The sequence below is a fragment of the Williamsia sp. Y853 genome, from assembly GCF_056786495.1.
The window spans coordinates 57,672-173,014 of sequence record NZ_JBXCJC010000006.1 but is presented as its reverse complement, the minus strand read 5'-3'; the positions used below and the strand labels follow the sequence as shown (position 1 = coordinate 173,014).

105 protein-coding genes and 1 riboswitch (2 of these 106 cut by a window edge) are annotated in these 115,343 nt (G+C 64.6%); of the genes, 69 read left to right on the top strand and 36 right to left on the bottom strand.

The genetic code is table 11. The features are described 5' to 3' along the window. Together AC1TPF_RS26485 and AC1TPF_RS26480 are read right to left on the bottom strand one after the other, a co-directional pair. Positions 1–1,267, bottom strand: partial view of an acyl-CoA carboxylase subunit beta gene (locus tag AC1TPF_RS26485; protein WP_482145780.1) — the 5' portion only. Its footprint begins 236 nt before the window's first position; only the first 1,267 of its 1,503 coding nucleotides appear in the window; its start codon is at positions 1,265–1,267; its stop codon lies off the left edge, out of view. 51 nt (positions 1,268–1,318) lie between these two features. Continuing rightward, complete coding sequence (locus AC1TPF_RS26480; RefSeq protein WP_482145779.1) at positions 1,319–2,620, bottom strand: amidohydrolase family protein; 1,302 nt, start codon at positions 2,618–2,620, stop codon at positions 1,319–1,321. A gap of 153 nt (positions 2,621–2,773) precedes the next feature. On the opposite strand from AC1TPF_RS26480, the gene AC1TPF_RS26475 reads away from it, so the two are divergent. Together AC1TPF_RS26475 and AC1TPF_RS26470 are read left to right on the top strand one after the other, a co-directional pair. Further along, positions 2,774–3,841 (top strand): NAD(P)H-dependent amine dehydrogenase family protein, encoded by a 1,068-nt coding sequence (locus AC1TPF_RS26475; protein WP_482145778.1) that lies wholly within the window; start codon positions 2,774–2,776, stop codon positions 3,839–3,841. Positions 3,842–3,859: 18 nt separating this feature from the next. Beyond that, complete coding sequence (locus tag AC1TPF_RS26470; protein ID WP_482145777.1) at positions 3,860–5,095, top strand: cytochrome P450; 1,236 nt, start codon at positions 3,860–3,862, stop codon at positions 5,093–5,095. A 67-nt stretch (positions 5,096–5,162) separates the two neighbouring features. Here AC1TPF_RS26470 and AC1TPF_RS26465 read toward each other — a convergent pair whose 3' ends face one another. After that, complete coding sequence (locus tag AC1TPF_RS26465; protein ID WP_482142005.1) at positions 5,163–6,200, bottom strand: zinc-binding dehydrogenase; 1,038 nt, start codon at positions 6,198–6,200, stop codon at positions 5,163–5,165. A 609-nt stretch (positions 6,201–6,809) separates the two neighbouring features. On the opposite strand from AC1TPF_RS26465, the gene AC1TPF_RS26460 reads away from it, so the two are divergent. Next, positions 6,810–8,396 carry a Na+/H+ antiporter gene (locus AC1TPF_RS26460; protein ID WP_482145776.1) on the top strand — a complete coding sequence of 529 codons (1,587 nt, stop codon included), beginning with the start codon at positions 6,810–6,812 and terminating at the stop codon, positions 8,394–8,396. A 98-nt stretch (positions 8,397–8,494) separates the two neighbouring features. Here AC1TPF_RS26460 and glnA read toward each other — a convergent pair whose 3' ends face one another. Further along, positions 8,495–9,928 carry a type I glutamate--ammonia ligase gene (glnA, locus tag AC1TPF_RS26455; RefSeq protein ID WP_482142007.1) on the bottom strand — a complete coding sequence of 478 codons (1,434 nt, stop codon included), beginning with the start codon at positions 9,926–9,928 and terminating at the stop codon, positions 8,495–8,497. 254 nt (positions 9,929–10,182) lie between these two features. On the opposite strand from glnA, the gene AC1TPF_RS26450 reads away from it, so the two are divergent. Then, positions 10,183–10,650, top strand: coding sequence for an RDD family protein (locus tag AC1TPF_RS26450; RefSeq protein ID WP_482142008.1), 468 nt, complete (start codon positions 10,183–10,185; stop codon positions 10,648–10,650). A gap of 69 nt (positions 10,651–10,719) precedes the next feature. Here the strand turns inward: AC1TPF_RS26450 and AC1TPF_RS26445 are convergent, their stop codons facing one another. The 6 genes from AC1TPF_RS26445 to AC1TPF_RS26420 all read right to left on the bottom strand — a co-directional run bounded on the left by AC1TPF_RS26445 (position 10,720) and on the right by AC1TPF_RS26420 (position 17,636). Next, positions 10,720–11,460, bottom strand: coding sequence for a DUF4191 domain-containing protein (locus AC1TPF_RS26445; protein WP_482145775.1), 741 nt, complete (start codon positions 11,458–11,460; stop codon positions 10,720–10,722). Between the two features lie 100 nt (positions 11,461–11,560). Then, positions 11,561–12,613: a lipoyl synthase gene (gene lipA / locus AC1TPF_RS26440; RefSeq protein WP_482142010.1), complete on the bottom strand. Its 1,053-nt coding sequence runs from the start codon at positions 12,611–12,613 to the stop codon at positions 11,561–11,563. Beyond that, the gene (gene lipB, locus AC1TPF_RS26435; RefSeq protein ID WP_482145774.1) at positions 12,610–13,359 is read right to left on the bottom strand and encodes a lipoyl(octanoyl) transferase LipB; all 750 of its coding nucleotides are present in this window, start codon (positions 13,357–13,359) and stop codon (positions 12,610–12,612) included. The genes lipA and lipB overlap by 4 nt, the downstream gene beginning before the upstream one ends. Next, complete coding sequence (locus tag AC1TPF_RS26430; protein WP_482142012.1) at positions 13,359–14,258, bottom strand: TIGR01777 family oxidoreductase; 900 nt, start codon at positions 14,256–14,258, stop codon at positions 13,359–13,361. The genes lipB and AC1TPF_RS26430 overlap by 1 nt, the downstream gene beginning before the upstream one ends. A 7-nt stretch (positions 14,259–14,265) precedes the next feature. Next, complete coding sequence (gene sucB / locus AC1TPF_RS26425; RefSeq protein ID WP_482145828.1) at positions 14,266–15,987, bottom strand: 2-oxoglutarate dehydrogenase, E2 component, dihydrolipoamide succinyltransferase; 1,722 nt, start codon at positions 15,985–15,987, stop codon at positions 14,266–14,268. Positions 15,988–16,121: 134 nt separating this feature from the next. Continuing rightward, positions 16,122–17,636, bottom strand: coding sequence for a leucyl aminopeptidase (locus AC1TPF_RS26420; protein WP_482142013.1), 1,515 nt, complete (start codon positions 17,634–17,636; stop codon positions 16,122–16,124). A 90-nt stretch (positions 17,637–17,726) separates the two neighbouring features. Between AC1TPF_RS26420 and gcvT the strand changes: the two genes are divergently transcribed. Beyond that, entirely contained in the window at positions 17,727–18,845 is a 1,119-nt protein-coding gene (gene gcvT / locus AC1TPF_RS26415) for a glycine cleavage system aminomethyltransferase GcvT (protein ID WP_482145773.1), read from the top strand. Between the two features lie 113 nt (positions 18,846–18,958). Continuing rightward, positions 18,959–20,059: a branched-chain amino acid aminotransferase gene (locus tag AC1TPF_RS26410; RefSeq protein ID WP_482142015.1), complete on the top strand. Its 1,101-nt coding sequence runs from the start codon at positions 18,959–18,961 to the stop codon at positions 20,057–20,059. Positions 20,060–20,095: 36 nt separating this feature from the next. Here the strand turns inward: AC1TPF_RS26410 and AC1TPF_RS26405 are convergent, their stop codons facing one another. From AC1TPF_RS26405 to AC1TPF_RS26395, 3 genes are read right to left on the bottom strand one after another with little or no spacing between them, the layout of a single operon-like run. Continuing rightward, positions 20,096–20,860, bottom strand: coding sequence for an adenosylcobinamide-GDP ribazoletransferase (locus tag AC1TPF_RS26405; RefSeq protein ID WP_482145772.1), 765 nt, complete (start codon positions 20,858–20,860; stop codon positions 20,096–20,098). A 6-nt stretch (positions 20,861–20,866) separates the two neighbouring features. After that, positions 20,867–22,615 carry a nicotinate-nucleotide--dimethylbenzimidazole phosphoribosyltransferase gene (gene cobT / locus AC1TPF_RS26400; protein ID WP_482145771.1) on the bottom strand — a complete coding sequence of 583 codons (1,749 nt, stop codon included), beginning with the start codon at positions 22,613–22,615 and terminating at the stop codon, positions 20,867–20,869. A gap of 5 nt (positions 22,616–22,620) precedes the next feature. Further along, positions 22,621–23,295, bottom strand: a complete 675-nt coding sequence (locus AC1TPF_RS26395; protein ID WP_482142018.1) for a DUF3043 domain-containing protein — start codon at positions 23,293–23,295, stop codon at positions 22,621–22,623. A 133-nt stretch (positions 23,296–23,428) separates the two neighbouring features. Between AC1TPF_RS26395 and AC1TPF_RS26390 the strand changes: the two genes are divergently transcribed. The 3 genes from AC1TPF_RS26390 to AC1TPF_RS26380 all read left to right on the top strand — a co-directional run bounded on the left by AC1TPF_RS26390 (position 23,429) and on the right by AC1TPF_RS26380 (position 26,136). Next, a complete protein-coding gene (locus tag AC1TPF_RS26390) occupies positions 23,429–24,484 on the top strand; it encodes a glycerate kinase family protein (protein ID WP_482142019.1) in 1,056 nt (351 codons plus the stop codon). Positions 24,485–24,621: 137 nt separating this feature from the next. Then, entirely contained in the window at positions 24,622–24,996 is a 375-nt protein-coding gene (locus AC1TPF_RS26385; protein ID WP_482142020.1) for a HesB/IscA family protein, read from the top strand. 162 nt (positions 24,997–25,158) lie between these two features. After that, the gene (locus tag AC1TPF_RS26380) at positions 25,159–26,136 is read left to right on the top strand and encodes a carbohydrate kinase family protein (RefSeq protein WP_482142021.1); all 978 of its coding nucleotides are present in this window, start codon (positions 25,159–25,161) and stop codon (positions 26,134–26,136) included. A gap of 85 nt (positions 26,137–26,221) precedes the next feature. Here AC1TPF_RS26380 and asnB read toward each other — a convergent pair whose 3' ends face one another. Beyond that, positions 26,222–28,147, bottom strand: coding sequence for an asparagine synthase (glutamine-hydrolyzing) (asnB, locus tag AC1TPF_RS26375; RefSeq protein WP_482142022.1), 1,926 nt, complete (start codon positions 28,145–28,147; stop codon positions 26,222–26,224). Between the two features lie 233 nt (positions 28,148–28,380). Between asnB and ctaC the strand changes: the two genes are divergently transcribed. From ctaC to AC1TPF_RS26355, 4 genes are read left to right on the top strand one after another with little or no spacing between them, the layout of a single operon-like run. Next, positions 28,381–29,457, top strand: a complete 1,077-nt coding sequence (ctaC, locus tag AC1TPF_RS26370; protein WP_482145770.1) for an aa3-type cytochrome oxidase subunit II — start codon at positions 28,381–28,383, stop codon at positions 29,455–29,457. Between the two features lie 18 nt (positions 29,458–29,475). Next, complete coding sequence (locus AC1TPF_RS26365) at positions 29,476–29,892, top strand: cytochrome c oxidase subunit 4 (RefSeq protein ID WP_482142024.1); 417 nt, start codon at positions 29,476–29,478, stop codon at positions 29,890–29,892. After that, positions 29,847–30,440 (top strand): GNAT family N-acetyltransferase, encoded by a 594-nt coding sequence (locus AC1TPF_RS26360; RefSeq protein WP_482145769.1) that lies wholly within the window; start codon positions 29,847–29,849, stop codon positions 30,438–30,440. Before AC1TPF_RS26365 ends, AC1TPF_RS26360 begins: the two co-directional genes overlap by 46 nt. Positions 30,441–30,463: 23 nt before the next feature. Next, positions 30,464–30,760 carry an antibiotic biosynthesis monooxygenase family protein gene (locus AC1TPF_RS26355; protein ID WP_482145768.1) on the top strand — a complete coding sequence of 99 codons (297 nt, stop codon included), beginning with the start codon at positions 30,464–30,466 and terminating at the stop codon, positions 30,758–30,760. 204 nt (positions 30,761–30,964) lie between these two features. Here the strand turns inward: AC1TPF_RS26355 and qcrB are convergent, their stop codons facing one another. Genes qcrB through ctaE form a run of 4 tightly spaced genes read right to left on the bottom strand, consistent with a single transcriptional unit; the run spans position 30,965 to position 35,339 of the window. Beyond that, on the bottom strand, positions 30,965–32,581 hold the full coding sequence (gene qcrB, locus AC1TPF_RS26350) for a cytochrome bc1 complex cytochrome b subunit (RefSeq protein ID WP_482142027.1): 1,617 nt from the start codon (positions 32,579–32,581) through the stop codon (positions 30,965–30,967). Further along, positions 32,578–33,750, bottom strand: a complete 1,173-nt coding sequence (qcrA, locus tag AC1TPF_RS26345) for a cytochrome bc1 complex Rieske iron-sulfur subunit (RefSeq protein WP_482142028.1) — start codon at positions 33,748–33,750, stop codon at positions 32,578–32,580. Before qcrA ends, qcrB begins: the two co-directional genes overlap by 4 nt. Then, entirely contained in the window at positions 33,747–34,670 is a 924-nt protein-coding gene (qcrC, locus tag AC1TPF_RS26340; RefSeq protein ID WP_482142029.1) for a cytochrome bc1 complex diheme cytochrome c subunit, read from the bottom strand. Before qcrC ends, qcrA begins: the two co-directional genes overlap by 4 nt. 57 nt (positions 34,671–34,727) lie before the next feature. Further along, the gene (gene ctaE / locus AC1TPF_RS26335) at positions 34,728–35,339 is read right to left on the bottom strand and encodes an aa3-type cytochrome oxidase subunit III (protein ID WP_482142030.1); all 612 of its coding nucleotides are present in this window, start codon (positions 35,337–35,339) and stop codon (positions 34,728–34,730) included. A gap of 148 nt (positions 35,340–35,487) precedes the next feature. Between ctaE and AC1TPF_RS26330 the strand changes: the two genes are divergently transcribed. After that, on the top strand, positions 35,488–35,946 hold the full coding sequence (locus tag AC1TPF_RS26330; RefSeq protein ID WP_482145767.1) for a hypothetical protein: 459 nt from the start codon (positions 35,488–35,490) through the stop codon (positions 35,944–35,946). 107 nt (positions 35,947–36,053) lie between these two features. Then, entirely contained in the window at positions 36,054–37,103 is a 1,050-nt protein-coding gene (trpD, locus tag AC1TPF_RS26325) for an anthranilate phosphoribosyltransferase (protein WP_482145766.1), read from the top strand. A 49-nt stretch (positions 37,104–37,152) separates the two neighbouring features. Here the strand turns inward: trpD and AC1TPF_RS26320 are convergent, their stop codons facing one another. Both AC1TPF_RS26320 and AC1TPF_RS26315 read right to left on the bottom strand, forming a co-directional pair. Next, the gene (locus AC1TPF_RS26320) at positions 37,153–37,428 is read right to left on the bottom strand and encodes an Lrp/AsnC family transcriptional regulator (protein WP_482142033.1); all 276 of its coding nucleotides are present in this window, start codon (positions 37,426–37,428) and stop codon (positions 37,153–37,155) included. A 20-nt stretch (positions 37,429–37,448) separates the two neighbouring features. Further along, positions 37,449–39,200, bottom strand: a complete 1,752-nt coding sequence (locus AC1TPF_RS26315) for a DEDD exonuclease domain-containing protein (RefSeq protein WP_482145827.1) — start codon at positions 39,198–39,200, stop codon at positions 37,449–37,451. Positions 39,201–39,799: 599 nt separating this feature from the next. Then, a riboswitch (cyclic di-AMP (ydaO/yuaA leader) is annotated at positions 39,800–39,983 on the top strand. Positions 39,984–39,998: 15 nt separating this feature from the next. Here AC1TPF_RS26315 and AC1TPF_RS26310 point away from each other — a divergent pair. The 12 genes from AC1TPF_RS26310 (at position 39,999) to AC1TPF_RS26255 (ending at position 50,862) form a co-directional block, all read left to right on the top strand. Then, positions 39,999–40,583: a C40 family peptidase gene (locus tag AC1TPF_RS26310; RefSeq protein WP_482142034.1), complete on the top strand. Its 585-nt coding sequence runs from the start codon at positions 39,999–40,001 to the stop codon at positions 40,581–40,583. A gap of 250 nt (positions 40,584–40,833) precedes the next feature. Further along, positions 40,834–41,850: a C40 family peptidase gene (locus tag AC1TPF_RS26305; RefSeq protein ID WP_482145826.1), complete on the top strand. Its 1,017-nt coding sequence runs from the start codon at positions 40,834–40,836 to the stop codon at positions 41,848–41,850. 8 nt (positions 41,851–41,858) lie between these two features. After that, entirely contained in the window at positions 41,859–43,262 is a 1,404-nt protein-coding gene (locus AC1TPF_RS26300; protein WP_482145765.1) for a hypothetical protein, read from the top strand. 4 nt (positions 43,263–43,266) lie between these two features. Continuing rightward, positions 43,267–44,391 (top strand): glycosyltransferase family 4 protein, encoded by a 1,125-nt coding sequence (locus AC1TPF_RS26295; protein WP_482145764.1) that lies wholly within the window; start codon positions 43,267–43,269, stop codon positions 44,389–44,391. 76 nt (positions 44,392–44,467) lie between these two features. Beyond that, on the top strand, positions 44,468–44,896 hold the full coding sequence (locus AC1TPF_RS26290) for an SRPBCC family protein (RefSeq protein ID WP_482145763.1): 429 nt from the start codon (positions 44,468–44,470) through the stop codon (positions 44,894–44,896). Continuing rightward, positions 44,893–45,330 carry an SRPBCC family protein gene (locus tag AC1TPF_RS26285; protein WP_482142038.1) on the top strand — a complete coding sequence of 146 codons (438 nt, stop codon included), beginning with the start codon at positions 44,893–44,895 and terminating at the stop codon, positions 45,328–45,330. The genes AC1TPF_RS26290 and AC1TPF_RS26285 overlap by 4 nt, the downstream gene beginning before the upstream one ends. Next, positions 45,327–46,577, top strand: coding sequence for an ArsA family ATPase (locus tag AC1TPF_RS26280; RefSeq protein WP_482145825.1), 1,251 nt, complete (start codon positions 45,327–45,329; stop codon positions 46,575–46,577). The genes AC1TPF_RS26285 and AC1TPF_RS26280 overlap by 4 nt, the downstream gene beginning before the upstream one ends. A 70-nt stretch (positions 46,578–46,647) precedes the next feature. Next, complete coding sequence (locus tag AC1TPF_RS26275; RefSeq protein ID WP_482145762.1) at positions 46,648–47,097, top strand: hypothetical protein; 450 nt, start codon at positions 46,648–46,650, stop codon at positions 47,095–47,097. After that, a complete protein-coding gene (locus AC1TPF_RS26270) occupies positions 47,094–48,113 on the top strand; it encodes an ROK family protein (RefSeq protein ID WP_482142040.1) in 1,020 nt (339 codons plus the stop codon). Before AC1TPF_RS26275 ends, AC1TPF_RS26270 begins: the two co-directional genes overlap by 4 nt. Positions 48,114–48,207: 94 nt before the next feature. After that, the gene (locus AC1TPF_RS26265) at positions 48,208–48,915 is read left to right on the top strand and encodes a lysophospholipid acyltransferase family protein (RefSeq protein WP_482142041.1); all 708 of its coding nucleotides are present in this window, start codon (positions 48,208–48,210) and stop codon (positions 48,913–48,915) included. An 8-nt stretch (positions 48,916–48,923) separates the two neighbouring features. After that, positions 48,924–49,418, top strand: a complete 495-nt coding sequence (locus AC1TPF_RS26260) for a polyadenylate-specific 3'-exoribonuclease AS (protein ID WP_482142042.1) — start codon at positions 48,924–48,926, stop codon at positions 49,416–49,418. Positions 49,419–49,461: 43 nt separating this feature from the next. Continuing rightward, complete coding sequence (locus AC1TPF_RS26255; RefSeq protein WP_482142043.1) at positions 49,462–50,862, top strand: class II 3-deoxy-7-phosphoheptulonate synthase; 1,401 nt, start codon at positions 49,462–49,464, stop codon at positions 50,860–50,862. Positions 50,863–50,968: 106 nt separating this feature from the next. Here the strand turns inward: AC1TPF_RS26255 and pknB are convergent, their stop codons facing one another. Next, a complete protein-coding gene (gene pknB, locus AC1TPF_RS26250) occupies positions 50,969–53,197 on the bottom strand; it encodes a Stk1 family PASTA domain-containing Ser/Thr kinase (RefSeq protein ID WP_482145761.1) in 2,229 nt (742 codons plus the stop codon). Between the two features lie 161 nt (positions 53,198–53,358). On the opposite strand from pknB, the gene AC1TPF_RS26245 reads away from it, so the two are divergent. Continuing rightward, a complete protein-coding gene (locus tag AC1TPF_RS26245) occupies positions 53,359–53,724 on the top strand; it encodes an Rv2175c family DNA-binding protein (protein WP_482142045.1) in 366 nt (121 codons plus the stop codon). A 113-nt stretch (positions 53,725–53,837) separates the two neighbouring features. On the opposite strand, the gene AC1TPF_RS26240 is transcribed toward AC1TPF_RS26245, so the two are convergent. The 7 genes from AC1TPF_RS26240 to AC1TPF_RS26210 form a co-directional block, all read right to left on the bottom strand. After that, positions 53,838–54,455 (bottom strand): class I SAM-dependent DNA methyltransferase, encoded by a 618-nt coding sequence (locus AC1TPF_RS26240; protein WP_482145760.1) that lies wholly within the window; start codon positions 54,453–54,455, stop codon positions 53,838–53,840. 148 nt (positions 54,456–54,603) lie between these two features. After that, on the bottom strand, positions 54,604–54,732 hold the full coding sequence (locus AC1TPF_RS26235; RefSeq protein ID WP_482145759.1) for a hypothetical protein: 129 nt from the start codon (positions 54,730–54,732) through the stop codon (positions 54,604–54,606). A gap of 179 nt (positions 54,733–54,911) precedes the next feature. Next, complete coding sequence (locus tag AC1TPF_RS26230; protein ID WP_482145758.1) at positions 54,912–55,388, bottom strand: DinB family protein; 477 nt, start codon at positions 55,386–55,388, stop codon at positions 54,912–54,914. Between the two features lie 268 nt (positions 55,389–55,656). Next, complete coding sequence (locus AC1TPF_RS26225; RefSeq protein WP_482145757.1) at positions 55,657–56,547, bottom strand: phytoene/squalene synthase family protein; 891 nt, start codon at positions 56,545–56,547, stop codon at positions 55,657–55,659. After that, positions 56,544–58,148 carry an alpha-(1->6)-mannopyranosyltransferase A gene (locus AC1TPF_RS26220; RefSeq protein ID WP_482142052.1) on the bottom strand — a complete coding sequence of 535 codons (1,605 nt, stop codon included), beginning with the start codon at positions 58,146–58,148 and terminating at the stop codon, positions 56,544–56,546. Before AC1TPF_RS26220 ends, AC1TPF_RS26225 begins: the two co-directional genes overlap by 4 nt. Before the next feature lie 10 nt (positions 58,149–58,158). Beyond that, a complete protein-coding gene (gene crtI / locus AC1TPF_RS26215) occupies positions 58,159–59,685 on the bottom strand; it encodes a phytoene desaturase family protein (RefSeq protein WP_482142053.1) in 1,527 nt (508 codons plus the stop codon). Beyond that, a complete protein-coding gene (locus AC1TPF_RS26210; RefSeq protein ID WP_482145824.1) occupies positions 59,685–60,770 on the bottom strand; it encodes a polyprenyl synthetase family protein in 1,086 nt (361 codons plus the stop codon). Before AC1TPF_RS26210 ends, crtI begins: the two co-directional genes overlap by 1 nt. A gap of 78 nt (positions 60,771–60,848) precedes the next feature. On the opposite strand from AC1TPF_RS26210, the gene AC1TPF_RS26205 reads away from it, so the two are divergent. Beyond that, positions 60,849–61,772: a methylenetetrahydrofolate reductase gene (locus AC1TPF_RS26205; protein ID WP_482145823.1), complete on the top strand. Its 924-nt coding sequence runs from the start codon at positions 60,849–60,851 to the stop codon at positions 61,770–61,772. A gap of 34 nt (positions 61,773–61,806) precedes the next feature. On the opposite strand, the gene AC1TPF_RS26200 is transcribed toward AC1TPF_RS26205, so the two are convergent. Genes AC1TPF_RS26200 through AC1TPF_RS26185 form a run of 4 tightly spaced genes read right to left on the bottom strand, consistent with a single transcriptional unit; the run spans position 61,807 to position 65,635 of the window. Next, positions 61,807–62,589, bottom strand: coding sequence for an LppM family (lipo)protein (locus AC1TPF_RS26200; RefSeq protein WP_482145756.1), 783 nt, complete (start codon positions 62,587–62,589; stop codon positions 61,807–61,809). Positions 62,590–62,645: 56 nt separating this feature from the next. After that, the gene (locus AC1TPF_RS26195; RefSeq protein ID WP_482145755.1) at positions 62,646–63,464 is read right to left on the bottom strand and encodes a carotenoid biosynthesis protein; all 819 of its coding nucleotides are present in this window, start codon (positions 63,462–63,464) and stop codon (positions 62,646–62,648) included. Beyond that, on the bottom strand, positions 63,455–65,050 hold the full coding sequence (locus AC1TPF_RS26190; protein ID WP_482145754.1) for a phytoene desaturase family protein: 1,596 nt from the start codon (positions 65,048–65,050) through the stop codon (positions 63,455–63,457). The genes AC1TPF_RS26195 and AC1TPF_RS26190 overlap by 10 nt, the downstream gene beginning before the upstream one ends. Before the next feature lie 6 nt (positions 65,051–65,056). Next, positions 65,057–65,635 carry a GNAT family N-acetyltransferase gene (locus tag AC1TPF_RS26185; RefSeq protein ID WP_482142057.1) on the bottom strand — a complete coding sequence of 193 codons (579 nt, stop codon included), beginning with the start codon at positions 65,633–65,635 and terminating at the stop codon, positions 65,057–65,059. 215 nt (positions 65,636–65,850) lie between these two features. Between AC1TPF_RS26185 and AC1TPF_RS26180 the strand changes: the two genes are divergently transcribed. The 22 genes from AC1TPF_RS26180 (at position 65,851) to ileS (ending at position 91,428) form a co-directional block, all read left to right on the top strand. Continuing rightward, entirely contained in the window at positions 65,851–66,351 is a 501-nt protein-coding gene (locus tag AC1TPF_RS26180; protein WP_482142058.1) for an SAV_6107 family HEPN domain-containing protein, read from the top strand. A gap of 174 nt (positions 66,352–66,525) precedes the next feature. Continuing rightward, positions 66,526–66,933 (top strand): DUF3040 domain-containing protein, encoded by a 408-nt coding sequence (locus AC1TPF_RS26175; RefSeq protein WP_482142059.1) that lies wholly within the window; start codon positions 66,526–66,528, stop codon positions 66,931–66,933. A gap of 385 nt (positions 66,934–67,318) precedes the next feature. Then, a complete protein-coding gene (gene mraZ / locus AC1TPF_RS26170) occupies positions 67,319–67,747 on the top strand; it encodes a division/cell wall cluster transcriptional repressor MraZ (RefSeq protein WP_482142150.1) in 429 nt (142 codons plus the stop codon). A 238-nt stretch (positions 67,748–67,985) separates the two neighbouring features. Next, positions 67,986–68,930 carry a 16S rRNA (cytosine(1402)-N(4))-methyltransferase RsmH gene (rsmH, locus tag AC1TPF_RS26165; protein ID WP_482142151.1) on the top strand — a complete coding sequence of 315 codons (945 nt, stop codon included), beginning with the start codon at positions 67,986–67,988 and terminating at the stop codon, positions 68,928–68,930. Further along, a complete protein-coding gene (gene ftsL / locus AC1TPF_RS26160; protein WP_482145753.1) occupies positions 68,927–69,763 on the top strand; it encodes a cell division protein FtsL in 837 nt (278 codons plus the stop codon). Before rsmH ends, ftsL begins: the two co-directional genes overlap by 4 nt. An 83-nt stretch (positions 69,764–69,846) precedes the next feature. After that, positions 69,847–71,862, top strand: a complete 2,016-nt coding sequence (locus AC1TPF_RS26155) for a peptidoglycan D,D-transpeptidase FtsI family protein (protein ID WP_482145752.1) — start codon at positions 69,847–69,849, stop codon at positions 71,860–71,862. A 23-nt stretch (positions 71,863–71,885) separates the two neighbouring features. Next, positions 71,886–73,499: a UDP-N-acetylmuramoyl-L-alanyl-D-glutamate--2,6-diaminopimelate ligase gene (locus AC1TPF_RS26150; RefSeq protein WP_482145751.1), complete on the top strand. Its 1,614-nt coding sequence runs from the start codon at positions 71,886–71,888 to the stop codon at positions 73,497–73,499. Next, the gene (locus AC1TPF_RS26145) at positions 73,496–73,975 is read left to right on the top strand and encodes a UDP-N-acetylmuramoyl-tripeptide--D-alanyl-D-alanine ligase (RefSeq protein WP_482145750.1); all 480 of its coding nucleotides are present in this window, start codon (positions 73,496–73,498) and stop codon (positions 73,973–73,975) included. Before AC1TPF_RS26150 ends, AC1TPF_RS26145 begins: the two co-directional genes overlap by 4 nt. Positions 73,976–74,021: 46 nt before the next feature. Next, positions 74,022–75,110, top strand: coding sequence for a phospho-N-acetylmuramoyl-pentapeptide-transferase (mraY, locus tag AC1TPF_RS26140; RefSeq protein ID WP_482142064.1), 1,089 nt, complete (start codon positions 74,022–74,024; stop codon positions 75,108–75,110). 3 nt (positions 75,111–75,113) lie between these two features. Further along, on the top strand, positions 75,114–76,595 hold the full coding sequence (gene murD, locus AC1TPF_RS26135) for a UDP-N-acetylmuramoyl-L-alanine--D-glutamate ligase (protein WP_482142065.1): 1,482 nt from the start codon (positions 75,114–75,116) through the stop codon (positions 76,593–76,595). Continuing rightward, positions 76,595–78,415 carry a putative lipid II flippase FtsW gene (gene ftsW, locus AC1TPF_RS26130; protein WP_482145749.1) on the top strand — a complete coding sequence of 607 codons (1,821 nt, stop codon included), beginning with the start codon at positions 76,595–76,597 and terminating at the stop codon, positions 78,413–78,415. The genes murD and ftsW overlap by 1 nt, the downstream gene beginning before the upstream one ends. 54 nt (positions 78,416–78,469) lie before the next feature. Continuing rightward, the gene (murG, locus tag AC1TPF_RS26125; protein ID WP_482145748.1) at positions 78,470–79,597 is read left to right on the top strand and encodes an undecaprenyldiphospho-muramoylpentapeptide beta-N-acetylglucosaminyltransferase; all 1,128 of its coding nucleotides are present in this window, start codon (positions 78,470–78,472) and stop codon (positions 79,595–79,597) included. Next, complete coding sequence (murC, locus tag AC1TPF_RS26120) at positions 79,594–81,114, top strand: UDP-N-acetylmuramate--L-alanine ligase (RefSeq protein WP_482145747.1); 1,521 nt, start codon at positions 79,594–79,596, stop codon at positions 81,112–81,114. The genes murG and murC overlap by 4 nt, the downstream gene beginning before the upstream one ends. After that, complete coding sequence (locus AC1TPF_RS26115) at positions 81,111–82,178, top strand: cell division protein FtsQ/DivIB (protein WP_482145746.1); 1,068 nt, start codon at positions 81,111–81,113, stop codon at positions 82,176–82,178. The genes murC and AC1TPF_RS26115 overlap by 4 nt, the downstream gene beginning before the upstream one ends. Positions 82,179–82,380: 202 nt before the next feature. Beyond that, complete coding sequence (ftsZ, locus tag AC1TPF_RS26110; protein WP_482142070.1) at positions 82,381–83,571, top strand: cell division protein FtsZ; 1,191 nt, start codon at positions 82,381–82,383, stop codon at positions 83,569–83,571. A gap of 8 nt (positions 83,572–83,579) precedes the next feature. Then, positions 83,580–84,296 carry a peptidoglycan editing factor PgeF gene (pgeF, locus tag AC1TPF_RS26105; RefSeq protein WP_482142152.1) on the top strand — a complete coding sequence of 239 codons (717 nt, stop codon included), beginning with the start codon at positions 83,580–83,582 and terminating at the stop codon, positions 84,294–84,296. Further along, the gene (locus AC1TPF_RS26100) at positions 84,289–85,044 is read left to right on the top strand and encodes a YggS family pyridoxal phosphate-dependent enzyme (protein ID WP_482145745.1); all 756 of its coding nucleotides are present in this window, start codon (positions 84,289–84,291) and stop codon (positions 85,042–85,044) included. Before pgeF ends, AC1TPF_RS26100 begins: the two co-directional genes overlap by 8 nt. Positions 85,045–85,124: 80 nt before the next feature. Then, positions 85,125–85,871, top strand: a complete 747-nt coding sequence (locus tag AC1TPF_RS26095; RefSeq protein ID WP_482142072.1) for a cell division protein SepF — start codon at positions 85,125–85,127, stop codon at positions 85,869–85,871. Positions 85,872–85,939: 68 nt separating this feature from the next. Continuing rightward, positions 85,940–86,221, top strand: a complete 282-nt coding sequence (locus AC1TPF_RS26090) for a YggT family protein (protein ID WP_482142073.1) — start codon at positions 85,940–85,942, stop codon at positions 86,219–86,221. Positions 86,222–86,629: 408 nt separating this feature from the next. Continuing rightward, positions 86,630–87,454: a DivIVA-like cell division protein Wag31 gene (gene wag31 / locus AC1TPF_RS26085; protein ID WP_482142074.1), complete on the top strand. Its 825-nt coding sequence runs from the start codon at positions 86,630–86,632 to the stop codon at positions 87,452–87,454. 27 nt (positions 87,455–87,481) lie between these two features. Continuing rightward, positions 87,482–87,949, top strand: coding sequence for a hypothetical protein (locus AC1TPF_RS26080; RefSeq protein ID WP_482142075.1), 468 nt, complete (start codon positions 87,482–87,484; stop codon positions 87,947–87,949). A gap of 311 nt (positions 87,950–88,260) precedes the next feature. Beyond that, the gene (ileS, locus tag AC1TPF_RS26075) at positions 88,261–91,428 is read left to right on the top strand and encodes an isoleucine--tRNA ligase (RefSeq protein WP_482145822.1); all 3,168 of its coding nucleotides are present in this window, start codon (positions 88,261–88,263) and stop codon (positions 91,426–91,428) included. Positions 91,429–91,437: 9 nt separating this feature from the next. Here ileS and AC1TPF_RS26070 read toward each other — a convergent pair whose 3' ends face one another. Further along, positions 91,438–92,142 carry a TetR/AcrR family transcriptional regulator gene (locus tag AC1TPF_RS26070; protein WP_482145744.1) on the bottom strand — a complete coding sequence of 235 codons (705 nt, stop codon included), beginning with the start codon at positions 92,140–92,142 and terminating at the stop codon, positions 91,438–91,440. A gap of 111 nt (positions 92,143–92,253) precedes the next feature. Between AC1TPF_RS26070 and AC1TPF_RS26065 the strand changes: the two genes are divergently transcribed. From AC1TPF_RS26065 to AC1TPF_RS26055, 3 genes are all read left to right on the top strand, one after another. Continuing rightward, a complete protein-coding gene (locus AC1TPF_RS26065) occupies positions 92,254–92,709 on the top strand; it encodes a PNPOx family protein (RefSeq protein WP_482145743.1) in 456 nt (151 codons plus the stop codon). An 87-nt stretch (positions 92,710–92,796) separates the two neighbouring features. Beyond that, positions 92,797–94,158, top strand: a complete 1,362-nt coding sequence (locus AC1TPF_RS26060; RefSeq protein ID WP_482145821.1) for a DNA polymerase IV — start codon at positions 92,797–92,799, stop codon at positions 94,156–94,158. A 107-nt stretch (positions 94,159–94,265) separates the two neighbouring features. Then, on the top strand, positions 94,266–94,667 hold the full coding sequence (locus tag AC1TPF_RS26055) for a PaaI family thioesterase (RefSeq protein WP_482142078.1): 402 nt from the start codon (positions 94,266–94,268) through the stop codon (positions 94,665–94,667). Positions 94,668–94,692: 25 nt separating this feature from the next. On the opposite strand, the gene AC1TPF_RS26050 is transcribed toward AC1TPF_RS26055, so the two are convergent. Then, positions 94,693–95,625, bottom strand: a complete 933-nt coding sequence (locus AC1TPF_RS26050; RefSeq protein ID WP_482145742.1) for an asparaginase — start codon at positions 95,623–95,625, stop codon at positions 94,693–94,695. A gap of 143 nt (positions 95,626–95,768) precedes the next feature. On the opposite strand from AC1TPF_RS26050, the gene AC1TPF_RS26045 reads away from it, so the two are divergent. Then, the gene (locus AC1TPF_RS26045) at positions 95,769–96,290 is read left to right on the top strand and encodes a WKL family lipoprotein (protein ID WP_482142080.1); all 522 of its coding nucleotides are present in this window, start codon (positions 95,769–95,771) and stop codon (positions 96,288–96,290) included. Between the two features lie 121 nt (positions 96,291–96,411). Here the strand turns inward: AC1TPF_RS26045 and AC1TPF_RS26040 are convergent, their stop codons facing one another. Continuing rightward, entirely contained in the window at positions 96,412–97,404 is a 993-nt protein-coding gene (locus tag AC1TPF_RS26040; protein ID WP_482145741.1) for a hypothetical protein, read from the bottom strand. A 24-nt stretch (positions 97,405–97,428) separates the two neighbouring features. Here AC1TPF_RS26040 and lspA point away from each other — a divergent pair, with 24 nt between their 5' ends. The 7 genes from lspA to ilvA all read left to right on the top strand — a co-directional run bounded on the left by lspA (position 97,429) and on the right by ilvA (position 106,700). Beyond that, positions 97,429–98,103: a signal peptidase II gene (lspA, locus tag AC1TPF_RS26035; RefSeq protein WP_482145740.1), complete on the top strand. Its 675-nt coding sequence runs from the start codon at positions 97,429–97,431 to the stop codon at positions 98,101–98,103. Further along, entirely contained in the window at positions 98,100–99,029 is a 930-nt protein-coding gene (locus AC1TPF_RS26030) for an RluA family pseudouridine synthase (protein ID WP_482142083.1), read from the top strand. Before lspA ends, AC1TPF_RS26030 begins: the two co-directional genes overlap by 4 nt. Before the next feature lie 2 nt (positions 99,030–99,031). After that, positions 99,032–99,700, top strand: coding sequence for a hypothetical protein (locus tag AC1TPF_RS26025; protein ID WP_482142084.1), 669 nt, complete (start codon positions 99,032–99,034; stop codon positions 99,698–99,700). 51 nt (positions 99,701–99,751) lie between these two features. Next, complete coding sequence (locus AC1TPF_RS26020) at positions 99,752–101,014, top strand: serine/threonine-protein kinase (RefSeq protein ID WP_482142085.1); 1,263 nt, start codon at positions 99,752–99,754, stop codon at positions 101,012–101,014. 194 nt (positions 101,015–101,208) lie between these two features. Then, positions 101,209–104,760, top strand: a complete 3,552-nt coding sequence (gene dnaE / locus AC1TPF_RS26015) for a DNA polymerase III subunit alpha (protein ID WP_482142086.1) — start codon at positions 101,209–101,211, stop codon at positions 104,758–104,760. Positions 104,761–104,851: 91 nt separating this feature from the next. Then, a complete protein-coding gene (locus AC1TPF_RS26010; protein ID WP_482142087.1) occupies positions 104,852–105,289 on the top strand; it encodes a nitroreductase family deazaflavin-dependent oxidoreductase in 438 nt (145 codons plus the stop codon). 55 nt (positions 105,290–105,344) lie between these two features. Continuing rightward, entirely contained in the window at positions 105,345–106,700 is a 1,356-nt protein-coding gene (gene ilvA, locus AC1TPF_RS26005) for a threonine ammonia-lyase IlvA (protein WP_482142088.1), read from the top strand. Positions 106,701–106,800: 100 nt separating this feature from the next. Here ilvA and treZ read toward each other — a convergent pair whose 3' ends face one another. Further along, a complete protein-coding gene (treZ, locus tag AC1TPF_RS26000; protein WP_482145739.1) occupies positions 106,801–108,516 on the bottom strand; it encodes a malto-oligosyltrehalose trehalohydrolase in 1,716 nt (571 codons plus the stop codon). Between the two features lie 433 nt (positions 108,517–108,949). Here treZ and AC1TPF_RS25995 point away from each other — a divergent pair, with 433 nt between their 5' ends. The 7 genes in view from AC1TPF_RS25995 to AC1TPF_RS25965 are tightly spaced (at most 4 nt apart) and all read left to right on the top strand, a layout consistent with a single transcriptional unit that may run on beyond the window. Continuing rightward, entirely contained in the window at positions 108,950–109,690 is a 741-nt protein-coding gene (locus tag AC1TPF_RS25995) for an MlaE family ABC transporter permease (RefSeq protein WP_482142155.1), read from the top strand. 1 nt (position 109,691) lies between these two features. Further along, a complete protein-coding gene (locus AC1TPF_RS25990) occupies positions 109,692–110,558 on the top strand; it encodes an ABC transporter permease (RefSeq protein WP_482142090.1) in 867 nt (288 codons plus the stop codon). Between the two features lie 4 nt (positions 110,559–110,562). Further along, complete coding sequence (locus tag AC1TPF_RS25985) at positions 110,563–111,864, top strand: MlaD family protein (protein WP_482145738.1); 1,302 nt, start codon at positions 110,563–110,565, stop codon at positions 111,862–111,864. Then, positions 111,861–112,880 (top strand): MCE family protein, encoded by a 1,020-nt coding sequence (locus tag AC1TPF_RS25980; protein ID WP_482145737.1) that lies wholly within the window; start codon positions 111,861–111,863, stop codon positions 112,878–112,880. The genes AC1TPF_RS25985 and AC1TPF_RS25980 overlap by 4 nt, the downstream gene beginning before the upstream one ends. Then, a complete protein-coding gene (locus tag AC1TPF_RS25975) occupies positions 112,877–113,881 on the top strand; it encodes an MCE family protein (RefSeq protein ID WP_482145736.1) in 1,005 nt (334 codons plus the stop codon). Before AC1TPF_RS25980 ends, AC1TPF_RS25975 begins: the two co-directional genes overlap by 4 nt. Then, a complete protein-coding gene (locus tag AC1TPF_RS25970; protein ID WP_482145735.1) occupies positions 113,875–114,999 on the top strand; it encodes an MCE family protein in 1,125 nt (374 codons plus the stop codon). The genes AC1TPF_RS25975 and AC1TPF_RS25970 overlap by 7 nt, the downstream gene beginning before the upstream one ends. Next, positions 114,996–115,343, top strand: the start of a protein-coding gene (locus tag AC1TPF_RS25965) for an MlaD family protein (protein WP_482145734.1). It continues 801 nt past the right edge of the window; 348 of the gene's 1,149 nt are visible here — the first part of the coding sequence; it begins with the start codon at positions 114,996–114,998; its stop codon lies off the right edge, out of view. The genes AC1TPF_RS25970 and AC1TPF_RS25965 overlap by 4 nt, the downstream gene beginning before the upstream one ends.

Here is a 115,343-nt window from a genome sequence, read left to right as displayed (position 1 = left end):
TGGTTGCCCCGGGATAGGCGAAAGTGGCTGCCTGGCCGTCGAATCCGATCAGGGACATGACCATCGAGCCGAATCCGTAGGCCTTACGAAGGGTGACATGCAACTTGATGGTGGTGGCACCGGTTTGTGCCGCGAACATCCGCGCACCACTTCGAAGGACACCCCTGCGCTCGGACTCGCTGCCGGGGAGCATCCCGGGGTTGTCGGCAAGGAAGATCAGCGGGAGATGGAACGAATCGGCCACGTTGATGAAATGGGCGGCCTTGTCGGCGGCATCGGAGTTGATGGAACCGGCCATCGTCTGCGGCTGATTGGCCACGACCGCAACCGGATGACCGCCCAGATGCGCGAGCGCACAGATGATCGCCGGACCGAACGTGGGCTGAACCTCGAAGTAGTCGGGACGGTCGAAGACGATATCGAGTACGTCGTGCATGTCGTAAACCCGCCGACTGTCACGCGCGATGACGTCGAGAAGCTCTGCGGTGGCGCGTTGCTCGTTGTCATCGTCGTCGCCTGCGGGCAGTGACGGCGGATATGACCAGGCGCTCGACGGGAAGTAACCCAGATACCGCCGTAGGTCGTCGAGGGCGGCTTCATCGTCGTCGGCCAGGTTGTGGATGACGCCGCTGGCAATCGCGGTGGCCGGTCCGCCGAGATCCTCTTTCGAGATGGTTTCTCCGGTCGATTCTTTGACCACCGGAGGTCCGGCCGTGAAGATCGCGCCCTGCTCGGACATGACGGTGAAATCGGAGATGGGGGCGACCAGGGCGCCGTGCCCGGCCGAGGAACCGAGTACCGCGGTGACCAGCGGGACCTGACCCGAACACTGCGCTTGTGCCAGCAGATCGGTGGGTGTGCGTCCGTATGCGTGGGCGGTGGCGCGGAACCCGGCCCCTTCGAGCATCATGACCAATGGGATCTTGTTGCGCACAGCAAGTTCGGCGATGCGGTAACGCTTGGAGTTGCTGCCCGGCGCGATGGTGCCCGCCATGGTGGTGAAGTCTTCGGCACCGATCATCACCGGGTTTCCGTTGACCAGGCCCGAGCCGACTACGATGCCGTCGGAGGCGATCTCACCGCCGACAAGGGTGCCGAACTCCTGGAAGCTACCTGGATCGAGGAATCGTGCAACCCGTTGCCGGGCATCGAGTTTGCCCTTCGCGTGATGTTTGGCAACCTTGTCCGGCCCGCCCATTTCGTGTGCGCGCTGACGGCGGCGCTCGAGATCGGAGAGCGTTTCCTTCCAGCCCTGTGCGTTTGTCATATGCCTCGTTCCTCTTCGAAAATGCTGGTGACGGGTCGAAAGTGGTTGGGCCTATGTGGCGGCGGAGTGCCTGGTGGCCGCCTTGATCTGGGTCTGGAAGTTCGCGAGCTTCTGGGCTGCATCGATGGTGTGGTGGCTGCGGGCCTGAATGCTGATGTCATGGCCGGACGCCGCCGCACGCAGTGCGCCCACGGTCGCATTCTCGCGAGGCACATGTCCGAACGGGTCAAACGAATACCAGCGCATTGCGTTGAGATGGGTGATCTTGTCGATCTCGTCGTCAGGGACGTTTTCGGCGTCGAACACCTCGGACAGCTCTTCGGGGGCATTGGGCCACACCGAATCGCTGTGGGGATAGTCCATCTCCCAGCTGATGTTGTCGACGCCGATCTCGTGACGGAGTTTCACGCCGAGTGGGTCGCTGATGAAGCAGGTGAGGAAGTGCTCACGGAACACCTCACTCGGGAGTTTGCCCCCGAAGTCCTGCAAGGTCCACGTCGAGTGCATTTCGAAGGTGCGATCGACCCGTTCGAGGAAGTAGGGGATCCAACCGGTTCCGCCCTCGGAGAGAGCAACTTTCAGATCGGGGTAGTCCTTGATCGGCTGGGACCACAACAGGTCGGCCGCGGCCTGCACGATGTTCATCGGCTGCAGGGTGATCATCACATCGGGTGGTGAATCGACGGCGGGGATCGAGAGCCGGCCCGAGGAACCGATGTGGACCGACAGCACGGTCTCGGTGTCGACGAGGGCCTTCCAGAGCGGATTCCAGTACGGGTCATGGAAGCTCGGATAGCCCAGGGCTGCCGGGTTTTCGCTGAATGTCAGTGAGTGGACGCCCTTTTTGGAGACTCTGCGGACCTCCTCGGCGCACTGCTCGGCATTCCAGATGACCGGCAACGCCATCGGGATGAATCGCCCCGGGTGCGCCCCGCACCATTCGTCGATGTGCCAGTCGTTGTAGGCCTGCACGAGCGCGAGCGAGAAGTCCGGGTCGTCGGTTGCGAACAGGCGCGCGGCAAAACCCGGGAACGAGGGGAAGTTCATCTGCGCCAGCACACCGCCTGCGTTCATGTCCTTGACGCGCTCATCGACGTCGAAGCAACCGGGGCGGATCTCGTCGAGTCCGTCGGGTTCGAGGCCGTACTCCTCTTTGGGGCGCCCGGCCACGGCGTTGAGTGCGACATTCGGGATGACGATGTCGCGGAACTTCCACACGTCGGCGCCGCTGTCCTGGTGTACCAACTGTGGCGCGTCGTCGAGGTACTTCTTCGGCAGGTGATTCTTGAACATGTCGGGAGGTTCGATGATGTGGTCATCGACGCTGATCAGGATCATGTCATTTTTGTCCACGACTGTTCTCCGTTTCGAGGGCCATACAGTATGGCTTTCAATTTAGCGTGCATCGAGGTGCTTGGGAAGGTGTCGCAGGCTAGTGAAAGTGGGATACTGTACGACTTACAGTTACATGGTGCAGCCCGGACCCGGTGAGGAATACGTACGCGCATGGACAGACTTCGAATCATCCAGTGGGCCACGGGTTCTGTAGGCAGGCATGCCGCGGCCGCGGTGGTGGGACATCCCGACCTGGAGCTGGTGGGGGCATATGTCCACAGCGACAACAAGGTCGGCCTCGACGTCGGTGAGATCTGCGGGATCGCCGACACCGGTGTGCTCGCGACGAACAGCGTTGCGGACATCACCGCGCTCGACGCCGACTGCGTTCTCTACATGGCGCAGGGGGAGATGGATCCGATGGGCGCCATCGACACCATCTGCCAACTGCTCGCCTCCGGCAAGAACGTCGTCTCCACCGCGGTGACCGCTCTGATCTATCCGGCGAGCCTCGGCGCGGATGTGGTGGACCGGTTGGAGGCGGCGTGCGCACAAGGCGGATCGTCGATGCACGCCACCGGTATCGAGCCGGGCTGGGCGGCAGAAGTGGTGCCGTTGATCATGTCCGGGCTGTGTAGGCAGGTGGACTCGATCCTCGTCCAGGAACTACTCGACTATGGCGAGTACGACAGCCCTTCGATGCTGTTCGGCATCATGGGTTTCGGAAAGCTGCCAGAAGAACAGGTGCCGATGGCCGACCCGGTGCTCGCCGGATCGTCATTCCGGGCCCCGCTGATGTTGCTCGCCGACGGACTGGGCGCCACCATTGACGACTTCACCTTCGACCGGCAGGTGGCGGTCACCGACGAGCCGTTCGAGGTGAAGGCAGGCCCGGTTGCGGCCGGAACCGTCTCGGCCCAGCGATTCAGTTGTACCGCCATCATCGATGGCAGGCAGGCGTTGACCGTCGAACACATCACGCGGCTACGCGACGATCAGGCGCCGGACTGGCCAACCGGACGAGGATGGAAGGTCACCGTGGCGGGCGTGCCCTCTCTGGTTCTCGAAGCGCAGATCGCCACCGCCGGTGAGGACGAGAACGACCAGGCCTGCCTGGGCACCGCGATGCATGCCGTGCACGCGATCCAACCTCTCTGTGCAGCGGCACCGGGTATTCGTACTTTCCTGGATCTGCCCATGATCATCGGGCGGTACGTATTGTCCAGCCCAAAGAAGTGATCTGTAAGGGGATTTCGTATGACAGTTCCGAGTACCGATGATGCAGCGCGGGTGCTCGCTGATCCATCGGCATACACCGACGACGCGCGCCTGCACGACGCGCTGACGCACCTGCGGGCCACGGCGCCCGTCTCGCTGGTGGAGGAGCCGAACTACCGCCCCTTCTGGGCGATCACCAAACATGAAGACATCATGGCGATCTCGCGCAACAACGCCCTCTTCACCAACTTTCCGCGTCCGGTTCTGATCAAATCCGTGCAGGAGGAGATGGACATCGCGAGCCAGGTGAAGACGCTGATCCACATGGACGATCCCGAACACAAGGTGGTGCGGGCGATCGCGGGGGACTGGTTCCGTCCCAAGGCGATGTGGGCGATGAAAGCCCGGGTCGCCGAACTGGCCGCGATCTATGTCGACAAGATGCGTGCAATGGACAGCGACTGTGACTTCGTCCAAGAGATCGCGGTGAATTATCCGCTGTACGTGATCATGTCGCTGCTCGGCGTACCCGAGGCCGACTTCCCGCTGATGCTCAAGCTCACGCAGGAGCTGCTCGGTGGTGACGAACCGGAGTATCACCGCGGTGACACCCAGGAAGATCGCACCATGGCACTACTGGAGATGTTCGAGTACTTCAACGCCGTGACCGCTGCTCGGCGCGAACATCCCACGGATGATCTGGCGTCGACGATTGCGAACGCGACCATCGATGGTGCGCCGCTCTCCGACATCGAGACGGTGTCGTACTACCTCATCATCGCCACCGCCGGCCATGACACCACCAGCGCGACCATCGCAGGCGGAATGCAGGCGCTGATCGAAAACCCGGATGAGCGAGCACGTTTGGTCGCCGATCCGGGTTTGATGGCGTCGGCCGCCGAAGAGATGATCCGGTGGACCACGCCGGTCAAGGCCTTCATGCGGACCGCAGCGCAGGACACCGAGGTGCGTGGGGTGCCGATCGCGCAGGGGGAGTCGCTGCTGTTGTCCTACGTGTCGGGCAACCGGGACGAAGACGTCTTCGATGACCCGTTCCGATTCGACGTCGGCCGCAGCCCCAACAACCACGTCGCCTTCGGCTACGGGGTCCACTTCTGCCTCGGCGCCGCGCTGGCCCGGATGGAGGTCAGCAGCTTCTACTCCGAACTGCTGCCACGCTTGCGGTCGGTGGAGCTGACCGGCGAACCCGAACTGATCGCCACCACCTTTGTCGGTGGGCTCAAACATCTGCCGATCAGAGCAACGGTGGTGTGAAGCGGCAGCATCAAGCCGACGGCTCCTCTGCCGCCCCACGTTGCCGACGGGAGCGCCGCGCAGGTGGCTACGGCTGCACGAGTGTCTTGAGGGATTCGCGGGCGTTCATGGCCCGGTAGCCGTCGGCCGTGTTGTCCAGTCCAACGGTGAGGTCGAACACCCTCCCCGGGTTGATGCGGCCGTCCAGCACCTGTGGGATGGCGTGCTCGATATACGCACGCACGGGTGCCGGTCCACCGTTGAGGGTGACGTTCTTACCGAACAATGACCCGAAACCCACGGGGGCGGCCTCGTATTGGGGCACACCGACACGAGAGATGACGCCGCCGGGTCGCACGATTCCGTAGGACTGTTCGTAGGCGGGCATGTGACCGACGGCCTCGAGGACCACGTGCGAGCCGAGTCCGCCGGTCAGGTCCATCACCTTCGCGATTCCTTCTTCGCCACGCTCGGCGACCACATCGGTGGCGCCGAACTCTCGACCAAGATCGGTGCGAGTGGTGTGGCGGCCCATCAGGATGATCCGTTCGGCACCCAGTTGTTTGGCTGCGAGCACTGCCGAAAGCCCCACTGCGCCATCGCCGATGACGGTGACGGTTTTGCCGGGGGAGACGTTACCCATGTGGGCGGCGTGATAACCGGTGAGATAGACGTCCGACAAGGTCAGCAGAGAAGGCAACAACTCGGAGGTCTCGTCCACGGGAACCGCCAGCAAGCTGCCGTTGGCCTGTTGCACGCGGACTGCTTCAGCCTGCGCGCCACCGATACCGGGTTGTCCATACCAGCCACCGTTGACGCAGGCGGTCTGAAAACCCTCCTGGCAGAAGACACAGGTGTTGTCCTGGAACGCGAAGGTGCCGATGACGAAGTCACCCTTCTTCACGGTGGTCACATCCGCGCCGATGTCTTCGACGACGCCGAGGAACTCATGGCCCATCGGGGTCGGCGCCTGCGAACCCGCCATGCTGTTGTAGGGGTGCAGATCGGATCCACAGACGCAGGCACGGACAACTCGGACGATCGCGTCGCTCGGCAGCTGAATCGTCGGATCGGGTACGTGTTCCACACGCACGTCGCCGGCGCCGTACATGAATGTTGCTCGCATCGATGATCTCCACTGTTGGTTGGGTCGGTCTGCTGGTTTGGGTCGGTCGGGGCGACGTGGATGAACATCGCCGACAAAGACCAGCGTTGTCGCAGTGTCGGGCGTCTGGGAGAGCCCGCCGATGCAGGTACTGCCGGTACCCCCCTCCACGGTGCAGATATGTGACCACCCTGTGCGCGGACTCACTCTCCGGGTGGAGGTCGGCCGGGCTCGGCAGTTCGGATATGCCGCGGTATGGCGGCGATAAACTTGTGCGGTACTTCTCGACGCAGGAGCGCGACATTTCGGTCGATATAGCCGGTGATCGTGCACAACTGGGAACCTGCAGCTGGTGGTCACATACGAGCGGCGGCAAAACAGGTGGATCGCCGTCAAGGCTGTCGCCAGCACATTCTGACTGCTGGCCTGCGCAAGGTTCCGCGTCCATGTCAGGGATCAACCCGATACCGGTAATCACAGTCCCTGCCGCGCCGGACATCGATCGGGTTGACTGGCGCCAGATCGACCTTGACCGCGGCGCACAGCATCGGACCAAGACTGACGTCGTCAACCGCGAGAGGGGAGAGCGGCAACATCGGCGGCGGTTTGAATTGAAAGTGTGGTGCTCAGATGGAATCGCTCGAGACGGTCGTCTTGATCGGAGCACTCCTGGTTGTGGGTGCGGCAATCGCTCCACGTCTGCGTATTCCGGTCCCGTTGGCATTACTTGTCCTGGGAGTCTTGGCGGGTTTCGTCCCGCAGGTACGCGAAATCCATCTCCCTTCTGAGGCGGTATTGGTTCTGTTCTTGCCCGCTCTGCTGTTCTGGGAGAGTCTGACCACGTCTTTGCGTGAGATTCGCAGAGATCTGCGGGGCATCCTGTTGCTGAGCACGCTGCTGGTGGTCGCGACCGCGTTCGGGGTCGCTGGTCTCGGGACGGCACTGGGAATGTCCTTTGGGGCCGCACTCATCTTGGGTGCTGCCCTTGCGCCGACGGACGCGACCGCCGTTGGGGCGATGGCACGATCGCTACCGCACCGGAACATGACATTGCTGCGTGCGGAGAGCTTGATCAATGACGGCACAGCGCTGGTGATGTACACGATCGCAGTCGGGGTGGCCGTCGGGGACCGCGTGTACACCGGCTGGTCGATCACTTGGCTGGTCGTCGTCGCCTACGTGGGTGGCGGCGTTCTGGGTCTCGCCATCGCGTGGCTGGGGACTCTGCTGTTGCGACAACTGGACGAGTCGCTGGTCATCAACACGACGTTGCTCGTGATTCCCTTCCTCGCCTTCATGTTGGCGGAATTGGTGGATGCGTCGGGTGTCGTGGCTGTGGTGGTGGCCGGCCTCTTCATCACCCAGTCCGGCCCGTGGGTGAGCACCCCGGTGTCTCGACAGCAGACGTACGGATTCTGGTCCCTGTCGACCTTCGTTCTCAATGGCGCACTGTTCGCGCTGATAGGGATCGAAGCGCAGTCGGCGGTCCGCGCGGTGGAAACCTCTCAGATCGCGCCGCTGATCCTTCTGACGATCGCGGCATGGGCATTACTGCTGATCATCCGGTTCCTGTTCCAAATGGGAGCGGTATATCTGATCCGCCTTGTCGACCGGCGTCCGGCACAGCGCGGCCGGCGCATGCCACATCGCGCGCGTGTTGTCAGCACGGTCGCCGGTTTTCGTGGCGCGGTGTCCCTTGCGGTCGCTCTCTCAGTGCCTGCCACGTTCACCAGCGGTGAGACGTTTTCGGGTCGGGATCAGATCATCTTCGTCGCAGCCGGCGTGGTGCTGCTCAGTCTGGTCGTGCAGGGTCTGATGCTTCCCGCCGTGCTGCGGTGGGCACATCTACCCGCCGACCATTCGGGCGAGGAGGAACTCGCAGCTGCGCAACGTGCGATGGCGCAGGAAGCCGTTGGCGTCGTGGAGAAGTTTGCGGACGACCTCGGTGTCAGCGAACCGGTGCGATCGAGAGTCTTGGAGGACTACCGCGAACATCTGGCCGTTCTCGACGCGGATCCCGACCGTGCTGAGGAACAGGAACTTCTCAAGCGCAGCCATGAGGACGTGCAATTGCGTTTGGCGATACTCGACCGGAAGCGAGAGGTGGCGATTGCGCTTCGCGATCGCGGTGAGATCAGCGGCACCACGCTTCTGACGATTCAGGCTCGGCTCGACCGGGAGGTGCTGCGGCTCACCCAACCAGAGGTCCTGGAGTAGTCCGGCGACCCGTGACTGGATCTGATGGACAAAACCCGGCCCGGCGATCTGCATTGCTGCAGAAGGCCGGGCCGGGTTCGTCAGATCAGAAGGTCAGATCACACGTCGTAGTAGAGCTCGAACTCGTACGGGTGCGGGCGGATCTGCACCGGCTCGATTTCTTGTTCGCGCTTGAAGCTGATCCAGGTCTCGATGAGGTCCTCGGTGAACACGCCACCTTCGGTGAGGTAATCGTGATCCTCTTCGAGGCGATCGATGACTGCGCCGAGTGAGGTCGGGGCCTGCGGGATGCCCTTGGCCTCCTCCGGCGGGAGCTCGTAGAGATCCTTGTCGACGGGCTCGTGCGGCTCGATCTTGTTCTTGATGCCGTCGAGGCCGGCCATCATCATGGCAGCGAACGCGAGGTACGGGTTGCCCGAGCTGTCGGGGCAACGGAACTCGAGGCGCTTGGCCTTCGGGTTGTTGCCCGTGATCGGGATGCGCACGCAAGCGGAGCGGTTGCGCTGGCTGTAGACCAGGTTGATCGGGGCCTCGTAGCCCGGGACCAGTCGCTTGTAAGAGTTCACCGTGGGGTTGGTGAACGCCAGCAGGGACGGAGCGTGGTGCAGGATGCCGCCGATGTAGTGGCGGGCCATGTCGGAAAGTCCCGCGTAGCCGGCCTCATCGTGGAAGAGCGGCTTGCCGTCTTTCCACAGCGACTGGTGGGCGTGCATGCCCGAACCGTTGTCGCCGAACAGGGGCTTCGGCATGAAGGTAACGGTCTTGCCGTTTTTCCATGCGGTGTTCTTCACGATGTACTTGAACAGCTGAACATCGTCAGCGGCCTTCAGCAGTTCGTCGAACTTGTAGTTGATTTCGGTCTGGCCACCGGTGCCGACCTCATGGTGCCCACGCTCGAGGATGAAACCGGCGTTGGTCAGGTTGGTCGAGATCTCATCACGCAGGTCGACGTAGTGGTCGTACGGTGCGACGGGGAAGTAGCCGCCTTTTTGGCGAACCTTGTAGCCGAGGTTCGGGGAGCCGTCCGGGTTCTGCTGCGAACCGGCGTTCCACCAACCCGACTCCGATTCCACGTTGTAGTGGGTGCCGTTGATCTCAGAGCTGAACGAGACCGAGTCGAAGATGTAGAACTCGGCCTCGGCGCCGAAGTAGCAGGTATCGGCGATGCCGGTGCTGAGCAGGTAATCCTGCGCCTTGCGGGCGACGTTGCGCGGGTCGCGGCTGTAGGACTCACGCGTGAACGGGTCGTGCACGAAGAAGGTCACGTTCATCGTCTTCGCCTTGCGGAAAGGATCGATGCGTGCGGTCGTCGGGTCGGGCAGCAACATCATGTCCGACTCGTCGATCGACTGGAAGCCGCGAACCGACGAACCGTCGAATGCCAGGCCGTCTTCGAAGACGCTTTCGTCGAAGGCTGTTGCCGGGATCGAGAAATGCTGCATCGTTCCGGGGAGATCGCAGAAGCGGATGTCGACGTATTCGACACCTTCAGCCTTGATGCCCTCGAGCAGTTCTTCTTTTGTGTTGTACACCTGCGGGTGACTCCTTCACTCGTGCCCAATTGCTGCCAGCACCATATTCATGGATGTTGCAAGGGCTGGCGATTGTCCCTGTCCACTGTAGAGCGGCGGATCATCAACGCTGACCGTATTGACGTCAGGTTGCTAGCCAGATACTTCGGTGTTTCGCCCGTGTTACGCGCGCCTTTCCAGCAGGAATCGGAGTGTGAGATGGGCCGCATAATGCTTGGTGGGACTGTTCTCGCAGCACATCTATGATTATGGCCATGGGACGTATTACCGGATCGTGGCTTTCTGGCCCGCAGGCAGCACTCGGAGACAATGTCGAAGTAGGTGCCTACCGCGGCGAAAAGCTCGGTTTGGCCGAGTCCGGTCCGAACTCGTTGGCATCTTCCTGGCATCGCTGCCTCGGGTTGCTCGCCGACTGGCTGATGTCCGGTGGCGTGACGCTGATCTTCGTCCGTGACCTGCAGTCGCCGATCCTGTCCAATGTGGTCTTGCTCGTCTGGTTCGTGGTCGGTGTCGGTTCGGTGACGGCCTTCGGGTTCACCCCGGGACAATTCCTCACCGGCATGCGGGTCGCTCGCGTCGACGGGGTAGAGCGAGTCGGTTTCGTCCGCGCATTCGTCCGGCAGATCCTGATCGTGTTCTTGGTCCCGCCGCTGATCAACGACCACGACGGCCGCGGCATGCACGACCGGGCGACCGGTACAGCGTTGATCCGTACTCGCTGAGCAGTTCAGCGCCAACAAAAAACCACCCGCGGAAGACGGGTGGTTTTTTTGTTGCGGCGTGGAGACCGATCAGCGACGGCGTGCGGTGCGCTGGATGCTGCGCATCTTGGCGCCCGCCGGCATCGGGCCCTTGGGCATGCCCGGACCGGGCTGTTTGCCGCCGAGCGCGGCGAGCCGTGACTCCAGCGCGTCGATACGGTTCTTGTCAATGTTCTTCGGAAGTTTGTTCAGGTGCTTTTCGAGGTTCTTGAGCGGAACCTGACCCTCTTCGTTGCCGACGGTGATGTCGTAGATCGGGGTGTCGCCGACGATGCGGGCGACCCGCTTCTTCTCCTGGGCCAGCAGCGGCTTGGTGCGGCTCTGCGACCCTTCGGCGACGAGGATCACACCCGGCCTGCCGATCACGCGATGGATGGCGTCGAGCTGAGCGGTACCGGTGACGGCCTGCTTGACCCGCCACTGGCCACGCATGTTGTCCAACGCCCAGGCCGCGGCACCGGCCTGACCGTCCGCCTTGCGGAAGACCGTCTTCTGAACGCGGCGTCCGAAGATGATGAACGCGAGCAGCACGCCGAGCACGATGCCCATCGGGAGGACGAAGATCAGGCCGCCGACAAAGATTCCGACGAGAACTGCAATCACCGTCGCGCCGACGATGGTGCCGATCATCAGTGGCAACAGCAGCTTGTCTTCTTTGCGCTGCATCTGGAACGCCTGCCACAGTTGCTTGCGGCGGGCTCGCGACGCTTCCCTACGGGCAGCCTTCGCGGCCGCCTTTGCTTCTTTTGTCGCCTTTGTTGCCTTCGCCATGCCCATCAGGATACTGGCCCGCAGTAGACATCCGCCAAACCCGGTACCCCCGCCCTCCGATGATCCGGAAATCTGGTCGGCAGGCGGCGCCGATCAGGGCTCAGCGGGCGAGGCGGGCCATCAGCGAAGAGGCTTCCTGGCTGGCACTTCCGCCGTCGGTCAGATGGGACATCGCCTCGGGGAGTTCCCGTCCGTGATGCTTCATCGCCTGCGCGTACAAGCGGCCGGCCCGATACGACGAGCGAACCAGTGGTCCGGCCATGACACCGGCGTAACCGAGGTCTTCTGCGAACTTCGAATGCTCGACGAACTCTTCGGGCTTGACCCATCGGTCCACCGGATGATGCCGCGGTGAGGGGCGCAGGTACTGGGTGATGGTGAGGATGTCGCAGCCGGCCTCGTGCAGGTCGACCATCGCCTCGCGGACCTCTTCGGGTGTCTCGCCCATGCCCAGGATCAGGTTCGACTTGGTCACCAAGCCGTAGTCGCGTGCTGCGGTGATGACGTCCATGCTGCGCTGGTAACGGAATGCCGGGCGGATCCGCTTGAAGATGCGCGGCACGGTTTCGACGTTGTGCGCCAACACCTCTGGGCGTGAGGCGAAGACCTCGGCCAGCTGGTCGGGGTCGGCGTTGAAGTCGGGGATGAGCAGTTCGACACCGGTGGTCGGGTTGAGCTGCTTGATGTACCGGACCGTTTCGGCGTAGAGCCAGGCGCCGCCGTCGGCGAGGTCGTCGCGGGCCACACCGGTCACGGTTGAATACCGCAGACCCATCGTCGCCACACTCTCGGCGACCCGGCGGGGTTCGTCGCGGTCGAGGTCATCGGGCTTGCCGGTGTCGATCTGGCAGAAGTCGCAGCGCCGGGTGCACTGCTCGCCACCGATCAGGAAGGTTGCCTCGCGGTCTTCCCAGCACTCGTAGATGTTGGGGCAGCCGGCTTCTTCGCAGACCGTGTGCAGGCCTTCGCTCTTGACCAGGGCCTTGAGTTCGGTGAACTCCGGACCCATCGTGGCGCGGGTCTTGATCCACGACGGCTTGCGCTCGATCGGTGTCTCGGAGTTGCGGGCCTCGAGGCGCAGAAGTTTGCGCCCGTTCGGGCCAACTGATGCCGATGCGCTCGATTTGGCTGGTTTGTCGTGCGAAACAGTCACTGGAGAGATCCTACGTGGGTTCGATTGTCACGCTCGGTGACCTTGGTTGATGCAGTGTGTGAGCTGACCGGCAACGTCCCGTCGAGGGCGTTGGCGATCGCCGCGGCGAGCAGGGGACGAACCTCGTCGACCGTGATCGTGCGACCGAGTTCGTCGGTGAGTGAACCAGCTCCGGCGTCGGGGATGCCGCAGGGGATGATCGAGCCGAAGGCAAGCAGGTCGGGGTCGCAGTTCACGGCGATGCCGTGCAAAGCCACCGCCCGTGCCACCCGGATGCCGATCGCGCCGATCTTGCGGTCGGGGCGAGGACGACACTCTACGTGTTCCGGCTGATCGACCGCCCAGACACCAGAGCGACCGTCGACCCGGAACGTCGGCAGACCCAGGGTCTGGCAGACATGGATCATCGCTTCTTCCAGTCGCCGGACGTAATCGACGACGTCGACCGGACTGGCCAAGGCGACGATCGGGTAGGCGACCAGCTGACCGGGTCCGTGCCAGGTGATCTTCCCGCCGCGGTCGACGTCGATCACGGGGGAGCCATCGGTGGGACGGTCGGCATCCTCGGTACGCCTGCCCGCGGTGTAGACCGACGGGTGTTCGAGCAGCAGTAGGACGTCGTGGTCGAGGACACCGTCGGCACGTTCATTCGCGAGTCGATGTTGCAGGTCGAAGGTCTCCTGGTAGTCGACCCGGCCCAGCCAGCGGACCTCGAGAGGTGCAGCGGATAGACGAGCGCTGGGCATCAGGCGCCCTTGCCGACCGCGTACGCGAGCGCGGAATCGATGGTGGGATGGCGGAATTCGAAGCCGTGTTCGGTCAGCACCTTCGGTACAACGTTCTGACCATGCAACAACATTTCCTCGGCCATCTCACCTGCGGCTTTCGACAACACGAACGCCGGTACCGCAAACGGTGTGGGGCGGTGCAACGCACGTCCCAACGCCTTGGTGAACTCGGCGTTCGTGACCGACAGGGGTGCGCACATGTTGACCGGACCGGCAATCGGCCGCGTCAACACGAACTCCAGGACCCGCACGGTGTCGACAAGGCTGATCCACGGCATGTATTGCTGACCGTTGCCCAACCGGCCACCGAGTCCGAGACTGAACAACCGCCGCAGTTTGCCGAGCATGCCACCGGACGGAGACATCACCGGCGCAGTGCGGATCAGTGCCACCGTGGTCTGGGATCCGGACGACTGCGCGAGGAGAGCCGCGGCTTCCCAGTCGGTGGTCAGATCTGCCAGGAACCCGGTGCCTGCGGGATCGTCCTCGGTGACCACCCGTGGACCGGTGTCGCCGTAGAAACCGGTTGCGCTGGAACTCACAAATAGGGGCACACCGGCGATCCGGATTGCTTCGGCGAGCACCTGTGTCGGGATGATCCGGCTGTCTCGGAGCTGCTGCTTGACGTGTCCGGACCACCGGCTGTCGGCGATACCGCGACCGCAGAGATTCACCACCGCGTCGACCCCCGCCAACGTGGCGGGATCGATGCCGAATGAATCAGGCTCCCATTGGATTTGATCCGGGGCAGTGGCGGGACGGCGAACCAGGCGGACGACCTGATGGCCGGCCCCGGTGAGACTGTCCACCAGGGCCGAGCCGATCAGGCCAGAAGATCCCGCTATGGCGATCCGCATGGACTTCCTACAGTCCTAGATCCGCCTCGAAAGCAGCCTCTTCGAGGCGATGCTTCACGGTGCTCAGGAAGCGGCCGGCGTCGGCGCCGTCGATGAGGCGGTGATCGTAGGTGAGCGGCAGGAACGACATCGACCGCACTGCGATCGATTCCGAACCGTCGGCACCGGTCATGACCACCGGGCGCTTGACGATGGCACCGGTACCGAGCATGGCCGCCTGCGGCGGAACCAGGATCGGGGTGTCGAATAGCGCACCCTGGCTACCGATGTTGGTGATGGTGAAGGTACCACCGGTCAGATCGTCGAGCTTGAGGTTGTTGCTCCGTGCCCGTGCCGCGATATCTGCGATGGCCCGCGCCAGGCCGGCGATCGACAGATCGTCGGCGTTGTGGATGACGGGGGAGAGCAGGCCCTGCTCGGTGTCGACCGCGATGCCGAGGTGGACCTTGGAGTAGTACGTGATCTCCTTGGCCTCTTCGTTGATCGAGGCGTTGACGTTCGGATGCGCCTTGAGCGCCTCCACCACTGCCTTGGCAATGAACGGCAGGTAGGTCAGGTTGACACCTTCGCTGGCCTTGAAGCCTGCCTTCGCGGCGGCCCGCAGGGTGGCGATCTTCGTCATGTCGACCTCGAAGACCTGGGTGAGCTGTGCGCTCTCCTGCAGGGATTCGCGGGTCTTCTTGGCGGTGATCTGACGGATCCGGTTGATCTTCTGCGTGGTGCCGACCAGCTTGGCCAACTCCGGGCTCGGTGCGGCCGGAGCTGACTTCTCCGGGGCCGACTTCGCCTGTGCTGCAGCCGGTTCCGGGGTTGCCGGGGCGGCCGGTGCCTTGGCGGCCTCGGCAGCGGCCAACACATCCTGCTTGCGGATGCGGCCACCGACGCCGGTGCCCTTGATGGCGCTCAGGTCGACATTGTTCTCGGCCGCGAGCTTGCGGACGAGCGGGGTCACATACGGTGTCGACTCCTGCTCGGCTGCCGGCTTGGGCTCTTCCTTCGGCTCCGGCTTCTTTTCTGCAACCGGCTCCGGCTTTGCCTGCGCCTTCGGCTGGGGCTCTTCCTTCGGCTCAGGTGCGGCCTCGGGCTCCGGCTCGGGTTCGGACGGTGCCACGGTCGGCTTCGACTCGGCAGAGCCGACCACGGCCAGGCGGCCGCCGACCTCGACGACGTCGTCCTCGGAGGCGATGATCTCGAGCAGTGTGCCGGCGACGGGCGACGGGATCTCGGTGTCGACCTTGTCGGTGGAGACCTCGAGCAGTGGCTCGTCGGCCGCGACAGAGTCTCCGACCTCCTTGAGCCAACGGGTGACGGTGCCCTCGGTCACGGACTCGCCCAGTTCGGGCATCGTGATGTCGGTACCTTCGGCGGATCCGGCTGCCGGTGCCGACGCGGCCGGGGTTGCCGGCGCCTCGGACTCGGGCTCGGGCTCCGGTTCGGCTTCTGGCTCGGGTGTGGATTCCTGCGCAGGAGTGCTGTCACCGGCGGACTCGCCTGCGTCGCCGATCTGGGCGAGCTCGCCACCGACCTCGACGACATCATCTTCTTGCGCGACGATCTTGATCAGGACGCCGGACGCCGGTGCGGGGATCTCGGTGTCGACCTTGTCGGTCGACACCTCCAGCAACGGTTCGTCGGCCTCGACCGTGTCACCCTCCTGCTTGAGCCACCTGGTGACGGTGCCTTCGGTGACGCTTTCACCCAGGGCTGGCATTTGGACGGAGAAGGCCATCGTTGTCGACTCCTTGATTTCGAGAACCGGTGTGCGGTCTACGGTCTGGGCCTTACCACCAGTGTTGGTGGCAGGCATGGAGGTGGTGATCCGCCGGATGAGGCGAACCGCCGTTCTAAACCCTACCTTTTGCCTCATCCTTCGGCAGCGATGTCCTCCAGTACGGCGAAGATGGTCCGCACTGGCACCCCGGTTCCACCCTTGCCGGTGTAGCCCCACGGGCCGCCGGTGTTGAAAGCCGGACCGGCGATGTCGATGTGCACCCACTGCACATCCTTCGCCACGAACTCGCGCAGGTAGATACCCGCCGAGAGCATTCCGCCCCAGCGGTGGTTGGTGACGTTGGCCAGGTCGGCGACGCGTGAATCGAGATCGGGGCGTAGCTCTTCCGGAAATGGCATCGGCCAACCCGATTCGCCCTCGGCTTGCGAGATCGATGCGACCCGGTCGCGGAACTCGTCGGTGCCCATCACGCCAGGGGTGCGGGTGCCCAGGGCAACCATCTGGGCGCCGGTGAGGGTGGCGGTGTCGATCAGGTAGTCGGGCTCGTCCTCGCAGGCGCGCACGATGGCGTCGGCAAGGATCAGCCGGCCCTCGGCGTCGGTGTTGATGACCTCGACGGTCTTGCCGCCGTACTGGGTCAGGACGTCACCGGGACGCTGCGCGGTGCTCGAGGGCATGTTCTCGGCCATCGGAACCGTGGCGATGACGTTGACCCCGACATTGAGCTCGGCAGCCAGGATCACGGTGGCGATCACGGCGGCGGCGCCACCCATGTCGGAGGTCATGTTCTCCATGCCCGCGGCCGGCTTGATCGAGATGCCGCCGGTGTCGAAGGTGATGCCCTTGCCGACGAGGGCAACGGTCTTGGCCTTCTTGCCTGCGGTGTGGCTCAGCCGGACCAGGCGAGGCGGACGTGAGCTGCCCTTGCCGACGCCGATGATGCCGCCGTAGCCGGCCTTGTCCAGGGCGGACTCGTCGAGGATCTCTACCTTGAGTCCGGCCGCGGAGCCGAGGGCCTTGGCGCGGTCGGCGAACTCTTCGGGGAACAGGTGACTCGGCGGTGTGTTCACGAAGTCGCGCGCGATGGCAACTGAGCGGGCGATGGCCGCGGCGCGATCCAATTCCGCCTCGGTGCTCTTGTCGGCGGCAGGTACCAGCAGGCGGACCGCTGCCAGGGGTGCCTTTTCGGGCGGTGTCGAGCGGAACTCGTCGAACCGGTAGGCGCCGAGGAAGAAGCCTTCCGCGGTGGCTGCGAGGTCGGCGGCCGGAAGACTGGTCACCGCGGTGCCCACACCCTGCAGGCTGCGGGCGGCCACACCGGCCTGACGGCGAATGTGTTCGGCATCATCGAGCTTGTCGGGCGCGCCGAGTCCGACGGCAAGCACCGATGTCACTCCCAGGCCTGCGGGCGCGGGGAGCTTGGTCAGCTCGCCTGCCGAACCTTTCGCGCCGAGCGCGGCGAGCGCATCGTCGATTGTGGAGGCGGTGGCGTCGTCGAGGAGTCCTTCACCGATGACAAGACTCGGTGCGCCACCCTCTTCGTCTGCGGTGGTCAGTCCGATGACCAGGACATCGTCGTCCTTGCTGATCCCGGTGGCCAGTGACAGTTGCGGACCCAGCTGACGTTTTGCGCTTGACTTGCTCACACTTCACTCCCACTCGTAGCCGTACCTTGCTCTCGACCAAGCTTAGTGGTCGTACCCGACTCGCTCTCGCGACGCGATAGCGTTGGGCGCATGAGCGAAGGTGAATTGCTGGCAGGCCCCATCGAGGAACTGCATCGCGGACTCGGCGCGAGTTTTGCCGAGTTCGGTGGCTGGAACATGCCGGTGTCCTATGCGGGCACTGTTGCCGAACACACCGCGGTCCGCGAGACGGTGGGCATCTTCGATGTGAGTCACCTGGGCAAGGCCTCGGTCACCGGGCCGGGTGCGGCGGAGTTCGTCAACCGTTGCCTGACCAACGACTTGAACAAGATCCACCCGGGCAAAGCGCAGTACACGTTGTGCGCCAACGACTCCGGCGGTGTGATCGATGACCTCATCGCTTACTGGGTCTCTGACGAGGACGTGTTCCTCGTTCCCAACGCCGCCAACACTGCCGCCGTGGTGGCGGCCCTGCAGGCAGTGGTTCCCGACGGCGTCGAGGTGGTCGACCGGCATCGCGACTTCGGGGTCTTCGCGGTCCAGGGACCACAGTCGTCGGCGGTGCTGTCGGGGCTGGGACTGCCAACGGATATGGAGTACATGTCCTTTGTCGACACCGAAATGGTTGTGGGACAGCAGCGTTACCCGGTCCGCGTCTGTCGGACCGGCTACACCGGCGAGATCGGCTACGAGTTGCTGCCTGCGTGGGACGACAGCGAACCGGTCTTCACGGCGTTGTCGGCCGCGGTCATCGCCGCCGGGGGAGCACCGGCCGGACTCGGTGCGCGCGACACGTTGCGCACCGAGATGGGCTATCCGCTGCACGGACACGAGCTGTCCGTCGACATCAGTCCGGTTCAAGCCCGGTGCAGTTGGGCCGTCGGCTGGAACAAGCCGGAGTTCTTCGGTCGCGATGCCCTGCTGGCCGAGAAAGAGGCCGGTCCGGTCCGTCGTCTCTGGGGCCTGCGGGCGACCGGGCGGGGGGTGCCGCGCGCAGACCTCGCCGTCCTCGACGGGCCCGGCGGAACGCAGATCGGTACCACCACATCCGGGACCTTCTCGCCGACCCTGAAGGTGGGAATCGCGTTGGCACTCATCGATTCGTCCGCGGGCATCGCCAAAGGTGACACCGTGGTGGTCGACGTCCGCGGCCGGGCTCTCGAATGCGAGGTCGTCCTGCCGCCGTTTGTGTCGGCAGGCACCAGCTAGCGCCGCGGTCGCCGTTGGCCGGAATTGTCCGGTCCGACGACGTCGGGCAACGCCGAGACGATCGGAGTCCCACCGGGGAAAATCGGCGGGGGGTCAGGCGATACGATCGACGCATGACTTTGGAGTTCGCCCGGACCGAACACCCGCAGCCGTTGTCGGCGCAGCGCCGCGCGGAAATCCTGGCTGCACCGGGATTCGGCAAGTACTTCACCGATCACATGGTGACCATCGACCACAGCACCGAACAGGGCTGGCACGATGCGAAGGTACTGCCCTACGGGCCGATCCAGCTCGATCCGTCGTCGATGGTCTTGCACTACGCGCAGGAGATCTTCGAAGGTCTCAAGGCCTACCGTCAGGCCGACGGCAGCATCTCGTCGTTCCGTCCCGAAGCCAACGCCCTGCGTATGCAGCGGTCGGCGCGGCGCCTGGCGATGCCGGAACTGCCGGTCGAGGACTTCATGGACTCGCTGCGCGCGCTCGTGGACGTCGACAACCTCTGGGTGCCGGAGGCCGGTGGGGAAGCGGCGCTCTACCTGCGTCCCTTCATGATTGCCACCGAGGCCGGCCTCGGTGTGCGGCCGGCGAACGAGTACCGCTACCTGCTCATCGCCTCACCTGCCGGCGCGTACTTCACACGTGGTGTGCAGCCGGTGAGTGTGTGGCTCTCGACCGAATTCGTGCGCGCTTCGCCCGGCGGTACCGGTGCGGCCAAGTTCGGTGGCAACTACGCCGCCTCGCTGCTCGCGCAGGCCCAGGCCGCCGAACAGGGCTGCGATCAGGTGGTCTGGCTCGACGCCATCGAACGCCGGTTCGTCGAGGAGATGGGTGGCATGAACCTGTTCTTCGTCTTCGGCTCCGGCGCCGATGCCAAACTCGTCACCCCGGAACTGTCCGGGTCGCTGCTGCCGGGCATCACCCGTGAATCACTGTTGCAGCTGGCGGCGGACGCCGGCTTCGACGTTGTCGAACGCAAGATCAGCGTCGAAGAGCTGCGCAAGGGCGTCGCCTCGGGTGAGATCACCGAGGTCTTTGCCTGCGGCACCGCCGCCGTCATCACTCCGGTGGGTCACGTCAAGGGTGACGTCGACGACTACACCATCGGCGATGGTCAGCCCGGCGAGGTCACGATGGCGTTGCGCGACACGCTCACCGGCATCCAGCGCGGCACCTTCGCCGACATCCACGGGTGGATGGCCAAGCTCCACGGCTGAGAGTTCGGTCGGCTGAGTTCTCCGGGGAGCCGCGGCTCAGGTGACCAGTAGCCCGCAGATGGCGATCAGCGTGCTCAATTCGATGAGTGCGCCGAGTACGTCGCCGTTGATGCCGTCGAAGCGGCGGGCGCAGTGAAAGCTGAACCACCAGGCGAATACGACAACCGCCATCGCGCTGAACACACCCGGAAGAGGTAGTTCGGTGTCGACGGCATAGCCGACGGCGATCGCTCCGAGCGCCCAGAACACGATGGTCAGCCGTTGTGTTCCTGCCGTCAGTGCGCCGAACTTGGATTCGTTGGTGGCGGACAGATTCACCCGGCAGCCGATGACCGGGGCCACCCGGCTGACGAAAAGTACAAAAACGATTGCGGCCCAATCATTCTGCTGAATCAGGGCGCCATAGCCGGCCGCCTGCGCGCCCAGTACGACTACCAGTGTGGCCGCGCCAAAGGGCCCGGCACTGCCACTGTGCATCACCTTGTGCACGCGTTCGGGCGACCCGAAGCAACCCAATCCGTCTGCGGTGTCCGACAATCCGTCGAGGTGCATGCCGCGGGTGAGCATTGCGATCGCACCGACGACGAGCAGGCCCGCGAGCAGCGGTGGCAGGTCGGTCGCGCCGAGGCCGAGTGCGATTGCCGCGGTGACGACTCCGAGGACTGCGCCCACGAGCGGCGTCGAACCGATGACAGCGCCACCCAATGCGCGGTCGAAAGGACCCTTCGGGGTGGGGACCGGCAGGATCGTCAACCACGACAGCGCGGTCTGCGGACCCCGAAATGCGGCTCGTAGGTTCATCGGTGGTCAGGACGCCGCGTCGGGCGCACCACTGACCTGAGCCTCGGCGAACGTGGCCATCGATGCGAGCGTGTTGACGGCCGCCTGCACCAGGGGGAGGGCGGTGAGGGCACCGCTGCCTTCACCGAGACGCATCGACAACTCGAGAAGCGGTTCGAGATCGAGGTGCCGCAACGCGATCTGGTGAGCGGGCTCGGCCGACCGATGTCCGGCCACCCACCACTCCCGGGCGCCGGGCGCCAGATCGTTGGCAACCAGCGCGGCCGCGGTGACCACCAGGCCGTCGAGGATGACCGGCGTCTTGCGCAATGCGGCCTGCGCGAGGAATCCCGCCATCGCAGCGATCTCCGCACCGGAGACGGTTCGCAAGAGCTCGAGTGGGATCCGCGCGTGTGGCCGACCTCGTCGCATGCCGTCCCGCACGGCCGCCGTCTTGCGGATCCAGCCGTTGTCGTCGATGCCGGTGCCGCGTCCGACAACCACGACCGGTTCGGAATCGGTGAGCAGGCCGACCAGGACCGTGGCCGGGGTGGTGTTCCCGATCCCCATCTCTCCGGCGATGAGAAGATCTGCGCCGGAATCGATCTCCTGATCCGCGATGGCGCGTCCCGCCGCGATTGCGGCGCGTGTCTGTTCGGTGGTCAGAGCATCTTCACGCGTCAGATCGCCGCTGCTGCGGCGGACCTTGAAGCGACTGATCTCGTCCGGTGTCTGCGCATTCACAGCCAGATCCTCGACCCGGACCCGCGCACCGTTCTGCCGTGCCAGCACGTTGACCGCAGCTCCACCGGCACAGATGTTTGCGACCATTTGTGCGGTGACCTCAGGCGGATACGCCGAGACACCGCTCTGGGCGACACCGTGGTCGCCGGCAAAGACCACCACGCTGGGTTCGTTGATCGGACGAGGAGGGCAGATGCCCTGGCAAGACGCCACCCAGATGCCGACTTCTTCGAGACGCCCGAGCGATCCGGCCGGTTTCGTCAGTGTGCCTTGACGTTCACGCGCGGCGATCGCAGCATTGCGGTCGGGCGCTGCGACGAAGTCGAACTGTTCCGGTTTCTCGAACTCGGTCAACGGTGCCGGATCGGCAACCGCGGTCGGCTCGTCCAGCGTGGCCGGATCGTCGACCGTGGCGGGGACCGGTACCGGGTCGGGTGAGGGAAGCGGCGCCAGGACCGATGCTGCAAGTGGGGATGAAACCGACTCCGGGGCAGCGACATCGCCTGCCGCGCCACCGCGCAGTTCGAGGGTCTGGCCGGCAACGACCAGCACAACCCGGTCGCAGACCGCGGCAATTGCCGCGTTGACGATGCCCAACTGATCTTGGAAGAGTCGCCCGGCCGGAACCGGTGCCACCAGCGAGAGGCCGACCTCTGGACTGATGATCACCAGATCGCCGGTGTATTCGGCAACTGCCGTGGACAATTCGATCGCCGTGGCCGACAGGTCGAAGGCATCGTCCTCCCAGCCACCGACCGAGTCGATGTACCGGCTCAGCCAGCCGCCGAGATCGTCGACGAGGGTCGGTGTCTGCGCATCGCGGCGCAATTCGCCTGCCACGTCGCCGGATTCGACCGTGGTCCACCCGCTGGGACGGCGGGTGCGGTGGGCTCCGATCCGGCTTTCCCACTGTGGGTCGCCGGTTGCCGGATCGGCGGCCGTCGCCAAGTATCTGACACCGTCGCGGGGCAGCAGGCTCTCACCGAAAGCTGATTTGCCCGAGCGTATTCCACCAAGAACCAGGGTTCGCATACCGATCAGACCGCGTCGCCCGGCTTGACCACGGGCCGCGGTGCGCGCATGAACCGCATCTGCATCGCGCGGCTGAATCCGTACCAGGCGAGTTTGAACCCGCCGTCGGTGGTGTTCGGGAAGCGTTCACGCACGCGGTTGTTGATGATCCGTCCGAGCATCACGCCGTCGATCACCAGGAAGATGACGAAGACGAGCATGAACAGCGTGGCGTAGACCGCGAGGGCCGGCACGAACATCACGAGGATCAGCAGGATCGCGAACGGCATGAACAGCCCGGCGAAGTTGCGCCGTGAATCGACGATGTTGCGGGCGTATCGACGGACCTCACCCTTGTCACGGGGCATCAGGTAACGCTCGTCACCGTCCATCATCTTCTCGCGCTGGTCGGTGCGAGCCTTACGACGCGCATCGGACTGCGAGCGCTTCTCTTCTTTGGTCAGGCTGACCGTCGAACCCTTGAGTTCTTTCTTGCGAGCCCGGGCCTCGGAGCGGGTCGTCGGGGCCGGCGCAACCGGACCACGTCGCTTGCCCTCGGCGTCGCGGCGCTTGGGGGTGGGGCGGCCCTTGCCCTCGGTGTATCTGCGATCGGCCGCAGCTTCTTCTGCCGTCTGCTCGACGGTCGACGTCGTATTGGCCGCGACCTCGGCGTCGTCGTCTTTTTTCCAGGGCAATTTCACCTCTCCAGATTATCCCGACGGCGCGTGCAGCGGCTGCCGGGTCTGGCCACTGCGTGGATCGAGCAGGCGGTGGCGCTCTGCGGGTGTGTTTCTGCACACTGCCGCGCGGCGGTCGCCTTCCTATACTTCGTCCATGAAAGCTCTGATCGCCCCGGATTCGTTTGGTGACACCCTGACCGCTGTCGCCGCCGCGGAGACGATCGCCGCGGGATGGGCTCTGTCCAGGCCGGACGACGAATTGATCCTCGCGCCACAGTCCGATGGCGGGCCCGGATTCGTGTCGGTGCTGGCCAGTCGGTTCGGTGAGGTCCGGGAAGAAACCGTCGCCGGACCTCTGGGTGCACTCGTTTCGGCGCAGTGGCTGTTGCATCGTGAGAAAGAGCACGTGACCGCTTATATCGAATGCGCACAGGCCTGCGGTCTGCATCAGCTGGGTGGCGGGCCGTCGCCTCGCACCGCGGTCGCCGCAGATACATATGGAGTGGGCCGGCTCGTGTCGGCCGCGGTTGCGGCAGGCGCCGACACGATCGTGGTCGGACTGGGTGGTAGCGGCAGCACCGACGGCGGCAAGGGCCTGATCGATGCGCTCGGTGGGTTGGAAGAGGCGTCGCGACTGCTACGGCCGATCACCCTGGTGGCGGCCTCCGACGTGGAGAATCCGCTGCTCGGTCCGGACGGTGCGGCCGCGATATTCGGTCCGCAGAAGGGCGCTGACCCGGACACCGTCGCAGCGCTCGAGGCGCGCATGACCGAATGGGCGGGCAGGCTCGGTGCCTTCGCCGGCCGCGACATCAGCCCGTTGGCCGGTGCCGGCGCTGCCGGGGGTCTGGGGGCAGCGCTGCTCGCACTCGGTGGAACCCGGATCTCGGGTGCGACGGTGATCGCGGACGCGACCGGACAGGCCGACCTGATCGCCACGGTCGACCTGGTCATCACAGGGGAGGGAAAATGCGATGAACAGACCCTCAAAGGCAAGGTCGTCGCGGCCCTGACGGGTGCGGCCCGCGAGCATGACATTCCGACGATCGTGCTGGCCGGCCAACTGGCGCTGACCCCGGCTCAGATCGCCGAGGCCGGTATCGCGCGAGGTCATGCCATCGTCGAGGTCGCGGGCTCGGTGCAGCGGGCCATGGACGACGCGCAGAACCAGCTGACCGAACTCGCTCGTCGAGTTGCCGACTCGTGGTGAGCATCGCTGCAGCGCACCTGGTGTGATAGGCAGGAATAGACCGGGCAGGAGTACGGTTGTAGCCGACGGAAGTTCGCATCCGAAACCCGGACCACTGTGGGTTCGCAGGCCGACGCCCCGCACACTGAGGAGATTTCATGACCGCATCGAACGAGACTGCTGTGCAGACCGAGACCGAGGCACCCGCGCACGGTGTGATTATGACCGAAGCTGCGTCGTCCAAGGCGAAGGCCTTGCGTGAGCAAGAAGGTCGCGAAGAGCTGATGCTGCGCATCGCCGTCCAGCCCGGTGGCTGCGCCGGCCTGCGCTACCAGCTGTACTTCGACGACCGCAACCTCGACGGAGACCTCGTCGTCGAGTTCGACGGTGTCGGACTGGCCGTCGACCGCATGAGTGCCCCGTACGTGATGGGTGCCAGCATCGACTTCGTCGACACGATCGAGAAGCAGGGTTTCACCATCGACAACCCGAATGCAACGGGCAGCTGTGCCTGTGGCGATTCGTTCAACTGACGCCTGACCTCTCACCAGGCTGCTTGATCCATACACACAATTTGGCCGCATCCGAGCTCAGCTCGGGTGCGGCCTTTTTGTTGTCTCCGGGTCCTGCCTGCGTTCACCTGATGAGCAGGTAGCGTTAGGCCATTATTCAGTGAGGAAGAAAGGCACCCCTTCGTGGCCATTGCCATTTGTGGATCGATCGCTACCGACCATCTGATGCGCTTTCAGGGCAAGTTCTCTGAACAGCTCCTGCCAGAACACCTCAGTCATATTTCGCTGAGTTTCCTCGTGGAGGAGTTGGTGATCCGGCGCGGTGGTGTTGCCGGGAACATCGCCTACGCGATGGGGGTCCTCGGTGGTTCGCCGCTGTTGGTCGGGTCGGTCGGTAGCGACTTCGACGACTATCGGAAGTGGCTGGAGGGCAACGGAGTCGACACGCGTGGTGTCCGGGTGTCGAAGACCGCGCACACTGCTCGCTTCATGTGCACCACAGACGACGAGATGGCGCAGCTGGCAAGCTTTTACGCCGGTGCGATGAGTGAGTCGCGCGAAATCTCGCTGACCACACTGGCATCCGATTTCGGTACACCGGAGCTGGTGTTGATCGGTGCCGACGACCCCGAGGGCATGATCGTCCACAGCCGGCAATGCCGCGAACTCGGCATCCCGTTTGCCGCCGATCCCTCGCAGCAGCTCGCCCGGCTCGACGGCGAGCAGGTTCGCGAGCTGATCGAAGGCGCCACGTATCTGTTCACCAATGAATACGAGTGGGGTCTGCTCCGGCAGAAGTCGGGTCTGAGTGAGGCCCAGGTCGCCGAAATGGTCGGCGTCCGGGTCACCACACTTGGTGGTGGGGGAGCGGAGATCGTCGACGCCGACGGCTCGCGCGTCCACGTTCCGGTTGTCCCGGAGACCGCCAAGGTTGATCCGACCGGCGTCGGTGATGCGTTCCGCGCCGGATTCCTGGTCGGCAACGCGGCCGGCCTGAGCCACGAGCGCAGCGCGCAGCTGGGATCAATGGTCGCCGTGTTGGTCCTCGAGACCGTTGGCACCCAGGAATGGGTGTGGGACCGCAAGAGCGCGCTCGAGCGTCTGTCCGGTGCCTACGGCGCCGAGGCTTCTGCCGAGATCGGCGCGATCCTTCCCGCCTGATCACCGCCAGTCAACAAACACCCCAGACAAACAAATCCGCCCGCCCCTTCTGCAGGGGTGGGCGGATTTGTTCTCACGATGTTCGCTAGAGCCGGACCGGGTACTGGTGATCCTCGATCTGCGGCACGATGCTGCCTTCGACGAAGATCCCGTGCCACACCATGAAGATGAGAACGGTCCACAACCGACGGCTGTTGTCGACCGCGCCGGTGCGGTGCTCGTTGAGCATTGTGCGGATCGCATCCTTGTTCAGGATGTGGTCGGTCTGCGAGTTCTCGATCGTCTCATGCGCCCAGTCGTACAGTTCCGTGCCGCGCAACCAATGCCGTACGGGCACAGGGAAACCCAGCTTCTTGCGATGCAGGACGTGCGCCGGGACGATCTGTTCGAGCGCTTTGCGAAGCGCGTATTTGGTCGTGCCGTGGGAGATCTTCTCCTCGTACGGCAGGCCCTCGGCCACGCGGAGTACCTCGGAGTCGAGGAACGGCACCCGCAGTTCGAGTGAGTTGGCCATCGTCACCTTGTCGGCCTTGACGAGGATGTCGCCACGCAGCCACGTGAACAGGTCCAGATGCTGCATCCGGGCCACCGGATCCCAGCCGCGTGAGGTCGCGTAGATCGGGGCCGTCACGTCGGTGTGGGTCCACTCGGGACGGAAATCCTTGAGCACGGCCCGAAGTCGGGCGTCGTCGAAGCTCCTGGCGTTGCCGTAGTAGCGGTCCTCGAGGGTCATGGACCCGCGATGCAGCAGGCTCTTCCCCCGTTTACCTTCCGGGATCCGATCCGACAATCGGCCGGCTGCAGCCCGCAGGCCGCGGGGCAGACGTTCGAAAGGCTTGAGCGACAACGGCTCTTTGTAGATGGTGTAGCCGCCGAACAGTTCGTCGGCGCCCTCGCCGGACAAGACGACCTTGACGTGTTTGCGCGCTTCCTTGGCCACGAAGTACAGCGGGATCAGTGAGGGGTCGGCCACCGGATCGTCCAGGTACCACACGATTTCCGGAATCGCGGCGACGAACTCGGCCGGTCCGACGACCTTCACGATGTGTTTGGCGCCGATGGCCGCGGCAGATTCCGCGGCGACGTCGACCTCCGAATAGCCTTCCCGTTCGAACCCGGTGGTGAAGGTGATCAGGTCGGGGTTGTGCTTGATGGCGAGTGCGGCGATCGCCGTCGAGTCGATACCTCCGGACAAGAACGAGCCCACCGTGACATCGGCGCGCATGTGCTTGGCGACGGAATCGGAGAGCACTTCGGCGATCTCGTCGTAGCGGGCCTGCTCGCTGCCCTTGGTGAACGGGCGCACGGCGAACTGCGGTGTGAAGTACCGGTAGACCTTGGGCATCTGGCCGGGTCGCAGGGTCGCGTAGCTGCCGGACTCGAGTCGGCGGATGCCGGCATGCAACGTCTCGGGCTCCGGGACGTACTGCAGCACGGTGTAATGCTGGATCGCGCGGCTGTCGAGGGAATCGGCGACGCCGATGCGATCGATCAGCTCGAGCAGGCTCTTCTTCTCACTGCCGAAGATGGTGCCGCCCGAACCCGTCGCGATGAACAGCGGCTTGATGCCGAACGGATCCCGGGCCAGGAACAGTGACCGATCCTCGGTGTCCCAGATGGCAAACGCGAACATTCCTCGCAATCGGGAAACCGAATCCGGACCCCAGTGATGGAAGGCCGCGACAATCGCCTCGCCGTCGCCCTCGGTACGGAACTCGGCACCCTCATCCTCGGCCAACTGGGCGCGGATCTCCAGGTAGTTGTAGATCTCGCCGTTGAAGACGAGTGCATACCGTTCGGGGTTCTCCGGTGGACCCCAGCGCAACGGCTGATGCGAGTGCTCGATATCGATGATCGAGAGCCGATTGAAGCCGAAAACCAGGTCGGAATCATGCCAGGTGCCCGGTTCGTCAGGTCCTCGATGTCGCATGCAGTGCAACGCAGATGCGACCAGATCAGCTGACTCGGCGGCCGATGCGTCGCTAGACAGCAGACCTAACAGACCACACACGAAATTGCCTCAATTCGTCCAGGGACGGGGTACAGAACACGCCCGAGTATGCCGCAATCGGGAGTAGCGCCGCGTGCGCGGCCCGGGTTGGGTGGTCCGTCGGCGGCACCGCGGGACACGAACCCAAACCCCGATACGAATGTGAGCCGGGCTTGGTCTACGCTGCGTAGTACACGAGCTACCAATCGTGGAGAGCGTTGTGACTGTTTCCAGTCAGGGCAGGGTAGGAAGGCGTGAAATTGGCACACGGTGGGCAACCTCCGGCATCGACCAAGCGTCAGCACCGCGGACGTCGAATCAAGCAGATAAGCGCAGCCTTGTTCCTAGGCGTTGGCGCACTGATGCTGTCGAGCTGCAGCGCTGAAGAAGCGTTGCGATTCGGTTGGCCAAAGGGCATTACGCCCGAGGCCGAAGACATGCGGCATCTATGGACGTGGTCGGTGATCTCGGCCCTCATCATGGGTGTTCTGGTGTGGGGTCTGACATTTTGGACCATTACGTTCCATCGCCGTAAGGCAGGACAAGACGAGTTCCCGCGTCAGACGGCATATAACGTCCCGTTGGAACTGACCTACACCGCGATTCCTTTTGTGATCATCGCGGTCCTCTTTTACTTCACGATCATCGTGCAGAACAAGGTCGAGGCGAAGCAGCCCGATCCTGCAGTGGTGGTCGACGTGACCGCATTCCAGTGGAACTGGAAGTTCGGTTACCGAACCGTTCGTTTCGAGGACGGTCAGATTTACGACGGCTCCGAAGCCGACGGGAATCCGTACGACCAGCAGGTCCCGGAGGGCGAGCACCCAGAAGAGTCGGGCGATGAGCACGATGCGCCGTTCCAGGCTCTCGAGAATGACGTTCGGTCGTACCTGAAGTTCGACAAGATCGAGACACTGGGTACCTCGGACGAGATTCCGGTCCTGGTGCTGCCGACCGATCGTCGTATCGAGTTCGAGATCGCGGCGACCGACGTCGTCCACTCGTTCTGGGTTCCGGAGTTCCTCTTCAAGCGGGACGTCATGCCGTTCCCGAAGGAAAACCACTCGGACAACCGCTTCCAGGTCAGCGAGATCGACCGTGAGGGTGCGTTTGTGGGACGTTGCGCGGAGATGTGCGGCACGTACCACTCGATGATGAACTTCGAGGTTCGTGCGGTCAGCCCGGCGAAGTTCGACGAGTACATCAAGTTCCGCGAAGCCAACCCCAACGCGACCAATGCTGAGGCGCTCAAGGCGATTGGTGAGGATCCGCTTGCGATCACCACCAAGCCCTTCGACACCAAGCGCGGCACGCAGACCGCGCCGAACTAGTCACGGAGAAGCTACGAGATGCATATTGAAGCGCGGATCTTCGAGATCCTCACCGGATTCTTTTTCGCAGTGGGCGTGGCGTACGGGTTGGCCACCGGACTGACCAGTAAGAACGTCGAATGGGTTGGCGTCACCGGACTCGTCATGACCGGTGGTCTGGCCATGCTGGTTGGCACCTACTTCCGCTTTGTCGCTCGCCGGGTGGACATCCGCCCGGAGGACTACGAAGACGCGGAGGTGTCCGACGGCGCGGGCGAGCTGGGCTTCTTCAGCGCCGGCAGCTGGTGGCCGATTATGATCGCCGCCGGTGCCGCACTGTTCGCCGTCGCACTCGCGTTCGGGCAGTTCTGGCTTGTTGCGTTTGCCGCGGTCTGCATCATCGGTGCGGTGTGCGGTCTGGTGCTCGAGTACCACGTCGGACCCGAAAAGCACTGACAACAATAATCAGCACTCAGCTCCCAGGTCCGCAGGTTCAACTGCGGCACACCTGGGAGCTGAGTGCTTTCTGGCGTACGGCGATCCGAGCGCTTCTCGACCGGGCCTTCGACGGCGACTTCACCGACGCCGACTTCGATCACGCGCTCGGGGGAGTCCACGCGATGATCACCGACGGTGAAGTGGTGATCGGTCATGCCGCGGTGGTGGCCCGGTCGATCGCCCATGACGGCCGCGCATACCGGGTGGGCTACGTCGAGGCGGTGGCGACTGATCCAGACCGACAGCGCCAAGGCATCGGTGACCGCTTGATGAGCGCCGTAGAGGGCGTGATCGACGGCGCCTACGACTTCGGTGTCCTGGGGGCCAGTGATGCCGGTCTGCGCCTCTACCGAGCACACGGCTGGGTTCCATGGACCGGCCGGTTGTCGGCGATGACTCCGCACGGGTTGATCAAGACCCCTGAAAGCGCCGTTCACGTCTACGGACGGTCAACACCGGTGTCCGGTGAACTGACATGCGATTGGCGCTGCGGCGAGCTCTGGTGACCTGCGCAGGCATGATTGGTTCGATGATCATCGAACATGCGGTCCTACAGGTTCGCCCGGGTATGAGCGAGGATTTCCGTACCGCTTTCTCTGACGCGAGGAACATCATTGCCGGGATGCCCGGATTCGGTGGTCTGACGCTGTCGCAGTGCGTCGAAGATCCGGATCGCTACCTTCTGCTCGTGCAATGGGAGTGGGTGGAGCATCACACCGAGGGCTTCCGCGGGTCGCCGGCTTACCAGCAGTGGCGAGACCTGTTGCATCACTTCTACGAACCTTTTCCTGTCGTTCAGCACTATTCGCAGCTGGACACTGCGTAGTCGCGTGCGTGACCAACGGCCCGATGAAGGTCCGAGGGAACAACGCCCGTCGATACAGTTGGCAGGATGATCGTGGCGACCACGGTGTGCGACGGGACAACGGTGGGGTAGGGGAGTGCCGCTGCCGTCTGCAGCGACAGACCGTCCGCACATACAACAAGAGCCGGACCGCAATTGCGGTCCGGCTCTTGTCTATTGGCCGTGTCAGTCGACGAAGGGATCTCCGCCGCGCTCTTGCAGCGCGCGCAGGGCGTCCTTCTCGTCGTGATGTGCCTTCTTTTCGAGCGCGACGTTGCGAGCCTGCTCTTCGGCGGGGTCGGCGATCAGCAGTGAACCGGTACCTGGTTCGCCGGCGGAGCCGAGCTTGTTCATCCGCTTCGGGAGCGCAGCACCCTCGTACGGCAACGGAATCGGATGTCCGTGGTCGTCGACAGGTCCCAGCGGCTGGTGCAGCTCGATGAACTCACCGTGCGGCAGACGCATGATGATGCCGGTTTCGATGCCGTGCTCGAGCACTGCCCGGTCGCTGCGCTGCAATGCCAGAGCCCAGCGGTAGGCGATGTAGTACGCCAGCGGCGGGACGATGATCAGCCCGATACGGCCCATCCACGTGGTTGCGTTCAGCGAGATGTGGAACTTGTAGGCGATGATGTCGTTCATGCACGACAGCGTGAGGATGATGTAGAACGAGAGCGCCATCGCGCCGACCGCGGTCCGCACCGGCACGTCACGCGGCCGCTGCAACAGATTGTGGTGAGCGGTATCGCCCGTCAGCTTCTTCTCGATGAACGGGTACGTGAACATGAGCCCGAACACGATCGTCAGCACCACAACGACCCAGAAGATGGCCGGGATCGTGTACGCGTTGCCGAAGTAGATCTCCCACGCAGGCATCAGTCGAGCCAGACCATCGGTCCACATCATGTAGATGTCGGGCTGAGAGCCTGCCGAAACGTGCGCCGGGTTGTAAGGCCCGATCGCCCACACAGGGTTGATCTGGAACAGACCCGCGATGATCGCCAGGATGCCGAACGTGACGGCGAAGAATGCACCCGACTTGACTGCGAACACCGGCAGGATCCGGACACCGACAACATTGGTCTCGGTGCGGCCGGGGCCGGGGAACTGGGTGTGCTTCTGGTACCAGACGAGCGCCAGGTGAGCACCGATGAGCGCCAGGATGATTCCCGGGAACAACAGGATGTGCAGGACGTACAGGCGCGGAATGATGATGTCGCCGGGGAACTGTCCACCGAACAATGCCCAGTGGATCCAGGTTCCGACAACCGGGATGCCCAGGACGATGCCCGACATCGCGGCGCGAACACCGGTGCCCGAGAGCAGGTCGTCGGGGAGCGAGTATCCGAAGAAGCCTTCGAACATCGCCAGCACCAGCAAGAAGCAGCCGATGACCCAGTTCGCCTCACGCGGACGCCGGAAAGCGCCGGTGAAGAAGATGCGGGCCATGTGGATGATGATCGACGCCGCGAAGAGCAGCGCTGCCCAGTGGTGGATCTGCCGGACGAAGAGTCCGCCACGGACCTCGAACGAGATGTCGAGTGTGGTGGCGTACGCCTGGGTCATCATGACGCCGTTGAGCGGTTCGTAGGACCCGTTGTAAATGACCTCGGACATCGACGGATCAAAGAAGAACGTCAGGTAGACGCCCGAGATCAGCAGGATGATGAAGCAGTACAGCGCGATCTCACCGAGCAGAAATGACCAGTGCGTGGGGAAAACCTTGTTGATCTGGCGGCGAATACCTGCCGCCATGTGATACCGGGAATCTACAGCCTCGGCCTGCTGTCCGATCTTGCTCATGGCTTGTCCTTCCCCTGGCCGCGTTCCCAGAACGCCGGGCCTACGGGCTCGATGAAGTCACCGGCAGCCACCATGAAGCCCTGCTCGTTGACCGAGATCGGCAACTGCGCGAGAGCACGGGCGGCAGGACCGAAGATCGGTTTCGCGTATTCGAGGGCGTTGAACTGTGACTGGTGGCACGGGCACAAAATACGGTTTGTTTGCTGCTCGAACAGTGATGTCGGGCAGCCGAGATGCGAGCAGACCTTCGTGTACGCGTAGTAGTCGCCGTAGTTGAAGCTCTCCTGGCCTTGACGTTTGATCGCCTTGGCGGCGTCGTTGGGGCGCAGACGGATCAACATGACCGGGTTGCTGACGCCACGAAGACTCTCGATCAGCTTGTGACGTGACTCTTCGGTCTCACCGGTTCCGTCGGACACCCGCCACGGGAACACGGTCTCCATGCCTCCGGCGTCGATATCCTCGGGACGAACCAGGACCACTGACATCGGATTGCCGTTGTCGCGTCGCAAGAAGACCGTCTCGTTGGGATCTTCGGGCGAGTTGTAGATCGGCGACCAACCGGTGTTCCACAGCGGTGCCTTCTTGCCGAGTGCCCACGGGTTCTTGATGAAACCGCCGAGCATTGCGACGACGCCGGTCAGGGCGAAGGCGCCGAGGCCGAACAGACCGGCACGCTTGATCGCCTTGCGGCGGGGGAGCGTGGAGGTGTTCAGCGAATCGGCGAACTCTGCGGCGATGGTCCGCTTGTCGACCTCGGCGGAACCGCCGTCGTGGCGGTCCTGGACCGAGATCTCTTCAGGGATGAATCGCTTGGTGAACTGCACGGCGCCGATACCGAGAGAGAGGATCGACAGACCGAAGGTGAAACCGATGAGCGGGGTGTTGAGGATGTACGCCATGTAGTTGTCACCATCGGGCATCACGAATTCCCAGTGGTTGAACAGGAAGATGATCAAGCACGCGAGGGCCGAAACCCCGGCGAGTGCGAACCAGAATGCGACTGTGCGCTCGGCCCGCTTCTCCGCCTTGGTACCCGGCTCGGGGAAACGCTCCCGGCGGTGGATGACCTCCACGCCGTCGAGGTTCGTGCCGAGCTTGACCAACTCGTCGTGGCTCATCGCATCCAGCTCATCCGGGGTCGGATCTGGTTTCTGCTGGTCGGTCATCTACGTGATCCAATCCACATCGTGCCGGCGACAACAGCAACCGCGCCGACGAACCACATGAACATGCCTTCGGACACCGGGCCGAAGCCGCCGAGTCCGTAGCCGCCTGGGTCCTTCGCCGTGGTGGCGTACTTGACGTAGCCGATGATGTCGCGCTTTTCGTTGTCGGTCAGCTGCCGGTCAGAGAACTTGGGCATGTTCTGAGGTCCGGTGAGCATGGCGGTATAGATTTCCTGCTCGTTCGGCGCGTCGAGGGCGGGCGCGAACTTGCCCGACGACAGCGCACCTCCACGGCCGGTGAAGTTGTGGCATGAGGCGCAGTTCAGGCGGAACAGCTCACTGCCGCGTCCGATGTTGTCGCCCCGCAGAGCACCCTGCTCGATGACCGGGTAGCCGTTCTCGAAGATGACGTTTCCGTCGGCGTCCTTGGCGTAGACCACCTGCGGGCCACCACCGATGGACTGGATGTAGGCGCCGAGCTGGTCGATCTGGGCCTGGGTGAACTTGCTCGGCTTGCGGACGATCTGGGCTTCGCCGCGGACCGCCGGCATACGGCCGGAGGACACCTGGAAGTACACCGCCGCATCGCCGACGCCCACCAGTGACGGACCGCGATCGGCAACACCTTCGAGGTTCGCGCCGTGGCACGTGATGCAAGAGGTCTCGTAGAGCTTCTTGCCGTCTTGGACCAGTGCGGCAGTGGAGTCACTGTCCGCTTTGGCGACCTGGGCTTCAGGCGTGATGGCTGCGGCCAGTCCGCCGGCGACAACCAGACCTGCCAACAGGAGAAGAGCTCCGGAGGCGCGACGACGCAATTTGCGGCGCGACTTGGATTTCTTGGCGTCTGTGCGACCGGTGCCCTCGCTCAGGGCACCCGTTTCCGAATCCCCGGGTGAGGTGGGTGGGGGAGATGAACTCATCTGTATCTCTCTGCTTAGCGGACTGACTTTGCCTGTGCCAAAAGACTGTTTCGGCCGTTACCGAATGAAGTAGATGGTCGCGAAGAGCGCGATCCAGACGATATCGACGAAGTGCCAGTAGTACGAGACGACGATCGCGGCGGTGGCCTGTGCCGGGGTGAACTTGCTGAGCCGGGTACGGAGCAACAAGATGACGAAGGCAACGAGGCCGCCGATCACGTGCAGGCCGTGGAAGCCCGTAGTGATGTAGAAGACCGAACCGTAGGCACTCGACGAGAGCGTGGTGCCCTCGTGGACCATGTGGTAGTACTCGTAGCCCTGTCCGGCGACGAAGAACGCGCCCATGATCAGGGTGATGGTGTACCACCGTCGGAGACCGAAGACATCGCCCCGCTCGGCGGCAAAGACGCCGAGCTGACATGTCACCGAGGAGAGAATCAGCACGGCGGTCACGGGGATCGCCAGTGTCAGATTGAGCTCGGTGGGCTCCATCGGCCAATTGCCGTAGTTTCCGGCTCGTGCCACGAAATACATCGCGAACAATCCGGCAAAGAACATCAGCTCGCTCGAAAGCCACACAATGGTGCCAACGCTGACCATGTTCGGTCGGTTCAGCGAGTGCACGCGCTGGGTGATAGCTGATCCTGTGGGTGCTGCAGCGCTAGTCACCAGAGAAGTATGACGGTTCGTAGTAAGCCCTGACTACTCGGGTCCAGATTTTTTTCAGCCCCGATGCGGCGGCGCTGGTAGTGGCACTGAAACGGTTCGCTGCGGCGTGTCCAAGATGTTGTTCAGGGCCACCTGAGAGGCTGGTGGGGTGGCACGTGATGTGAATGGCAATCCGATCGAGGTCCCCCGCTGGCGGCGACTGACAAGTCCTCTCGGGGGCGGGCGAAAGTCCAACGGGGAGTTGTCGGTCGACGACTCTTCGTTGACAATCACCGCCGAGAGTTTCGACGATGCGGAGGCGGCGTCGACGACCCTGTCCGCCTCACAGTGGGTCGCCGACGAACAGTCCGTGTTGCGGCACCTGCTGGTGGTGTCCGAAGATTCGGTCGAAACGGTCATCGGGTTGGCCGCGCAGGACCACTATCGACGTGTATCGGCGGACGTTCCGCACTCGGTCGAGATCGCCGCGGGACAGATCGTCGTGGCGTTGGCGCGGGTGCAATTGATCGATGCCCTGCACGTATCTCAGGAGCGCTCGCGCATGGCGGGGCTCGCGCAGCGTCACGGTGGGACAGTCATTGCCTGGCAGGTGCTGCAGCCGCGTTGACGGCTGGTGTTGTCGCAACAGGTGCTGCGGCCGCGTTAGGGCTCTTGTCGTTGCAGTGATGGAAGCCTAGGTGGTCGTTACGGTTGGGCAGTGGATACTCTTTTCGCGTGACCCACTCCGATGCGCAGGCCCGCAGCTGGCCTCAGGTACTTGGAGTCCTGGCCGATGGCCGGGACCTGACCGCTGACGGCGCCGAGTGGGCGATGAACGAGATCATGTCGGACAACGCGACGCCGGCGCAGATCGCCGCATTCGGTGTGGCACTGAAGATCAAGGGGCCGGTCGCCGCCGAATTGCGTGGTCTCGCCGATGCCATGCTCAGCCACTCGACGGTGGTTCCGACGTCCGTGGCCTGTGTCGACATCGTCGGCACCGGTGGTGATCGCTCGAATACCGTGAACATCTCGACGATGACAGCTGTTGTCGTCGCGGCTGCCGGTGTGCCGGTGATCAAGCACGGCAACCGGGCCGCGACCTCGAAGAGTGGTGGCGCCGATGTGCTGGAGGCGCTGGGTGTGAACATCGCGCTGACGGCCGACGGCGTCAGCCGGTGTGTTGCGGAAGCCGGTATCGGATTCTGTTTTGCCCCGGTCTTCCATCCGGCGTTGCGTTTTGCTGCCGCACCGCGCAAGGAGATCGGCATCCCCACGGTCTTCAATGTGCTGGGTCCATTGACCAATCCGGCACGGCCGACGAGCGGGCTTGTCGGTTGTGCTTTCGCCGATCTGGCGCCGGTGCTGGCACAGACCTTTGTGGAGCGCGGCGATTCAGTGCTCGTGGTCCGCGGCGACGACGGCCTCGACGAGTTCACCACCACGTCGACCTCGACGGTGTGGCAGGCATTCGACGGTACGGTGCGCAAACAGACGGTGGATCCGACGACGCTCGGGTTGGCCCGGGTGCAACTGTCGGCACTACAGGGTGGGGATGCCGAACACAACGCCGCCGTCGCGCGGGAGGTCTTCGCCGGCGGGACGGGACCTGTCCGGGATGCGGTGCTGCTCAACGCCGCCGGCGCACTGGCCGCGTACCGTCCGCAACCCGATGTCGATCTGCACGAGCAGTTACGTCAGCACATGGCCGTGGCCGCGGCAGCAATCGATTCGGGTGCTGCCGCAGCACGGCTGGCCGATTGGGTCCGCGTCAGCAACGCCTGACCCGACTCTTGGGCGAGATCACTCGCCGCCCGGATCACTCGCCGCCAGATCACTCGCCGATGGAGAAGCCCGCGTCGACGTCGGCGCTCGAATAGCTCTTGAACGCGATATGGGTTGCGGTGTGCTTGACCCCGGGGAGCCGGCTGATGGATTCGGTGACCACGTCGGCGATCTTCTCGTGGTCGCGGACTCGGAGTTTGGCGATCAGGTCGACGTCCCCTGCGCACGAATAGACCTCGGTGACACCGGGGATGTCGGCGACCGCTTGCGCAGTTTCGGGGATCTGGTGGACATCGGTCTGAATCAGGACGATCGCGGTAATCATGGATTCAGACTAGTGCCGGATCAGGTCTGATCGATATCGATGGTGCGATGTGCCGAACCGACGAGTTCCCGCCACTGCGCCCACCGTCCGGCGCCGTGTCTCGGGAGGCTGAATCCGCTTGTGGCGCAGACAATTCGAACGCCAGGACTGGTGAGCCACCGAAAGACGAGGGCGGCTTCCTCCGGCGCGGCGCCGCAGAGTGGTCCGGTCGCGGGGATCACGGTCTCGGCCGAGGCGGCGAGCAACTCGACCACCGGCATCGGAGAGACTCCGCGGACCGCGACCCCGGCGCTGGCCAGGCGCCCGTGACGGATGACGGCAAGGTCCCAGCCACCACGCCCGTCGGGTGCGGCGGCCACGAGTTCGGAGATCCTGGCAAGCGCGGCGAGGCGCTGACAGCGTTCGAGATGGGCGATGAGTTGATCGAGGCGGTCGCGCAGGCGGGCGGCGTTCTCGAACAGTTCTGCCTCGGACAGGGTGGTCAGTCGATCCAGCGCGGCCAGGACGGGTGCATCGCTGCGTCCGGAGAGCAGGTCGGCCACAGCCTGCGCCCGCCGGCTGTAGGCGTCGGCGTCCACCGATTCGGCGGTCGCGCCATGGCAGCCGCCGACGATCCGCCTGCCGTCTGGCCCGACCTCACACTGATGTAGACCGTCAGCGCGCAGCGGGGTCCGGCAGGTGCGCAGTTCGCAGAGCTCGGAGATGAGGTCGGCGATGTCGTAGGCGACGGTCCGCGATCGGACCGGACCCAGAGCCACTGTCGTTGGGGTGCGGCTCACCTTCAGGCGCGGAAACGGCTCGTCGGTGAGGCAGAGCCACCAACCGCGGTGGGGGAACTTGGACCGGCGGTTGTATGGCGGGGCATGGGCGCCGAGCAGGCGCAGTTCCCGGACCCCGGCCTCGATGCGGTGCGCGCATTGCACATGATCGACGCGGGTGGCCAGATCCACCATCTCCCGGATGCGGGTGCGGGTCTCCGAGCCGGTGAAATAGCTGCGCACGCGCCGCCGCAGATCGACCGCGGTCCCTATATATAGGACTTCGTCCGACGGGCCGCGGAAAAGATAGACACCGGGCTCGGCAGGCAAGTTATCGGACAGGACTCTCTTGCTGCGGGTCGCTGCCGAGATCCCGGGGAGGTAGTCGCGCAATTCTCTATATGTATGGATGCCCTGGTTGCCGACCCGCTCGAACAAGCGGTGCAGTACCTCCACTGTGGCGCGGGCGTCGTCGAGTGCTCGGTGGGTGGGGCGGGTCTGTACGGCGAACAATGCGGCGAGGGCGGAGAGTTTCACCGTGGGCGCCTCCTCGCGGGTCAACACCCGTCTGGCGAGCTTCACGGTGCACAGCACCCGGTTGAAGTTCCACGGATGACCGAGTTCGGTGGCGGCAGCGCGAAGGAAGCCGACGTCGAATCGTGCGTTGTGCGCCACGATCACCGAATCCTGAGCGAATTCCAGGAATGCCGGGAGCACCTGATCGATGGTCGGTGCCCGGTAGACCATCGCTTCGGTGATCCCGGTCAACCGGACGATATGCGGGGGAATGCCGCGTTGGGGATCGACGAGCGTCGCAAAGTCGCCGAGTATCTCGCCGCCGCGGATCTTGACCGCACCGATCTCGGTGATGCGATCGTCGGTGGGACTGCCGCCAGTGGTCTCGAGGTCGACAACAACAAAGGTTGTCTCCCGCAGAGGTTGGTCGTCCGGATGCGCCATAGTCGGGTCGTCAAACGACATCTGAGCCCCAACAGCCTCATCAACACCACTCATAACACTCACGTCGCGAACACTAGTTCGAGCCTCCGACAACGTTGGGATGTTTCCGGCCGCAGGGAGCGGGGTAAAAGATCCGGGATGTCTTGTCGGATGGTGCCGCTAGCGTCGCGATCGATGTAACAAAAGCCGGCTCATCTCGGCTCCGGGTAAACCCTGAGGGCCCCTGAGATCGAGATGAGTGGCCCAATGAGACGGAGATCACATTGCTCATCGAATGCAGCACCTGCCCGGGTCGTCCAGTTGAGTGTGACGGCTGCATGATGACGGTTTTCATGGGTCCCGTAGGGGTCCGGAGCAGCGAGGATGCGGAAGTTCGCTGTGATGAATTCGTTATTGATCACGAGGCCCGCCTCGAGGATGCAGTGGCGATGTTCCGCGCCGCGGGCATGCTCGCGAAGTCTGACACTCACGATCATCGCGTAAGGCCCGGCGCAGGTGGGGGCCACTTTTCGGGGCAGAATCAGCCCCAATTGTGGGCTGTGTAACACGACACGCCGGGGGACCTCTGTCGTCCTTCCGGTGGACATTCGTCGCCACGGTTTCGTAACCTTTCTGAGACCTTGCGAAAGCGTTCACTCCATCCGGAGCGAATCGTGAGGTCGCCGCTTAATCACCAACACGGTGAACCGGGGAACCATCTGATGCAGACCACAAGTCCGCATTTGGGGTGAATCCCATCGAACCCTGAGGTCTCAACGACTTTGCGGGTTCACCGGGTAGGGCCATCTTCCGGCCCGAATCCGACAGCTAACTCGGTCAGCGGATAGGGAAGAAACAAGGAGATCTCGCTTCGTGGCGAAACATCGTTTGAACAAGGAAAGCCGTGGGGCCAAGAGTGCCCGCGGTGCACTCATTGCCGGTTCGATCACACTCGGCACCCTGGGTATCGCCGCAGCGCCTGCCTTTGCCGCACCGGTGACAGTTCCCGGTGTCGGAACTTTCGACATCCCGGGTGTGACCCCGGAAATGATTCCGAATGAGCTGAAGCCGGAGAACCTTCTCCCCGGCGTCGCCGCTGCACCCGCACCCGTCAAGGCTGCCGGTCAGGTCGCTGCGGACGCCGCAGTCAGCAAGATCGGTTCGCCGTACGTCTACGGCGCAGCCGGCCCCAGTGCTTTCGATTGCTCGGGTCTCGTCTACTGGGCGCATCAGCAGGCCGGTCAGACCATTCCTCGTGACAGCTACGGCCAGCTCGGCGGAGGCACCAGCGTCAGCGCTGCGGACGCCCAGCCCGGCGACGTCGTGATCTACAACGGTGGCGGCCACGCCGGCATCTACATCGGTGGCGGTGAAGTTGTGCACTCTTCCACCGAGGGTGTGCCCGTCGCGCGTATGGCTATCAACGGTCAGTCGATCGTGGACATCCGCCACTACTGAGCAACCAGAACTGAATAGGCCATCGGGCGGGTCCGCATCCTTGCGGTCCCGCCCGACGGCATCCGGCCACCGGTGCGGCGGGTGAGGTCTGGCGATTCACATCGTCGGCCCATGCGCGCTGTGTAGCCTGGCCGGGTTGGTCAATTGCAGTGCAAGGGGATTGGTCGTCGGGTGACCGTCGACCAGAGTTGTGAACGTCGGTTAACGAGGAGTTGTCAAAGTCGTGGTGCGTGAGGGATATGCCGCCGTGATGCGGACTGCCGTTGCCGGAGTGGTCGTGGCGTTGGCGGTCACGCTGGGCGCCGGTGCGCAGGCAAGTGCCGAGCCTGCTCCGCAGAGCCCCGACGTGATGCTCGCCGATTACACGAAACTTGGGCGTGAAGCCGAGCAGGCCACCGAGGCGATCCACACGGCCACCATCGAACTGGGCAAGCAGCGCGAGGCCGTTGCGACGGCGACCAAGGACACCGAGGCGGCCGTGGCCAACCTCGCGGCACTCGACGAGCAGGCCGAAGGTCTCCAGGGCGCAGTTGATGCGCTCGTCACCGCCAGTTACAAGGGTGCGCGGGTCAACCGTCTCTACGCGGTGCTGGTCAGTGATTCGCCGCAGTCGCTCCTCGATCAGATGGCCGGCCTGGAGATGATCTCGCGGCAGACCGTCGAGGACGTCAAGAGGTTCACGACCGCGAAGACCAAGGCAGAGAATGCCGAGAAGGCCGCGTCTGATGCCAAGCTCAAGGCCGAAGCCGCCGTGGCCACCGCGGAGAAGACCAGCGCCGACCTGCAGGCCCAGCAGAGTGAGCGCGTCTTCAAGGCGACCGAGATCCGGGCCATGTATCAGGCACTCACCGGCAAGCAGCTCGCCGAACTCGCCGGTGGGAGCGTCGACTTCGACCCGAAGCTGCTGCCGGCGGGCGCCGCCCCTGAAGTGGTCGCGGTCCGTGCGGCGATGACCCGGGTCGGCGATCCGTACGTCTGGGGCGCCACCGGCCCCGACCAGTTCGATTGCTCGGGACTGATGGTCTGGGCATATAAGCAGGCCGGTAAGACGTTGCCGCGGTCGAGCCAGGCCCAATTGGCCGGTGGAACCCAGGTCTCCCGCGACGACATGCGTCCAGGCGATCTGATCATCTACTACCCCGACGCAACCCACGTGGGCATGTACATCGGCAACGGGTACGTGATCCACGCGTCGACCTTCGGTGTGCCCGTGGCGGTTGTCCCGGTCGACAAGGGCGGCCCGTTCAACTCTGCCCGTCGGTACTGACCATCTCGGTGCGCAAGGGATTGGCTGCCCTCGCTCCACGGACCCGCCGGATCATCTGGGTGGTCGTTGCTCTGGCGCTTGTCGCTGTTGTGGCGGTCGCGGCCACCGTCATTTTCCGTGACTCATCCCAGGATTCGGTATCAGATCCCGCTGCACCCGCTGCGCGTCCGGCAAATCCGTATGAGCAGGCGCGAACGCTCGGGGTCACATTGACCCTGCAGGCCTATACCGATGCGTTGCGCAATGCCGAACCGGCCGCGGCGCTGGCACAACTCGACCCGTCCGCCGACCTCGCCCTGCGCACCCAGGCCGAGCTCAGTGCCGCCGGCGTCGGCGATCTGCCGTTGACGACCTTCGAGTACCGGCTGTCCGAGCGTCGCGATTTCGAACGGATGGTGCCTGCGCAGATCCAGGAGACACTCGACGCCGCAGGCAGTGTCGATTCCTGGGTCGCACCGGTCCAGCTGCGATATGCCTACGCGGGTATCGACGCCAAGGCCGTGGTGGTGGACATCCCGATGGTCATGGCCCAATATCCCGACGGCTGGCGGATTGTCGCCGAAGCCGCACCACTGTTCGGCGAGCCCCCGGCGCCGGGTCAGGTGTGGCAGTTCCCGGATCCCGGTTCCCAGCAGGTCGCAACCGATCCCGGCGAGTCGCTGGTACTCACCAACGGCAGCGACCGCCGATTCACCAAAGAGATTGCGCGGCAGCTTCCGGCCGCGGTCACTGCGGTGAGCCGGTTCTGGGGGACGAAGTGGCCGCAGAGTGCCGGGGTGGTCGCCGCGGCGACCGACGACGAGTTCCGTTCGCTGACAGGGGCATCTCCCGGCGATGCCGACGCCGCTGCCGCTGTCACGGTGTTCTCCGGGATCGACCGACCGGACGGGGCCGCGCCGACCGCCATCGGCCAGCGCGTGGTGTTCACTCCGCAAGCAGCGCAACTCGATTCCGCGGACCTGGCCGTGGTCTTGCGCCACGAGGTGTTCCATGTGGCGGCGCGCACGGCCACCGCGGAGAACGCCGCCATCTGGATCACCGAGGGCGTCGCAGAGTATGTCGGCCGCAGCGGGACCTACACGGACCTGGCGCAGGCGGCTCCGGCCCTGGCCGCGGAGATCGCGGGCTCGGGGCCACCGGAAGATCTGCCGAGCGATGCCGATTTCTCGCCGAGCAATCCCGATGCGGCCGTGTCGTATCAATCGGCCTGGTCGGTGGCGGCCTTCATCGCCGAGACGTTCGGCGAGGACAAGCTCCGGAACTTTTACGTCGCCCTTGCCGGTGCCGACCAGCCGTTGGACCCCGCACTGGTGGTGGCGGCCCAGGACACCGCGTCCGCAGTGGTGCTGAGGATCTCGCGCGAAGAACTGGTGCGGCAATGGCGCGATTGGCTCACCGCGCAGATACGGTGAGCTGATGCACCGGACCCTGTTGGTCACCAACGACTTTCCACCCCGGCAAGGGGGTATCCAGTCGTACCTACAGAATCTGGTCGATCGGCTTCCGGCCGGCGACATCGTCGTCTATGCGCCTCGCTGGCGTGGGGACAGTCATATCCGCTTCGATGCTGAGCAGCCCTATGAGGTGGTCCGGCATCCGACCACGTTGATGCTGCCGACGCCCGTGGTTGCCCATCGGGCCGCCGAATTGGTTCGCGCGCACCAGGTGGACACCGTGTGGTTCGGTGCGGCAGCGCCGCTGGCGACGCTGGCCGGTGCGGTTCGCCGGGCCGGCGCCAGTCGGGTGGTCGCCAGTACCCATGGTCATGAGGTGGGCTGGTCGATGTTGCCCGTCGCCCGCCAGACACTTGGCATGATCGGCCGCAACACCGACTTGATCACCTACGTGAGCAAGTACACGCGGGCCCGTTTTGCCGCCGCATTCGGCCCGCAGGCGGCGCTGGAGCATCTGCCGCCCGGTGTCGATGTCGACCGGTTCGCGCCGGACCCGGTTGCGCGCCAGGCATTTCGGGAGCGACTCGGGCTTGGCGACGCGCCGACCATCCTGTGTCTGTCACGGCTCGTCCCGCGTAAGGGGCAGGACGTGCTGATCCGGGCACTGCCGCAGGTCCGCGAAGCGATCGAGGGGGCCACCCTGGTGATCGTCGGCGGCGGGCCCTATGCGAAACGACTTCGTGAGCTGGCGGCCGAGACCGGCATGGCCGACCATGTCCTGTTCACCGGCTCGGTCGCGGCCGAGGAGTTGGCGAGTTACCACAACATCGCGGATGTTTTTGCGATGCCTGCCCGCACGCGGGGCCGTGGATTGGACGTCGAAGGCCTCGGCATCGTGTATCTCGAGGCCTCGGCGACCGGGGTGCCGGTGATCGCGGGCGACTCGGGCGGCGCACCCGAGACCGTCCGCGAGGGCGAGACCGGGCTGGTGGTGGACGGACGTTCGGTATCGCAGGTCGCTCAGGCCCTGACAACTGTTCTGGGCAACCCGGAGCTGCGCGAAGCAATGGGTCGTGCCGGGCGCGAGTGGGTGTGTTCCCGCTGGAAATGGGAGCACATGGCAAGCCGTCTGGGGCATCTGCTGTGACCGCACAGGGGCGGCGCTGCGGGGTCAAGGCAGGGTTTGTGGTCGGGTCGCGAAGCCGATATGTGAAGCTATTGCGGTGACCAGCATTCAGGTTGCCGATGAGACATTCATCGCGGCGCCACCCGAGAGCGCGACGGCGGTGATTGCCGACCGCGAAAACTGGCGTCGTTGGTGGCCCGACCTGCGACTGACCGTTGTCGAGGATCGGGCGGAGCAGGGCGTGCGCTGGACCGTGGCAGGCCCGTTTGCCGGTACCAGCGAGCTCTGGCTCGAGCCGGTGCTCGACGGCTTTGTCATGCACTACTTTCTGCATGCCGAACCGACCGGCGAGCTTCCCACGCAGCCGCGGGCCCGCATGGACGCGGTGGCCAAACTCAATCACCGGCGACGGGTTGCCGGGCGGGCGATGGCCTTTGAGGTCAAGGACCGGCTCGAGCGGGAGCGTCATGTCGGGGGGCCGGCGGCGGCAGCGGTGGTTCTGGACGGACACGGAGCCGGAAGATGACCGACCGCACTGAGCAATCGATCGTCATCAACGCCGACGCCGAGAACATCATGGCGGTGATCGCCGACTTCGAGAAATATCCGCAATGGGTGTCGGCGGCTCGTGAGGTCGAGGTCGTGAAGTCCGGTGCCGACGGCCGCGCCGAGCACGTGCGGTTCGTCCTCGACGCCGGTGTCCTCAAGGACAGGTACGAGCTCAGCTATGACTGGTCCACCGACGGGTATTCGGTCACCTGGGATTTGATCACGAGCGAACTGCAGACCGCCCAGCACGGACGGTATTCGCTTGTGCAGCAGGCGCCCGGCTCGACAAAGGTGACCTACGAGTTGACGGTGGATCTGGCAATCCCGATGATCGGGGCACTCAAACGTCGCGCCGAGAAAGCCATCACCGACGCCGCACTCAAGGAACTCAAGAAGAGGGTCGAAGACTGATCGATCTAGCGCCCATCCACCTCGTCCTGGGACCGGGTGGCACCGGAACGTCGACGGTCGCCGCCGCCGGTGCAGTAGGTGCGCGTCGATCCGGCGACGGTCGGTCCGAATCTGGCCGCCGCGGTAAGACACTGGTCGTGTCGCTGGACCGGTTTCATGTCATGTCCGGGATCTTCGGAGTGTTTTCTGTTCCGGGCCAGACGATTCCGGCCTCGCAACAGGTCGACCTCCTGGAGCTCGACACGCTCGCCATGCTGGCGGACACCTGGGGCATGATCCGGGACGCACTGGCCACCGGGGCGTTGACCGGTACCGCGGTTCCCGGATCCGAAGCGGTGCTGGCGGGCCTGGATCCCGAAGAGATCCTCGGGATGCCCGGGGTGGAATCGCTCCTCGCGTTGCGACGTATCCGCGATGAGGCGGCCTCTGGTCAGTGGTCACGCGTGGTCGTCGACACATCCGGTGCGACCGACGCATTCGAACTGTTCCGCGTCCCGCAGATGGTGGCCGACACCATCGAGCGACTCTGGCCCCGCCATCGTCGGCTGGGTGCGGCGACCGACAACACCCGGATCGCGCGTGTGGTCGCGGTACTCGATGCCCTGATCCGCGATTGTTCCGACATCGATGACCTGCTGTTCGATTCTTCGGGGGTCAGCGCCCACCTGGTGGTCGGGGCCGACGACCACGGAGTGCTGGCAGCTCGCCGGTACCAGGCCGTGCTGCAAGTGATGGGTCTGCCGTTGACCTCTGTTCTGGTCAACCGGCTCATGCCGGAGACAGGTGCGGCCGCGAAATCGACAGCGGATTGGTTCGCCCGTAAATCCGCCGATCAGCGCGCCTGCGTCGAACAGCTGCGGGAGATCGGTGGCGAGGCCGAATTGATTTGCCTTCCTTGGCTTTCCGAACCCATTGATTCAGTGATCCGAATGCGTGAGCTCGGGGCGTCACTGGAGGCTCGGCCGATGAGTCCGGTCGGCCCGCGGGCCGCCGACGTGGCCCGGGAGTCAGGGACCGGTGTCGATTCGGTGTATCGGATGCGGTGGCGGCAGTCGCTGCCCGACCCGTCCGGCCTCCGATTGGGCCGTAGTGGAGACGACTTGATGGTCACCGTCAGCGGCGTCCGGCAACGGGTCCGATTGCCTTCGGTGCTACGCCGGTGCGTGGTTGTGGGCGCTCATTGGGATGATGGGTTCATGACCGTGCGGTTCCGGCCCGATCCTGATCTGTGGCCGAGTCAGTCATAGATACGTAAGAATGGCGGGCACCGCACGATTTCGTGGCCGATGAGTCAGTTCCAACCGAGAGAAGGGCCGAGTGGACCAACAGCACGACGGCTCGCCAGGCGGATCTCGATCCGGGGGAGACTCAGACGCGTGGCGGGTCCTGCTGGTCGGCCTGCTCGAGAAGGTCGACCTCCTTGCGGCGGGCCTGCTCGGAGGCGAATCCGGACCCCGTAAGGGAGGTGCGGCCGGTGACGGCGCGGGCGCGCCGAGCGATTTCTCCGCACAGATCCGAACCACGCTGGAGATCCTCGTCGAAGAGGCCGGCGAGCTGATCTGGCAGATGCTCGGTCAGCTGATCGCGATCCTCGAGGCCATCCAAGAGGCACTCGAACACTTGATGGGTTCGACGCCTGGGCCCGCTGCCGCCGCATCGGCAGGCGAAGGTGGATGGCGCGAACATCCCTACGAGCCGATCACGGTGCACTTCGACTCCCCGGACCCTCAAGGTTCCCAGGACGATCCGCCGACGGGCGGCGGGTGAGCGCGGGGGCGTCCGGTCCGATCCGCCTCGGTGGCGCAGTCGGCGGGGAACTGGCGATCGGGATCGACATCGGTGGCACGAGTATCAGGGCTGCGGTGGTCGACGAACTCGGACGGGTTCACGACACGTTCCGGGCGCCGACGCCGGGCACCGAAGCGGCCCTTCAGTCCGCACTCGATCGCGCCGTGGCGGAGCTGACAAGCCGGTGGAGCGTGAGCGCGGTGGGATTGGCGGTGGCGGGCTTTCTGACCGCTGATCGACAGACCATTCGTTTCTCGCCGCATCTGCCGTGGCGCGAGGCGCGGGTCGCCGAAGACATGAGCAAGCGGGTCGGGCTACCGGTCTTCCTCGAACACGACGCCAACTCTGCCGCGGTGGCCGAGTATCACTTCGGTGCGGGCCGGGGGCGCAACACTGTGGTCGTCACGATCGGTACCGGCATCGGTGCCGCGTTCCTGATCGACGGAGAAATCTATCGGGGCAGTTTCGGGGTGGCACCCGAATTGGGGCATCTGCGTGTGATGCCCGACGGTCGGCCGTGCTCGTGTGGCAAGTACGGGTGCTGGGAAAGATATTGCAGCGGTACGGCTCTGGTCGACACCGTCGTCGAGATGATCGCCGATGGTGGTGACTGGAACAGTCAACTCGCCCGCGAGATCATGGAGGATCCGGGCTCGCTGACCGGTCGCCGGATCGCTGCCGCGGCGCATGACGGAGATGCACTGGCGCTGGCGGCGTTCGCAGATTTCGCGCGCTGGCTGGGGCTGGGGCTGGCAATGGTCTGCGACGTGTTCGATCCGGACCTGGTGGTGATCGCCGGTGGGGTGGGGTCGTCGGCCGGGTTGTATCTCGATGAGGCGCGCGAGCACTATTCGGCGTTGCTCACCGGTGCCGGACATCGCCGCATGGCCCGGATCCGCGGCACGCAGCTCGGGGAGGCCGCCGGGATGATCGGTGCCGCCCAGGTCGCGCGCACCGAAGCGGCCGAAATGACGCGTCCCGCATCGGGGCGATGACGCTGCCCCGGCCGGGTGGGTAAAGTTTGCAGTCGTATTCGGTTTTCGGTAAACAGCGGCGGGGAGTTCGTGGCTCGTCAGAGAGTGGGAAGACATGTGGTACTGGGTCTTCAAATACATCCTGATGGGACCGTTCCTCCGGGTCATCGGACGGCCGAAAGTCGAAGGCGTGGAGAACATTCCGGTCAAGGGTCCGGCGATCCTGGCGAGCAATCACCTGGCCGTCGTCGACAGCTTCTACCTGCCGCTGATGGTTCCGCGCCGGATGTACTTTCTGGCCAAGAGTGAATACTTCACCGGAACGGGCGCCAAGGGTGCCTTCCAACGCTGGTTCTTCACCGCGTCGAGCCAGATCCCGATCGATCGCACCGGGGCCGACGCGGCGTCTGGCGCCCTGTCTGCGGCCAAGCGCAAGCTCGATGCCGGTGATCTGATGGCGATGTATCCGGAGGGCACCCGTTCGCCCGACGGTCGCCTCTACAAGGGCAAGACGGGCTTGGCCCGGATCGCGATGGAATGTGGTGTGCCGGTGATCCCGGTCGCGATGGTCGGTACCAGCGACCTGAATCCGCCCGGGACCACGGTGCCGCGTCCGGCCAGGATCACCGTGAAGATCGGCAAGCCGCTCGACTTCAGTCGGTACGAGGGCATGGAGGGCAACCGCTTCATCGAGCGCGCCGTCACCGACGAGATCATGTACGAACTCATGCGCCTCGGTGGTCAGCAGTACGTGGACGTGTACGCCGCGTCCCTCAAGGACAAGCCTGCCGAGCCGCCCGCCTCCACCTCGCCGGCCGCCTGAGCCCGGCGGTGCGTTACTTCTACGACTGCGAGTTCATCGAGGACGGCCACACCATCGATCTCGTGTCGATCGGCATGGTGGCCGAAGACGGCCGCGAATTCTATGCAGTGTCAACCGAGTTCAATCCGGATAAGGCCGGACCGTGGGTCCGGGCGAATGTTCTTCCCAAGCTGCCGTCGCCGGCGTCGAAGGCCTGGCGCGGACGGTCGCGGATCCGCAGCGACCTCTTCGACTTCCTGAACGAGGGCGAAGGCACGATCGAGCTCTGGGCCTGGGTCGGTGCCTACGACCATGTGGTTCTCTGTCAGCTCTGGGGTCCGATGACCGCGTTACCGCGCGAGATGCCGCGCTATACCCGCGAGTTGCGGCAGCACTGGGAACTCAACGGACGCACGGAACTGCCCGCCGCACCCAAGGATGCGCACGACGCGCTCGCTGACGCCCGGCACAATCTCAACAAGTGGCTGGCCATCGAGGCTGCGCTGGGTACACCGCGCGTGTGACCTCGCCGTTCATCTCGTGCTCCGAGGGCATTAGGCTGTTGGGGTGGTGAATTGGACCGTAGATGTTCCGCTGAATGAACTTCCCGAGCTTCCGCCGTTGCCCGGCGACCTGGCCGAGCGCTTTGCCGATGCGATCAGCAGACCGGCGTTGCAGCAGCCGAGCTGGCCTGAGGACAAGGCCCGCGCCATGCGGACCGTCCTGGAGAGCGTGCCCCCGATCTGTCTGCCGAACGAGGTCGAGGAGCTCAAGGCTCAGCTCGCCGAGGTGGCGCTGGGTCGTGCGTTCCTGCTGCAGGGCGGTGACTGCGCCGAGACGTTTGCCGACAACACCGAACCTCACATCAAGGGCAACATCCGCACGTTGCTGCAGATGGCCGTGGTGCTGACGTACGGCGCCAGCCTGCCGGTCGTCAAGGTCGCCCGCATCGCCGGGCAGTACGCCAAACCCCGTTCGTCCGACACCGATGCTCTCGGATTGCTGTCGTACCGCGGTGACATGGTCAACGGGTTCCTGCCCGACGAGGCGGTGCGAGAGCACGATGCTTCCAGGCTGGTTCGGGCGTACGCCAATGCCAGCGCCGCGATGAACCTGGTCCGGGCGCTGTCCGGTGCCGGTCATGCTGACCTGCATCGGGTGCACGACTGGAACCAGGAGTTCGTCCGGACCTCACCGGCCGGTGCTCGCTATGAGGCACTCGCCGCGGAGATCGACCGCGGCCTCAAGTTCATGGATGCCTGCGGTGTGCGCGACTCGAATCTCGAATCAGCACACATCTACGCCTCACATGAGGCGCTGGTGCTCGACTACGAGCGCGCCCTGTTGCGTCTGGCCGACGATCCGGAGGATCCAGAGGGCGGCAAGCTGCTCTACGACCTCTCGGCACACTTCCTCTGGATCGGGGAGCGCACCCGCCAGCTCGACGGTGCGCACATCGCCTTTGCCGAGTTGCTCTCGAATCCGATCGGCCTGAAGATCGGTCCGGGCACCACGCCGGAACAGGCCGTCGAATACGTCAAGCGTCTCGACCCGCACAACGTGCCCGGTCGTCTGACCCTGGTCGCGCGGATGGGTAACTCCAAGGTGCGCGAGGTGCTGCCGCCGATCGTCGCCGCCGTCGAGGCCACCGGCCACAAGGTCATCTGGCAGTGCGATCCGATGCACGGCAACACCCACGAGGCGAGCACGGGATACAAGACCCGTCACTTCGATCGCATCGTCGACGAGGTGCAGGGATTCTTCGAGGTCCACCACGCGCTGGGCACCCACCCGGGTGGTATCCACATCGAACTGACCGGTGAAGATGTCACCGAATGTCTCGGTGGCGCCCAGGACATCTCCGATCTGGATCTGTCGGGACGCTACGAAACCGCCTGCGACCCAAGGCTGAACACCCAGCAGTCGCTGGAACTGGCCTTCCTGGTCGCGGAGATGCTCCGAGGCTGATCCGTTCCGGACCGATCCGTACAGGTTCTCCGACCACGCACCGGCACTGCCAAGACATGCGTGCGTGAGGAGAGCCTGTACGGGGTCTGTTCGAGATCGACGTCGGTCAGGGTATCGATGTGATGTCGACGGTGGAGCCCGTCTTGACCCGGTTTCCGCCACCTGGGCTCTGGCTGACCACAATCGAGATGTTCGAACCGGTCAGACCGCGACTGTTCACTTCGAGTCCGGCCTCGGAGAGCTTCTTCTTGGCGGTGCCGACGGTGTCCCCGGTGACGTCGGGTACCGACACCGCATCGGAGATGAAGATCTTCACCACCGGATTGCGTGGATCCACGCGCGCACCGAATGCCGGGCTGGCCGTTGTGATGGTGCCTGCCTTCGCTTTTCCATCGGTGGACGTTCCACCGTCCTCGGCGATCAGACCGGCGTCCTGCAGGGTCCGACGGGCGTCGGCGGGAGTCTTGCCGGACACATCGGGCACGATGATCGCGTCGGAGACCACCAGGGTGACCGTGCTGCCGGGTTCTGCCAGCGTTCCGGCCGCCGGTTCGGTGCCGATCACGTCGCCGCCGTTGATGTCCGGGCTGAAGCGGGTGGTCACCGAACCGGGTTTGAGCTTGGCGCCCTTGATGAGCTTGGTGGCCTCGGCCTGATCCCGCCCGGATACGTCCGGGACCGAAACGGGTTCGGGGCCACGGCTTGTGGTGATCTGCACGGTACTGCCAACCGGGACGGTTGTTCCCGAGTTTGGGGTCAGCGACACGACCGCACCTTTCGGGGCGGTGGCGCTGTACTGCTGACGGGTCACCTCGGGCACCAGCGTGTGTTCACGCAGCAACTTTTCGGCCTCGGGGAGCGAGGTCCCCGAATTCACGTCCGGAACCTTCGGCTGACCGACCGAATAGGCAAGTGTCACATCGGAAAACCGGCTGACGCGGGTGCCAGGGGCGGGTTCGACCGACATCACCTCGTCGACCGGGATCTCGTTGTGGAATGTCGGGTCGTCCACCACGCCGAGTCCGGCGTCCTCGATGGCCTCGGTGGCAGCAACCCGATCCATGCCGTTCGTATCCGGAACCGTGGCGAATCGGCCAGAACCCAGCCACCAGCCACCAACTCCGAGGAGTGCGGCGATCAGCACGACGACCAGCATCCAGATCAGGGTGGTGCGCCGGGATTTGCGACGACGTTCCGCGTAGTCGGTCGCATGTGGACCGAGCACCGCCGAGGTCGGATGGTGCTCGGTCGGTTGCCCCGGATCGGCCGGTGGTTGACCGGGTGGGTCCTGAGAGGGCGCGCGGGTGTCGGGTGGCAATGTCTGGATGCGGGTGGGATTGCGGCCGGTGGGGGGTTGTGCCGGTGGGACCGCCGCCCGGATCGGGTCGGTCCTGTCGGGATCGGCGGGCGGCGCCATCTTCTGGTCGCGGAAGGCGACCATCGTGTCGCGTTCGGCGGATCGGGTAGGGGCGGGCACGGTGAACGGCGGCAGTTCCAGGTCGGCGGCGATCTCATCGAGGACCTCGCGCATGTGAAAGCCGTCGCGGTAGCGGTCCTGCGGGTCGCGGGCCGTCGCGGTGAGCACGAACTCGTCGAACTCGGGTGGGACGCCGGCGATGAGTGAACTCGGCGGCGGCACGTCGTTGTTGAGTCGCTGGTATGCCAGTCCGAGGGCGGTATCGCCGTTGAACGGCGTTTTGCCGGTGAGCATTTCGAAGACGAGGATGCCGGTCGAGTAGACATCGGAGCGGGCATCGGCCGAGGCCGTCTCGACCTGTTCGGGGGAGAGATAGGCTGCGGTGCCCAGGATGACGCTGTTGGACGTGATGCCCGCTGCGGCGATTGCCCGGACCAGTCCGAAGTCGACAACCTTGACTTCGCCCTCGTCGGAGATCAGGACGTTCTCTGGCTTGACGTCGCGGTGGACCAGGCCGGCGCGGTGGGCCACACCCAGAGCACTGAGGATCGGTGCCGTCACCGCGTTGACGGCGTGAGGTGGCATCGGCCCGCGTTCACGCAGTAGCTCTCGGAGCGTGCCACCCTCCACGAGTTCCATCACCAGGAAGGCGTAGTCGCCGTCGGCACCCTGGTCGTACACCGGAACGAGGCCCGGATCTTTCAGTCGGGCCACCGAGCGGGCCTCGAACTCGAGACGGGCCAGGAATTGGGGATCGGCCGAGAACCGCGGGTCCATCACCTTGACGGCAACGGGCCGGTCCAGTCGTAGGTCCATGCCGAGATAGACGCTGGACATACCGCCGCGGGCGATGAGCGCATCGATGCGGTATCTGCGCTCCAGGAGCGCACCCAAAAGCACGTCGGAGGGAGCGTTCACCGTGTCGAAGCCTTTCGTGATGGGGGTGGAAATTGAGGTGGAGATGTCGAACCGAGTCCACATTAGCGATGTGGGATCGAGAATCGGTCACGGCGCGGTCGAGCAGAGCAGCACGGGCTGTGATTCGACGGTTTGACCACTTGCTCGGTACCCTCTTGACCGTGGGTTCCGTACCGCTTTCTCCAGACACTCTTCCTGCTGACGTCGACGTCTTGTCGGTCTCTCAGGTTTCCTCCCGAATGGGCTTTTCCAACAGCAAAGTCCTCAACATGATCACCTCGCATCAGTTGCTCGCGGTTCGCCGCGACGAACAGATCGCGATCCCGGAGTTGTTCTTCGATGGTTCTGACATCGTCAAACACCTTTCCGGACTGATCGAAGTCCTGTTCGACAGTGGTTTCAGCCGTGACGAGATCATGCGGTGGTTGTTCACTGTCCAAGAAGACCTGGGCATCACGCCCGCTCAGGCACTGCACGGGCACTCGGCCCGCGAGATGATCCGCCGCGCGCAGGCCGAAGCCTTCTGACGTAGGTCTTGTTCGCGCCTGCCACCGGCGGGCGGTGCGTGCACACACATCGTGGTGCCAGGTCACATCCGGCCTCCTCGATGGCATTTGTGTGCAGTCAAGGCGCGACGGTGTCACCCCCAGGGCGGGGTCGGGGCGGACGAGGTGGCGACGACAAAGATCCAAGGTTCGTCGAGATCGACCTGATCGAGCAGAACAGGTGTCCATCCGGTTCGGGCCAGAACGTCGCGTATCTCGGATTCGCGCCAGTAGGTGAATTGCCGGGGCACGCCGAGTTTCGCCGTCCTCCCGGCTGATCCGTTGTCCCTCTTGATCGTGAACGCGAGTACTCCGTCAGGTGCGATCGCGGATTTGGCTCGCTGCAGGACGTTCTCGAACTCGTCCCCGGTCAGGTGCAGCAGGACGGCGGTGGCCAGGATTGCGTCGTACGGGCCGCCGAAGGCATCACTGCGAATGTCGAGTACATCGGCGTGGTGACCGTCTGCGCGCATCATCTCGACGAAAGCCGGTGCGGCGTCAGTGCGTCGCACACGCAGGTACTTGCTCTCGAGGTACTTCGCTGCACAGCCTGGGCCGCTGCCGAGTTCCAATATGAACCCGCCGGACCCCACTTCAACGGCAACTCGATCGAGATACGCGGTCAGATGCTCACCGAGCGGCGGCGTGCTATCGGCATAGAGCTGCGCTGCTGCTTGGTAACCGGCCGACGTCACGTCGCCTCCTGGTTTCATGCTCACCTTCGTTTTCGCTACGGTCATCAGGTTTTCGCCTGACGCACCATCAGGTTGTTCTCGATCGAGAACCCACATCGGGTGTACAGGGGGATCGAAGGGACGGATGGGGAGAGGACAACCTTGCTGAAGCCCTGCCACTCGGCTGTCAATTCTGTGAATGCTTCATCGGTGGACCATGGGGAACTGTTGCGTCGGACTCGCGGGCCCAGGTCCACCGCAATTCGGCGACGGGTACCGGGTCGGTGCAGCTGGCGATCATGTTGATCTCTTTCACTCCACCATCTTTCGAAACTCGTACCGGCTCTATTTTCTTACTTCGGACGTCCAATGTGGTGGGATCGACCAGACCAGTGAGCGGGCTGCCATGTACGCAGAATCAGCCGTGCGGTCACGATCTGACCGGAGTCGTCAAGGTTCTCGTCGTCACCGCGCACGGGTTTACTCAACCTCCATCTATCGCCCGGTCTGGCCGTCGAGCTGCTCGCGGATGATGTCCAGGTGGCCAGCGTGGCGTCCGGTCTCCTCGATCATGTGGGTCAGCGCCCATCGCATCGAGGGCGCCGATGTTCGACCGGGTGCGATCGGTGCGGGTTCGGCAAGGTCGGTGTAGGTGGCGATGACTGCGTTGGCTTGCACGGTGGCGTCGCGGTACGCCTCGATGATCGAATCGACTGTGTCCGAATCTGTTGCGGTGAACGTGGATTTCCAGTTCGTGACCTTCACTTCGAGAAAGATTGCTCGTTCGACATAGGTGAGGTGACGCAGAAGACCGATCAGGTTCGTGCCGCTCGGAACCGCCGGTGCCCGGGCTGCCGTCTCGGGAACTCCGAGGAGTTTCGAGGCCGCGGACACCCTCAGATAGTCCAGAAAGCCCACCAGCACTTCCTTTTCGGACGAACCGGTACGGGGTGGCGGGGTGTCTGTGGCCACATCAGTTCCTCTCCGTGTGCGAATGGGGTTGGACCACATTGTGCCCGGCCGGTCTGACACAGTTTGGCCATTCTCGGATGCGGCGGCGAAGCGCGCAGGTCCGGTCCGCAATTCAGGGTTGTTCCTGATGCGCCCGGACCCCCGCTCGCGGCAAGATCGATTCCGTGGACGGTTCGTCGGAACTGACCGATGAGGCGATCGACTGGATCGAGGCAGCGGCCAATGCCGAGATTGATCTCAACTGAGACCGCGAACCCGGTGACGATCGTCAGCGTCGGACGGTGAGTGCTGCGGCGATGTGGGTCAGGCGTTTGCGCCGGGGGACCACGGCACGCTGGGTCAGTATGCGGTAATCGCTCGCCTCGATCTCGTCGAGAATGGCCCGGTACATGGTGAACGCCGCGCGGATTCCGGGACGGCTGGTCGGTGTCAGGTGTTCTATGCCGGGTTCGGCGAGGCGGTATTCGGCGCGGGTCACCGCGATCAGATGTGCCAGGGCCCGGCGTAGTTCGGGTGGGACCTGTCCGGTCCTACGGCACCGGCGCAGCATCGATTCGTCGACGCCGAATGCGGCGAGTTCGTCGGTGGGGAGATAGATTCGGTCGCGGTCGAGATCCTCGCCGAGGTCGCGGATGAAGTTCGTGAGCTGGAACGCGTCTCCGAGCGAACGTGCTGATTCGGTCGCCTCCGACACCGGGACAACCGTCCCGAGGATCGGGAGCAACTCGAGGCCGATCACGCTGGCCGACCCGTACATGTAGTCCCGCAGTTGCTCCATGCTCCGGTAGCGGCTGACATGAAGTGGGCTCTCGGGCAGGTCCATTCGCATCGAGCGAAGGAAAGCTCCGAAGTAGCGGTGGTCGATCGAGTAGGTGGTCGCGGTATCGGCGACCGCCAGCACTTCTGGTAGGTCTGGCCGGTACGCCGGGTCGGCGAGGGCCGCGGCAAGATCGGATTCGATCAGATCCAGGCGGGTGAGACGGTCTGGTCCCGTTTCGTTGTCGACGATGTCGTCGACCATCCGCGCAAATCCGTACAGCGCGTACACACCGTTGCGCTTGTCTTTCGAAAGCAGTTGGGTACCGGCGTAATACGTGCGGCCGTGAACCTTGGCCAGCTGACGACAGTGTTCGTACGCGGCGCTGAGATCTTCGGTCATGACAGGTCTTCGGTGGCACCGGCGGCGGGGACGGGTGCCGGTTTCCCTCGGATCAACCGGCGTAATCGAAGCGGATCAACCCGCACGAAAGACCACCCGGCCAACCCGGACAACACCAGCGCCAGCAGGACGTCGGTGAGTTCATACATGTAGATCTCGTCGGTGGGGCCGAACACCTGCAACAGGAACACCGAGAACACGATGATCGCCACGATGGCTCGCCTGTCGATCGCGAAGGCGGCGGCCAGAACCAGCGCCCAGGTGTAATACCAAGGCAGCGTGGATGGTTCGAGCAGCAGGACGGCGAACATCGCCCACGCCATGCCCTTGACCGCGTCCCGCTCGGATCTGCGGAACCACAGCCACAGACCCACCAGCGTCAGCGCCATGATGACCGATCCGACGGTGCGGACCACATCGAGCACCGGTAGTAGCGGCAGCGCCGTGAATGGTGAAGCGGCGAAGGTGATCAGATGAGCCACCGCGGTGGGGATCGTCAGCCAGTTGATGATCTTGTCGGCCCAGGTCAACCCGAGCAGCCAGCCGAATCCATGACCGACGACCAGTGTCAGGCCACCGAAGATCACCGCGCCCAGTCCGATGATCCAGGCCAGCACCCGGACCACATCGCCCGCCCGCACCGGTCGCTCGGCGCGGATGTGCGCGAGCCAGATCCAGAGGACAAACGGAATCGCCACACCGGCGGTGATCTTGATCGCGGTGGCCAGCGCCAGCACACTCATCCCGGCAACATGGCGGCCTTCGACCACCAGCGTGACGCCTGCGATCAACACACCCATCATCAGCAGTTCGACGTGCGGGCCGCCGACCAGATGGATCAGGACCATCGGATTGAGGAGCACGATCCAGATGGCCATCGACGGATTGGTGCCGAACCGGCGGGCAAGCCTGGGCAGTGCCCACAGCGTCAACAGCAGGCCGGGCAGCAAGACCAGGCGCATCACCAGGACTCCGGCAACCGGACTGTCGCCGGTCACCTCCGTCACCGCGCGGGCAACGGCCATGAAGCCGGGTCCGTAGGGCGCGGTGGTGGTCGCCCAGACCTGCGCCATCGAATCGACCAGCGGCCCCGGATTGACCGCGGGACCGTCGGAGTAGGGATTGAAGCCGTCGCGCAGCAACGCCCCCTGCGCGAGATAGGCGTATACGTCGCGACTGTAGAGCGGTATCGCGATCAGCAGGGGAGCAGACCAGGCCACCGACGCCCAGCCGATGGCCGATGCGGGTGTGGCGCTGGTCTTCTGAGCGTTACCGGCCTGCTGTGCGTGCAGCGTGCGGCCGATCCGGACCCACGCGATCACCATCAACGCAACACCGAGCCAGAAAGCGATGGTGCTCAGGGTTCTTCCGTGGCCGTAGTACATCCACGACAGGTTCATGCTCTGGAGCGAGGTGTTGTTGCGGGGGACGTCACCGACACCGAAACTGCCGATGGTGACCAGTACCGAACCGATGAATCCGAGTACTACGTGGCGCCCGATCTCGGTGGCACAGAACTCGCGCAACGCTCGAACCGAGAAACCTCGCCGCCACCGACCGGCGACGGTGACCGGCGCAGGGGTGGTGGCGGGTACGGACATCTCGATGATCCTAGTCACCGACGATGCGGGCGGCGGCCAGGCGACCCGAGACCAGCACCGGCGGGATGCCGACCCCGGGCACCGTCGAGCTGCCTGCCAGCACCACGTTGTCGGTTCCGCGGACGAGGTTGGGGGTCCGCAGTGGTCCGGTCTGGCGCACGGTGTGGGCTGCGGCGAAGGGTGTGCCCGCCGCCATCCCCTTGTCAGCCCACGTGCCGGGGTCGTCGACCTTGACGATCTCGAAGTTCTCCCGGATGCCGTGGTAACCCCTCGACTCGAGGACGGCGAGCACCTCGTCCACGTACGGCCTCGAGAGTTCTCGCCACGGCAGAGGTGCGGAATCGAGATTGGGGCAGGGGGCGAGCACCGTCACGGATTCGCCGGCCGCGGTGATCGAGTGGTCGGGATCGGAGACCGCGGGCCGGTTGATGAGCAGCGACGGGTCGCTCATGAGCCGGCCCCGGCCCGAGCGGGCGGTCAGTTCACGGAAGGTTTGCGACCACGCCATGCCGAAGTCCAGCGTGTGATGCCCGCCCGGCCACTGTGCCGTGACGGAGGTGGGAACCACGCCGTGTGCGACCACTGCGCTCGGCGAGTAGACGATCTTGCGGGAACCGCCACGGGGCTTGTCTCCGAGTAGTCGCCGGGTCACGGGCGTGTCGGTGGTGAAGATGACGGCATCGCAGGGCCACCGGCGGCCATCGGTGGTCGCGATCGCGCTCACCCGGTTGCCGTCCCACTCGACACCTTCGGCGGCGGCGCCGAGTTCGACGCGGCCACCGGCCTCGATCAGTGCGTTGGCCATCTCCTGGGCGACCCGGCCCATACCGCCGCGCGGATAGTAGACACCCATGCTGATGTCCATGTGGGCGATGACCGCGTACACCGCGCGGGCTCGCTCCGGCGGTACCCCCGCGTACAGGGCCTGAAAGGTGAAGGCGCGCAACAGTCGTTCGTCGGTGATGAAACGCCCCGCCGCCGACGAGAGCTTGCCCAGTGCGCCCAGGCGCACCAATTGTGCTGCGTCGGTGCGGGTTTTCCGGTCTCGGACGATCGAGATGGGCGAATCGAAGTTGCGGTCGATGAAGCGGTCGAACTCGGCGTCGTACAACCGTGCCAGCCAGTCGGTGAGGCCTCGGTAGCCGCGAGACGCTTCGACGCCGAAGGTTTCGGCGATGGCGGCGGCCAGCCTGTCGATGTCGCGGTGCATCTTCAGTTCGGTTCCGTCGGCGTATCGCATGTGATAGGTCGGGTCGACGTCGATCAGATCCAGACGCCGCACCGCGTCGTCTCGATTGATGCCCACCGCGGCCAGTGGTGCGTGGACGAGTTCGGGCATCGTGAGAATTGTTGCGCCGGTGTCGAATCGGTTGGTACCGATCGTCTCCGTTGCGACCCGGCCGCCGGGTAGCTCGGCGGCCTCGAGCACGGTCACCTCGCGGCCTGCACCGCGCAGATACAGGGCTGCGGTCAGCCCCGACAACCCTGCGCCGACAACAACAATCCGGTCGCTCTTGCCTGAGGTGGTACGCGGCATCAGTACTGGCGGCGGGTCATGGCGGTTGCCAGTTCGATCAGATCGGCCTTGGCGGAGGCGGTCGCGGTGCTGGCGGTCAAGGTGGCCAGCGCGCTGGTCACCAGATCCTCGATCTGTTGTTCCACCTCGGCGACGGCACCACTGGCGGTGATGATCGCCAATGTCTGAGCCAATTCGTCGGCGTCGAGCGCACGTCCGACCCGCTCACGCAGTACGCGTGCCGCCTCCCGGTCATGGGTGTCGAGATGGCCCAGAGCTGCCGACAACAGTGCGGTCCGCTTGCCGGCGATGATGTCGTCGCCTGCCGGCTTGCCGGTGATCGACGGATCGCCGAAGACCCCGAGTAGATCGTCACGAAGCTGGAAGGCGATGCCGATGTCGGTGCCGAACGAACGCAACGACTCGATCAGGCCGGCGTCGGCGCCGCCGATCGCAGCGCCCAGGTGCAGCGGGCGTTCGACCGTGTAGGCGGCGGTCTTGAACCGCATCACGCGATAGGCGGCCTCCGGTGTCTCGTCGCCGGAGGCCTCGGTTGCGATGTCGAGGAACTGACCGCCGAGGACCTCGGTGCGCATACCCCGCCAGATCGCCGACACCGACCGATGGATCTGTGCATCGAACCCGGCTTCGGCGATCAGGTCATCGGCCCAGGCCAGGGCCAGATCTCCGAGGAGGATAGCAACGCCTTCGCCGTAGTCGGCGGCATCTCCACGCCAGCCGGCCTCGCGATGTCGGGTCTCGAACTCGCGGTGGATCGTCGGGAACCCGCGGCGCGTGTCAGAGCGATCGATGATGTCGTCGTGGATCAACGCACAGGCCTGCATCAGTTCCAGGGCGGCGCAGACCGACAGCAGCCGGTCGGGATCGGTGCGGGCCGGGCCTGCGGACAGGTAACCGGCCCAGGCGAACGTCGGTCGGACACGTTTGCCGCCGCGGACTACAAAAGCAGACAGTGCGTCCACCGCATCGCAGAATCCCGGACCAATGTCGGCTGCCGTGGATGCGCGGTCTGCAAAAACCCGCTGCAAGAGGTCGGTGGTCGCGGCGGGAACGTCGGTCACAGACTGGATTGCCACGTCAACCACACTACGGTGGGATGTGGCGGCGGCAGGCAGGCGGTCGTCCCCGGCCGCCACCTCTATACTTGCCGGGTGAGTTCGCAGATGACGCAATCATCGATCGTGAAGCGGCTGACCGAACCCCACTCGGGTCCGGTGCCGTTCTCGGTCGAGTTCATGCCGCCCCGAGACGAGCAGGCCGAGGCGCGCCTGTGGCGAACCGTGCGGATTTTCGAGCGAATGAACCCGGCCTTTGTCTCGATGACCTACGGCGCCGGCGGCTCCACCCGTGATCGGACATTGCGTATCACCGGGGAGATCGCGCGCGAGACCACGTTGCTCCCCGTCGCTCACCTGACTGCGGTGGGGCACAGCATCGACGAGCTTCGGGCGATGGCCGGCGGCTACGCCGACCAGGGCATCACCAACATCCTGGCCCTGCGTGGTGACCCGCCGGGTGACCCGCTGGGCGAATGGGTCAAGCATCCCGACGGGCTGGAGTACGCAGAACAACTCGTCCGGCTACTGCAGGATCTCGGCGACTTCAACATCGGGGTGGCCTCGTTCCCCGAAGGTCATCACCGGGCGCCCGACCTCGATCACGACACCAGGTACCTGGTGTCGAAACTTCGTGCCGGAGCCCAGTATTCGATCACCCAGATGTTCTTCGACGTCGATCACTATCTGCGACTGCGCGACCGTGTCAACGCGGTCGATCCGGAACAGGGCGCCAAGCCGCTGATCCCGGGGATCATGCCGATCACCTCGCTCGCCTCGGTGCGTCGCATGGTCGAACTCTCGGGTTCGGTGCTCCCGCCCGCGGTCGAGAAGCGACTGGCCGAAGCTGCAGGCGACGGGCCAGAGGAGAACCGGGAATCGGTCCGCGCAGTGGGCATCGACCTGGCCACCGAGATGGCGCAGCGCCTGATCGACGAGGGCGCGCCGTGTCTGCACTTCTGCAGCCTGAACTTCGCGAAGGCCACCAGCGAGGTCCTCGAGCGACTCGGGATGAACTCGCTCGCTGCCTGACCGCTCGACGACACCAGAGTGGGTAGCCAACCGATCAGTGTGAGTTCCCGCTGCTGTCGGTTCCGCTGCGACCCGTACCGCCGGCGTTCGAGCTTCCCACAGGTGGATGCGGGGCGTCCTTCGGACGTTTGTGCGGGGCACCTGGCCGCGACGATTGGTCGCGGCTGACCCACGCGAGCGCCACCACCACGACGGCCACGGCCAACGCGATGCCTGCCATCAGGCCCGTCCAGCCGGCGAACGCGGCGGTCCCGGGTTCGTCGTAGCGGGCCTCGGCGGTCATCGGGGTCGCCTTGCCGATCTCCGGCTTCCAGGAGACGGCGTCGTCGCCGTCCTGCTGGCCGTTGGTGGCACTGATCGGTCCGGCGAACTGGACTGAGAACTCGATGTAGTCGCGCTCGGGCGTCAAACCCTGCAGATCGGCCGTACCGCGGAAGGTGACCGCTTCTCCGCGGCGCTGCGCCTGCAGGTCCAGAGTCACGGGGGCATCCGGGTAGGCGTCGTCGACGAGTTCGCCGAGCTGGGCGAATTGGCCGAGGGTGGCCTCGGTGAATGTTGCCCGGGTGCCGATCAGTCCGTCGCGTTTGAACTCGGTGGCAGTGACCACCGTCTCGAGCGATTGCGGCACCGTGATCTGCGGACCCTTTTCCTGGCCGATGTCCTTCTCGGCGAGCACAATCGCGCCCCACAGCCGATCGCCGTATTGGGCGGGTTCGTCAGAACAGGCGGCAAGTGCCGGGCCGAAGAGCAGGGCCAGCACGAGCAACACCGCACTCAGGGGACCGCGACGGCGGTTGGGTCGGGTGATCTCAGGCACGCAGCTATCGTGCCATTAGCCGGGCCGGTCCGTGAGGAGGGCCGCGCTGATGGCGTTCAGTTGATGCCGGAACGAGGCCGACGAGACAGTGCCACAGCTGCCGGTACCCCCAGGATGCCCATCCCGATCAGCCCGTACGGAACCGCCGCGGGAAGCGCGGGATCGTCGAGGAAGACCAGGAACGCCAGCGCCGATCCGAGCCAGGTCCAGGTGAACCAGCCCACCGGTGCGACCAATGTCATCGGTGTCACCGTGACCGGTTTCGGGTCGATCAGCGAGAGCAAGATGAACATGACGCACGCGACACCGGCCCAGCCGATGAAGTTGGTGACCGGGATCTGGTCGATGCCGGGGAGCCCGGCGTCATCGGTGGACCAGGTCCACAATCCGGCACTGACCATCTGCGGGTCGAGGTACAGATCCCAGCCGACCATCCCGACGGTTGCCGCGGCGATCCGGATCGGAAGACGGCGACTGATCAGCGAGCTGATCCACCACATGCTGTAACCGCCTGCGGTCCAGGCCAAGCCGATGATCACCGGTACCTCGGCCACGGATGGCCCGATCCGATCGGTGGCGTAGGCGTAGGCGCCGAACGGGAATCCGGTGGCGACGCCGACGATCTCGGCGGTCCATCCGACGCCGGCCGTGGCCGCGAAGACCGCGACCGCCCGAAGTGGCCCCAGCCGGAACGTGGCATGAGCGAGCATCGCGGCGGCCGCGGCGACAACGACGACCACGGTGGCCTGATCGCGCGCCACCCCGTCGACCAAGGGGTAGATGATCTGCGCGGCGATCGATCCGGCGAGCAGGACCGCGGAGGTCCACAGCAAGATCTGACGTCGGGGGACCACCAGCGCTGCGGTCATCCCCATCGGCCGCGGGTGATCCTGGCCAACGGAGATCTCCGGTCGGACAGGACCGCGGTCGCCGCGATGCGACCGCTGGCACCGCTGACACCACCGCCCGGGTGGGTCGAGGCCCCGGCGAGCACCAGACCCGGGGCGCCGGGAACCCGGTGCCGGGCCAATTCGGGATGGGGGCGCCACATCAGCATCTGATCCAGCGACATCTCCACATGCATGATGTTGCCGCCGGTCATCCCGATCTCGGATTCCAGGTCGGCGGGCGTCTGGACGTAGGTGTGCTCGATCGAGTCGGCGAACCCCGGTGCGTGCCGGTCCAATTCGTTGATGATCTCCTGGCCTGCGGTGGCCGCGAGGTCGGACCAGCTGCGCCCGCCGGAGAGCTTGTACGGATGCCACTGGGCCCACAGACTCGTCTGATGCCGGCCGGGTGGGGCCAGGGTCGGATCGATTGCGGAAAAACTCATCGCGATCAGCGCGGGGCGCCGCGGCAGATCGCCTGCGCCGGCATCGGCGTGCGCCCGGGCCAGATGTCCGCGATCGGTAACCAGCAGACCCAGCCCGCCATGTACCGAGGTGTCGGCGGGCAGTCCGGGATACTGCGGCAGGGCGGTGCCCCCGAGACGGACCGCCATACCGATACCGCCACCGATGCGGATCTGTGAGCGCCACCGGTCGGCGGTGGTGCGGTCGAATCCACCGGCCTGCAACAGGTCAAGGGTGGTGAGAATGTGGCAGGCGCTGATCACCGATCGGGCACGGTGCGCGCCACCATCGGCAGTCCGAACCAGCCAGCTGTCACCCTGCTTCTCGATGGCGGTCGCAGCGGCCGACAGTTCGAGTTCGCCGCCGTCGGCGTGAAGTTTGCGGATGAGGGCTTCGGCGAGCGCGCCGCTGCCGCCGACCGCCCGGCCTGGGGGAATGGTGTGCATCGCGGCGGCAAAACCGACCATGGGTGCGGTTCCCGGTTCATTCATCGGCGGACCCGACTGCGCTCCGAACCACGCCAGCGCCGCCTTGAGGTGTTCGGATTCGAACCAGTTGTCCAGGAGTGCATTGCCGGACATCAGGAACTCTTGTGAGAGCCCGAGTCCGGCGGCGGAGCCGTTGCCGGGGATGCGCGCAGGCAGACCCCAGAACGCCTTGCCGAGAGCGAGCGGGGAGGGCGACGAGGTGAACGCCGACATCATCGCCGCCGACCGGCGCGCCCAGACGTCGACGAATCCACGGTAGGCGCGCGCATCGGCGGGACCGCAGGCCGCCTCGATCGACGCGACCGTCTTCTCGAGGTCGCGGTGGAAGATGATCGGGGGAGCATCGTCGGTAGCGGGGCAGAACGCCCATGGGTCGCAGTCGATGTATCGCAGTCCGTGATCGGCCAGTGCGAGTTCTTCGAGGATCGGGGTGTGCCTGATCATCAGGTGCGCCGACGATCCACGGTCGACGCGATAGCCCGGGAACCGTTCGACGGTGGACACGGCTCCGCCTGCGACACTGTCGCGTTCGAGCACCTTGACCTGTTGACCGGCGGCTGCCAAATAGGCGGCGGCCACGAGGCCGTTGTGTCCGGAGCCGATAACGAGGGTGTCGATCATGTGGTCCTATCGCAGTGGGAGGGCGCGGCCGAGGACAGCAAACGGTCTGGGATCACCGGCGAAGGTGAAGCCGCGGAGCACGTCGGCAAAACCCAACCTGCGGTAGAGCCGCCACGCACGGTTGTTCTCCTCGTCTACCTCGGGTGTCGAGAGCAGCACCTGTGGTTCGGAGCGACCGGCCAGCAGGCGTTGTAGCAATTGCTCGCCGATCTGCCTGCCCTGTGCGGACGGATGCACGTGAAGTTCGGTCAGCTCGAAGTAGTTGTCGGTGAGGGCGCTGATTCGCTCACGGCTTGACCCGGCGCGGACCAGACCACTGCGCACCTGCTGGTTCCACCATTGATCGTGCGCGCCGCTGTATCCGTATGCGATCCCCACCAGGGTTTCCCGCCCGGTCGCCGGGCCGGCTGAGTCGATCGCGGCGACGGCCTTCCAACCGGGGCGCCGGATGTGGTCGTGCCACAGGGGAGCCCGTTGCATTTCGGTGCCCGGCGGGTAGTTCATCGCGGTGACGTAGACGCTCAAGGCCTCGGGTAGCCAGATCTGTGCATCGTGGGCCGAGAGGTCGGCGATCCGGATGGGCACAGAAGTTTCCGCCTTTTTTGCTTGATGGTTGTCGGTGTCGTTGGGTATATTGAATCTGTCGAACGGGTGTTCGAGGCTTCAACCTCCGCAAAGGCGCAAGCCGCATCGTTTACCCGCTTTACGACGTGAGGGCGGCTCGGTGGCCAACGAGGGAAGCGTAGGCCACCGAGCCGACCCCGCATAGACAACAGATAGTCCGGCAAAGGAGGACCGAGATGGCGACGATGGCACGAACCCCTGCGCGCGGCCCCCGGAATGTCGGACCGGCCTCGACCGGACGGGCCGCACGGGTCACCCGACTGCCCGAGCCGACCCAGATCATCGCCTCCCGCGAGATGCTGGAACGAGCGGAGTCGCGGCTGCGTGAATCGGATGTCGTCACCGACTCCGCCGAGGCGTTCAGCGCGCTGTACCAATCGGCGCTGCGCGCGGCCGGCGCCGTCCTGGCCGTCGCCGAGCACCCCACCCGCCGACGTGGGTCGCGCAGTGCGTGGGCGCGGTTGCCGCAGGCGATGCCTGAGCTCTCCGAGTGGGCAACGTACTTCGCCGGGCTCTCTCGCCTACGCGCCGACACCGAGGCCGGGATCCGGTCGGTGACCGACGAACAGATTGCCGAGTTGCGACCGAAGGTGGACAAGTTTTTACACGTGGTCGAGATGGAAATCCTGCGACTCGAGCGGGGCAAACCGTCGAATATGCCTGCTGGTGCGGCCTGAAGGCTCCGAAATTACTGCTAACGGACCAAAATTGACCAACTTGTGGCGGGGAATGGTGGTTCGAACTTCCAACACCTCGTATCATCGGAGGTGGGTCCACCGCAGTGGGTCCGGGCAACCGGAATTGTCTCCTCTGGATGCTCTACCGAAACCATGTGCTGAAGGAGGGGGCGGGTGCCACTCTCAGAGCACGAGCAGCGCATGCTCGAACAGATCGAAAACGCTCTGTACGCCGAAGACCCCAAGTTTGCGTCGAACGTACGGTCGCGTCGCTTTCGCGGCTCCACTGCGCGCCGTCGACTGCAGGCTGCCGTGTTGTTCCTCGTCGGACTTGTCCTCCTTGTCGGGGGAGTCGTCATCGAGGTGCAGATCGGCGGATTCCCCATTGTCAGCCTCATCGGCTTCCTGGTGATGTTCGGTGCCGGGCTGATGGCGTTGTGGGGAACTAGGAGCGGATCGACTCCCGGAGGTTCTTCGGGGTCGTCGTCGCGCGGCGGTTCGTCGGGCCGCGAGCAGCGGCAAGGACGAAAGTTTTCTGAACGAATGGAAGAGCGGTTCAACCGCCGCTTCGAGCAGGAGTAGACGTCTTCGGGCGCGCTTGACCGTAGAAGGCCGTGCATCGCATTGCGATGTACGGCCTTTTTTGTGTTTTCAGGGCATCTCGCCCCACTTTCCACCCGGGCCCCCACTTTCTCCCACCCATGAGGTTTCGCCGACAAAACGGGGCTGAAGTGCCCCCTGGAGCTCGAAAATGCCGCCCGAACGGTTCCCTGACACCCGGGATCAGGTTTCGTCCCCCACCTGGCTACAAGGCCTGTACCTGCAGGATCGGAGGACTTACGCCCATTTTTGCGCTCCAAGGGGTGGAAAGTGGTGGATTGTGGGGTACAGTGGTGATCGTTGGTGGAAGAGAACCGGATCTTTCCATCAACCTTGGGGTTGGAGGTGACGACACATGGCCAGCGCTATGTTCCTCGGCACTTACACACCCAAGTTGGACGACAAGGGGCGGCTCACGCTGCCCGCAAAGTTCCGAGACGCACTTGCAGGAGGGGTGATGATCACAAAAGGTCAGGACCGCAGCCTCGCAGTGCACATGCGGGATGACTTCTATGAGTTGGCTCAACGAGTGATGAGCTCGCCCAAGAACGATCCTGCTGCCCGGGCTTTTCAACGTCAACTGAGCTCGGGTACCGATGAGCAGCGGCCAGACGGTCAGGGGCGCATAACCCTGTCCCCGGATCACCGTCGCTATGCGGGGCTGGCCAAAGAGTGTGTGGTCATCGGAAACATGAGCCACTTGGAGATCTGGGACGCGCAGACATGGCGCGATTACCAGGATGAGCACGAGGAAAACTTCTCGAGCGTGGGCTTCGACGTCCTGGACACGGCCTGAGGCCAAGGACCACAAGACCACGTGGGTGAATCGAGGCCTTTGCCCGATCCGACCCTGACGCACTTCCCCAGCGCCAGGTTCGACAGCCCGCCCCTGACGCACTTCCCCAGCGCCAGGTGCGGAGATCGGGCAGGGACCAGGATCCACCCACACACCTGCCGGCCAATTGGCGCACCCGGACCGCACGAGAGGTAGCACAGTGGATCTCGCCGATGGCCCCTTCGGGCACGTCCCGGTCATGGCCGAGCGGATGATCGAACTGCTTGCACCTTCGATCACCCGGCGACATCCCGACGGTACCGACGCGATCTACGTCGACGGCACTCTCGGCGCAGGCGGCCATACCGAACTCATCGCCCAGAGATTTCCCGGTGTTTCGATCATCGGAATCGACCGCGACATCAACGCTTTGAATCTCGCGCGCGAGCGCCTGTCACCCTTCGGTGATCGGATCACCTTTGTCCACACGCGGTACGACGCGGTGGACGAGGCCCTGGAGCAGGCCGGTGTCACGAAGATCGATGCCGCACTCTACGATCTCGGCGTCTCGTCGATGCAACTCGATCAGCCCGACCGCGGTTTCGCCTACGCGGTTGATTCTCCGCTGGATATGCGGATGAATGCTGATGACCCCCTGACCGCGGCCGACGTCCTCAACACCTACGGGCACGGCGAATTGGCCCGTGTCCTTTCGGAATACGGTGACGAGAGGTTTGCAGGCAAGATTGCCTCCGCGGTACTGCGTGAACGCGAGATCGAACCTTTCACCACCAGTGGCCGACTGGTGGAACTGTTGTATCGGTCAATCCCGGCGGCCACCCGACGTACCGGTGGTCATCCGGCCAAACGCACATTCCAGGCGTTGCGGATCGAAGTCAATGGAGAGCTGACCTCATTGAAGGCTGCTCTGCCCGCTGCACTTTCGGCGTTGGCGGTCGGTGGGCGTCTGGCGGTCATGTCCTACCAATCGCTGGAGGACCGGATCGTCAAACGCGAGTTCGTCGAGCGGACCAAATCGAAGACACCACCCGGACTCCCTGTCGATCTGCCAGGAACCGCACCGGATTTCGTGTTGGTGACCAGGGGAGCGGAACAGGCATCGGACGAAGAGATCGAGCGCAACCCGAGGTCCGCATCCGTGCGGGTGCGGGTCATCGAGCGGATAGCGGGGGGGAAGAAGTGACGGTTACCGACGACAATCTCGCCACAGCGCGTCGCCGCGATGCCGGTGAGCAGGGTGCCAGGCATTCGGGTGCGAACAGGCAACGTTCGGCCGCCGCGGAGAAGGCGCTCGAGCGTCGTCGCAAACGCCTTGGTGCCGGGGCGGTTTCGTCGACTTCGCGTCACTGGCAACGTCCCGAGGGCCCGACCACGCCGGTGGAGAAGCCGGCGATGTGGGGCCGCATGCGAAGTGCGCCGGTACAGGCGGTGCGTCGTGTCCCGTTCGCCGTTGTCGTCGTCGGGATGCTGTTGGCCGGATTGGCGCTGACACTGTGGCTTTCGACCAAGTCGGCTCAGGACTCGTACCAGCTCGGTGTGGAACGCGCATACAACGAACAGCTGTCAGACCGTCGCGACGCTCTCAAGAAGGAATATGAGTCGGGTGATTCTGCACCTGAATTGTCCGAAAAGGCCGGTGGATTGGGCATGATCCCGGCCACCGATGTGCCGCGGATGGTCGTCGGTCCCGATGGACGTGAAACCGTTGTCGGGGAGATCAAGCCTGCTGAAGGTGACAAAGCGCCGTCAATGAACAACGGTCCGAAAACGGTCGTGCCGAAGCCCGCCGAGACTCCGGTTGTCGCCCCGACAACACCAGGGGCTCAGGGTATTCCGATCCAGGGAACCCCGGTCGCCCCGGGTGGCGATGCCGCCAATCCTCTGCCGACCGCCCCGACCTCTCCGACGGCACCGACCGTGAATACCCCGGCCGAGGCCCCGACGGCGCCCGCGTACACAAATGTTCTTCCAACCAATGGCGGCGCGCCGGGCGCAAATTCGGGCGAAGACGGTTAGCGCAGCAGAGAATTGACAACCATGAAGGTCTCATTTGCGATGATGTTCACGGCGAATGGATCTGCTGACGATCGGTACCGCCGATGATGCGGCCGAGGAGTGCGGGCGACCGTCGTACCCGGCAGCGATCGGCGGGCAGGGATCGGGTCGGCCCATCCCAGCGTCCGCGGGGACGTCAGGGAACGGGTCCTGCCGGATATCGCGACAGCGACCATCCGGACAACGCGCCCCGGACGGCCGCCGGGCGTAACAGTTTCCCGGCCGGTGGTTCGCACCACGGGAGTGACGACATGATCCGGGCCAGTCGCCAATTCTTGCGGCGCCACCGGGTGGCAACGGCTTTGATCCTTGTTGTGGTCCTGGTGGTCACGGTGAAGATGACGATGCTGCAGGTTGTCGACGGTCCGTCATTGTCCGCCGAGGCGGCGAGTCAGCGTGCGGTGACCGAGGTGCTGCCCGCGAAACGTGGTGCCATCGAGGACCGCAACGGCAAGGCCATCGCCTACACCGATGACGCTCGCGCACTGACCTTCCAGCCGGCCAAGGTGCGCAAAGAGATCGAAGAAGCGCATCAGAAGGATTCGAAGCTACCGGACCTCGACACCCGGATCGGCGAGATCGCGAGGGGAATCCGAGAGGAACTCGGCAACGAGTTCGACGAGTCCTCGCTTCGTGAACTGCTGCGTAGCAACGAGACTTTCGTGTACCTGGCCCGGGCGGTCAGCCCGGAGTCGGCAAACAAGATCATCGACGAATTCCCCGAGGTCGGTTCGGAGCGACAGGACGTTCGGCTGTACCCCGGTGGCGAGTTGGCCGCGAACATCGTCGGCGACGTCGACTTCGACGGAAACGGTTTGATCGGCCTGGAATCCTCGATGGATTCAGTACTTTCAGGCGCTGACGGGTCGCGCACCTACGACCGTGGCTCCGACGGCGCGGTCATCCCGGGCAGCCCTCGCAACCTGCATCCGGCCGTCAACGGTGCCACTGTGGAACTGACCATCGACTCCGACATCCAGTGGTACGTCCAGAACCAGGTGCAGCTGGCCAAAGAACGCTCGGGCGCGGTGAACGCGTCGGCCGTGGTCATGGATGCCAAGACCGGTGAAGTGCTGGCGATGGCCAACGACGGAACGTTCAATCCCGCCAAACCCCTTGATGAACAAGGGGATGTGCAGCTCGGTGACCTACCGGTCACATCGCCATTCGAGCCCGGTTCGGTCAACAAGCTCGTCACCGCGGCGGCCGCCATCGAATACGGTGTCACCACGCCGGACGAGGTGCACCAGGTGCCGGGAACGATCACCATGTCCGATGCCACCGTGAAAGATGCCTGGGCGCATGATGTTGCGCCGTACACGACAACGGGCATCTTCGGTAAGTCCTCCAACGTCGGAACCCTGATGCTCGCCGAGAAGGTGGGCGAGGACCGATTTGCCGACATGCTCAAGCGTTTCGGCCTCGGCCAGAGCACTGATGTGGGTCTGCCGGGCGAGAGTGGCGGCGTGGTCCCGGCCCGCACGCAGTGGTCGGGTGGCACCTTTGCCAACCTTCCGATCGGCCAGGGTCTGACGATGACGCTGCTGCAGATGACGGCCATGTACCAGGCCGTTGCCAACGACGGCGTGCGGATCCCGCCGCGGATCATCCAGGCGATCAACGGCGAGGGTCAGCCCGGTGTCACCGAGCAGCCTGCAGGGGTTCGGGTGGTGAGCCCCGCGACCGCCAAGTCGGTTCGTGACATGTTCCGTTCGGTGGTCCAGAGCGATCCGATGGGTGTGCAGAACGGCACCGGCGTGAAGGCCGACGTCCCCGGATATCAGATCAGCGGTAAGACCGGTACCGCGCAGCAGGTGGATCCGAAGTGTGGTTGCTATTCCAACGAGGCGTACAACATCACATTTGCCGGAATCGCGCCCGCTGACAACCCGCGATACGTGATCGGCATCATGCTGGACAACCCGAAACGAAGCAGTGACGGCACCGGTGGACAGAGCTCTGCGCCGCTTTTCCAGACCATCGCGTCCTGGATGCTGCAGCGCGAACGGATACCACTGTCATCGGGCCCGACGCCTCCACTGGTCTTGCAAGCCGGGTGACCCCGCGGCGGTATGTTGAGGAAATGTCTGCTCCCGATAGTTCGGTGTTGCGCCCTGCCCTGGTCACCCCGACCTCGGTCGAGGCTCTCGCGGCGACCGGCAACACACAGATACATCTGATCGGCACGGCGACAGGACAGACCGCGGTGAGCGGTGTGACCCTTCGGGCGCAGGATGTTCGGCCCGGAGACCTGTTCGCGGCGCTACCGGGCAGCCATTTCCACGGTGCGCAATTCGCCGCGGATGCACTGGCTGCCGGTGCGACGGCGGTACTGACCGATCCCGCCGGACGCGACATCGTCGCCGGTCTCGATGGCGCCCATGACTGTGCCGTGCTGGTTCATCCGCAGCCGCGGCAGGTCCTCGGTGACCTCAGCTCCCAGATATACGGCCACCCCTCCCGGCGTCTGACACTGATCGGTATCACCGGAACCTCGGGCAAGACCACCACGAGCTACCTCACCGAGGCGGCGCTGATGGCGGACGGGCACTCGGTGGGACTGATCGGCACCGTCGAGACCCGGATCGCCGGGATTCGGCAGCCCAGTGCGCTGACCACGCCGGAGGCCCCACAGTTGCAGGGGTTGTTGGCCGCAATGCTCGAGCAAGGTGTGGATTCGGTGGTGATGGAGGTCTCGAGTCACGCCTTGTATCTGGGTCGTGTCGACGGCAGCCGGTTCGCGCTGGGGGCTTTCACCAATCTCTCGCAGGACCATCTCGACTTCCATCCGACCATGCGCGACTACTTCAACACCAAAGCGCTTCTGTTCCAGCCGGATTCGCCGGTTCACGCTGAGGCGTCGGTGATCTGCATCGATGATGACTGGGGCCGTGAGATGTTGCAGATCGCCGGCCCCGGCGCGGTCAGTGTGTCGACGTCGGGTTCAGGGGAGGGCGTCGACTGGCATGCCGGACCATCCGAGGTAGCCGCAGACGGTGCACAGCACGTCACGATGACCGGGCCGGACGGCCGGTCGTACGAGATGGTTGTCCCGATGCCGGGCCGCTACAACGTCGCCAATGCGCTGACCGCAGTTGCGCTCGCGGCCGGTGCCGGTGTGCCGACGGCGACGGCGATCGCATCGATCGGTGACGTTGCGGTACCCGGACGAGTCGAGCGCGTGGTCCGCGGGCAGCCGTTCCTCGCCGTGGTCGACTACGCCCACAAACCCGCCGCGCTCGAGGCCGTCATCGGCACGCTGCGAGGACAGAGCAAAGGCCGCATCGCCGTTGTCGTGGGAGCCGGTGGCGACCGCGACACCGGTAAGCGTCCGATCATGGGTGAGGCGGCCGCACGCGGCGCCGAGTTCGTGGTCGTGACCGATGACAATCCGCGATCCGAAGTACCAGCCGAGATCCGGGCGCAGGTGGTCGCCGGAGCCGCGGCCGTACCGCTTGCCGAGCGCCCCTCGGACGCTGAACCGGTCCGGGAGATCGGCGACCGGGCCGAGGCGATCGAAGCCGCCGTCCGCTGGGCGCGGCCCGGTGACGTGGTGCTGGTGGCGGGCAAAGGCCACGAGGCCGGTCAAGAGATCCACGGCGTGAAGCATCCCTTCGACGATCGGGTCGTCCTGGCCCGGGCGATCGATGATCTTGGAACGCAACAGAATTCAACTGACACGGAGTCATCACAGTGAGCAATACCGATAGTGGCCAGGCCGAGCGGGTGGACCGGGTCGACACCAGGGCGGTACGCGCCGCCCTGCGGGACCTGGCCGATGCGGTGCACGCCGCGCCGGAGCGGCGCAGTTGGGCGGTGCTCGGTGAGATGGACCTCCCGCCGGATCTCGATGCCGATGATCGGCTTCAGATGACGCGCTGGGTGGTCTCCCACGACGAACTCGGACGGCTGGCTGTGCGCCTGGACATCGGTCAGGTCATCTGCGTGGGTACCTCTCGAGCCGTACACGGACTCCACCAAGGTGCGGTCATGGAGGGGTCGTGGGGTTCGGAGGCGGTCCTGGTGTCCACACCACAGGAGGCTGCGGAGATACTGGACGCGCAACTCGGCGAGCACGATGTGGTGCTGGTGATGGGTGGGCGCGAGCTCGGTCTGACCGAATTCTTGAACGGCCGCGGCGACCGCCGGACTCCGGGCGGCGATCCTGCGTGAACGTCTTCGACCACAGCTTTGATACTCGACAGATAGGGATGTTCAGGTGAGGCAGATCCTGATTGCGGGCGTGATCTCGCTGGCGGTGGCGATCTTGCTGACCCCGGTGCTGATCAAGGTCTTTTCGCGTCAAGGCTTCGGTCAGGAGATCAGGGTCGAGGGGCCCGCGAGCCACCAGACCAAGCGCGGGACCCCGTCGATGGGCGGCGTGGCGATCGTCGCCGCACTGTGGGCGGGCTACTGGGGATCGCATCTGTTCGGGTACATCACAGACGGCAGCGGTCCGACGGCCTCGGGCATCCTGGTGCTGTCGCTGGCGACCACGTTGGCGCTTGTCGGCTTCCTCGACGACTTCATCAAGATCCGCAAGCAGCGCAACCTCGGACTGAACAAGACCGCGAAGTCGGTGGGTCAGCTCATCGCCGCATTGCTGTTCGGTGTGCTGGCGCTGCAGTTCCGCAACGAGGCCGGTTACCAGCCGGCAAGCCCGAAGCTGTCCTATGTCCGTGAGATCGACGCCATCGCCATGGGTTCGGTGGTCTTCATCATCTTCGTGTGGCTGGTCGTGTCGGCATGGTCCAACGCGGTCAACTTCACCGACGGACTCGACGGCCTCGCCGCGGGTTCGATGGCGATGGTGCTCGGGTCCTACGTCCTGATCACGTTCTGGCAGTACCGCAACGCCTGTGTCGGTGGGCCCAAAGCTGCCGAGCCCGGTTGCTATACCGTCCGCGATCCACTCGATCTGGCGTTGATCGCGGTGGCCGGCGGTGGAGCCTGTCTGGGATTCCTGTGGTGGAATGCCGCGCCGGCCAAGATATTCATGGGCGACACCGGTTCTCTGGCACTGGGTGGTCTGCTTGCCGGTCTCTCGATCACGACGAGTACCGAGTTGTTGGCCGTCGTCGTCGGCGCGTTGTTCGTCGCCGAGATCATCTCGGTTGTCATCCAGATCGCAGTCTTCCGGACCACCGGCAGGCGGGTGTTCCGGATGGCGCCGTTCCATCATCACTTCGAACTGTCCGGGTGGGCGGAAACCACGGTGATCATCAGGTTCTGGCTGCTGACCGCCATCGCCTGCGCTCTGGGGCTGTCGCTGTTCTACAGCGAATTCCTCGGTGCAAGTGGGGGATAGCCGATGACGGTGCAGGAATCACCGTGGGGTGAGCGGGTTCTGGTCGCAGGCGCCGGTGTTGCCGGAGCCTCCGCAGCACGGTTCCTGCTGAACCAGGGTGTGGCGGTCACCGTCTGCGACAACCGACCTGCCGCGCTCGAGCCGCTGGTGGCCGCCGGTGCTGCGGCGGTGTCCCCGGACACTCTGACCGCTACCTCGGACTGGACCACCGACTTCGACCTCGTCGTCGCATCGCCGGGCTTTCGGCCCGACAACCCGCTGGTGGTTGCGGCCGCGGGGCTACCGGTCTGGGGCGAGGTCGAATTGGCCTGGCAGGTGGACCGATCCGGCGTCACCGGGCCGCCACGTCAGTGGCTGGTGGTCACCGGTACCAACGGCAAGACCACCACAACCGGGATGATCGAGTCGATCATGTCCGCTGCCGGAGCCTCGGTCATGGCCTGCGGCAACATCGGCCTGCCGGTGCTCGACGCGTTGGTCGCGGAGCCCCGCGTCGACGTGCTCGCGGTGGAACTGTCGTCCTTTCAACTCTTCTGGGCACCGTCCGTACGTCCGACCGCGGGTGTGGTGCTCAACATCGCCGAAGACCACCTCGACTGGCACGGCTCGATGGATGCCTACATCCAGGCCAAGGCGATCGCCCTGTCGGGGCCGGTTGCGGTGGTCGGCCGCGACGACCCGGTGGCAGGCAACCTCACCGGTTCGGATCCGGAAGGGCGCACGCTCGGATTCCGGCTCGGGGTCCCGGAACCGGATGAACTCGGTGTTGTCGACGGCCGACTGGTCGACCGGGTCGACTGGGACGCCGGTGGCGATTCCCGTCCGGTCCCGTTGTCCGATGTCGTTGCCTTGATCGACGCCGACAAGGTGCGGCCGCAGGGTCCGTCCGGCGTACTCGATGCGCTGGCGGCGGCGGCGCTGTGCCGGTCCGTCGGGGTGAGCCCGCAGGCCGTGGCCGAAGGGCTCGAAGCGTTCACCGTCGCCGGACACCGCAGTGCGCCGGTCGCCATTGTTGGGACCACCACCTTCATCGATGACTCGAAGGCGACGAACCCCCACGCCGCGCAGGCCTCGATCCTGGGACATCGCCGGGTGATCTGGATTGCCGGGGGATTGCTGAAGGGCGCTTCGGTCGACGAACTCATCGTCGCCGTCCGCGATCGGCTCGCCGGGGTGGTGATCATCGGAGCCGATCGCGACATCATCAGAGATGCAATGGCACGACACGCCCCTCTGGTCCCAACAGTCACACGAGTAACAGGGGAAGATGGGGCGGTGAACATCGCTTCCGCTACTGCGGTCATGGACAGCGCGGTGCGGGCCGCCTGGGACCTCTGCGCAGCCGACCCGGACACCCCTGATGCAGTGGTGTTGGCCCCGGCGGCGGCATCGCTGGACATGTTCTCCGGTTACGGAGCCCGCGGCGACAGCTTCGCCGCGAGTGCCCGCGCCCTCCCGGGCGCGCAGGTGCTGGGGGAATCCTGATGCGAAAGAACCGGATCAACGCGGACTCTGACAATTCTGATTCGAATATCGACTCCGATCCGGAAACAAGCCTGGGCGGCGTAGACCTCGAGGACGACGGGGATCTGGAAGGCGTCGACATCGGCGGCGGCTCCGATGACAAGGCCGAGGCCGCCGGTTCGACCGGGGCCGGTACTCGCAGCACATCCAAGTCCGGGCCAGAGCGCAAGTCCGGGCCAGAGCGCCGCGTCATCTCCCTTGGCGAGGGGATCGGTTCGATTCTGACCAGGATCGCCGGTGTCCTGAGCCGGCCACTTGCGTCGTTTCATCTCGTGGTGACCCTCACCGTCCTGCTGACCGCCTTCGGGTTGGTGATGGTGCTGTCGGCATCGTCGGTGGAGGGCTATTCCAAAACCGGTTCGTCGTACGGCATGTTCACCACGCAGTTGGTGTTCGCCGCGATGGGTGTGGTGCTGTTCTACTTCGCCGTCCGGATGCCGGTGCGGATCATGCGACGGCTGGCCGCCCCGGCGATCATCATCACCACGATCATGCTGATGCTGGTCCTCGTGCCGGGCATCGGAACGCTGAGTCAGGGTGCCCGACGTTGGTTTGTCATCGGTGGACTCTCGGTGCAGCCCTCAGAACTGGCCAAGGTTGCACTCTGTGTCTGGGGTGCCCATCTGCTCGCCTCACGTCGCCGGGATGACGCGCAACTGCGTGAGCTGCTGATCCCGCTGATCCCGGTCGCGGTCCTGATCTGTGGCCTGATCATCCTGGAGCCGAACCTCAGTACCACCATCACCATCGCGATCATCATCGGCGCACTGCTGTGGTTTGCGGGTCTGCCGATGAAGGTCTTCGGCTTCTTCGCGCTCACCGGTGTGGCGCTGGCCGCCGTGTTCGCCATGTCGGCCGGCTACCGCAGCGCGCGGGTGCTCAGCTTCCTGGGTCAGGACAACGATCCGCAGGGTGCCGGTTACCAGGCCCGGCAGGCACGCTATGCCCTCGCCAACGGTGGACCGTTCGGTGAAGGACTCGGGCAGAGCCGGGCGAAGTGGAACTACCTGCCCAACGCCCACAACGACTTCATCTTCGCGATCATCGGCGAAGAACTCGGACTCGTCGGTGGCGTCATCGTGCTGCTGCTGTTCGGTCTGTTCGCCTTTGTCGGCCTGCGGATCGCGGTGCGCTCGGTGGACCCGTTCCTGCGACTGCTCACCGCGACCATCACGATCCTGGTGACCGCGCAGGCACTGATCAACATCAGCTACGTCGTCGGACTGCTCCCGGTGACGGGCATCCAGCTGCCGTTGCTGTCGGCCGGTGGCACCTCGACGCTGACCACACTGATCATGTTCGGTTTGCTGGCCAACGCGGCTCGGCACGAACCCGAAGCGGTTGCGGCGCTGGCATCGGGCGGTGACGGCAGGTTCGGCCGAATGCTCCGGCTGCCCAACCCGGTTCCGTACGCTCAGACCCGTGCCGAGGTTCTGCGCGACCGCCTGGACCGGCGACGGGTGCAGCGCGCACCGAGTCCGGTGGGACGCGCACGCCGCGCCGCGGCCACCGAACCGGCGCGGCGACCGGCCCAGAAGCGGCAGCCTCCACGCAGCCATCCGGCGCGTGAGGACACCAGGCGCGTGCGGGTGCAGCGACCCCAGGATTGGGGTTACGACGGCACTGCGAACCCGCCGCAGCGCCGGTCGCAGTCACTGCGTAACAATGACAGTTATGCCCATGATCGTCAGCCGCGAGATATCCGTCGCGGCAGCAATACCTCTGCCCGTCCGGCCTACGGCGAGGACCGCCGATACCGCGATCCGCGACCGAGGCGGTGAGCGAACCGCCGGATGGAAATCTGGACGGGGCGCAGGCGGATGGGGCACGAAACCATGAGTGAATCGACCCGGCCACTGTCGGTTGTGGTGGCAGGTGGCGGTACAGCCGGTCATATCGAACCGGCGATGGCCGTCGCGGATGCGTTGATCGAGATCGATCCGACGATCAAGGTCACCGCGCTGGGTACAGCGCGTGGGCTCGAGACGACTTTGGTGCCCGAGCGCGGCTATCGGCTCGAGCTGATCCCGCCCGTACCGTTGCCCCGCAAACCCAACGCGGATCTGGCCAAACTTCCACTGCGGCTGCCCAAGTCGGTCGCGGCTACGCGTCGGATCCTCGACGAGGTGGACGCGGATGTGGTCATTGGCTTCGGTGGATACGTCGCGTTGCCTGCGTACCTGGCGGCCCGTCTGCGGAGCCGTTCGGGCGCGCGGATCCCAGTGGTCATCCATGAGGCCAACGCGCGCGCCGGTGTGGCGAACAAGGTGGGTGCGCGGCTGGCCCAGCGCGTGCTGGCCGCGGTTCCCGGATCGGGCCTGGCGGCCGAAGTTGTCGGAATCCCCGTGCGCGCAGCAATTTCCGATCTCGATCGGGGTGCGTTGCGAGCGCAGGCCCGAGCCTTTTTCGGGCTCGATCCCGATGCGCCGACACTGCTGGTGTTCGGTGGATCGCAAGGTGCGCAGAGTCTGAACTCCGCGGTCCGCGGTGCGGCGCAGGTATTGGCGGACAACGGTATCGGTGTTCTGCACGCCTATGGGAAGAAGAACACCCTCGAGCCGTTCGACGCGACACCGGCGTATGTCGGCCTGCCTTACATCTCGCGGATGGACCTCGCGTACGCGGCGGCGGATCTGGCCATCTGCCGCTCTGGCGCGATGACCGTTGCCGAGGTCTCGGCAACCGGCCTGCCCGCGGTGTACGTCCCACTTCCGCATGGCAACGGTGAGCAACGACTGAACGCCGCTCCACTGGTCGAGGCCGGCGGTGGACTGATGGTCGACGATGCCGATCTGACGCCGGACTATGTGGCACAGACCATTCCGCCGTTGCTGACCGATCCCGAGCGGCTGGCGGCCATGGCCGCTGCGGCCGCCGGATCGGGTGCCAGGGGTGCCGCGCAGGCTGTCGCCGCGGCCGGCATCGAACTCGCGCAAGCCCGGCGTGCGGCGGCGAGCCGATGAACGAGCCGATTGTCGGAGACATGAAACAACCGTTGCCTGCACAACTTTCGCGCGTGCACATGGTCGGGATCGGTGGCGCGGGTATGTCCGGGCTGGCACGCATCCTGTTGGCGCGTGGGGGTCAGGTCTCGGGAAGCGACGCAAAGGAATCGCGGGGTGTGGTCGATCTGCGCACTCGTGGTGCCCAGATCCACATCGGGCATGACAGTGCCGCACTCGACATGCTCGACGGCGGCCCGACGGTGGTGGTCACCACCCTGGCCGCCATCCCCAAGGACAACCCCGAACTGGTGGCAGCACGCGAACGGGGAATCCCCATCCTGCTGCGGCCCGGAGTGCTGGCGACGTTGATGGAGGGGCATCGCAATCTGCTGATCGCGGGCACCCACGGCAAGACGTCCACCACGTCGATGACGGTGGTCGCCCTGCAGCACTGTGGTCTCAATCCGTCGTTTGCCATCGGTGGACAGCTGAACGAATCCGGAACCAACGCACACCACGGCTCGGGCGAGCTGTTCGTGGCCGAGGCCGACGAGAGCGATGGATCGCTCCTGGAATACACGCCGAATGTGGCTGTGGTGACCAATGTCGAGTCCGATCATCTCGATTTCTTCGGGACCGTAGAGGCCTATGTGAGGGTGTTCGACGACTTCGCCGACCGCATCGTCGACGGCGGGACCCTCGTGGTCTGCCTGGACGATCCGGGTTCGGCGGCGTTCGCGGGCCGAGTGGTCGACCGGTTGGCCGAGCGGGGGATATCGGTCCGCGGCTACGGCGAAGGTGTGCATCGCGATCTGGCGCCGAATGTTCCGTTGGATGCCGAGCTGTTGGCCTGGCAGAGCCGCGCCGGTGGGGGTGTCGCGCAGGTGCGATTCACCGACCGTGACGGTGTGGTCGCCGAACGCGAGATGAATCTGCCGGTCCCCGGTAAACACATGGCGCTCAACGCGATGGCTGCGGTACTCGCCGGAGAGTCTGCCGGGGCGCAGATCTCCGATGTGATCAGAGGCGTTGAAGGTTTCACCGGTGTACACCGCCGATTCCAGCTGCGCGGTGCGGTCGGTGGAATCCGCGTGTTCGACGACTACGCACATCACCCCACCGAGGTTCGGGCGGTGCTGACCGCGGCGCGCGACATGGTGGACGTCGACGGTGGCCGTGTGGTGGCCATCTTCCAGCCCCATCTGTATTCACGCACACAAACATTCGCGACCGAGTTCGCCGCCGCACTCGACCTCGCCGATCAGGTCATCGTGCTCGATGTCTACGGAGCCCGCGAGCAACCGATCCCGGGGATCAGTGGCGTGACGATCGCCGAACGGATCGGCAAACCCGTTGCGTTCCAGCCGGATGTCTCGGCGCTACCGCGTCAGGTGGTCGAGCTGGCTCAGCCGCAGGACGTGATCCTCACCATCGGTGCCGGCGACGTGACCATGCAGGCAGGGGAGATAGTCATAGCGTTGCGCGATGCCGGTCGGGTGAATCAGGACGACCGGATTCCGCGGGGCGAACAATGAGCGACCGTCGTCGGCCCGGCCGCGATGGGAAGTCGCGGCGTACCGGCGACGCAGAGGTCGTCGGTTCGGATGAGCTCGGTCCAGACGACCCCGACCCAGGGAAGATCGACGCAGCGGACACGGACGCGGAAGACCCTGGCCCACATGATTTCGGGGACGAGTTCGGCGCAGAAGAATTCGATCCCGACGAGTTCGGTGATGACCTGGAAGACGACGACATCAAAGTCGGCGATATCGAAGCCGGTAAGGGCGTCGAGGACTCCGACAGATCGGACGATTCGGACGGCAGGGGAAGGTCGGCGAGGGACCGCGGCCGACAGTTCGGCCGCAGCAGGTTCAGTTGGCTGCGTCGCAACAACAGTGGTCGCAAGAACAGTGGTCGCAGTCGCGCCCGGCCCGCGATCAGCGGCATGCGTGTGCTGGTCGGCACCATCGGTGCCATCGTGGCGGTCATCGCACTGTTCCTGGTTGCGTACTTCACGCCGCTGATGTCGGTGCGAAGCGTCGACGTGACGGGCAATTCCGTGGTGCAGGCGGAGGAGATCACCTCCGCGGCAGCAGTTCCCGCGGGTGAGCCGCTCCTGCAGGTCGATGCTGCGGCCGCGGCCCAGCGGGTGTCGATGATTCCGCGGATCGCCTCGGTCCGGGTCAAGCGTGAGTACCCCTCGACCATCAGCATCTCGGTGGTCGAGCGCGTCCCCGTGGTGTTCACCGAACGTGACGGACAGAAGTATTTGATGGACAAGCTGGGATTCGAGTTCGCGCAACAGGATCCGCCGCCCGGGCTGGCCCAGTTACGTACCCGGAACCCGGGTTCGGGCGACGCCTCGACGCGGGCCGCGTTGACCGTGATGGCCGAGGTTCCCCCTTACGTGTCCGGACAAATCGCCGCGATCGAAGTCAGTTCTCCGGTCAATATCGTGTTGGTACTCAAGGACAACCGCACCGTGGTCTGGGGAGACGACAGTCGAAACGCGGAGAAAGCGGAGACCCTGCGCCATGTGCTGACGCAACCGGGGACCGAATATAATGTGTCCAGCCCGTCGAATCCGACGTTCAAATAGCCGATTTGGTGCAATTCGCAGAGTTCTTTCCCGACACGCCGCGCCGGTTGCTGGCTCCGGTGTCCGAAGGTGCCTAGCGTTTCCATCAGCACACGACTACTTGACATAACTCTAAGCCTGTGGTTTAGGTTGAGGGTTTTCGCGAAGCGGCCGTGCCGTAGAACCAAACTGGTTCGAACAGACCAAAAGGAAGGCGAGCGCCATGACGCCCCCGCACAACTACCTTGCCGTGATCAAGGTCGTCGGTATTGGCGGCGGCGGAGTAAATGCCGTCAACCGCATGATCGAACAGGGACTCAAAGGTGTTGAGTTCATCGCGATCAACACCGATGCCCAGGCCCTGCTGATGAGTGACGCCGACGTCAAGCTCGACGTCGGTCGCGACTCCACCCGCGGGCTCGGCGCCGGCGCCGACCCCGAGGTCGGTCGCCGCGCCGCCGAAGACGCGAAAGACGAGATCGAGGAGCTCATCAAGGGCGCCGACATGGTCTTCGTCACCGCGGGCGAGGGCGGTGGCACCGGCACCGGTGGCGCACCCGTCGTCGCGAGCATCGCGCGCAAGCTCGGTGCGCTGACCGTGGGCGTGGTCACCCGGCCGTTCTCGTTCGAGGGCAAGCGTCGCGGGGGACAGGCCGAGGTCGGCATCACCGCTCTGCGCGAATCGTGCGACACCCTCATCGTGATCCCCAACGACCGTCTGCTGCAGATGGGCGATGCCGCCGTCAGCCTGATGGATGCGTTCCGCAGTGCCGATGAGGTGCTCCTGAACGGTGTTCAGGGCATCACCGACCTGATCACCACACCCGGGCTGATCAACGTCGACTTCGCCGACGTCAAGGGTGTGATGAGCAATGCCGGTAGCGCCCTGATGGGTATCGGTTCCTCGCGCGGCGAGAATCGCGCAACCAAGGCCGCAGAGTCGGCGATCAACTCGCCGCTGCTCGAGGCTTCGATGGAGGGCGCGCACGGCGTGCTCATCTCCATCGCAGGCGGCAGCGACCTCGGTCTGTTCGAGATCAACGAGGCGGCCACGCTGGTGCAGGAAGCTGCCCACATCGACGCCAACATCATCTTCGGCACCGTGATCGACGACAACCTCGGCGACGAGGTTCGCGTCACGGTCATCGCAGCCGGCTTCGACAGCGGATCACCGGCTCGCAAGCCGGTCGAGTCCGCGGCCACGGTCGCCGCTCGCAGCGCCTCGGTTGGATCCGGACGCTCCGGTGTCGTGTCGAAGGGCAGCGACTCCGAACGCCGCGACTCGCTGTTCGCGCAGGCTCCCGCCGGAGACCCCTTTGCCGATGATCGCCAGGGACGCCAGACCTCACGTCCGGCCCACGGTATGGACGAGGCCGACGACGAGGTGGACGTTCCCCCGTTCATGAAGCGCTGAGCGTGGCAGTGGGTTTTCGTGTCCGGCGGGTGACCACCTCGCGGGCCGGTGGCTTTTCGACCGGACCCTATGCTTCGTTCAATCTCGGTGATCATGTCGGTGACGATCCGGAGGCTGTGTCACGCAACCGGATCCGGCTCGGTGAAGAGATCGGTGTCGGTCCCTCGCGGGTGGTCTGGATGGAACAGATCCACAGCCGCAACGTGGTGACCGTCGACGGTCCGGTGTCCGAGCCGGTGCCTGCCACCGACGCGTTGGTCACCACGACCAAGGATCTCGCGTTGGCGGTGCTCTCGGCCGATTGCGTTCCGTTGCTGCTCAGTGATGAGACGGCGGGTGTGATCGCGGCCGTCCATGCCGGACGGGTCGGCGCGCGGATCGGGATCGTGCCGCGCGTGCTCGCCGAGATGGAAGCCGCAGGCGCGGTGGTGAGCCGGATCGGCGCGTTCATGGGACCGGCGGCCAGTGGTCGGCAGTACGAGGTGCCCGCGCACATGCAGGCCGATGTCGAGGCGCACTTGCCCGGTAGCGCCACCAAGACACTCAAGGGCACCCCCGGGCTGGATCTTCGGGCAGGCATCCGCCGGCAGCTATTGGAGGCCGGGGTCAATGGGGTGGCGCAGGATCCTCGGTGCACGATCGAGGACCAGTCCCTGTTCAGTCACCGGCGTGGTGCGCCGACAGGACGGATCGCCTCGGTCATCTGGATGGACAGCGGTGCCTGAGGGCTCTGACCGGTCATCCGAGCGCGGAGAAGAACTCGCCGCGAATTTTGAACGTGTGCGCAGTCGTGTCGACGCGGCTTGCCTCGCGGCGGGTCGCTCCCCGGCCGAGGTTCAGTTGTTGCCCGTCACCAAGTTCTTCCCGGCGCAGGACGTGCTTTTGCTGGTTGCCGCAGGCGCCACCGAGTTTGGTGAATCGCGTGAACCGGAGGCCGGTGAGAAGGCCGCGGAGGTTCGGGCCTCGACCGGTCGCGCCGATCTGCGGTTCCACATGATCGGGCAGTTGCAGCGCAACAAGGCGAAGTCGGTGGCCCGCTGGGCCGACCGGGTGCATTCGGTCGACAGTCTCAAACTCGCCCAGGCACTCGACCGCGCCGTCGGAACCGCCCGCGAGGACGGCGCGCGGGCCGGAGCGCTGGAGGTCCTCATCCAGATCGGCCTCGATGACGACGAGGCCAAGGGGCGCGGCGGGGTATCGGCAGACGAACTGCCGGGCCTGGCCGACGCCATCGCCGAATCGGCGAATCTCCAATTGTGCGGGCTGATGGTGATCGCCCCACTCGGTGGTTCGGCGGAGCAGTGGCTGGAGCAGGCGGCCCGCATCCACCAGGGATTTGTCACGCAATACCCGGCGGCGACCGAATTGTCGGCGGGTATGTCAGACGATCTCGAGCTCGCTGTCAAGTACGGATCGACATGCGTGCGTGTCGGTACCGCAATCATGGGCTCCCGGCCAGTAATCTCGCCCTAACAGTTAGTCACATGAGTAACACGAGCAACACGGCTAACAAAGATTGTCGAGTACAAGCTGCGACTGAAAGAGGAAATGCGATGAGCACCATCCACAAGTTCAAGGCGTACTTCGGCATGGTCCCGCCCGGAGACTACGAAGACGACTACTTGGAGGATCCGGCTCCCGCCCGGGCTCGCCGGTATGAGCGTGACTACCGCGATGGCGACTACCGCGAGCCGTTCTACGGTGACGAAGCCGCTGTCGCCCGTCCGTATCGGGACGAGGTCGATGACCGTGACTACCGCGAGGCCGAGTTCGCAGGCGCCGAGTACGAGCGCGCTCCGGAGTACGCCTACGCCGGTGCTCGTCGCCCCCAGTTCGAATCGGCCGATCGGTACGCCGCCGCACCGGCGCCTGCCCGGCCTTCGGCACGCCTCGAGCCGCTCGGCAGCACCCGGCCCGCAGCCGCGCGTACCACCACTGTCGGTGGCGGCACGAGCACTCGTGGCGCACTTGCACTCGATTCCCGCGCAGAGTTGGACCGCGTCTTCGAAGAAGGCAACCCGCTCGGCAAGATCACCACATTGCGGCCGAGCAGTTACGCCGAGGCGCGCACCATCGGTGAGCGTTTCCGCGACGGCAGCCCGGTCATCATGGATCTCGTCGACATGAGCAACGCCGACGCCAAGCGCCTTGTCGATTTTGCGGCCGGTCTTGCGTTCGCTCTGCACGGATCGTTCGACAAGGTCGCGACCAAGGTCTTCCTGCTGGCCCCCGCCGACATCGACGTCTCGGCCGAGGATCGCCGCAAGATCGCCGAGACCGGCTTCTACAACCACCAGTAGGACCTCGGCAACAGGCCGCTGGTGCTGCGGTTTTCCCAAACCGCAGCGAAATCGGGCAGAGTTGTGGCGTGACGATCGCGCGAGAGATTATTTACTACGTCCTTTTCATCTACTGGTTGCTGCTCCTGGGCCGGCTGGTGATCGAATTGGTTCGTACATTTGCCAGGGAATGGCGCCCGACCGGCGCCTCGGTTGTGGTCATCGAGGGTGTCTTCACATCCACCGATCCGCCGATCAAGACGCTGCGGCGCATCCTCCCGCCGATCCCGCTCGGTCCGGTCCGCTTGGATCTGTCCCTGATGATCACGATGATCCTGGTGTTGATAGCGATGACCGTGGTTGCCGGATAGTTCGGCCCGCCCAGATTCTATTGCCCGAATCCTCGTATCCGCCCACTGAATTCGTGGGAGATCTGCGGTGCGTGGCGTCGGAGACACTCCGCGTGAACAGGGCGATGATGTTCCGGATCACCTTGAGTGGCGTGGGACGCACTAGTATCGAGTAGGTTGATAACAAACGGGTCACGGATTCACGGCGCGCCGTTCTAAATGGTGCGTTTTGACCGCTGTTTGATTTCGACATCGCATCCATAGGGTGCAACGAACGGTTCTAGTGTGACAGGATGGACGCCAGTTACAGCCTGTGTGCATATCGTGAATAATATGAAGGACGCTCACGGTTCGGCGGACACGCTGAGCCAGCATCTGCCCGAAAAGTAGAAGACCGAAGTTCGACACAAGGTATAAGGGGACCGACCAATGCGGCTGACACCAGCTGATGTGCACAACGTCGCGTTCAGCAAACCGCCGATCGGCAAACGCGGCTACAACGAGGACGAGGTAGATCAGTTCCTCGACTTCGTAGAAGCCGAACTGGCGCGTTTGATCGAAGAGAACACTGACCTGAAACAACGGGTTGAAGAGCTCGAGGGCGAGGTCACTGCGGCGAAGAACGCGCCGGCACCGACTCCAGAACCTGCAACGCAGGCGTTTGCGGCAGCACAACCGGCGGCTCCGGCCCCCGAGTCCGCGCCGCCCGCGGCACCGCAGAACGACGACCAGAGCGTCCGGGCCGCCCGAGTGTTGGGTCTGGCTCAGGAGACCGCCGATCGACTCACCAACAATGCTCGTAGTGAGTCCGAGTCAATGGTGGCCGATGCCCGCGCCCGCGCAGACGCGCTGGTCGGCGACGCCCGCTCGAAGTCCGAGGCGATGCTGAGCGACGCGCGCCAGCGGTCGGAGGCCATCCTCGCCGATTCGCAGACCCGCGCCGAGACGCAGACGCGTCAGGCTCAGGAGAAGGCAGCTGCCCTACAGGCGGATGCCGAGCGCAAGCACACCGAGATCATGGGCACCATCAACCAGCAGCGTTCGGTGCTGGAAGGCCGGATCGAGCAGCTCAAGACCTTTGAGCGCGAGTACCGGACACGGCTCAAGACCTACCTGGAGTCGCAGCTCGAAGAGCTGCAGCAACGGGGCAGCGCGGCACCGGTGGACAACGCACGCGGTGGTGATGCCTTCTCGTCCGATCCGGGCAATGGTGGCTTTACCAACACGGGCGGATTCTCCAAGCCGAGCAACTGACGCGACCGGGTAACCAGGACGCTTCAAGTGTTGGTTTTGGCGCTGTCGGCCACGCTGGTGGGATTCGTCCTACTGGTGGCGGCTTTGCTCAGTGGTGTTCTCTGGTTGGCGATAGCCTGTGTGGTCGTCTGCGTGATAGGCGTCGGATTTCTCATCGCCGACCTACTCGGACTGGGGCGGAGTTCCTCTGCCGCAGCCCAACCCGGCGCGGACGATCCCCACGACAGTGACGCTTCCAGTGGCGACACCGCGGACAGTGATTTGAGTGATGACGAGGTCGGGGCCTCGGATCAGGAGCAGGCTGGGGATTGGTCCGCCGTGGCGGAACATGAGGAAGATCCCGCAGCCGGCGACTCGTCCGAGGGCCACACCCGCAATGCAGGCGACGATGACGTGGGATCTGAAGCCGACACCGGTGAGATCCCGCGGATATCGAAACATGGTCGGAATGACGATCCGCCGACCGAAGAAATCTTTCTGGACAAACCACGTTAGACTCGAACACGCGTTGATCCGGCCATCACCGGGGAGCACCCGGAAGAACGGGGCCGTGAGGTCCCCAGTAGAACCGGGCGGATGAGGTCCGTCAAAGCCTCGGCGATTGCCGGCAGGAGTATGCCGGTCAATCGATGGAGTGGCGCCGATTCCAGGCGCAAGCGGGGTGGTACCGCGGCCGATGAAACCATCGGTTCGTCCCCGTGCCGGCTAACACGCCAGAGCACGAGGAGACGGTAGTGAGTTCACACGAATCGGCAGCGCAGAGTTCTTCGGGGCAGGAATCGGCTGGGGAGAAGGCGACCGAGCGGGTGTACCCGTTGGTTGATCTCGCAGGCGGCATCCGCAGCGGGGCGCCTTCATTTCCCGAGGTCGAGGAGCGGGTGCTCGACTATTGGAAGTCTGATGACACCTTCCGGGCTTCGATCGACAACCGGGCGGACGCGCCGGAGTTCGTCTTCTACGATGGACCGCCCTTCGCCAACGGTCTGCCTCACTACGGCCATCTGCTGACCGGTTACGTCAAAGACCTCGTGCCGCGCTTCCAGACCATGCGCGGCAAGAAGGTCGACCGCCGGTTCGGTTGGGATACGCACGGACTGCCTGCCGAACTCGAAGCAGAGCGGCAACTCGGGATCACCGACAAGTCCCAGATCGAGACCATGGGCGTGGCGAAGTTCAACGACTACTGCCACTCGTCGGTGCTGCGTTACACCGATGAATGGCGCGAGTACGTCACCCGCCAGGCACGTTGGGTCGACTTCGACAACGACTACAAGACCCTAGACATCGACTTCATGGAGTCGGTCATGTGGGCATTCAAGACACTGCACGACAAGGGCCTGGTTTACCAGGGCTACCGCGTGCTGCCGTATTCCTGGTACGAGCAGACGCCGCTGTCCAATCAGGAGAGCAAGCTCGACGACGCCTATCGGATGCGTCAGGATCCCGCACTCACCGTGCGGATGACGCTGACCACCAAGGACTTCGGGCCTTCCGAGCTCGACGGTGTGAATGCCCTGATCTGGACCACCACGCCCTGGACGCTGCCCTCGAACCTGGCGATGGCCGTTCATCCCGACACCGAGTACAGCCACGTTCGTGGGGAGGACGGGCAGGAGTACCTGCTCGCCACCGCGCTGCTGGGCAGCTATGCGCGCGAATTGGGTTCGGACCCAGAGGTACTCGGCACCTACACCGGTTCGCAGCTGGAAAACATCAGGTACCAGCCGCCCTTCGACTTCTTCGTCGGACACGAAGGCGCACATCGGATCCTGTTGGGCAACTACGTCACCACCGAGAGCGGAACCGGAATCGTCCATCTGGCACCGGCTTTCGGTGAAGAGGACATGGACCTTGCCACGGCCAACGGGATCGAGGTCGTGCAGCCGCTGGATCCGGGTGGCCGTTTCACCTCGATGGTCCCGCCCTACGAGGGTCAGATGGTCTTCGATGCCAACCCGGTGATCATCAAAGACCTCAAGTCGGCAGGCAAGATCCTGCGCCATGAGACGATCGAGCACTCCTACCCGCACTCGTGGCGGTCCGGAAAGCCGTTGATCTACATGGCCGTTCCGTCGTGGTTCGTCGCCGTGACCACCTTCCGTGACCGGATGGTGGAGCTGAACAAGCAGATCGAATGGTCCCCGGAACACATTCGTGACGGCCAGTTCGGCAAATGGCTCGAAGGGGCGCGGGACTGGAACATCAGCCGCAACCGCTACTGGGGTGCGCCGATTCCGGTGTGGATCTCGGATGATCCCGAATACCCGCGCACCGATGTCTACGGCAGCCTCGACGAGCTCGAACGCGATTTCGGTGTCCGCCCGGACAACCTGCACCGGCCGTACATCGACGACCTCACCCGCCCCAACCCCGACGACCCGACCGGGCGCTCGACGATGCGTCGCGTGCCCGAGGTCCTGGACTGCTGGTTCGAATCCGGATCGATGCCGTTCGCGCAGGTGCACTACCCGTTCGAGAACACCGACTGGTTCGAGGGTACCGACACCGAATCAGGCCACAGCCCAGGCGATTTCATCGTCGAATACAACGGGCAGACGCGCGGCTGGTTCTACAACCTGCACGTGCTCTCGACCGCACTGTTCGATCGTCCGGCATTCCGGACCGTGGCCGCACACGGCATCGTGCTCGGCGACGACGGTCAGAAGATGTCGAAGTCCAAACGGAACTACCCCGATGTGAACGAGGTGTTCGACCGGGATGGCAGCGACGCCATGCGGTGGTTCCTGATGGCTTCTCCGATCCTGCGGGGCGGCAACCTGGTCGTCACCGAGCGTGGGATCCGGGAAGGTGTCCGACAGGCATTGCTGCCGTTGTGGAATGCCTACAGCTTCTTGCAGCTGTACGCCGAGCGGCCCGCGCAGTGGAGCACCGCGTCCACCAACGTGCTCGATCGGTACATCCTGGCGAAGGCTGCGGCCACCCGTGATGCGATGACCGAGCAGATGGAGACCTACGACGTCGCCGGTGCGTGTGACGAGTTCCGGAACTTCTGTGAAGCGCTGACCAATTGGTATGTGCGGCGGTCGCGTTCGCGATTCTGGGCCGGTCAGGATGAGGCCCCGGAGGCGTTCGACACGCTGTACACGGCGCTGGAGGTGGCCTGCCGCCTGGCTGCGCCGCTGCTGCCGCTGACCACCGAGGCGATCTGGCGTGGGCTGACCGGCGAGCGGTCGGTGCATCTGACCGATTGGCCTGCCGAGGACGAACTCCCCGCTGATCCGGAACTGGTCGCGGCGATGGACGACGTGCAGTCGGTCTGTTCGGTGGCGTCGAGCCTGCGCAAGGCCAACAAGTTGCGGGTTCGACTTCCGTTGCCGGCGTTGACCATTGCCTCGCCCGATGCGCTGCGGCTGGCTCCGTACACCGATCTCATCGCCGACGAGATGAACGTGAAGTCGGTGAACCTGACCGAAGATGCGGATCAGTACGGCAAGGTGGAGTTGTCCGTGAATGCCAGGGTGGCCGGTCCGCGCCTGGGCAAGGACGTCCAGCGGGTCATCAAGGCCGTCAAGTCCGGGAACGTCAGCATCACCGAACGTGACGGCGCCGAGGTGGTCAGTGCCGACGGAATCGAACTGCTCGAAGGTGAGTTCAGCCGCAAACTCGTTGCGGTCAAGCCGGAATCGACTGCCGAGCTGCCGTCGGGCAACGGGCTGGTGGTACTCGACACCACGGTCACCGAAGAACTTGAAGCCGAGGGCTGGGCCAAGGACCGGATCCGGGAACTGCAGGAAGCGCGCCGCAGCGCCGGCCTGGATGTCTCCGACCGGATCAAGGTGGTCCTGGCGGTGCCTGCCGAGCACCTCGAGTGGGCCAGGCGGCACGCCGATCTCATCGCAGGGGAAATCCTGGCCGTGGACCTGACGTTGGTCGACGGACGCGAGGAACCCGCATCGGGGGAGTGGGTCGAACTCGGCGACGGCGTCCAGGCGACGGTCACCAAGGCAGCCTAGGAGCCCCGGCTAGCCCGGTACCAGCCCGATCCGATCGAGGAGCCCATCGATCTGCAGTCTGAACAACCGCTGCATATCGGTGGGTGACTCGACGCCGAACTGACCGAACACCTCCAGACTTGTCAGGCCGACTGTGCCTGCCCACAAGGCAATTGCGCTGTGGAGGTGGTGGTCGTCGAGATCGAGGCCGAACTCTTTCCGGATGCCGTCGAAGACGGCGTCGACACGCGACTCGATGATCGAGGGTTGCGGCGCGATCCGGCCTGACGCGGCGGCGTCGGCGATGGTGCGCATCAACAGTGCGACAACACGTGTCCCGGGTTCGGTGGTCTTCTCGGCCGGTGCCTGATATCCGGGGACCGGGCTGCCGTAGAGCAGTGCGTACCGCGCGGGTTCGGCGACCGCCCAGTCGTGGAACGCCATGCAGCTGCGCCGGATCTGTTCTCTCGGGTCGTCAGCCGGTGCGGTGTTGTGCGCGGCACCGACCTGGTCGGCGAGTTCGGCGTACGCGTCGACCACCAACATCGTCAGCAGATCGTCGCGGCTCGCGACGTATCGGTACACCGCCGACGACACCAGACCGAGTTCCCGGGCGATCGCCCGCAGTGACAGCGCTGCCGCGCCATACTTCGCGAGATGCTCGCGGCCCACCTCGAGGATGCGCTGGTTCGTCTGTATCCGGGCCTGCGCGCGCGGTGTCAGCTTGTCGGTCATGTCTCCATCCTGCCACAAGCGAGAGCGGTGCTCTTGCAATTGTTGCAGCGGTGGTGCACACTCGACATCAAGCGAGAGCAGTGCTCTCCAAAACGAGTGGAGGAACAGGTTATGACCGCAATCACGCATTACAACCGGCCCGGCAAGAGCGTGCACTTCTTCAACGGCATCGTCTCGTGGCTGGCCGACCGTGGGATCACGCTCGCCGGGGCGCGCACACTCGAGGTGCGCGGCCGGGTCTCGGGCAATCTGCAACGAATCCCGGTCAACCCGCTGCGGATCGAGGGGCGCACCTATCTGTTTGGAGCGCGGGGTGAGACCCAGTGGGCGCGCAATGTTCGAGCGGCGGGCACCTGCACGCTGCGTGGTGGCCGGACCGCGACCACGTACTCGGTGTCGGAAGTCGACGTCGCGGACAAGCCGGCATTGCTGCGCCCGTACCTGAAGCGCTGGGGTTGGGAAGTCGCCTCGTTGATGCCGGTCAAGATCGGCGCGGACTCCTCCGATGAGGACCTGCTGGCGGCGGGTCGGATCATTCCGGTCTTTGAGTTGCGGGCCACTTCCTGACGCCCGGGCGGCGTTCCGGTGTCGAGGCCGGGGCATACGATTACCGATGTGCAACAACAGGGCGGGGGCAGCAGTTCCCGGTGGGTGATGCACATCGACATGGATGCCTTTTTCGCCTCGGTCGAACAGCTCACCCGGCCGACATTGCGCGGGCGGCCGGTGATGGTCGGCGGTATGGGCGGGCGCGGAGTGGTCGCAGGCGCGAGCTATGAGGCTCGGGTATTCGGTGCGCGCTCGGCGATGCCGATGCATCAGGCGCGCAGGCTGGTCGGCGCCGGTGCGGTGGTGTTGCCGCCGCGGGGGTCCGTGTACGGAGCGGTGAGCAGGCGGGTGTTCGGCCTGATGCGCGAGATGATCCCGGTGATCGAAACACTCTCGTTCGACGAGGCATTCGGGGAGCCCGCCGAACTGGCCGGTGCCGATGCCGCTGCCGCGGAAGAGTTCGCACAGCGGCTGCGGAAGCGGATCAGCGACGAGGTGGGCCTGGCCGCCTCCGTCGGTTTCGGAACCGGCAAGCAGATCGCCAAGATCGCTTCCGGCATGGCCAAACCCGACGGTGTGGTGGTCGTCCGCCCCGCCGAGCAGCGGGAGTTCCTGGCCCGATTGTCGGTGCGCAAACTGTGGGGGATCGGACCGGTCGCCGGAGAACGGTTGCAGCGCTTGGGTATCGACACGATCGGCGACCTGGCGGCCATGTCGTCGATGGAGGTCTCGTCGGTGCTGGGCGCCACGGTTGGTCCCGGATTACACCTTCTCGCGCAGGGTGTCGACGACCGGCCCGTGGCGGAGCGGGCTTCGGCCAAACAGATCAGCGCCGAATCGACATTTGCCGAGGACATCACGGATCTGGTGAAACTACGTGGTGCGGTGGAACGGTCCGCGGCCTCGGCCCATCGCCGGCTGCTCGCCGATGGACGTGGATCACGCACGGTGGTGGTCAAACTCAAGAAGTCCGACATGTCGGTACTCACCCGGTCGAGCACGCTGACCGCGGCCACCACAGAATTTCCGGTCCTCGCCGCGGCAGCCCAGCGTCTGGTGCTCGACCCGCAGGAGATCGGACCGATCCGCCTGGTCGGCGTCGGATACTCCGGTTTGACGGCGGTACAACAGTTTTCGATGTTCCCGGAATTGGACGTGTTCTCCGGGACCGAGGCGGGCGAGGGTGATGCGACCTCGGCGGAGGAATCCTTTCCCGGCGGCCGAACCCCGGACGTCGATCGGCTGCGCTGGACCACCGGCGACGACGTCCACCACCGGCAGCACGGCTACGGCTGGGTACAGGGCAGCGGCCACGGCCGGGTGACGATCCGATTCGAAACCCGGGCCAGCGGTCCGGGGTTCGCCCACACATTCGCCCTCGACGATCCCGAACTGCACAGTGCCGATTCGCTGCTGAGCCTCGACTGGCCGGATGAGTATCTGCGTCCGGTGCACGAGGAGGACTGACCGCCGACCGAGTGCATCCGGTTCGGGTCGATGACTTTGCCCAGAGCGCACAGCATTACCCGGCAGGTAATGGACTGCGCGCACCTGCCAAGTGCACGCTGGTGGCCATGACCGATACCGAGGGAACCCAGCTGTTTCACACGACGATGCCGTTCACCGAGAAGCTGGGGATCGAGGTGCTCGAGCACGGACCGAACCTGGTTCGTAGCCGGCTGGCCTGGGACGAGAGCTTGTGCACCCTGGGCGGAGTGCTCCACGGCGGGGCGCTGATGTCGCTGGCCGATGCCACGGCCGCGGTATGCGCGTACCTGAATCTGCCCGCGGGGAAAGCGGGCACGACCACGGTTGAATCGAAGACGAACTTTCTGCGCGCCGTGCGGTCGGGCCACGCCATCGCGTCGGCGACACCTTTGCACGCCGGCAGCAGATTCATTGTGGTCGAGACGGAAATCTCTGACGATGCCGGAAAACTCGTCGGGAAGGTCACGCAGACCCAAGCCGTGCTCTGAGGATGACCGGTTGACCGGCTGTGGTTCAGACGGTGGCAAAGAAGTCGGAGATTTCCTCTCGGCCGCCGCCCCCGGCGAGTATCGCCTGCACCGCGATTCGTGCCTGTGACGCGCGAAGCCATGGCGAGATCACGGCGCCGCGCTTGATCAAATCGATTGCGCCGCCGCCGCCGCCGTAGAGCGGCACCACCTCACCAAGGGGAACCCGCGAACACACGACCACTGGCAGCCCGCGATTGATCACTCGATCGACGGCCGCGACAACGTCGGGATGAGTATTCCCGGAACCGCTGGCCGACAGCACAATTGCGGCGGCACCGACATCGGCGGCCCAGTCGAGGATCTGGGGGTCGATGCCCGGATAGAGGGCGATGGTGTCGACCCGGACACCGGCAATCGGAGCGGTCGGCACCAGTCGGCGGCGTAGTCCCGGATGAACCTGCCGGAACGGCATCGGTGTTCGGGTGTCGAACTTGGAAGCACCGCGTGCGGCGACCACCTCTCCGCCCATGGCGATCAGGACCCCACGCCCGCGCATGCCGGGGTCGAGGACCATTGCGATGGCCGCGTCGATATTGGCCGGACCGTCGGCATCGGGGGAGTCCGCGGGTAGTTGCGCGCCGGTCACGACAACCGGCCGGGGATCGGCGTGCATCAGGTCGAGAAGCATCGCGGTCTCTTCCATGGTGTCGGTGCCGTGTGTGACCACAACCCCGGACACGTCAGGATCGGCGAGTTCGGATGCCACCGCCTGCCGGATCGCATCCTGATCGATGGGGAGCAGTGCCCCCGAATCGACCTGCACCACCTCGCGGACCCGCAGTTCGGTCTCGTCCGATGCTGCGGCCGCAACGAGTTCGGCACCCCCGACATCCGGACGCGCTCCGTCGGCGAAGCGGCGACTCGCGATGGTCCCTCCGGTGGTGAGAATTGACACCACAGCCTGCTTGTACGCCATGCAGGTCAGCTTTGACTCCCTGACCGTACGGGTCAAATCCGGAAGCATTTGGCATAGTGGGTCGGGACCGATGCCGATTTGGCCCAACGACCAGATTCACCTGTCACTTCCGGTGACCGGTTGTGAAATGAGAAGGACGGATTTTGAAGCTTCGTAAGTTCGTGACCGCCGGAGTCGCAGTATGCGCCTTCCTGTCCATTGCTGCCTGCTCCGACGACGACGGCGGCTCGACCACCACCACCACGACTACGTCGTCTGTCAGTTCTGAGGCGCCGGGCGAGGGCGGGCTGACCGACTCCAGCAAGCCGCCGACCGCCGCGCAGCTCAACACCATGCTGGAGACGGCGCTGGATCCGAATGTGCCTGCCAGCGAGAAGACCAAGCTGGTGCAGAACTCCGACAAGGATCCCGGACTCTTCGACAAGCTGGTCGAGGCCGCCCAGGCCAACCCGGACCTGGACTACCAGATCGTTGCCCCGGTCCGCCCCGCGGGCAAGGACCAGGCCAAGGCCAACGTCAAGGTCAAGCTCCCGGACACCCCGGAGCAGCAGCTCGAGGCTTTGATCGTCTTCGATCAGGGCACCTGGAAGCTGTCCTCGACCACGGTCTGCCTGCTTCTGTCGGCTGCCAACGAGACCAGCCCGATGTGCCCGGCCACCAGCTAGGACACCCGTTGACCTGAGCAATCGGGACGACAACAGATACAAGACCAGCACCGGCGCCGAACGCGAACTCTTCGCGATCGGCGCCGGTGCTGCTGTGCGCTGGGTCGTGCGGTGACCAGTGCTACTGCGACCACGTCGAGTTGAAACCGAGGAGCTGCCGGAACTGGGTTCCATCGCCGCCGACCAGGGTGCGACCACCGGAAATGTTCATCTGACCGGAGACGGGCACACCCCGCGTCAGATCGATGACGACTGTTCCGCCACCGGTCATCGAATAGCTCTCGATGTTCAGGGTGCCGCCCTCGGGAAGCCGGAACACCGAGTTGTTCGGCGATTCATCGATGGTGAACTCGATCGTCAGCCGGTCGCCCTCACGTTCGGTGAGCGTTGCATTGATCGTCTGACGCACACTGGCTCCGGCGTTGACGGTCCGGACGGCCTCCCATCGTGCCCCGACCCCGATGGGCTCGGTTGGCAGGGTGACCGATCGCTGGAAGGTGGAGATGAGGGCTTCCTCCACCGCCTGACGTGCGTTGTCGTCCGCGTCCTTGCCCGGCAGGATCCGAAGTGAGATGGGCGCCATACCTGTGCCGATGCTCATACCGGCCCGCGAGCCGTCCTGGGCTTTGAGTGCTTCGTTCAGGGCGGTGTCGGGGGAGCCGGCGGCACCGATCTGCAGGTCGATGTCGGTTGCATCGGTGCAGTTGACGCGGGACGTCATCGGTAGGTCCACCGTGGTCGCCGACGAGGCGGCACCCTCGCCGTCCGGGGAGGCGAACGTCGACGTCGTCACGAGCTTGGCGGGTTGTGCGCTGGCCCGGTCGAACGCGCTCAGCGCCACCCCGAGGGGCTCGTCACCTGCGGTTTCCAGGGTGACCTTCGCGGGCGGGACCGGTAGTAGAGCCGCGTCCGTGGAACCGGCGGTGGAATCGGTGGCGCATCCCGTCGGTGCGGGAGGAGGGGTGCTTTCGTCGTTCGATCCACATCCGGCCAGGCCGAGGGTCAGGATCAGGGCCGCGGCGAGGGATCCGACCGGTCGCGACAACCGGGGAAGGTGGGGAATCGACAGAAATCGGACTCGGGTCGATGACCGGAGCGGAGCAGGAGAGGACACGGCCGCCAGCGTATCGAGTCACTCATGGATGATGGACAGGTGACAAGCGAGCCCACCCCCCAGTCAGCCGGCGATTCGACCGCTGACGTAGCCCCGCAACCGGCCCGGCCCAAGGTCTGGGTGACCCTGGTGATCGTCGCCGTCGTGATCCTGATCGCCGACCTCGTGACCAAGATCATCGCGGTCGCGGTGATCGAACCCGGGGATCCGATCGAGATCATCGGCGACACGGTCACCTTCAAACTGGTGCGCAACAGTGGCGCGGCCTTCTCGATGGCCACCGGATACACGTGGGTCCTGACGATCGTCGCGCTCGCCGTGGTGGTCGGGATCGTGCGGTACAGCAGTCGGCTCGGTTCGATCTGGTGGGCCGTCGGTCTCGGGTTGGTGCTCGGTGGCGCCGTCGGCAACCTGATCGACCGCATGTTCCGGTCGCCCGGCGTACTCCGAGGGCACGTCGTCGACTTCGTGTCGGTCGGATGGTGGCCGGTGTTCAACGTCGCCGACTCGGCGGTGGTCTGTGGCGCCGTCCTCCTGGTGGGTCTGACCCTCTTCGGGTTCGAGTTCGACGGAACCCGCGCCGGCGACCGCCGCGACGACGACCACCGGGCCGACGACACCAGCACCTCGACAACAACAAAGGCAGTGAACGACAACGTGAGCACGGATGATTCAACAGAGAACGGCCGCGACGCATGACCCGGGAATCACGGTCCATGCCGATTCCGGACGGTCTCGACGGTATGCGAGCCGATGCGGGCGTCGCCCGGATGCTCGGATTGTCGCGGACGGTTGCGGCGACACTTGCCGACGACGGTGACATCAGCGTCGAGGGTGCACCGGTCGGCAAGTCCCACAAGCTGGTCGGCGGTCAATGGCTCGAAGTGGTGCTCCCTGCACCGGCGCGGGTCCTGACCATCGAGGCACAACCGGTCGAAGGCATGGAGATCATCTATTCCGACGACGACATCGTGGTGGTCGACAAGCCGGTCGGGGTCGCGGCCCATGCGTCGGTCGGGTGGACCGGACCGACCGTCATCGGCGGTCTGGCGGCAGCGGGATTCCGTATCTCGACCTCGGGAGCCCATGAGCGGCAGGGCATCGTGCACCGGTTGGACGTGGGTACCTCGGGTGTGATGGTGGTCGCCACCTCCGAACGCGCGTACACCTCGCTCAAGCGGGCCTTCAAGCAGCGCACCGTGGACAAGCGCTATCACGCTGTGGTCCAGGGGCATCCGGATCCGCGCAGTGGGACTATCGACGCCCCGATCGGCCGCAGCCGCGGAAACGACTGGAAGTTCACGGTCTCGGCCTCGGGCAAACACAGCATCACCCACTACGACACCGTCGAGATGTTCCGGTCTGCAAGCCTTCTCGATGTGCATCTGGAGACCGGCCGCACACATCAGATCCGGGTGCATTTCTCGGCCCTGCACCATCCCTGCTGCGGCGACCTCACGTACGGCGCCGATCCGGTGCTCGCCGCCCGGCTCGGGCTGGAGCGGCAGTGGCTGCACGCCAGGGCGTTGTCGTTCGCTCATCCGGCTGACGGTCGACTGGTGGAGTTCACGAGTCCGTATCCGGCGGATCTGCAGCGTGCGCTGGACATTCTCCGGGCCGGTTAGCCATGAGTTCGGCCGTCCGCACCGCACTTGGCCTGTTGGCCGTGATCGTGGTGCTGGTGGCCGGCCTGTATGTGGTCGGTGTGGTCAATCCGGTCCCGAAGCCGGTGGTCACCGATGATGTCCTGGGCCCAGACAACGGGGAACAGGTCGCCGGTTATCTGGCCCGCGCCGAGGAGTCGTTGTCCGGACCCGACACCGACCGGTGGGCGCTGATCTCGTTGTCGGCGGCGAACTCACTCGACCAGGGCTGGGATCTGGGCACTTCATATCCGACGATGTTGCTGTCGCAGAACATCTTCAACGTGCAGATCAACAGAGTTCAGACACCGACGGTGCGGGCCGCGACCGGCAACACCAAGGATTCGTTCTACTGGTCGGAGCAGATCGCTGCCGAGCAGGTGATCGTCCGGTCGACAGGTACCGACCGCGCCGAGCAGGTCGGTGCGGTGGCCGCAGCACGGCTGCGGGCCGGATGCACGTGCCTGATCGGACTGGTGGTCCGCGATCGGCTCGCCGTCCTGCAGCAGGTCGCCACCGCTCCGGGGGTCCGGGCGGTTGAGGCATTGCCAACCGATGCCTCGGCGGGCATGTTCACCGTGATTCCGTTGCTCCCGTCAATGGTCGATGTCGTCGAACCGGTGCCCGACGATGGACCCATTCCGGCGAGCTAGCTCGTTATATGGTGTGCCCTAGACAATTCGCGAGTTGTGGGAGGGGACACCATGTTGCAGCCGGGGTCCTGGATTGCCGGGTATCGGGTGGAGCGTGCCCTCGGTAGTGGCGGCATGGGCGCGGTATACCTGGCCAAACATCCCGAACTGCCGCGCAGTGACGCCATCAAGGTGCTCGGTGAGCAGGTCGGGCAGGACGATCAGTTCCGTAAGCGGTTCTTGCGGGAGGCCGAGGTCGCTGCCGGACTCGACCACCCCAACATCGTCACGATCTACAACCGGGGCAGCAACGACGGCATGCTCTGGATCTCGATGCAGTACGTCGCAGGCACCGACTGTGCGCAGGAATTGCAGCGTGCGCAGGAGAGGGCCGGTGCGCAGGTGGGTTTGCCGCCGCAGCGGGTCGTCCGGATCGCCGGTGAGATCGCCCGTGGCCTCGACTACGCACATCGGCGCGGGTTGCTGCACCGTGACATCAAACCGGCCAACATCCTGCTGTCGGAATATGAGTCGAGCGAATTCGGTGACGGGATCGACCGCGGCTACACCACCGATGCCGATGAACAGCGGGTGTTGCTGACCGACTTCGGTGTGGCCAAGGCGGCCAACGAGACCGAATCGCTGACCGTCGTCGGAACAGTCCTCGCGACGTTGTCCTATGCCTCGCCCGAGCAGCTCAAAGGCCAGTCGGTCGATGCCCGAACAGATCAGTACTCCTTGGCGGCCACCACGTTTCATCTGCTGGCCGGCCGGGTTCCGTTCAAGGGTGACGGCACCGCCGACGTCATCGCCGGACATCTGAGCAAGCCGGTGCCGCGGTTGTCCGAGATGGTCCCTGCGGTGCCGCCCGCCGTTGATTCGGTCATCGCCAAGGCCATGGCCAAGGAGGCCGACGACAGGTTCGCCAACTGCAGGCAGTTCACCGACGCATTGCAATCAGCACTACGTCAGGGGATGTCCGCCTACTCGCCGTCGGTCTCGGCCAGGCCACCGGTGACCTCCCGCCCGGCAGGTCCGGTGACACCGCTGCCGCGGCACTCCACGCCAACGCCCAACCAATCCGCCGGACCCCAGTCGCTCGGGCAGCAGCAGCCGGGGCAGAGCGCTGCCCCGCGGTACCAGCAGGCGACGCCGTCGCCCGCGCACCAGGTCTCGCCGCAGTATTCGCAGCCACGACATCCCGCCCAAAATCAGTCGGGGGCCAATGCCTCAGGTACCGGTGCCTCGGATTCCAACGCGGTGATGATCGCCTTGCTGATCGGGTTGGTCGTGGTGGCCATCGCGATCGTGGTGGCGATCTTCCTGGTCGCATGACGGGGTCACAGTGCGTTGCATGACGAGGTCACAGTGCGTCGCAACAGGCACATCCGTCACTTCCTGATGAGGTGTCCGCCGCGCCTGTCCGAGCTCGTCGGTAGCCCCGCCTAGACTGAAGGCCTTGCGCCCGCGACCCGCTCTCGGCGGTGGTGTCGGCGTGGTGTTCGAGAGTTCGAATTGAGAGGTAGCGCGTGTCGGATTCGTTTGTCCATCTGCACAACCACACTGAGTACTCGATGCTCGACGGGGCCGCCAAGGTCAAACCGATGATGACCGAGGCCACCCGGTTGGAGATGCCCGCGATCGGCATGACCGACCACGGAAACATGTTCGGCGGCAGTGAGTTCTACAACGTTGCCACCGATATGGGCGTCAAGCCGATCATCGGTATCGAGGCGTACATCGCACCGGAGTCGCGTCTGAACACCAAACGCGTCCTGTGGGGCAGCCGGGACCAGAAGGGCGACGACGTCTCGGGTAGCGGCGCCTATACCCACATGACGATGGTGGCCGAGAACGCCACCGGTCTGCGCAACCTGTTCAGGCTGTCGTCGAGGGCGTCGATCGAGGGACAACTCGGCAAGTGGTCCCGCATGGATGCGGAGATCATCGCGGAGCATTCCGAGGGCATCATCGCCACCACCGGTTGTCCGTCCGGCGAGGTCCAGACGCGACTGCGACTCGGCCATGAGCGCGAAGCACTCGAAGCCGCCGCCAAGTGGCAGGACATCTTCGGCAAAGAGAACTTCTTCCTGGAGCTGATGGAACACGGCCTCGAGATCGAGAGCCGCGTCCGCGACGGTTTGCTCGAGATCTCTCGCAAGCTCGGGATCCCACCGTTGGTCACCAACGACTGCCATTACGTCACCAAAGATCACGCCGCCAGCCACGAGGCGTTGCTCTGTGTGCAGACCGGCAAGACGCTGTCCGATCCGACGCGGTTCAAATTCAGCGGCGACGGCTATTACCTGAAGTCGGCCGCCGAGATGCGCGAGCTCTGGGACCAGGAGGTACCCGGCGGCTGCGACAACACGCTGCTCATCGCCGAGCGGGTACAGAGTTACTCCGAGGTCTTCGAGCATCGTGACCGGATGCCGATCTTCCCGGTGCCCGAAGGCGAGACGCAGCCGAGCTTTTTGCGCAAAGAGGTCGAACAAGGTCTGAAGACCCGGCGGTTCCCGGACCGGGAGGTGCCGCAGGAATACCTCGATCGGGCGAGCTACGAACTCGACGTGATCATCCAGATGGGTTTCCCCGCTTACTTTTTGGTGGTCGGAGACCTCATCCGGCATGCCAACGAGGTCGGCATCCGGGTGGGTCCGGGCCGTGGATCGGCCGCCGGGTCACTGGTGGCCTGGGCGCTGGGCATCACCAATATCGACCCGATTCCGTACGGCCTGCTGTTCGAGCGGTTCCTCAACCCCGAGCGTGTGTCGATGCCCGATATCGACATCGACTTCGATGATCGTCGTCGTGGCGACATGGTGCGGTACGCGACCGAACGGTGGGGTAGCGACAAGGTCGCCCAGGTCATCACTTTCGGAACCATCAAGACCAAGGCCGCGATCAAGGACTCGGCCCGCGTCCAGTTCGGCCAGCCCGGTTATGCGATCGCCGACCGCATCACCAAGGCACTGCCGCCGCCGATCATGGCCAAGGACATCACGATTGCCGGTATCACCGATACCGGCCATGAGCGGTACAAAGAGGCCAGCGAGGTCCGCACGCTCATCGAGACCGATCCGGATGTCAAGAAGATCTACGACACCGCCCTCGGCCTCGAAGGTCTGATCCGTAACGCCGGCGTCCATGCCTGCGCGGTGATCATGTCGTCCGAGCCGCTGACAGAGGCGATCCCGGTGTGGAAGCGCGCGCAGGACGGCGCCATCATCACCGGCTGGGATTACCCGTCGTGTGAGGCCATCGGTCTGTTGAAGATGGACTTTTTGGGGTTGCGCAACCTCACGGTCATCGGCGACACCATCGACAACATCAAACTCAACCGGAACATCGACATCGACCTCGATGCACTGCCGCTCGATGATCCGGCCACCTATGAGTTGGTGGCGCGCGGCGACACGCTCGGCGTCTTCCAGCTCGACGGTGGACCGATGCGTGAGTTGCTCAAACGTATGCAGCCCACCGGGTTCGGTGACATCGTCGCGGTGCTGGCGCTCTACCGTCCGGGTCCGATGGGCATGAACGCCCACAACGACTATGCCGACCGTAAGAACAACCGGCAGCCGGTCAGCCCGATTCATCCGGAGCTCGAAGAGCCGCTCAAGGAGATCCTCGGCGACACCTACGGTCTGATCGTCTACCAAGAGCAGATCATGCAGATCGCGCAAAAGGTGGCCGGGTACTCGCTCGGACAGGCCGACATCCTGCGTCGGGCCATGGGTAAGAAGAAACTCTCGGTGCTCGAAGAGGCCTACGCCGGGTTCCGGCAAGGCATGCTGGACAACGAATTCTCCGAGGCCGCGATCAAGGCACTGTGGGACACGATTCTGCCGTTCGCCGGCTACGCGTTCAACAAGTCGCATGCTGCCGGTTATGGTCTGGTCTCGTTCTGGACCGCGTATCTCAAAGCCAACTATCCGGCCGAGTACATGGCGGGCCTGCTCACCTCGGTGGCCGACGACAAGGACAAGGCCGCCATCTATCTGGCCGACTGCCGACGCCTCGGGATCACGGTGCTACCACCGGATGTCAACGAGTCGCAGCAGAACTTCTCCGCCGTCGGTGAGGACATCCGGTTCGGTATGGCCGCGGTGCGCAACGTCGGAAGCGGCGTGGTCGCCTCGATCATCGAAGCGCGCAAAGAGAAGTCGAATTTCACGAGCTTCTCGGACTACCTGGCGAAGATCAGCGTGACCGCCTGCAACAAGAAGGTCACCGAATCGCTCATCAAGGCCGGCGCCTTCGACTCGCTCGATCATCCGCGCAAGGGCCTGTTCCTGGTCCACGCGGACGCGGTTGACGCGGTCCTGGGTACCAAGAAGGCCGAGGCGATCGGACAGTTCGATCTGTTCGGTGACGCCGGTGGTGACGGCGGCGGCGGTGTCACCGACGATGCGTTCGCGGTGAAGGTCCCGGACGAAGAGTGGGATACGAAACACAAACTCGCACTCGAACGAGAGATGTTGGGGCTCTACGTGTCCGGCCATCCGCTCAACGGCGTCGAGCACGTCATCTCGGCCCAGACGGACACGTCGATCACCTCGTTGCTCGAAGGCAATGCCAAAGACGGTGCGCAGATCGTGATCGGCGGCATCATCTCGGCCGTCACCCGACGGGTCAACAAGAAGGGCGAGTCGTACGCCGTTGTCCAGATCGAGGACATGGTCGGTGGCGTCGAGGTCTATTTCTTCCCGCGGGCCTATCAGGCATTCGGCATGGACATCGCCGCCGATGCGGTGGTGTTGGTGAAGGCGCGCGTCAACCTACGTGATGACAGCATGATGATTTCCGCGAATGATCTTGCCGTACCTGATCTTTCGCATGTCGGAGTCGCCAAGCCGGTGTCGTTGATCATGCCGACGAGGTTGTGCACCGCCGACCGGGTCAGCGCGCTCAAGCAGGTGCTGGTCCGTCATCCCGGAACCTCCGACGTCCACGTCCGGTTGACCAGCGGCTCCAAGGAGACCACGCTGAAACTCGACGATCAGCTCCGCGTCAACCCGACGTCGGCACTGATGGGTGATCTCAAGGCGTTGCTCGGACCGTCCTGTTTGAGCGTTTAGACCCCCAACGGGCAGGAATATCGGCCCGGCGGGGGAGGTTGACCGGAATTCGTGCACGCGGTTCGTGCACGTGAACACATATGGAGGATCGATGCCACTACAGGGTGAATACGAGCCGAGTACTTCCGACTGGGCGCGCAAGCAGGCCGAAGAGATCGAAAAGTCGGGCGGCACCAAGGGCACCGAGCTCGAGGGTATGCCGGTGGTGGTGCTCACCACCGTGGGCAACAAGTCCGGCAAACTCCGTAAATCCCCGCTGATGCGGGTGGAGCACGACGGCAAGTACGCCGTCGTCGCATCGTTGGGCGGGGCACCGAAGAACCCGGTCTGGTACTACAACGTCGTCGCCCACCCGCAGGTCCAACTCCAGGACGGCCCGAAGGTCCAGGACATGGTCGCCCGCGAGGTGTTCGGTGAGGAGAAGGCGATCTGGTGGGAGCGCGCAGTGGAGGCATACCCGCCATACGCCGACTACCAGAAGAAGACCGATCGCCAGATCCCGGTGTTTGTGCTCGAGCCCGCGCAGTAACCGGGCAGGTGTGGCGGCGGGAACCGCGTTTTGGTGAAGTGAGACCATTGCGGGCGTGACTAGTGGATCTTCGACCGACAACACCATCGCCACACCGCTCGATGCCGCCGCAATCGACGCGGCGGCCGAGCGCATCAGTGACGTGGTTGTCGCCTCTCCGCTGCAGCTCTGCGAGCGGTTGTCCGCGCGCACCGGCGCAACGGTCTACCTCAAGCGAGAAGACCTGCAGTCGGTGCGCTCGTACAAGATTCGTGGCGCCTACAACGTCATGGCGCAGCTGACCGACGCCGAACGTGACGCCGGTGTGGTCGCCGCCAGCGCAGGCAATCATGCGCAGGGCGTTGCTTACGCGGCCCGCACCATGGGGATTCGGGCCCGGATCTACGTACCGATCAACACACCCAAACAAAAGTGCGACCGGATTCGTTGGCACGGTGGGGAGTTCGTCGAACTCATCGCCGTCGGAGACACCTACGACGCTGCGGCGGCCGCGGCGCTGACCGATGTCGCGGCCACCGGAGCCACCTGGATCCATGCGTTCGACGACCCTCGCACCGCAGCCGGACAGGGCACCATCGCCAAGGAGATCGTCGCCCAACTCGGGGTGATGCCCGATCTGGTGGTCGTGCCGGTGGGCGGTGGTGGCGCGCTGGCCGGCATCACGACCTATCTCCGTGCGCACAGTGACAAGGTGCGCATCGTCGGTGTCGAACCGACCGGTGCGATCTCGCTGTCCGCAGCGCTTGTCGACGGTGGTCCGGTCACCTTGAACAAGATCGACTCATTTGTCGACGGTGCCGCCGTCAGGCGCATCGGGAACATCGGGCATCAGGTCATGGTTGCCGCAGGCGCGACCGTCGCCTCGCATCCGGACCTCCCGCCGGCGAGCACGGTGCATCACGACGTCGACAAGTTGCCCATCGGCGGCTCGCACATCACGCATGTCGACGAGGGCGCGATCTGCTCGGCCATGCTGGAGCTCTATCAGAACGAGGGCATCATCGCCGAGCCTGCCGGTGCGCTGTCGGTGACCGCGCTCGACGACCTGCCGATCGAACCGGGCTGGACTGTGGTCTGTCTGCTCTCGGGCGGCAACAATGACGTCTCGCGGTACGGCGAGGTCATCGAACGATCGCTGGTTCATCGCGGGCTCAAGCACTACTTCCTGGTGGACTTCCCGCAGGAACCCGGCGCCCTGCGGAGATTCCTCGACGAGGTGCTCGGCCCGGACGACGACATCACGCTGTTCGAGTACGTCAAGCGCAACAACCGGGAGACCGGTGCCGCACTGGTCGGTGTGGAACTCGGATCGCCGGACGGTCTGGGCCCGCTGCTCGGCCGGATCGACAACTCGCGCCTGACCTGTGAGCGTCTCGAACCCGGATCCCCGGCCTACCGCTACCTCACCTGACCCGGACCCACTACTCAAACGCTCCGGTTATACGAAGATGCTCCACAAATATGTGGAGCATCTTCGTATAACCGGAGCGTTTGGTATCCGGGCGAGGGGATCAGGTCCGGCGGATGACGATTGCGTTGTGTCCGGCCATCGTGCCGTCCGGGGTAGGCGGTTCCCAGGCCAGCAAGACGGTGCCGGTGAACGGCAAAGGGACCGACTGCCCGGTCAGCGTCACCACCGTGGTGATTCCGCCGCGGTGCATGGCGAACCAGGTATCGTCGGCGGCCCAATCGGTGGCCACCGAATCGAAGGTGTTCGCAGTCAGATCGGGTTCGCCGGCACGCAGCGCGATCAGTGCGCGGTAGAAGGCGAGCACCCGGGCGTGCTCGCCGACGCCGACCTCGTCCCAGCGCAACTTGGAGCGCTCAAAGGTCGCCGGGTCCTGCGGATCGGGGACTTCGGCGGCATCCCAGCCGTGTTCGGCGAATTCGGCCTTGCGGCCGTTCGCGGTCGCCTCACCGAGTTCGTCTTCCGGATGCGAGGTGAAGAACTGGAACGGTGTGCTCGCCGCCCATTCCTCACCCATGAACAGCATCGGGGTGAATGCGGAGGTCAGGACCAGCGCCGCCTTCACCGCGAGTTGTCCGGCACTCAGGTATTCGCTGGGCCGGTCGCCGATCGCGCGGTTGCCGATCTGATCGTGGTTGCACGTGTAGACCACCAGTGAGGTGGCCTTGACCAGCTCCGGTTCGATCGGCAGGCCGTGCCTGCGACGCCGGAAGGACGAGTATGTCCCGGCGTGGAGAAAACCTTCCCGCAGGACCTTCGACAGGCTTTCGAGACTGCCGAAGTCGGCGTAATAGCCCTGGCGCTCGCCCGAGACCGCGGTGTGGATTGCGTGGTGGACGTCGTCACACCATTGCGCGGCCAGGCCGTACCCGCCGAACTCGCGCGGGGTGATCAGCCGGGGGTCGTTGAGGTCGCTCTCCGCGATCAGTGACAGGGGTCGGCCCACCCGGGCCGAGAGTTCGTCGGTGCGGATCTGGAGTTCGTCGAGCAGATGCAGTGCGGTCCGGTCGACGAGGGCATGCACGGCATCGAGCCGTAGGCCGTCGGCATGGAAGACCTCCATCCATCGCAGTGCAGAGCCGAGGATGAACTCGCGGACGTCGTCGGAGTCGGCCTCGTCCAGGTTCACCGCCTGCCCCCACGAGTTGGCGCCGGAGGTCAGATACGGGCCGAAGTTCGGGAGGTAATTGCCCGAAGGTCCGAGGTGGTTGTAGACGGCGTCGATGATGACGCCGAGCCCACGCTCGTGGGCTGCGTCCACGAACCGAACCAACGCGTCCGGGCCGCCGTAGGGTTCGTGGACTGCATACCAGCCGACGCCGTCGTAGCCCCAGTTGTGGGTGCCGTTGACGGCATTGACCGGCATCAGTTCGACGAACTCCACGCCGAGTGAAACCAGATGATCGAGTCTGTCGATCGCCGAATCCAGGGTTCCGGCGGCCGTGAACGTCCCGATGTGCAGCTCGTAGATGACCGCTCCGGCGACCGGCTTGCCCACCCAGTCGGTATCGGTCCAGACCTGCTCCGCGATCTCGTGAACCTGACTGAGTCCGTGGACGCCATCCGGCTGTCTCGCCGAACGCGGATCGGGGAGTGGCTCGGTGGCATCGTCGATCAGGTATCCGTACCGCGCGCCGGGTGCGGCGCTGACCGGAGATTCCCACCAGCCGCCAGGGCGCGGCAGCATCTCGTGTCTCGTACCGTCGATGATCACGCGCATCTTCTGTGCGGCAGGCGCCCACACCGGGAGGAATGTCACCCCCGAACCGTATGTCCTCGGAGCCGAGAACGCTGTATGTGCAGTCTTCTGGTTGCGGCCCCTCTCGATGGGCTAAGTTAACGAAGAATCGCACCGGGTACCGATCAGGATCGGGACCTGGGCTAGTGTGACTTCGCACGCTTCCATTTCTCGGGGGAGTTTTCCGGAGTCCCGTATTGCATCAGTTGCGCTACGGAACCAGGTTTTCAGGGGGACCACGCGTGTTCGTTGGGTGGTTCGATATCCATATGGCACTATGAGCGAACTCACACGATGCGGTTACGTGTGGCGGGGACAACGAAGGTAGGGCGTGACTACACAATCCGTGACGGCAGGCACCGGGGGAGCTGCCGCGACACGCAGAAGGCTGGCACCGCTCACTCGGTGGTTTCGTGAGCACATCGTTGCCTCGTTCGAGACCTTCGGCCGGCAGATGACGCTGTTCCTCGAAGTCTTCAAAGTTCTCTTTGTCGACATCGTGAAGCGGCGGTTCCCGTTCGGTGAGTTCATCCGCCAATGTGCGTTCATGGCGAACACCTCGGTGATCCCCACCCTGCTGGTGGCGATCCCGGTCGGCGTGATCGTCTCGATTCAGGTCGGCAACATCGCCAATCAGATCGGTGCCACCTCGTTTTCGGGTGCGGCCACCGGCCTCGGCGTCATCCGGCAGGGCGCTCCGCTGGTGACCTCGCTGCTGCTCGCCGGGGCCGTCGGCTCGGCCATCGCGGCGGATCTCGGTTCTCGCACGATTCGCGACGAGATCGACGCGATGAGGGTCATGGGCGTCAACCCGACCCAGCGGCTCATCTCGCCGCGACTGCTCGCGACGATGGTTGTCAGTTTCCTGCTCTGTGGCTTTGTCTGCTTCATCGGATTCGTCACCGGCTATGTGTTCAACGTCTACGCGCAGGGAGGTACGCCGGGTAGCTATACCGGCACATTCGCGTCGTTTGCCAGTCCGGCCGATCTCGCTTTCGCCATTCTCAAAGCGGTGATCTTCGGTGCGATCGTTGCCGTGGTCGCATGCGATCGCGGTCTCAACACCAAAGGCGGACCGTCCGGCGTCGCGAACTCGGTGAACGCCGCCGTCGTCAATTCGGTGATCCTGCTGTTCACGGTCAACGTCATCCTGACCCAGATCTTCGCCGTGCTCGTCCCGACGAGGGTGGTCTGAGATGGTTGCGTCCAAATACACGCCCCCGGTACTGAAGCCGGTCGAGTGGGGCAAGAAGGTCTATGAGGGACCCCGCGACGTCCTGGTTCTGATCGGTCACCAGGTCACGTTCCTGGTCCGTTCGGTCGGGGCTGTCCCGATCGCGTTCAAGCACTACAGCAAAGAGATCTGGCGCCTGCTCTCCGACGTCACCTGGGGCAACGGGGCCATAGTGGTCGGCGGCGGCACTATCGGCGTCATCATCCTGCTGGGCATCATGGGCGGCGCCACGGTCGGCATCGAGGGCTACACCGCGCTGAACCTACTCGGGATGTCGCCGGTGACCGGTGCCGTGTCGGCGTTCGCGACCACCCGCGAACTCGGCCCGCTGCTCGCGGCCGTGGCATTCACCGCGCAATCGGGCTGCCGGTTCACCGCGCAACTGGGATCCATGCGCATCAGTGAAGAGATCGACGCGCTCGAATCGATCGCGATCCGTCCGATGCCGTATCTCGTCACCACCCGGATGATCGCGGCCGTCATCTGCATCATCCCGCTGTATTCGGTCTCACTCGCCGCGAATTACATTGCCTGCCAAGTGATGTTCCAGGTGCAGAGCGGTCAGGGCAACGGGGTCTATCTGTCGTACTTCTACCAGTTCATCCTGTCGCGCGACATGGTCTATTCGGTCATCAAAGTTGTCATCTTCGTCATGCTGACAACGTTCATCCAGTGCTACTACGGCTTCTTCGCCTCGGGTGGTCCCGAGGGTGTCGGGGTGGCCGCCGGGCACGCGATCAGGTTGTCGATCATCGTGCTGGTGTTCGCGAATCTCTTGTTGACACTTGTCTTCTGGGGTCTGTCGCCCGGCATCAGGATCTCGGGGTGATGGCATGAAAGTCGACACAACCGGGCGGAACCCATCGGCGACGCAGTACCTTCTGCGCGGTGTCGCGTTCGTGATCGTCCTCATCCTGATCCTGGCGGTGCTCGCATTGCGGTACCAGGGGGCGTTCGACGAAAAGGTCGAAGTAACAGCCAGTCTCGAGGACATCGGGGACGGCCTGGTCAGCCAGGCGGATGTGCGTTACAACGGGCTCATTGTCGGTGTGGTCACCTCGATCGACGTCACCGACACCAGCTTGTCGGACGTGAACATCAACATCATTCCCGAACAGGCGCCGGGCATTCCGGCCAACGTGACCGCCCGGACGGTCCCGAGCAACCTCTTCGGGGTCAACTCGGTGGAGCTGATCCCGCCTGCCGACCCGAACGGTCATCTGTCGAGCGGGAGCAAGATCGTCGCGGACGAGTCCAAGGAGACCATCGCCCTGCAGTCGGTGCAGAACGAACTCCGCGAACTGTTCACCGCGGTACCGCCGGAGGAGATCGGTCGCGTCCTGGCGACGATCGCCGAGGCGCTGCGCGGTGGTGGCAATGTGTTCAGCGCATTTGTCGGCACCCTCAATCAGTACTGGGAACAGATCAATGCCCAGTTCCCTGACGGTGCGCCGCCGGGCTTCGACAACTTCAACGACTCCATGCAGGGAATCGAAGAGTCTACGCCCGCACTCCTCGACGCGATGGGGCGAGCGGTTGTGCCGTCGCTGACGATCATCGAGCGTCAGCGTGAACTCGTGAGCACCCTGACCGCCGCACAGGGCATGATCGACGGCCTGCAGACGCTGTTCGCGGCCAACGGAGATGGCGGAATCCGCATCGTCAACGACCTGAACATCATGACCGGAGCCATTGCCGTGGATGCCGACGCGCTGCCGCAGAGCCTGCGCGCACTCAACGTGCTTGCCGCCAAGGTGCTGACCGTGTTCACCGGCACCAACGGCAAACCCCTGCTCAACATCGGTGTCAGCTTCAGCCCGTTTCAGATGTACAAGCATCAGAACTGCCCGGTCTACGACGGCGGGGAATACGGCATCACCCGCGGGCCGGGCTGTACCGGACCCGGCACCGGTACCGGACCGACCAGTTCGGGTCCGCTGGCGATCACCCCCGCCGGCGCAACCACCTCCGATGCAACAACTGACACGAGCCCGGCGTCTGCGCCGGGTGTGGTCACCACCGCGACCGACAACAAGACACTGCAGGCCGCGCTGGACCGGGAGCCGTCGGCGGCCGACACGTTGATGCTGGGTCCGCTGGTGCAGTCCGTCCAGGTTCAGGGAGGTGGGAGATGAGTTATCGCAAGCCGTTGATCGGATTCAGTCTCTTTGCCGTCCTGGCGCTGGTGCTGACCTGGACGATCTGGTCGACGCTGGAGCGGTCGGTACCGGGGGAGACGAACAAGTACACCGCCCACTTCAACGACGTGGCCGGTCTGCACGAAGGTGATGACGTGCGGATGGCAGGCGTCCGGGTGGGCCGGGTGGCATCGATCGAGCTCGATCGCAACCGCGCCGAAGTGCAGTTCGAGGTCCAGAACGACCAGTCGGTCTTCACCAACACCCGCGCATCGATCAAATATCAGAATCTCATCGGACAGCGATACCTCGGCTTGGAACTGGTCGACGACTCCGAGCAGCAGCGGATGAAGGCGGGTTCGACGTTGCAGGAACCGTCGCAGGACTCGTTCGACGTGTCGGCTTTGCTGGCCGGGTTCCAACCGGTGTTCGACACCCTGGAACCGGAGCAGGTCAACGCGCTCTCGGAGAGTCTGGTCCAGACATTCCAGGGCAATGAGGTCTCACTGAGTTACACGATCGCCCAGATCGGCGAGGTGGCCTCCGACTTTGCCAACCGTGACCAGGTGATCGCCGCCATCATCACGAACCTCAGTGCGGTCATGGGAGATCTGAGCAAGCAGGGCGAACAGATGCAGGAGCTCGTGAACAATCTGGCCGGTCTGATCGAGGGGCTCAACGCCAACTCGCCCGCGCTGGGTGCCTCGGTCGACAGCATCGGCAGCGCCACCGACCGTCTCGGCGGGCTGCTCGGTCAGATCCGTCCGGATGTCGAATCGATCGGCAGCGGTCTGCGATCCACCACCAGCGAGCTGATCGGCGTCGGCGCCAAGCTCGACCAGCTGGCCATCGACCTGCCACTGTTCCTGGTGCATTTCCCGATGGTCATGGGTCAGGGCACTTACCTGAACATCTATGCCTGCGACCTGGATGTCTCCATCGGTGGGGTGTTGTTCCCGCCGGGATTGATCAGCCAGATCGGCGGCTCAGAACATTCGGTGGTGTGCCGATGAGCGTGTTCAGTCGCGATCGCATGCGAACGAGCTGGCGCAACAGCCGGTTCATCTGGCTTGGTGTCCTCGGTGCGGTGGCTTTGCTGGTTGTTGTGATGGCGACGTTTGTGTTGTCCGACTCCGGAATCGGCAAGCGCGAGTACACGGGCGACTTCTCGCAGGCCGGAGGTATTCGTACCGGTGACAAGGTTCGGGTGGCCGGTATCGATGTCGGTGAGGTGTCGTCGACCAAGCTGTCAGGCGACCACGTCAAGATCGGCATGGAGGTGGACAAGGACGTCGAGGTGATGGTGGACGGCTCGGCGGAGATCAAACTCTCGACGTTGCTGGGTCAGCGGTTCATCGACCTCAAGATCGGGGATTCGACCGAGCAGCTGAGCGGATCCCGCATCCCCAACACCCAGGTGCCCTACGACCTGCAGAAGACGATCGAGCGCGGCACGCCGGTCCTGGCAGGCATCAACGCCGGCGAACTCGCAGGCAGCGTCGACGCACTGAACAAACAGTTGGCCGATGCGCCAGGGGTCACCCGGCAGACGCTCGATGCGCTGACACAGATGTCGCAGGTGATCACCGACCGCACCGACCAGATCAACCTGCTGATCCAGGACACCGAGACGGTGACCGATGTGATCACCAGCAGCCAGTACCAGCTGTCGGTGATCGTCGGGCAGGGTCAGCTGCTGGCACAGAAGATCGCCACCCGGCAGGAAATGGTGATGCGCCTGCTCGACGGTGTTGCCGAGCTGTCGAACGAGATGGAGGCGCTGGCGGCGGAGAACAACAACGAGTTCGCGCCCCTGGTCATGAACCTGAACACGATCTCGGAAGGGATGGAGAAGAACCGGGACAACCTGCGGCATCTGCTCGAGGTGCTGCCGTTGACGGTGCGCTCGATCGCGAACACCACGGGATCGGGTCCGTACGCGATGGGCTATCTCCCGTGGGGTCTGTTCCCCGACAACTGGCTCTGCGCAGCGAATGTGGTGGCCGGATGCTGACTCGGACCGATACTCATCTGCTGGGGGTACAGGTGCGCCGCACTGTTGTCCTGATCGCGGTCCTGCTCACCACGGCCCTGGTGGGTACCGGTTGTTCGCTGATCCCTGAGGGTCTGAAACATGCTGCGGGACAGTCGATCAAGCTGACGGCCTACTTCGACAGCGTCGCGGGCCTGTATGTCGACAACGATGTCTCGGTGCTCGGGATGCCGGTGGGCCGGGTTCTGTCGATCACTCCGGAGGGCGAACACGTCAAGGTCGAGTTCACCGTCGACAATGACATCCCGATTCCCGCCGATGCCACCGCCGCGATCATCAACACCTCGTTGGTGACCACCCGGCACGTCGAGTTGTCGCCGCCGTATGTCGAAGGAGCGAAGCTCGAAGAAGGCGACACGCTGGCAAACGCGAAGTCGCCGGTGGAGATCGGCACGCTGTTCGACACCGTCGACAATCTGGTGCAAGAGTTCGCGTCCGACCCGGATGGCAACGGTCCACTCGGCGACATGTTGACGATCTCGGCCGGCATCTTCGGCGGCAACGGTGAGCGCATGAAGACCGCGATCGACGAGCTCAGCAAGTTCGCACAGGTCGGTGTCGACAACGGTGACGCCCTGGTCGAGGTGATCAAGAACATGTCGGAGCTGACCACGGCCCTGGTGGACAACTACCCGAAGATGACCGCATTCTCCGCGTCGCTCACCGAGGTGTCGCAGATGCTTGGCGACCAGTCGGTCGGCCTGCAGGCCACACTCGGAGCGCTCAACCAGACCCTCAACAACACCGCTACGTTCCTCGAGGCCAACACCAACACCCTCGGTGGTGCGATGGGCCGGCTGGCCGGACTGATCAGCAACCTGAGCGATTATTCGCGCCAACTGGTCGACACCATCGATGTTGCACCGTTGGCCTTCGAGAACCTGGCGAACTCCGTGTCGACGGAGCAACGGGCTTGGCGCGCACAGGTTCTGGTGGACAAGTCGCTGCTCGACAACGAGCTTCTCTCGACATTCTGTGAGGCGATCAATTTGCACGCTGACGGTTGCCGGACCGGCAAGTTGACCGGCTTCGGACCGGACCTCGGTGTGTTCTCGGCGCTGGTGGAGTTGAGCAGATGAGGAATGTGCAGCGCACCGGGCAGAAGCGGACCGGACAGAAGTGGACCGGACAACGACTGCGGGCGACCGTGATCGCCGGCCTGGCAGCAATGATGTTGTTGTCGGGTTGTGGTGCGATCCCGGGGCTGACCATCGAACAGCTCCCGATGCCCGCGCCGGGTGGCGTCGGCGACGGCTATGAGATCAAGGGATCCTTCGGCAACGCGCTCAACCTGCCGTCGCGGGCCAAGGTGAAGCTCAACGGCAACGACGTCGGACTGGTGGAGACGATCACCGCCAACAACTACCGGGCAAATGTCACCATGCGCGTTCGCAAGGACATCGAGCTGCCTGTCGGTACCGGC

Bases quoted from the DNA above. Each gene is read 5' to 3' on its own strand.
- AC1TPF_RS26475 (WP_482145778.1), top strand. From the start codon at position 2,774: ATGGACAGACTTCGAATCATCCAGTGGGCCACGGGTTCTGTAGGCAGG.
- AC1TPF_RS26470 (WP_482145777.1), top strand. From the start codon at position 3,860: ATGACAGTTCCGAGTACCGATGATGCAGCGCGGGTGCTCGCTGATCCA.
- AC1TPF_RS26465 (WP_482142005.1), bottom strand. From the start codon at position 6,200: ATGCGAGCAACATTCATGTACGGCGCCGGCGACGTGCGTGTGGAACAC.
- AC1TPF_RS26460 (WP_482145776.1), top strand. From the start codon at position 6,810: ATGGAATCGCTCGAGACGGTCGTCTTGATCGGAGCACTCCTGGTTGTG.
- AC1TPF_RS26450 (WP_482142008.1), top strand. From the start codon at position 10,183: ATGGGACGTATTACCGGATCGTGGCTTTCTGGCCCGCAGGCAGCACTC.
- AC1TPF_RS26445 (WP_482145775.1), bottom strand. From the start codon at position 11,460: ATGGCGAAGGCAACAAAGGCGACAAAAGAAGCAAAGGCGGCCGCGAAG.
- lipB (WP_482145774.1), bottom strand. From the start codon at position 13,359: ATGCCCAGCGCTCGTCTATCCGCTGCACCTCTCGAGGTCCGCTGGCTG.
- AC1TPF_RS26430 (WP_482142012.1), bottom strand. From the start codon at position 14,258: ATGCGGATCGCCATAGCGGGATCTTCTGGCCTGATCGGCTCGGCCCTG.
- sucB (WP_482145828.1), bottom strand. From the start codon at position 15,987: ATGGCCTTCTCCGTCCAAATGCCAGCCCTGGGTGAAAGCGTCACCGAA.
- gcvT (WP_482145773.1), top strand. From the start codon at position 17,727: ATGAGCGAAGGTGAATTGCTGGCAGGCCCCATCGAGGAACTGCATCGC.
- AC1TPF_RS26410 (WP_482142015.1), top strand. From the start codon at position 18,959: ATGACTTTGGAGTTCGCCCGGACCGAACACCCGCAGCCGTTGTCGGCG.
- AC1TPF_RS26405 (WP_482145772.1), bottom strand. From the start codon at position 20,860: ATGAACCTACGAGCCGCATTTCGGGGTCCGCAGACCGCGCTGTCGTGG.
- cobT (WP_482145771.1), bottom strand. From the start codon at position 22,615: ATGCGAACCCTGGTTCTTGGTGGAATACGCTCGGGCAAATCAGCTTTC.
- AC1TPF_RS26390 (WP_482142019.1), top strand. From the start codon at position 23,429: ATGAAAGCTCTGATCGCCCCGGATTCGTTTGGTGACACCCTGACCGCT.
- AC1TPF_RS26385 (WP_482142020.1), top strand. From the start codon at position 24,622: ATGACCGCATCGAACGAGACTGCTGTGCAGACCGAGACCGAGGCACCC.
- AC1TPF_RS26365 (WP_482142024.1), top strand. From the start codon at position 29,476: ATGCATATTGAAGCGCGGATCTTCGAGATCCTCACCGGATTCTTTTTC.
- AC1TPF_RS26355 (WP_482145768.1), top strand. From the start codon at position 30,464: ATGATCATCGAACATGCGGTCCTACAGGTTCGCCCGGGTATGAGCGAG.
- qcrB (WP_482142027.1), bottom strand. From the start codon at position 32,581: ATGAGCAAGATCGGACAGCAGGCCGAGGCTGTAGATTCCCGGTATCAC.
- qcrA (WP_482142028.1), bottom strand. From the start codon at position 33,750: ATGACCGACCAGCAGAAACCAGATCCGACCCCGGATGAGCTGGATGCG.
- qcrC (WP_482142029.1), bottom strand. From the start codon at position 34,670: ATGAGTTCATCTCCCCCACCCACCTCACCCGGGGATTCGGAAACGGGT.
- AC1TPF_RS26320 (WP_482142033.1), bottom strand. From the start codon at position 37,428: ATGATTACCGCGATCGTCCTGATTCAGACCGATGTCCACCAGATCCCC.
- AC1TPF_RS26315 (WP_482145827.1), bottom strand. From the start codon at position 39,200: ATGAGTGGTGTTGATGAGGCTGTTGGGGCTCAGATGTCGTTTGACGAC.
- AC1TPF_RS26305 (WP_482145826.1), top strand. From the start codon at position 40,834: ATGCGGACTGCCGTTGCCGGAGTGGTCGTGGCGTTGGCGGTCACGCTG.
- AC1TPF_RS26295 (WP_482145764.1), top strand. From the start codon at position 43,267: ATGCACCGGACCCTGTTGGTCACCAACGACTTTCCACCCCGGCAAGGG.
- AC1TPF_RS26285 (WP_482142038.1), top strand. From the start codon at position 44,893: ATGACCGACCGCACTGAGCAATCGATCGTCATCAACGCCGACGCCGAG.
- AC1TPF_RS26265 (WP_482142041.1), top strand. From the start codon at position 48,208: ATGTGGTACTGGGTCTTCAAATACATCCTGATGGGACCGTTCCTCCGG.
- AC1TPF_RS26240 (WP_482145760.1), bottom strand. From the start codon at position 54,455: ATGAAACCAGGAGGCGACGTGACGTCGGCCGGTTACCAAGCAGCAGCG.
- AC1TPF_RS26225 (WP_482145757.1), bottom strand. From the start codon at position 56,547: ATGACCGAAGATCTCAGCGCCGCGTACGAACACTGTCGTCAGCTGGCC.
- AC1TPF_RS26220 (WP_482142052.1), bottom strand. From the start codon at position 58,148: ATGTCCGTACCCGCCACCACCCCTGCGCCGGTCACCGTCGCCGGTCGG.
- crtI (WP_482142053.1), bottom strand. From the start codon at position 59,685: ATGCCGCGTACCACCTCAGGCAAGAGCGACCGGATTGTTGTTGTCGGC.
- AC1TPF_RS26205 (WP_482145823.1), top strand. From the start codon at position 60,849: ATGACGCAATCATCGATCGTGAAGCGGCTGACCGAACCCCACTCGGGT.
- AC1TPF_RS26195 (WP_482145755.1), bottom strand. From the start codon at position 63,464: ATGGGGATGACCGCAGCGCTGGTGGTCCCCCGACGTCAGATCTTGCTG.
- AC1TPF_RS26190 (WP_482145754.1), bottom strand. From the start codon at position 65,050: ATGATCGACACCCTCGTTATCGGCTCCGGACACAACGGCCTCGTGGCC.
- AC1TPF_RS26180 (WP_482142058.1), top strand. From the start codon at position 65,851: ATGGCGACGATGGCACGAACCCCTGCGCGCGGCCCCCGGAATGTCGGA.
- mraZ (WP_482142150.1), top strand. From the start codon at position 67,319: ATGTTCCTCGGCACTTACACACCCAAGTTGGACGACAAGGGGCGGCTC.
- rsmH (WP_482142151.1), top strand. From the start codon at position 67,986: ATGGCCGAGCGGATGATCGAACTGCTTGCACCTTCGATCACCCGGCGA.
- AC1TPF_RS26155 (WP_482145752.1), top strand. From the start codon at position 69,847: ATGATGCGGCCGAGGAGTGCGGGCGACCGTCGTACCCGGCAGCGATCG.
- AC1TPF_RS26150 (WP_482145751.1), top strand. From the start codon at position 71,886: ATGTCTGCTCCCGATAGTTCGGTGTTGCGCCCTGCCCTGGTCACCCCG.
- murD (WP_482142065.1), top strand. From the start codon at position 75,114: ATGACGGTGCAGGAATCACCGTGGGGTGAGCGGGTTCTGGTCGCAGGC.
- ftsW (WP_482145749.1), top strand. From the start codon at position 76,595: ATGCGAAAGAACCGGATCAACGCGGACTCTGACAATTCTGATTCGAAT.
- murG (WP_482145748.1), top strand. From the start codon at position 78,470: ATGAGTGAATCGACCCGGCCACTGTCGGTTGTGGTGGCAGGTGGCGGT.
- murC (WP_482145747.1), top strand. From the start codon at position 79,594: ATGAACGAGCCGATTGTCGGAGACATGAAACAACCGTTGCCTGCACAA.
- AC1TPF_RS26115 (WP_482145746.1), top strand. From the start codon at position 81,111: ATGAGCGACCGTCGTCGGCCCGGCCGCGATGGGAAGTCGCGGCGTACC.
- ftsZ (WP_482142070.1), top strand. From the start codon at position 82,381: ATGACGCCCCCGCACAACTACCTTGCCGTGATCAAGGTCGTCGGTATT.
- AC1TPF_RS26095 (WP_482142072.1), top strand. From the start codon at position 85,125: ATGAGCACCATCCACAAGTTCAAGGCGTACTTCGGCATGGTCCCGCCC.
- wag31 (WP_482142074.1), top strand. From the start codon at position 86,630: ATGCGGCTGACACCAGCTGATGTGCACAACGTCGCGTTCAGCAAACCG.
- AC1TPF_RS26070 (WP_482145744.1), bottom strand. From the start codon at position 92,142: ATGACCGACAAGCTGACACCGCGCGCGCAGGCCCGGATACAGACGAAC.
- AC1TPF_RS26065 (WP_482145743.1), top strand. From the start codon at position 92,254: ATGACCGCAATCACGCATTACAACCGGCCCGGCAAGAGCGTGCACTTC.
- AC1TPF_RS26060 (WP_482145821.1), top strand. From the start codon at position 92,797: ATGCACATCGACATGGATGCCTTTTTCGCCTCGGTCGAACAGCTCACC.
- AC1TPF_RS26055 (WP_482142078.1), top strand. From the start codon at position 94,266: ATGACCGATACCGAGGGAACCCAGCTGTTTCACACGACGATGCCGTTC.
- AC1TPF_RS26050 (WP_482145742.1), bottom strand. From the start codon at position 95,625: ATGGCGTACAAGCAGGCTGTGGTGTCAATTCTCACCACCGGAGGGACC.
- lspA (WP_482145740.1), top strand. From the start codon at position 97,429: ATGGATGATGGACAGGTGACAAGCGAGCCCACCCCCCAGTCAGCCGGC.
- AC1TPF_RS26030 (WP_482142083.1), top strand. From the start codon at position 98,100: ATGACCCGGGAATCACGGTCCATGCCGATTCCGGACGGTCTCGACGGT.
- AC1TPF_RS26025 (WP_482142084.1), top strand. From the start codon at position 99,032: ATGAGTTCGGCCGTCCGCACCGCACTTGGCCTGTTGGCCGTGATCGTG.
- AC1TPF_RS26020 (WP_482142085.1), top strand. From the start codon at position 99,752: ATGTTGCAGCCGGGGTCCTGGATTGCCGGGTATCGGGTGGAGCGTGCC.
- AC1TPF_RS26010 (WP_482142087.1), top strand. From the start codon at position 104,852: ATGCCACTACAGGGTGAATACGAGCCGAGTACTTCCGACTGGGCGCGC.
- AC1TPF_RS25995 (WP_482142155.1), top strand. From the start codon at position 108,950: ATGACGCTGTTCCTCGAAGTCTTCAAAGTTCTCTTTGTCGACATCGTG.
- AC1TPF_RS25990 (WP_482142090.1), top strand. From the start codon at position 109,692: ATGGTTGCGTCCAAATACACGCCCCCGGTACTGAAGCCGGTCGAGTGG.
- AC1TPF_RS25985 (WP_482145738.1), top strand. From the start codon at position 110,563: ATGAAAGTCGACACAACCGGGCGGAACCCATCGGCGACGCAGTACCTT.
- AC1TPF_RS25980 (WP_482145737.1), top strand. From the start codon at position 111,861: ATGAGTTATCGCAAGCCGTTGATCGGATTCAGTCTCTTTGCCGTCCTG.
- AC1TPF_RS25975 (WP_482145736.1), top strand. From the start codon at position 112,877: ATGAGCGTGTTCAGTCGCGATCGCATGCGAACGAGCTGGCGCAACAGC.
- AC1TPF_RS25970 (WP_482145735.1), top strand. From the start codon at position 113,875: ATGCTGACTCGGACCGATACTCATCTGCTGGGGGTACAGGTGCGCCGC.